The following is a 115343-nucleotide window of genomic DNA, read 5'->3' on the forward strand; positions in this document are numbered from 1 at the left end:
AGCATGGGGGAGGTGGGCGGGGCGAAGATCGCCGGTGCACTGGAACTGGCCATCGAAGACAACCGTAACGGCACCCCGACCTGCGCCGTGCTGCTGCTGGAAACCGGTGGCGTGCGCCTGCAGGAAGCCAACCTGGGCCTGGCGGCAATCGCCGAGATCCAGGCCGCGATCGTCGAGCTGCGCAGCTACCAGCCGGTGATCGGCCTGATCGCAGGCTCGGTCGGCTGCTTCGGCGGTATGTCCATCGCTGCCGGCCTGTGCAGCCACCTGCTGGTCACCCGTGAAGCGCGCCTGGGCCTCAACGGCCCGCAGGTCATCGAGCAGGAAGCGGGCATCGCCGAATACGACGCCAAGGACCGCCCCTTTATCTGGAGCCTGACCGGTGGCGAGCAGCGCCATGCCAGTGGGCTGGTCGACGGCTACGTGGCCGATGATGCAGATGCAATACGCCAGCAGCTTGTGCACCTGCTCGACACCCCCGCCACAGACCGTGCTCGCCGCCACGCCTGGTACCTCGAGCGGCTGTCGCGCCTCGGCGATGACTGCCCGCAACTGAATGCCGCCGCCGTATGCAGCCTCTACCAAGGAGAAGCCAAATGAACCGAGCCATGAACTGGCTGCCGGGCCTGGCCGGCGGGCAAGTGCTGCCGGGTTACCCCGCGTCGCTGCAGGTGATCGACGGCGAACTGGACAACCGCCTGGCACGCTTCATTGCCGTGGTGCCCGATGGGCACAACCCGTTCCCCCGGGCGCGTGCGGGCGAGGTCGGCTTGCTGGAAGGCTGGGGGCTGGCCAAGGCGGTGAGCGAAGCGGTCGCGGCAGACCGCGACGGCGAGAAGCGGGCCATCGTCGCCGTCATCGATGTGCCCAGCCAGGCCTATGGCCGCCGCGAAGAGGCGCTGGGCATTCACCAGGCGCTGGCCGGTGCGGTGCAGGCGTATGCCGAGGCGCGCTTGGCCGGGCACCCGGTGATTGGGCTGCTGGTCGGCAAGGCGATGTCTGGCGCCTTCCTCGCGCATGGCTATCAAGCCCAGCGCCTGATCGCGTTGGACGACGCTGGGGTGATGGTGCACGCCATGGGCAAGGCCGCTGCCGCGCGCATTACATTGCGCAGCGTCGAAGCGCTGGAGGCCCTGGCCGCCGAAGTACCGCCGATGGCCTATGACCTCGACAGCTATGCCTCGCTGGGCTTGCTGTGGCGACGTCTTGGCGTGGACAACGCCGAGACGCCAAGTGCGGCCGACCTGGCCAAGGTACGTACCTGCCTGGCCGAAGCGGTGCGCGATATCGGCAACTCGACCGACCTGTCATCTCGGCTGGCGGGCGAAAACCGGCGTGCCTCCCGCGAGGTGCGCGAACACTTGCGCCGTCAGTGGCAGGGGGCCTGAGATGAATAGCCCACGCGCGCACGACCTGCTGTGGGGGTTGCCCCTTTGCGCGCTGCCTGAAGATGCCCCGCAGTGGGCGCATCAGGTGGTGGCAAGCGGTCAGCCGGTGGTGGTGCGCCGCGCCGCCTGCGCTGACGGCTGGGTGGCGGTGGGCCTGCGCGGCCTGAGCCGGGATCAGCGGCTGGGCACACAGATGCGCCTGGCCGATATCCAACGCCTGCAAAGCCCTGAGGCCCTGCGCTGGCGAGCACCGAGCCCGTGGCCTGCATTGCAGGCGTTGGCCTCGGTGGCCCCGGTGCTCGATACCACCGGGCTGGCTTGGGGGCCGACAGGTGGGGTGGGGTACCAACTCGCCACCGAGACTGGCGTGTTGCACCTGGCCAGTGATCTGGACGTGGTCGTGCGCACGCCACACCCCCTGGCACGCACAAAAGCACGGGAACTGCTGGACATACTGGACTGCGCGCCATGCCGTATCGATGTGCAATTGGAAACACCGGCAGGTGCCGTGGCCCTGCGTGAGTGGGCCGGTGTTGCCCGCCGCGTACTACTCAAGTCGCCCCATGGCGCGCGCTTGGTGGCTGACCCCTGGGCTGCCTGGGGGTGTGCGGCATGAGCAGCTTGTTCGCGTTCCCCGGCCAGGGTGCCCAGCAGGTAGGCATTTTGCACCGCTTGCCCGAGGGGGCCGGCCCACTGTTGGAGGAGGCCAGCGATACGCTGGGCCATCAGGTGCTGGGCCTGGACAGCGAGCAGGCATTGCAGAGCACCCGGGCCGTGCAGCTGTGCCTGCTGCTGACCGGGGTGGCCTGGGCGCGCCGACTGCTGCAGCAAAGTCCCGCCCCCGACTATGTGGCAGGGCTGTCGATAGGGGCGTATCCCGCCGCGGTCACGGCCGGTGCGCTGGCGTTCGCCGATGCCGTGCGCCTGGTTGCCCTGCGCGGTGAGTTGATGCAGCGCGCCTATCCGCAGGGGTATGGCATGACCGCGCTGAGTGGCCTGGACCTGGCCAGTGTCGAGCGCTTGCTGGTGGAGGCGGGCGGTGAGGTCTACATCGCCAACCTCAACAGCGAAAACCAGATCGTCATTGCCGGCAGCGAGGCGGCCATGGCTGCGGTGGCCCAACGCGCGCGCAGCCTGGGCCAGGGCGTCGCGCGGCGCCTGGCGGTCAGCGTGCCGTCCCATTGCCCACTGCTCGATGCCCCGGCTGCGGAACTGGCCGAGGCCTTTGCTGCGGTCGAACTGCGAAGGCCCATCATCACCTACCTGAGCGGCAGCAGTGCACGGCCGATCCACGACCCGCAACGCTTGCGCGACGACCTGGCCGGCAACATGGCGCGGGTGGTGGACTGGCGTGCCACGTTGCGCAACGCCTATGAACGCGGGGTGCGCCTGCACTTGGAAATACCACCGGGCAGTGTGCTCAGCGGCCTGGCCCGCCAGGTGTTCGCCAATGGCCGCGTGGTAGCCATCGAGTCCACTCGGCTGGATAGCGTCGACGCCTTAATGCGTCAGGAGGTGGCCGGCAACCGATGACCGTGCTGTGCAACGCGAAGGACAACAACAAGCAACTTCGACAACACCTGAGGACAACAACAATGATTATTTATGGTGTGGCTCTGCTGGCAGTGTGCACGCTTGCCGGCGTTATCGTCGGCGACTTCCTGGGCGTGCTGCTGGGCGTCAAATCCAACGTGGGCGGGGTCGGTATTGCCATGATCCTGCTGATCTGTGCGCGGCTGTACATGCACCGCCACGGCGGCATGAGCAAGGAGTGCGAATTCGGCGTCGGCTTCTGGGGCGCGATGTACATTCCGGTGGTGGTGGCCATGGCGGCCCAGCAGAACGTGGTCACGGCCCTGCACGGCGGGCCGGTGGCGCTGCTGGCGGCTGTCGGCGCGGTACTGGTGTGTGGCGCGACCATCGCGCTGATCAGCCGCAGCCACCGCGGTGAACCCTTGCCCGCACTGGAGCCCACACCCGAAACACCTGGGCAGGTTGCCCCTGCAGGAGGGCGCTGATCATGTGGCCGATCGTTGACAATGCCTTGGAACACAACGGCCTGGTCACCGCGTTCGCGGTTGTCGGGGCGATCATGTGGTTGTCGGTACTGATGTCCAAATACCTGACGTTCGGCCGGGTGCACGGCTCGGCGATTGCCATCGTCATTGGGCTGGTGCTGGCCTGGGTTGGCGGTACCGTGACCGGCGGGCAAAAGGGCCTGGCGGACATGGCACTGTTCTCTGGCATCGGCCTGATGGGTGGGGCGATGCTGCGCGACTTCGCCATCGTCGCCACGGCCTTCGAAGTGCAGGCCACCGAGGCGCGCAAGGCCGGGATGATTGGCGCCGTTGCGTTGCTGCTGGGCACGGTGCTGCCGTTTATCGTAGGTGCGGCGGTGGCCTATGCCTTCGGCTATCGCGATGCCGTAAGCATGACCACCATTGGCGCGGGCGCGGTGACCTATATCGTCGGGCCGGTGACGCGGGCCGCGCTGGGTGCGAGCTCGGACGTGATGGCCTTGTCGATAGCCACCGGGTTGATCAAGGCCATCCTGGTGATGGTGTTCACCCCGGTGTCGGCCCGCCTGCTGGCCCTGGACAACCCGCGTTCGGCCATGGTGTTCGGTGGCTTGGCAGGGACGGTGTCGGGGGTGACCGCAGGCTTGGCGGCCACGGACCGGCGGCTGGTGCCGTACGGCGCGCTGACCGCGACCTTCCATACCGGCTTGGGCTGCTTGATGGGCCCTTCGATCCTGTATTTCTGCGTGCGCGGCTTGATCGGCTGACCCACCCTTCACGCCCTCTGTGTAGGAGCAGCCTTGCGCTGCGAAGAGGCCCTTACTAGCGGCGACTATCTACGGTGTTGTCACCGACCTCTTCCCAGCACAGGGCTGCCCCTACCCGCAGCCCCATCCCCCGAATCGGGGAAAAGCGCTGGGGAATCCTCCCCAATCTGTTTCGGTTAGCCCTGTAACTCACCAAAAAATATAACAATTCTCATCTGGCATATACCTTGCTCAACCTCCACGCAGAGACCCTGTGTTCCGGAGGTGCAGCATGTCGACCCCGCTCAAAGGCCCCGTCCTGTCATCCCTTGTCCTGGCCCTGCTCGGCTGGGAAGCGACCAGCGAGGCAGCTGTGCAGTGCCAGCGCACCCTGGTTGCCAATGTGGTCGCACTGGACCAGCCGCTGATGTTCAACCGCCTTGGCGCGCAAAACGCCAATGGCATGATGTTCGCCCTGCGCGAAGATGTCGTGGACGAGCACCAGGTCCCGCTTGGCAAAGGCGGAGCCGCAGTGCCTGGCAAAGTCACCTTGCGCCCGGACAAACGCCCACGGCCAATCGTCTTGCGGGTCGCTGCCGGTGACTGCCTGACCGTCAACCTGACCAACCTGCTGGCCTACCAGGCCAACCCAAACAAGCACGGTATCGACCACGAAGAAAACGAGGCCGAAGGTGAGGAAGAAGAAGGGCCGGAAACCGAATTCGAGAATGAAGGCGGTGAGCACTTCGTTGCGGATGAGCAAGTCAGCGACCGCCACGTAGGTTTCCAGGTTAACGGCATGCAAGCCGTCAACAGCATTGGCGACATCGCCGCCAACACCGGCCGCAATGGCAACTTCCTGGTGTCGCCGGGCAACACCCGCAGTTACACCCTGTACGCCGAACGCGAAGGGGCCTTCGCCGCAACCAGCCAAGGCGCGACCTTCGGCGGCCAGGGCGGAGCCGGCAACGTTGCCAACGGCTTGTTCGGCCAGGTGGTGGTGGTGCCCAAAGGCGGGCGCACCTTCCGTAACACCCTGACCGAAGAAGAAATGCGCCTGGCCACCACCGGCCGCACCCCCACAGGCCAACCTGTCATCGATTACCAGGCCCGTTACCCGCAGGCAGAGCCGTGGATCACCGAAGGCAAGGCCGGCAAGCCGATCATCGCGATGGTCGATGGCAACGAGATTCTCAACAGCGAGACCGATGCCATCGTCATGGGCCCCAACCCAGACGGCAGCTTCCCCCGCTCGACCTACCCACTGGAGAGCGTCAACAAGCGCAACCCGGCGCTGCCCAACCGGCTGGATGCGTTCCGTGATTTCGCCTCGCAGTTCGCCGACGAAGTGGCCGGCACCCAGGCCTTCCCCGGCTACTGGGCCGACCCGATCATGGGCCACGTGCTGGAGCCGACCCGCGATTCGTTCATGATCAACTACGGCTCGGGCGGCATGGGCGCCGAGGTGGTGGCCAACCGACTGGGCGTGGGCCCGATGCATGACTGCCTGTCGTGCGCCTACGAGGAGTTCTTCCTCAGTGCGCACACCGTGGGCGATATCGGCACGCTGGTGGACGTGCCAGCCAACGTCGGCCTGGAGAACATCCGCCCCGGCGAAACCCCACCGGCTAATGCCGTGGGCGTCAAGGCCAGCATGGCCCTGTACCCGTCGGAGCCGGCCAACGTCCACCACAGCTACATTGGCGACTTCACCAAGTTCCGTAATACGCACAATGGTCATGAGCAGCACATCTTCCACTTGCACGGCCACCAGTGGCTGTTCAACCCTAACGACGACAACTCCGATTACGTGGACGCCCAAGGCATCGGCCCGGGCATCGGGTACACCTACGAGATCGCCAACGGCGGCTCTGGCAACCGTAACCGCGTAGCCGGCGATGCCATCTATCACTGCCATTTCTACCCGCACTTCGCCCAAGGCATGTGGGCCATGTGGCGGGTGCACGACGTGTTCGAGGAAGGTACCCGGCTGGAGGTCAGTGGCCAGGATGCAAACGGCTTCCACAGCACGCCGTTTGCCCTGCGCAGTGGCAAGCCAGCCGTCGGCGCACGGGCATTGCCGGACGGTGAAATCATTGCCGGTACGCCGATCCCCGCCATCGTCCCGCTGCCGGGCAAAGCCATGGCGCCGATGCCGGGCAAAGTGGTCGTGGTGCCTAAGCTTGCAGAGCAGTGGGTGGCCGCAAACGAGCAGGACGATGATGAAGAGGAAGAAGAGGGCGACGATGACCATGGCCACGGGGCAGCTGCGCCCAAGGCTGTCGGCTCCTTGGCCCTGGTCGACCGTAGCGAAACCAACCGCAACGCCGACGGCACCTTGAAAAACCCAGGCTACCCGTTCTGGATCGGAGGCATGGAAAGCAGCGTCGGCCAGCGCCCACCGACCCCGCCGCTGGACATGCTCGACCCTGCGCTTGCCCAGCAACTGAAGAACAGCGGCAATGCCCTGTGGGCCAACCTGGACCCCAACCAGGTCGATGGCTGGGATGGTGGCCTGGGCCGGCACGCGCTGGATGGCATCTCGGCAGGTGGCGAAGCACTGACCACCACCACCAAGCTGGACTTCTCCAAGGTGGTGCATAAAGCCAAGCCGATCTACCTGCCGGAAGAGGGCACCGAAGTCGAACAGGCGGCCATGAAGTTTCACGCCAAGGCTGAGCACCCCAGCTATGCGCTGATGCCGGGCAGCCAGCCGGTGGCGCGCAACTTCCGCACCAATGGCGCCTTGCCGACGGCCGGGGCACCGTTCTTTGAACCGTGCATGGACGACCGCGGCAAGCGCCTTACCCAGACCTCGGGCATAGGCGAGTTCGCCAGCGGTGAAAGCCTGACCGGCATGAGCTTCCGGGGTGCGTCTGCCTTCACCGCCGACCGCCCACGCATCTATAAAGGCGCCAACATTCAGTTTGATGCGGTCTACAACAAAGTCGGCTACCACTTCCCGCAGGCGCGCATCATTGCCCTCTGGGAAGACGCTTGGCCAGTGATCACCAAGCAGCGCCCACCCGAGCCGCTGGTGATGCGCATGAACACCTTCGATTGCACCATGTACCAGCACACCAACCTGATCCCGTCCATTTATGAGATGGACGACTACCAGGTGCGCACCCCAACCGACGTGATTGGCCAGCACATCCACCTGCCCAAGTGGGACCTCACCGCGGCCGATGGTTCTGCCAACGGCTGGAACTACGAGGACGGCATTCTTTCACCCGGCAGCGTGGTCGAGCGCGTGCATGCCATTCGCGCCTACAACGGTTGCACCGAAGGCGATAGCCGAGACGGCACCGCCGCCTGCCCAAGCGCCAAGCAGCACCCGTACTTCGGGCGCTTTGGCCGGGCCGACTGGCTGGGCGCGCGTACCGCCATGCAGCGTTGGTTCGCCGACCCTGTGGTCAACGTGCACAACGTCGACCGCGGCCTGGGCACCATCTTCACCCACGACCACCTTGGCCCATCGACCCACCAGCAACTGGGCCTGTACGCCACGGTACTGGCCGAACCTGCCGGCTCCACCTGGTACCACGCCGAAACCGGCGAGCAGCTGTACAACCCGGCTGCGCGCCAGGACGGTGGGCCAACCTCGTGGCAAGCAGTGATCAAGACCGGTGACCACGATGGCGACGGCAAAAACGACAGCTACCGTGAGTTCTTCCTCGAGTACAGCGACTTCCAGCATGCCTATGAAGCCGGCGTGTACGTGGGCGCAGGGCCGGACGGTATTCCCAATGGCCAGTCGTACCCGGCCACGGCCGACAGCTTCCGCTACGCCATCAACCCACCGGTCCGGCAGAAAGCCTCGTCGCTGCTCGAATCGGTGGTCGAGTCGCGCGGTGGCCTGAGCCCTGGCTGCCCAAGCCGGCCGTGCCCACAAGCCATTTCGGTGGATGACCCAGGCATGTTCGTCGTCAACTACCGTAACGAACCGCTGGCCCTGCGCGTGTTCGACCCCAACAAAGTGGCCCCGGACGGCAAACGCGGCATGCAGGCCGACGGCCTGGGCGGTGACCTGAGCTATGCCTTGCAGAGCCGCACCGACCGTGCCATCCCAGCGATGAACATGGCGCCTTCGGCGATCACTTCGGCGGTCGGCCCAACCGGTGGCACCACGGTGTTCCCGCCGCACATCAACACCGCCGGTAGCGAGCCCGGTGACCCGTTCACGCCGCTGCTGCGCACCTACTCGGGTGATAACGTGCGCTTGCGCATGCATGCCGGTGGCCATGAAGAGGAGCACAACGTCACGCTGCACGGCGTCAAGTGGCTGCAGAATGGCTCGGGCTTCGGCAGCAGCTCCAACTCGGGGTGGAAGGCATCGCAGATGATCGGCATCTCCGAGCAGCTGGGCTTCATGGCGCCGGTGTCGATGATTTCCAGCGCTGCGGCCACCAATGGCGACTACTTGTACTCGCTGGACGCGGCACTGGAAGGCTACTGGAACGGCATCTGGGGCATCATGCGCAACTACACCACCTTGCGCCCGGACCTGTTCCCGCTGTCGAACAACCCGCAGCCGGTGGCCATGCGCAACACCGTAAACTTTGATGGCATCTGCCCAAAAACCACCACCAACGCCAATGGCATTGGTACCCGCGCCACGGTCAAGCGCAGCTACGAGATCGTTGCCGCACTGGCCAACGACATTCTGGAGAACCGCCACGGGGTCAGCATCACCGACCCGGCCGGCGTCGGCCAGCATGTCGGTGGGCCGCTCAAGCCTGGCGGTGGCACGCTGGTGTTCAACAGCCGCAAGACCAGCATCCCGCAGGTGACCGTGGTGGATGAGGAGGACGGCACCACCTTCACCGTTGGCGGCCACAGCGCACCACTGCACGACCCGACCGCGGTGCTGTATGTGCGCAAGGCAGACCTGGACGCGACCACAGGCAAGCTCAAACCCGGCGTGCCGGTAGAGCCCCTGGTGCTGCGCGCCAATGCCGGCGACTGCATCAGTATCACCCTGGAAAACCGCCTGCCGCTGGTGATGCCCGACCTGCCAAGCACGGCCGTGATGCAGAACGTGGTCAAGCGTGACCGTAATGGCAGTGAAGGCTCCACGGCGTTCAACAACAACCTGATGCGGCCGTCCAGCCATGTTGGCCTGCACGCACAGCTGCTGGCCTACGACATCACCAAGTCCGATGGTGCCAACGTCGGCCTCAACCCGGTGCAGACCGTGCCGCCGCGTGCCGGCAACAGCGGTGCCTACCCAAGCAAGGTGTACCAGTACTACGCCGGGCACCTGGAGCGTGAAGGCAAGCCGGTGCTGCAACTGGGCCGCACGGTGGACAACATCAACACCACGGCGATCGAATTCGGCGGCCTGAACCTGACCCCGTCCGATTTCATCAAGCAGCCGCAAAAAGGCCTGGTGGGCGCCATGAGCATCCTGCCGCAAACCGCCACCTTCACCGAGGACACCGCCAGCCGTGCCCAGGCCACGGTAAAAGTCAGCGGCCAGCCGGACTACCGCGACTTCGTCACGGTGTGGCAGCGCTCGATGAACATGCGCTGGGCTGACGGCCGCCCCGTGGAAGGTATCGCTACTGAAGGCAATGGCGTGCCGGGCGATCCGAAGGACAACGGCAACATGGCCATGAACTACAAGACCGAACCGCTGTGGTTGCGCTTTGGCATGGCGCCGGACGCACCGTTCGGCCACGCCGACGGCAATGGCTTCGCCGATGTGCCAAACGCCCACATGGCCTACAGCAACGCCCTGGTCGGTGGCGACCCGCAGACGCCCGTGCTCTGGGCCAAGCCTGGCCAGCCGGCACGCAGCCATGTGCTGATGCCCAGCGGTGGCAGCCGCGGCATCACTTACCAGCTGGACGGGCACCTGTGGCCACTGCACGCCTACCAGGCCGAGAAGAACGACGCCGATGGCTACCCGATGAACCTGCCAGGCATCGGTTCGGTGCGCTTCGGCTTCAACCCGATGTCGATCTACATCGGTGCCCAGGAAAGCGTACTGCCGGCGGCGCACTTCAGCTTCATGCTGCCCAGCGCGGGTGGTGCCAACGCGGTGCCGGGGGACTACCTGTTCCGCGACTATGCCGCCTACGGCAACCTTTCGGGGCTGTGGGGGATTTTGCGGGTCAGCAACGAAGCGCCGCCCGCAACGGCTGCGCCACAATAACGACACTGGAGTGCGAGCATGAACAAGAAGACTCGCCCTGCTTACTTGGGGGTACTGCTGGGAGTGGCACTGATCGGCCTGGGCGTGGCGTATGAGCAGCTCTGGTGCGACCCACGCGAGCTGCTGCAGGAGCCTGCCGACCCGCAGGTCCTGCACCGGCTCAGCCGGGACGGGGTGACCGTGGAGTTCGAGGCGCGGCCGCTGGCCGGGGGCGAGCTGCGCGAAGGCGCCTTCGCCAACGTGCGCTTCAAGGTCAGCGACCAGGCCAGCGGCCAGCCGCTGTCGGGCATGGCGCCGGGGGCCTGGATCGACCCGGCCCAGTCGGCACCGGTCGGCGACCGCGACCAAAGCTGCAAGGCCCGTGTCGCGCTGTTTCTGAAAAGCAGCATTGGCGCCCGGCCGTTGCTCGACCTCAACAGCTACTTCCTGTTGATGCTGAACAAGGACGCCAGCCTGACGGTCATCGACCCGACGGTTTCGGTGGGGGGCGTCACCAGCACCATGGCCCGTATCGAACTGCCAGGCAGGCCCATGGACTGGGCGGCCACCGGCGACGACAAGCAAGTGTTCGTGTCGATCCCGGAGCGCGGCAAGGTGTCGGTGATCGATACCGAGACCTTCACCCGCGTGGCCGACCTGGATGCCGGCGACCAACCGACGCGGGTGGCGCTGCAACCGGACCAGCATCGGCTGTGGGTCGGCAACAACAGCAGCGACCCGGCCAAGGGCGGGGTAACGGTGATCGACGTGCCCGGGCGCAGCACCCTCAAGTCCTTCGCCACTGGCTCCGGGCACCACGAGATCGCCTTCAGCAGCGACTCGCGCTACGCCTTTGTCAGCAACCGCGACAGCGGCACCTTGAGCATCATCGACATCCCTGAAATGCGTCTGGCCAAGACCCTGGAGGTGGGGCCGCACCCGCTGTCGGTGAGCTACTCGGCGCTGTCCCAGGCGGTCTATGTGGTCGACGGCCAAGAAGGCACGGTGCGGGTCATCGATGCCCGCAGCCATCAACTGCGCCACACCGTCACGGCGGAACAGGGCCTGGGCCCGATGCGTTTTAGCAGCGACGGGCGCTACGGCATCGTGCTCAACACCCTGGAGAACCAAGCCTTGGTGATCGATGCCAGTACCGACACGCTCATCCACCGCATCCCGGTGGCGGCCGAACCCTACCAACTGACCTTTACCAAGGGCTATGCCTACGTCCGCGGCCTGGCCTCGCCCAAGGTCAGCATGATCAACCTGAGCAGCCTTGGGGAAGGGCGTTCGCCGATCGTCCAGGGCTTCGACGCCGGCCCTGCCGCGCCGCGCCAAGCCGGTGATCTGCCGCTGGCACAAGGGTTATCGGTGTCGCGTGACGACAACTCGGTGTTCGTGGTCAACCCGGTAGACAACACCACCTACTTCTACGCCGAGGGCATGAACGCGCCGATGTCGGGCTACAACAACCGCGGCCACCAGGCCCGCGCCGCCATCGTCGTCGACCGCAGCCTGCGCGAGGTGGCCCCAGGGGTGTATGGCTCGACGGTGAAGCTGCCGGCGGCCGGCAAGTTCGACGTGGCCTTCCTGCTCAACCAGCCGCAAATCATCCACTGCTTCAGCACCGATGTGGGCGAGGCGCCGAATGCCCGCAAGCACAAGGGCGCGCATGCCGAGTTCCTTGGCCTAGAGCAGCCTTTGCCGCAGCACAGCGCCTTCACCGCACGGGTGCGCATCGTCGGCGACGACGGTGAACCGCGCCTGGGCCTGAACGACCTGAGCCTGCGCTACTTCCTGGCGCCGTCGTCGATGCCGCGCAACCTGCGCCTGGAAGAAGTGGGCGAGGGTGTCTACCAAGCGGCCTTGACCCTGCCCGAAGCCGGCGCCTGGTACCTGCATGTGCAGTCACCGTCGCTGGGCCGCAAGTTTGCCGAAGAGAATTACACCAGCCTGCGCGTCCTGCCGGCCTCGGCCTCCACGGCGTCCCAAGGGGACGCTTCCCAGATGCAAACCAGGAGTGTGCGATGAACGCCAAGCATGCTTTCACACGGCTGGGCCTGAGCCTGGCGCTGCCCCTGTTGTTGTCCAGCAACCTGGCCTTGGCCCATGCCGGGCATGACCACAGCGGCCATGCCGAGCAACCGCCCGCCGCGCGACAGGAGAAAGCCAGTGTGCGCTTTGCCGATGTCTCGCTGCTGGACCAGGACGGCATGCCCGTGCGCCTGGAGAAGGACCTGGTCGGCGATCACCTGGTGGTGATGGGCTTCATCTACACCAGTTGCACCACGGTGTGCCCAGTGGTGTCGTCGATCATGGGCAAGGTCCAGCAGCAGTTGGGTGGCCGTGTGGGTGAAGAAATCCATCTGGTGTCGATCAGCGTCGACCCCCAGCGAGACGATTCCAAGCGCTTGCAAGGCTACGCCAAGGCCTTCCAGACAGGACCGGGCTGGAGCTGGCTGACCGGTACGTCGTACGCCATCACCGAAACCCTCAAAGGCCTGGGCAGCTTCAGTGCCGACCTCAGCCAGCACCCGCCGCTGATTCTGGTGGGCGATGGCCGCAGCGGCCACTGGACCCGCTACTACGGCTTCACCGACCCGGCGGTACTGGTCGCGGAAATCAACCGCCTCAGCGCACGCCGGGTGCATGCCAAGAGCACGGCCATCGCCGAACACCATGCCGACCACACCGGTGACCATAACGAGGTGCAACCATGAGCCATCTGATCTCACGCCGCGCCGGCATGCGCGGTCTCGACTGGCTGGTACTGGGCGGTTGCCTGTGGATTCTTGCCTCGGTCGCATTGGCCCATGAAGGCCATGCCCAGCAGGCGCCCGAGCCACAGGCAGCGCCCCAGGCGATGACCAGCGGCGGCGGCACCCGCGATGCCCAGACCTGGTTCACTGACACCGTGCTCAAGGACCAGAATGGCCGCGACCTGCGCTTCTACAGCGATGTGCTCAAGGACAAGGTGGTGATGCTTAACGTCATCTTCACCCACTGCACCGACGCCTGCCCGTTGATCACCCGCAAGCTGCGAGAGGTACGCGAGGCCATGGGGCCGGCGTTGGCCGGGCAGGTGACGTTCGTCTCGATCAGCAGCGACCCGCTCAACGACACCCCGGCGGCGCTCAAGGCCTTTGCCGAGAAGCAGGGCGTGGACGGCCCCAACTGGCTGTTCCTGACTGGCGACAAGGCCAGTGTCGACCTGGTCCTGGGCCGCATCGGCCAGTTCCTGCCCAGCCCCGAACAGCATTCCACGCAGCTGATTGCCGGTGACGTGGCAGGCAAGCGCTGGAGCAAGATCCGCCCCGATGCGCCACCGATGGCGATCGCGCAGCGCATGCAGCTGCTGGCCCAGCCGCTGGCAGGGCGGTGACATCATGAACCTTGCGCTGGCCAATGCCCTTGTAGGAGCGGCCTTGCGTCGCGAAAGGGCTGCGCAGCGGCCCCAGATTTTGGTGTCGATGCAGAGACTGTTGGGGCTGCTGCGCAGCCCTTTCGCGACGCAAGGCCGCTCCTACAAAAGCCTGGTATGCGTGCTAGGGCTCACTCTGTGCGGCTCAACCTTTGCCCTCGACCTCACCGAACACGAACAGGCCGGCAAGCGTCTCTACCGCGAAGGCCAGTCGAGCAGCGACGCACAATTGCTGGCACGCGTCGGCTCCAGCGACATGAGCGTTCCTGCCAGCGTCTTACCCTGTGCAAGCTGCCACGGCACCGACGGCCGCGGCCGCGCCGAAGGCGGTGTACGCCCGCCGAGCCTCGACTGGCAACGCCTGGCCCTGGGCCAGGGCGAGCGGCAGGCCAATGGCCGCAGTTACCCGCCTTATACCGACGCCAGCCTGGCCAGGGCGATCCAGCAGGGGGTGGACCCTGCCGGCAATCGCCTGGACGCCGCCATGCCGCGTTTCGATTTGACCCTGGCCGACCAGCGCAACCTCACCGCCTACCTCAAACGCCTGGCCGATGAGCGCGATCCGGGCGTGAAGGAGGGCGTGCTGCGCCTGGGCACCTTGCTGCCGGGCTCCGGGCCGCTGGCCGAAGCAGGGCACGTGGTGCGCGCAGTACTGGAAGACGGCCTGGCGCAACTCAACCAGCAAGGCGGTGTGCACGGGCGGCGCCTGGAACTGGTGGTGCTCGACCCGGGCAGCGACGCCGACAGCGCCGAGCAGGCCCTTCGCCAATTGCTGGACAAGGAGCAGGTGTTCAGCCTGATTACCCCGCTGGCACCTATGCTCGATCAGCGACTGACCACCGTCCTGGCGCAGCAGAACGTGCCGCTGATCGGCAGCACCCCGCGCAGTGGCGGCAGTGCGCAGATCTTCGACCCGCTGCCGGGCTTGCCTGCGCAACTGCTGAGCCTGGCCGGCCACGCCCGTGACGCCTTGGGCCTCGCCCCAGATGGCTTGCGTGTGGTGTATGCCGGTGACGAGCAAGCGCCGCTGGCCGAGCAGGTGCGTGAACAGCTTGTGCAGCAAGGCTGGGCCCCCGGCGCCCTGCAGCCCTTCGATGGCCAGGCGGTGGACGGCCAGGGCATCGTCTTCGTTGGCCGCGCCCAGGTCTTTGCCGAGTTGGCTGCCGCGTTGCAGGCGGCAGGCCGCCAGCCATACCTGTTTGCAGCGTCCAGCCAGGTGGTCGGGGCCGTGGCGAACTTACCTGCGCAGTGGTCGCAGCGCGTCTACCTTGCCTACCCATTCGTGCCCGAAGACTGGACCGAGCAAGGCCTGGCGACCCTCGCCGGGCTGCAACAACGCCAGGGCCTGGACCCGCGTCAGGCGTCCTTGCAGGTCAACACCCTGTGCGCCCTGCGCTTGCTGACAGAGGCCCTTAAACAGATCGGCCGAGATGCCAGCCGCGAGCAACTGATCACGGCCCTGGAGGGCCTGCACGACGTCACTACCGGCCTCACGCCAGCCCTGGGCTTTGGCCCCGGTCGCCGGCAGGGCATGGCCAGTGCCCACGTGGTGGCGGTGGCCTTGCCCGGGCCGCGCTTCACCTCGGTCACCCCGTACCGGCCAGTGCCGGACACCCCTTGAGCGGAGGTTGCCATGCGTACCCTGTTGCTGTGCCTGTTGCTGCTGGTCGCCAAGGCGAGTTGGGCCGATGTGCCGGCCGCGCGGGTAAACGGTGTGGAGATCGATGTGATGCGCCTTGAGCGCTACTTCACGGAATACCTCGAAGCCCAGGGCCGCGCGGTGGCCAGCATCCGCAACCCGACCCTGTACAAGCGCCTGCGCGACCAGGCCTTGGACGAGCTGATCGACAAGGAGCTGCTGTGGCAGGAGGCCCAACGCCAGGGCATCGGCATCAGTGATGAACAGGTGTCTGCCCAGGTTGGTGAAGTGGAGGCGGCGTTTGGCAGCCCGACAGTGTTTGAACGGCGTCTGGCGCAGGCAGGCTTCGATAGGGCAGAGTACGCTGATTACACCCGCCGCGAGCTGGCTGCCCAGCGGGTGTATGCCCAGCTCAGCGCGGTCGACGCGCCCAGCCAGGCCGAGGTGGAGGCCTTCTACATGGCCAATCGACAAAGACTGCAAGGAGCGCAGAACCAAAGTGATAACCCTTCTGTCATACGTGAACAGGGCCTGGTCTTGGCCAGGATCTCGCTCATCGGGCAATTGCAGGCGCAAGCGCGGCAAGCTGTGCGCCAACGTTTGCGCGAATCCGCTAAAGTGGAAATCGCCGACTGAAGGCCCCGATGGCGTTTCCCCAAAGCTGGGGAATAACGACTTGGCAAAGTGCCATCAGGTTCCCCGGATGTGGGGAACCGGGCGAGCTCGCCTGCTCGCCGCGCCTGGGGTGATTTCGGGCACCCTTGCCAGATCAACGACTTACAGTGGTGCAGCATGACTATTCACGCCTGGCACGAAGCCTGCTCAAGCCTTATCAAGGCCGCACTTCGCAGACCGGGAAACCGGGCAGTTTTGGGGAGTCGACCTTGGTGAACAGAGTATTGGTAGTCGATGACGAACAGACTCTTGCGCAGAACCTGCAGGCGTATTTGCAGGCGCAAGGCCTGGAAGTTCATGTTGCCCACGACGGTGCCAGTGGTATCGAGCAGGCTGAACGCCTGGCACCGCAAGTGATTGTGCTGGATTACCGCTTGCCCGATATGGAGGGTTTTCAGGTACTGGAGACCGTGCGCAAGAACAGGCAGTGCCACTTCGTGCTGATCACCGCCCACCCGACCGCCGAGGTCCGTGAGCGAGCCGCCGAACTTGGCGTGACCCATGTCCTGTTCAAACCGTTCCCGTTAGCGGAACTGGCGCGCGCGATCCTCGACCTGATGGGCATCGAGCGCCGGCGCAGGGCCACGGACAACCCGGCAGAAGGGTTCGTCGAACGACGCCAGACCAGGAACGAATCGTTCCCCCTGCAGTTGTACGATGGTAGCTGGGTACTGGCCGACCGCCGCCGTAATGGCGCCAAGCCCCCAGGTCCGGATGACGAACAACTGCTCACAGGGGAATAGCGGCGCCCGCTGCCCTGGCTGAGCCAGCCTGCGACGCGCCCCCTGAGCGGAGTCGCAGGCCATGCCCGAAGTACTCGAGATTGCCGGTTTTACACGCGAGCTGCTGGCCCAGGCCCGTTTGCAAGCCAGTGACGAACGCCTGCTCAATTGCCTGGAGCGCCTGGCCAACGACACCCCGGACACCTTCACCCGCCGCCTCGGCATCACCCTGCATTACCCCGTGCTGCACAGCCAGGCGCTGCTGGCCAGCACCCCTCGCTTCGACAAGGTCAGCCTGGCCCAGTGCCTGAAACGCGAGTTCGTGCTGATCGAGCAGGGCGGCGAACTGATGGGTGTGTTCGCCGACCCCTTCGACCCTGCGCGCCTGGCCTGGATCGACGATGTGCTGCAAGGCGCGCCGCTGTACCTGGCGCACGCCGCCGAGCTGGCGACGTTCCTGGCCCGCCATGAAGAAAGCTTCCACGCGGTCGATGCGCTTGACCACGACAGTGAAGCCAGCAGCGAAAGCGACCCGCTGCAACGCCTGTCGCTGACCAGCATCAGCGAAGACCAGAGCCGCGTGGTCAAGCTGGTCAACTCGACCCTCTACGACGCCCTCAAACTGCACGCCAGCGACATTCACCTGGGCATGACCGGCCAGGGCCTGACCATCAAGTACCGTATCGACGGTGTGCTCAACGGTGCCGGCAAGGCCAGCGGCAGCGCCTTCGCCGACCAGGTGATCTCGCGCATCAAGGTCATGGCCGAGCTCGACATCGGCGAGAAACGCGTGCCCCAGGACGGTCGTTTCAAGGTCGCCGTGGGTGAGCGGCAGATCGACTTCCGGGTCTCGATCATGCCCAGCATCTTTGGCGAAGACGCCGTGCTGCGGGTGCTCGACAAACAGGACCTGTCCGACAAGGTAAGCGGCGTGCAGTTGCAGGCCCTGGGCTTTGCCGACGAAACCCTGCGTGCCTTGCGCCGGCTGGCCGCCGAACCCTATGGCATGATCCTGGTCACCGGCCCCACCGGCAGCGGCAAGACCACCACCCTGTACGCCATGATCAGCGAGATCAACCACGGCGTTGACAAGATCATCACCATCGAAGACCCGGTCGAATATCAACTGCCCGGCGTGTTGCAGATCCCGGTCAACGAGAAGAAGGGCCTGACCTTTGCCCGCGGCCTGCGCTCGATCCTGCGCCACGACCCGGACAAGATCCTGGTCGGCGAGATCCGCGACCCAGACACTGCACAGATCGCCGTGCAGTCGGCCCTGACCGGGCACCTGGTGTTCACCACCATCCACGCCAACAACGTCTTCGATGTGATCGGCCGCTTCAGCCAGATGCAGGTCGACCCCTACAGCTTTGTCTCGGCGCTCAACGCCATCCTGGCTCAGCGCCTGATTCGCCTGGCCTGCCCGCACTGCGCCAGCGCCTGCGAAGTGGACGATGAAACCCTGCTGGCCTCGGGCCTGACACGCGCCGCCGTGGCCGGCTGGACGTTCGTCCGCGCCCAGGGTTGTGGCCAGTGCCGCGGCAGCGGGTATCGCGGCCGCAGCGCCATCGCCGAGCTGCTGCACCTGGACGATGACCTGCGGCAGATGATCGTCGAACGCCGCCCCCTGTCGCAGATCAAGACACTCGCCTGCCAGCGCGGCCTGCGCTTGCTGCGGGCCTCGGCCCTGGACCTGGTCCGTGACGGCCGCACCACCCTTGAGGAGATCAACCGTGTCACATTCATTGCGTGATCGTGCTGCTCATAAATACTGTGCCGTGCTCGGCGCCGAGGGTGTTGGCCTGGGTTGCTGGAAAGGCAATCAGCACCAGTGGCTGGGCAGCCGCGAGTTCAGCTGCGACGCCGCCCAACCGGCCTGGGAAGCTGCTGTCGAAGCGCTGGGCGCACTGCTGGCCGAGCACGCCGTACACGGCGCCCAATTGCGGGTGTTGCTGTCGGCCCGCTACAGCCGCTTCTGCCTGGTACCGTGGAGCGATGCCATTGGCCATCCACGCGAGCTGGATGCTTATGCGCGGGCCTGCTTCGAAAACCTCTTCGGCCAGTCGCTGGGTGACTGGCGCATCGTCCTCTCGCCGGAGCCGGCAGGTGCCGCACGCATTGCCACGGCGTTGCCCGAGGCCTTGCTGCAACGGCTGCAGGCGCTGGGCCGGGAAAGCCGCCTGAGCCTGCGCTCGGTGCAGCCGTACCTGATGGCGGCCTACAACCGTTGTTCGGCGCAGCTGGCACAAGGCGACTTCCTGTTCGTCCTCGCCGAGCCGCGCCGCAGCGTGCTGTTGCTGGCTGCTGGCGGTGCCTGGCAGCAGGTGCTGGCGCAAGGCTGTGCCGATACCGACCAGGCCCTGCAAGCGTTGATCGAGCGTACCTGCGAGCTGTACGGCGAGCATCTGCCACGGGTCTACCTGCATGCGCCCGGCCGCGGCGATGTGCCGCAACTGGCAGCGGTGCAGCTGTGCCAGCCGGCCAGCGAAGCCGACCCCCTGTGCGCCATGTGGCGGGCGGTGGCCTGACATGCGCCGCCTCGACCTGGAATTCCAGCCCCGCCGCAATGGCGCCTTGGCTTGGTCGCTGCTGACCCTGGGCTGTGCAGGGGTGGCCGCACTGGTGCTGCTGCAACACCACCTGCAGGGCGAGCAAGTCGACCTCGAAGGCCGCCTGCACAGCCTGGAGCTGCAACTGGGCCGGCGCCCAGCCACCGCTGCGCCGCAAAGCAGTGCAGCCAGCCGCGAGCAGGCCGAGCGCCTGGCGCAGATGCGCAATGTCTCGCAGCAGCTGCAACGGCCCTGGCAGCAGCTGTTCGCCATGCTCGAAGCACTGCCGCAGGACGATGTGGCGCTGCTTGGCCTGACCCCGGACGCTCGCAAGGGCCAGGTCCGCATTGCCGCCGAGGCGCGCAACCTGGAGGCGATGCTGCAGTACCACCAGCGCCTGGAGGCCAGTGCCGAGCTCAGCGATGTTTCGTTGCTCAATCACGAGGTGATGGTGAGCCAGCCGGAGCACCCGGTGCGTTTCACCCTCACTGCCACCTGGGAGACCGGCCATGCGCGCCCCTGAACCGCTTAGCAGCCTGATCATTCAGGAGCACCTGCGCCGTATCGGCCCGGTGGGCCTGGCCGCCGTTGCCGTTGGCCTGCTGGTGGTCGGCGTGGCGGTGGCCGGTGTATTGCCGCAATGGCAAAGCGTGCGCGAACTGCGGGCCAGCGAGGCAGACGCCAGTGTGCAAGTGGGAAGGGTGCAACGCGGCGAGCTGAAAATCGCGGTCAAGCCCGAGCAGCAGGCCCTCGACACCCTGCGTCAACAACTGCCCGGTCAGCCGCAGGCCAGCGAACTGATCGAGCGCCTGTATCACCTGGCCAGTGCCGAGCACATCAGCCTGGCACGCGGCGAGTACGCCCTGGGCATCGACCCGAAAACCCAGTTGGCGCGCTACCAGATCGTGCTGCCGGTCCGCGGCAGTTACCCGCAGATCCGCGGCTTCCTCAAGGGCCTGCTTGGCCAGCTGCCGACCTTGGTGCTGGAAGACCTTGAGCTGCAACGCAAACGCATCGGCGACAGCGAGCTCAACGCCCGCCTGCGCATGACCCTCTACCTGTCGAGGTCGTGATGAATACTCAACGTGGGTTGGTCTGGCTCGGGTTTCTTGGGCTTTCTGCCGCGCTGGCGTGGGCGCCTGGGCATTGGTTTGGCCAGCAAGTCGAGGACGCCCCAATCGCCGGCAAGCCGGCTCCCACAGGTTCGGGGGTGCCCATGGAACCGGTGGGAGCGGGCTTGCCCGCGAATAGGCCAGAACAGGCCTCCACCGACCTGTTCCCGAGCCAGCGCTGGACCAAACCCAAGGCCCTGGCCACCGTCACCGAACAACCGATCATCGCCACACCCGTGGTGGTTGCCGCACCCACGGCACCGGCGTTGCCCTTCCAGTTCGTCGGCCGCCTGGGCGATCGCGACGACCTGCAGGTGTTTCTGCAGAGCGGCGAAAAACTCTACGTCGTGCGCCAGGGCGACGTCATCGAAGACACCTACCGCCTCGACCGGGTCTCGGCCAACGAGCTGAGCCTGGTCTACCTGCCTTTGCATCAGTCGCAGACCTTGTCTGTCGGGAGCGCACCATGAAGTCATCGAAGCTGTGCAAGCCTGCTCCGTTCCTGCTGTTGGCGCTGTGCGTGGCCATCGCCGGCTGCGGCTCCAGTGCGGTACGCGAAGACAGCGCAGAACTGATGAAGGAGGGGCAGTACGAAGCCGGCATCGCGCGCCTGGAAGAGGCCCTGCGTGAAGACCCGCGCGACACCGAACTGAACATCGCCCTGGCCCATGGCCGCCAGGCGGCGGTCGAGGCACTGCTGAGCCAGGCCGACAGCGACCGTATCCGCCACGACTTTGCCGGTGCGCGCATGGGCTACGGCCGGGTGCTGAGCATCGAGCCCAACAACCGCCGTGCCCAGGAAGGCATCCGTCAACTGGAGCTGATCCGCACCCTCGACGAACGCGTCGCCCTCGGCCAGGCGGCCCTGCGCCAGGGCGACCTGTTCGGTGCCGAGCGCTACATGCGCGAAGTGCTGCGCCTGGACCCGCAGAACCAGAAGGGCATGACCCTGCGCAGCGACATCGAGAACGTCCAGGCACGCACCGCGCAGCCCTTCCCGCAGCTGCGTAGCAAGCTGGAGCGCCCGGTCACCCTAGAGTTTCGTGATGCCAACCTGAAGACCATCTTCGAAGTGCTGTCCCAGGTTGCCGGCATCAACTTCATCTTCGACAAAGACCTGCGCCCAGACATGAAGGCCACCATCTTCGTCCGCGACGTCCGCATCGAGGACGCCGTGGCCCTGCTGCTGGAGCAGAACCAGTTGCGCCAGAAGATCGTCAACGACAACACCCTGATGATCTACCCCGACTCGCCGCAAAAGGCCAAGGACTACCAGGAACTGGTCATGCGCACCTTCTACCTGACCAGCATCGACGCCAACACGGCGCTGAACATGGTCAAGACCATGCTCAAGACCCGCGACGTGTTTGTCGACGAGCGCCTCAACACCTTGACCATGCGCGATAGCCCCGACGCGGTGCGCATGGCCGAGAAACTGCTGCAGTCCCAGGACCAGTCCAACCCCGAAGTGGTGCTGGAAGTGGAGGTTATGGAGGTGGCCACCTCGCGCATCCTCGACCTCGGCCTGCAATGGCCCAACACCTTCGGCGTGCTGACCTCCGACGGCAAACCGGTCAGCGTGCTGGACCAGTTGCGCGGCATCGACTCCAGCCGCATCAGTATCTCGCCGGCCCCACAGGCCAAGATCAACGCCCAGGACAAGGACATCAACACCCTGGCAAGCCCGGTGATCCGCGTCAGCAACCGTGAGCAGGCACGCATCCACATCGGCCAGCGGGTGCCGATCATCAGCGCCACCTCGGTGCCGTCGACCCAGGGCCCAGTGATCACCGAAAGCGTCACCTACCTGGATGTGGGCCTGAAGCTTGAAGTGCAGCCTACCGTGCACCTGAACAACGAAGTGGCGATCAAGATTGCGCTCGAGGTCAGCAACGCCACCCCACTGGAGGCCACGCGCCAGGGCACCATTCCGGTTCAGGTCGATACCCGCAACGCCCAGACCAGCCTGCGCCTGCACGACGGCGAAACCCAGGTACTGGCCGGGCTGGTGCGTAACGACCACAACGCCAGCGGCAACAAGATCCCCGGCCTGGGCGACATCCCCGGCCTGGGCCGGCTGTTCGGCAGCAACAAGGACGACATGAGCAAGTCCGAACTGGTGCTGGCGATCACCCCGCGCATCGTGCGCAACCTGCCGTACCAGAGCCCGTCGGACATGGAGTTTGCCACCGGCACCGAGTCGAGCCTGCAAGTCCGCCAGATGGCGCCGCTGCCGCCAACCGATGTACCGGGCAATACGCCGTCCGGTGACACGCCGGTAGTGGAAAGCCAGATGGCCGTGGTGCCTACCAACGGGAGCCCGCGGCCATGAAACGCGGCATGCAAGGCTTCAGCCTGATCGAGGTGGTGCTGACCCTGGCACTGCTCGGGCTGCTCGCCAGCATGGCCGCGCCGCTGACCGAAACCGTGGTGCGCCGGGGCAAGGAGCAGCAACTGCGCGAGGCGCTGTATCAGATCCGTGATGCAATCGATGCCTACAAGCGCGCCTTTGACGCCGGCTACATCGAAAAACGCCTGGATGCCAGCGGCTACCCGCCCAACCTGCAGGTGTTGGTCGACGGGGTGCGTGATGTGCGCAGTGCCAAGGGGGCCAAGTTCTACTTCCTGCGGCGCATCCCCCACGACCCGCTGCTGGCGGCCAAGGAGGACGATGAGGGGGGCTGGGGCCTGCGTGCCTACGACAGCAGCCCCGACAGCCCACGGGAAGGCGAAGACGTCTTCGACGTGTATTCCAAGGCCCGTGGCAAAGGCCTCAACAATATTCCCTACGGGCAATGGTGACGGCCATGAAACGCAGCCGAGGCTTCACCCTGATCGAACTGCTGGTGGTGATGGCGATTATCGCCACGCTGATGACCATCGCCATGCCGCGCTACTTCAACAGCCTGGAAAGCTCCCGCGAGGCCACCCTGCGCCAGAGCCTGGCGGTGCTGCGCGAGTCGTTGGACCACTTCTATGGTGACACCGGGCACTACCCCGATTCACTGGAGCAGTTGGTCGAGCTGCGCTACCTGCGCAACACCCCGGTGGACCCGATCACGGAACGCAGCGATGCCTGGCAACTGGTGCCACCGCCAGAAGGTGTGGCCGGTGGCGTGGCCGACATCAAAAGCGGCGCTACAGGGAGGGCGCGTGATGGCAGCCTCTATGCTGAATGGTAAAGCCTGTGCCGGCTTCACCTACCTGGGCGTGCTGCTGCTGATCGCGGTCAGCAGCGTGGCCCTGGCCGCCACCGGGACGGTCTGGTCGAGTGCCGCCCAGCGCGACCACGAGCGCCAGTTGCTGTGGGTCGGCAGCCAGTACGCCCAAGCCCTGCGCAGCTACTACCGGGCATCGCCGGGGCTGGCCCAGTACCCCCAGGACCTGGCCGACCTGTTGCAGGACAACCGCTTCCCCGAGGCCAAGCGGCACATCCGCAGGCTCTACCCGGACCCGATCACCAACAGCGACGACTGGGGCCTGCTGCGCTCGATCGACGGCCGCATCACCGGCGTGCACAGCCGCTCGGACGCCACCCCGTTCAAACGCAGTGGCTTTGCCGCCGAGTGGTCGGGCTTCGAAGGGCTGGAGCACTACAGCGACTGGCAGTTCGTCGCCGAGCAGGCGTTCGCCGACAGCCCCAATGGTGCCCAGCCCCATGCCGGCCCGGGAGACACGCCATGAACCGCCTGGCTGCGCTGTGCCTGAGCCTGTTGCTGGCGAGCTCGCTGAGCAGCGCGCTGAAGGCGGCTGAAGAGGACGAGATGATGGGTTTTATCGTCGACAACACCATCTCGCACATCGGCCACGATTTTTACTACTACTTCGCCGACCGCCTGCGTGCCACCAGCCGCCTGGACTTCAACCTGGTAGTGCGCGAACGCCCGGATGCCCGCTGGGGCAGCCTGATCACCGTGGAGTTCGAGCGCGACGTGATGTACCGCCGCTTCCTGCCACCCAACACCACGGAACTCAAAGAAGAGGCCGTCGCGGCCGCCGACCTGGTCAAGCAGCAGATCATCCAACGCAAGTTGCAACGCCTGCTGCAGGACACCACCGATCTGGAGAGGGACGAGCTATGAAAACCCGCATTCCCCGTTGCATCGCCGCCTGCCTGCTGGCCAGCGCCTGTGCTGCCCAGGCCACCGAGCTGGTGTACACCCCGGTCAACCCGGCCTTCGGCGGCAACCCGCTCAACGGCACCTGGTTGCTGAACAACGCCCAGGCGCAGAACGACTACGACGACCCCGACCTCAAGGACCGCGCGTCTGCCTTCTCGGGCACCTCGGCCCTGGAGCGCTTCAGCAACCAGCTGGAGTCGCGGATGTTGTCGCAGCTGCTGGACAACATCAGCAATGGCAGCACCGGAAGCATGGCCACCGATGCCTTCCTGATCGACGTTATCGACGATTCAGGGGCGCTGAGCATCAAGGTCACCGACCGCGCCACAGGAGAAATTTCGATCATTGAGGTCAGCGGCCTGAACCCCTGAGAGGGAAAGGCATTTATGTTGGGGAGAGAACACCATGAAACGTCTGCTGAGCACGCTGCTGATCCTCACCGCCCTTGGCCTGCAAAGTGGTTGCAGCCTGCGCGAACCCATGTCGGCCGAACAGGACTCGGAAACCCCGACCCTGACCCCGCGCGCCTCGACCTATTACGACCTGATCAACATGCCACGCCCTAAAGGCCGGCTGATGGCGGTGGTGTATGGCTTCCGCGACCAGACCGGGCAGTACAAACCCACCCCGGCCAGTTCGTTCTCGACCAGCGTCACCCAAGGCGCGGCGAGCATGCTGATGGACGCCCTGAGCGCCAGTGGCTGGTTCGTGGTGCTGGAGCGTGAAGGCCTGCAGAACCTGTTGACCGAACGCAAGATCATCCGCGCCTCGCAGAAGAAGCCGGATGTTGCAGAGAACATCATGGGCGAACTGCCGCCGCTGCAGGCCGCCAACCTGATGCTCGAAGGCGGCATCATCGCCTATGACACCAACGTGCGCAGTGGCGGGGAAGGGGCGCGTTACTTAGGCATAGACATCTCCCGCGAGTACCGCGTCGACCAGGTGACCGTGAACCTGCGCGCAGTCGATGTGCGCACCGGGCAGGTGCTGGCCAACGTCATGACCAGCAAGACCATCTACTCGGTTGGGCGCAGTGCTGGGGTGTTCAAGTTCATCGAGTTCAAGAAGTTGCTGGAGGCGGAGGTGGGGTATACCACCAATGAGCCGGCGCAGCTGTGCGTGCTGTCGGCGATCGAGGCGGCGGTGGGGCATTTGCTGGCGCAGGGGATCGAGCGGCGGTTGTGGCAGGTGGCGGGGGATGGTGGGGATGGCAAGGCCACGGTGGACAAGTACCTGAGTCAGAATCAGCAGCCGTGATCGACCCTGAGGGCCTCTTCGCGGGTAAACCCGCTCCCACAGGTGCTGCGTCGCTCTTGAAATCAGGCTATCCCTGTGGGATATCAGCTAGCCCTTTGGGCTGCGCTCTCGCACACAGAGCTAGTATCGCAAGCGATTTGCTGACCCTGTGGGGCTTGCCGGCGATGCAGGCGACGCGGTTCATGGCACCGGCTTTGCCGGTGATCGCTGGCAAGCCACACAGGTCCCAGCTTGAATCAGAGGTCATTGCAGGTGGAGGGGTTAGGGAGGGGACCAGTGTTGGCAATTATTTGTGTCAGTCCCAGTTTCGGTAAACATTAGGCAAAGGCGTTTTGCGGCCTAAGCCCTCTCGCGAATTTGAATTTTGTCACCTGACATTTTTGCCAGTAGTCGGAGGATTTGGCCTGACGTAACGTGCCAGGGAGTAGTAATTCAATTATCTAAAGCACTCAGTCTTATTCGAGAAAGGGGGCATGCGCAACTATTATTACAGCGTAAGCAACTGACGCTGCAACTCGCTGAAGCGCAGGCGAGTAGCAGGCTGCGCGCTGAGACTGAGTGTTGAGCGAATGAGATAGAAAGGAGATGCCGATGGGTGCGTTATTGCTGGCGGTGGATGGGAAAAACTCTGTACTGAAAGGAACAGTGACGCACTCCTACAGCACGTATGGGTTCGAAGATCTGACATCGAAAGCGTCGTTGATTGGTTTCAATGGTGAGCACCGTGATGGTGCTTCTGGGTGCGATTTACTAGGGCGTGGCAGGCGGGCTTATAGCCCCGTATTGATGCGTTTTTTCTCGCCTGACATCTTGAGTCCGTTCGCTGAAGGTGGTTTGAATGCTTATATGTACTGCGGCGCAGACCCCGTCAACTACTGGGATCCGAGTGCGATGATGAGGGGAGTGACTACTGCGCGAGAAAAAGGGCACGTCAACGGGCGTAGTCAAAACGGGGGAAAGCGTTCGCCCCTACAAAACAAGGCGATTGATCGCGGTAATAAAAAATCTTCAGGTTCATCGAAGGTGCGTGAAAAAGCGGATGCATCGTTTAGCGTAGGGCCAGAATTTTGGGAAGCGCTGAGGAAATCAGAGGAGGCGACGGCATACCAAATTGCGGAATATATGGTAGATACTTACATGGCTGGACCTGCAGCCTATGGAGAAGGCTTCCCCCGCTTTTACTTGGTGAGCGCTATTCAGTATAAGATTGAAAGTCCAATCCATAGTATGTATGGCTGGTCGGGTGTGGAGAAGCTTGTTGAGTCTGGACATTATCTTAATAATAAATCGGCTAAAGAATCGATTGGACAATACCTCAAACGTATGGCCAGATATCAAAAAAAAATATTAGATTCAACTGCCCAGTCTGTAAACACAGTGCGAGCCCCCTGAAACCCCATCGCGGCTCGGTCCAGCACGTAATCCAAGTTGAACAAACGCAGCCTGCTCTACAAAGCGAAGACCTCCCTCCACGAGGACGCCCAACCAAACCCTCCCGACAGCAGCCTGATGACGCCAGGCCATTTCTCCCGCACACTGCGCAAAATTCCCAAGCCAGTTCCCCTCTACCGTGCGGGGCGCAGCCGGAGTAGAAAATGGCGCGACAACTAATAACAAACGCCCAAGACCCGCTACACGAATCCCGCCAGGCCCGGCTCAAGCTGGCCAGCGAAGGCGAGCTGCCACTGGGCATGCTGCGCGACGAAATCGACGCGTCCTGGCGCCGCAGCCTGGGCCATGGCCTGGATTGCCTGCAAGGCGAGCAGGTTGGCTTGGGGCTGGAGCAAGGCCATGACCTGCGCATGCTGTTGGAGCGCAACCGCTTGCTGGTCGATGCCGTCACCCCCGAGCTGGATTACCTGGTCTCGCGCCAGGGCAAGGCGGGCATCATCATCCTCGGTGATGCCCAGGCCAACGTGCTGGCCATCGAAGGCCAAACCCACGTGCTCAGCCGCGAAGGCCTGCGTGACCTGCACCCAGGCAGTTGCTGGAGCGAATCCCTGCGTGGCACCAATGCCATCGGCACGGCCGTGGTAGAAGGGCGGCCGACCTTGATCAACTGCGGTGAACACTACCTCGATCGCCTCAGCCCGTTCTCTTGCACCTCGGTGCCGCTGCGTGACCCGCGGGGCGAGGTGATCGGTGTGCTCGACATCACCCGCGAAGGCGTGATGGCGCAACCGCAGGACAGCCTGTCGACGCTGATGCTGGCAGCCGGCAACATCGAAGGCCGGCTGTTCGGCCTGTGCCACCCCGAGCAACTGGTGCTGGCCTTCCATAGCCGCCCGCAGTACCTCAACAGTGCCTGGCACGGTCTATTGGCACTGAGCCTGGACGGCGAAGTGCTGGCGGCCAACGACAGTGCCTGCCAATTGTTGCAGGTGCCGCGCCAGGACCTCATTGGCCGGCGTAGCAGCGACCTGCTCGGCGAGCGCTCGCCGGCCTTCATCGCCCGGCTTTGGCAGGGCGGTGTCAGCAGTGTGCAGACGGCCAAGGGCGAGTTCTTCTTCCGCGCGTTGCAACTGCCACGTCACGGGCAGTTGAACAGCAGCGTGGCGGTGAGCAAGCCGGCGCTGGCCAACACGTCACCGGCGCTCGATGCACTGGCCGGTGGCGACCCACGCCTGGCGCGCAATCTGCGTATGGCCCGCCAGGGCCTGGGCAATGGCTTGCCGGTACTGCTGCTGGGTGAGACCGGCACCGGCAAGGAAGTCGTCGCCCGGGCCCTGCACCAGGCCAGCCCGCGGGCCGACAAGCCGTTTGTGGCGGTCAATTGCGCGGCCATTCCCGAAGGGCTGATCGAATCCGAACTGTTTGGCTACCGCGAAGGGGCGTTCACCGGCTCACGCCGTGGCGGCATGGTCGGGCGGCTGATGCAGGCCCATGGCGGCACGCTGTTCCTCGACGAGATCGGCGACATGCCGCTGGCCCTGCAGGCCAGGCTGTTGCGGGTACTGCAAGAGCGCCGCGTGGCGCCTCTGGGCGCGGGTGATGAGCAGGACATCGACGTGGCGCTGATCTGCGCCACCCACCGCGACCTCAAACGCCTGGTGCTTGAACAGCATTTTCGCGAAGACCTCTATTACCGGGTCAATGGCGTCTCGCTGCGCCTGCCGGCCCTGCGCGAGCGTGACGACTTGGCCGGGATCATCCAAGGGCTACTGGACAAGTCCGGCGCCAAGGGCGTGAGCCTGGACCCGGCATTCAGCGCCTTGCTCGAAGGCTTCGACTGGCCAGGCAACATCCGCCAGCTGGAGATGGTCGTGCGCACCGCGTTGGCCATGCGTGAGGACGGTGAGCAGGTGCTGACCCTCGATCACCTCACCGATTGCCTACTCGATGAACTGGCCAGCGGCACGACGCCGTCCGGCAGCCTCAAGGACAATGAACTGGAGCTGATTCGCAGCGCCCTGGGCCGCCACCAGGGCAACGTCTCGGCAGCCGCCGAGGCCCTGGGTATCAGCCGGGCGACGCTGTACCGCAAGCTCAAGCAGTTGCGTAGCTGACATGGGTGGTTTGTTCGCAAGGCTGGTGGAGACCAGCGACCCTGTCCTCATGCGTCAGGCGTTGGCCTGGCTGTATGGTTTTGTCCGCCCCCATCGACGCGCCATCGGTGTGCTGCTGGGCTTGTCCTTGGGCGCGTCGCTGCTGGCCCTGGCGCAACCCTGGCTGGTCAAGACACTGATCGACGAAGGCCTGTTGGCCAAGGACTACCAGACCCTCTGGCACATGGCGGCGATCATGATCACTGCGGGCCTGCTGGGCACCGTGCTGGCCGGGGTCAACCGCTACCTGCATACGCGATTGTCCGGGCGCATTCTGTTCGCGCTGCGTGATGACCTTTACCGCCACCTGCAACAGTTGTCGCCCACTTTTTACGGGCGGCGGCGCATCGGCGATATCCTTTCGCGGCTGGATGGCGACGTCGCCGAAATCCAGCGCTTTGCCGTGGACTCGCTGTTTTCAGCGGTGTCTGCCGTGATCGGCTTGATAGGTGCGGTGGCCTTGATGCTGATGTTGTCTTGGCAGCTGTCGCTGTTGCTGGCGCTGCTGATCCCGATCGAGGTGCTGTGGTTGCGCTGGATGCGGCGCAAGGTCGAGCGCGAGGTGCGCAGCTTGCGTGAGCGCTCGGCCGATGTCTCGTCGTTTCTGGTCGAGACGCTGCCGGCCATGAAGTTCATTCAGGCGGCTGGCCAGCAGGCTCGGGAAGCCGGGCGCCTGGACCAGTTGGGCCAGGGCTACATGAGCCAGTTGCTCAAGGTGCAGGTGACCGAGTTCTTTACCCAGGCGATACCCGGCACGCTGACCTCCTGGTGCCGCGCCTGCGCTTTTTTGGTCGGCGGCTGGTGGGTGATCCAAGGTACCTGGCAACTGGGCGCGCTGATCGCGTTTTCCACCTACATGGGCATGGCGGTCGGGCCGGTGCAAAGCCTGTTGGGCTTGTATGTGGCGGTGCAGCGCATGGCCGTGAGCTTGGGCCGGGTAATGGAGCTTAAGCAAGAAGCCGTTGCCGTGCGCCAGGTGGACACGCCACAGCCGATACCAGACGGGCCAGGTGAATTGCGCCTGGAGGCCTTGCACTTCGCCCATGACGGGCGCCAAGGCGCGGTGCTGAGCGACGTGAATATCTGCGTACCGGGTGGCCTGAAGGTCGCCATCAGCGGCGCCTCTGGCGTCGGCAAGTCGACCTTGATCGATCTGCTGCAACGGTTCTACGACCCGGACGCTGGGCGCATCCTGCTGGATGGCACCGACCTGCGCGAACTCGACCTGGCGGCGCTGCGTCGGCGCATTGCCGTGGTCAGCCAAGACATCGTGCTGTTCCGTGGCACCCTGGCGCAGAACCTTGCCTACGGGGTGCCCGAAGCCAGCCGTGCGGAACTTGAACGGGTGGTGCGCCTGGCGCGCCTGGACAGCCTGGTCGAAAGCCTGCCCTTGGGGCTGGACGGGCTGTTGGGCGAGCGTGGCCAGCAGCTGTCTGGCGGGCAGAAGCAACGTATCGCCATTGCCCGCGCGGTGTTGCAGGCCCCTGCGATCCTGGTGCTGGACGAGGCCACGTCGGCGGTAGACGAAGCGACCGAGCGCGAAGTGATCGCGGCCATCGACCAGCTGTTTGCCGGGCGCACGCGCATTCTGATCAGCCACCGAGCCTCGACCCTCGCCGATGCTGACTTGCATTTGTACCTGCATGATGGGCAGCTGAAGGTGTTGCCCCAGGAGGCCATCAAGCATGGGCAATGAGTTGCGTGTCGGGGTCATCGACAGCGGTTGCTCGTCTGCCCAAGCACTGGATTTTCTGGGCGCACGACGCTTCTGGCTTGAGGAAGGCCAGCTGCGAGAAGGCGAAGCGTTGCCCGACCAACTAGGCCACGGCAGTGCCGTTGTTGCAGGCCTGCTGCGTGAATCTGGCCCGGTGCCGCTGTTGCTGGCCCAGGTGTTTTCTGTGCAGGCGAGCACCAGTGCGTTGCAGGTGGCCGCCGCATTGTTATGGCTGGTGGAAGAGGGGGCGACGCTGATCAACCTCAGCCTCGGCCTGCTGCAGGACCGGCCCGTGCTGCACCAGGCCTGCGCCGAGGCCCAGGCGGCTGGCGTGCTGCTGTGCGCCTCCAGCCCGGCGCAGGGTGGGGCGGTGTACCCGGCCAGTTACCCGGGCGTGATTCGCATGACCGGCGATGCCCGTTGCGCACCGGGGCAGTGGTCCTGGCTGGGCACTGCACAGGCGGACTTCGGTGGCCATGTCGGCGCCGGTGGCCTGGCAGGGGCAAGCCTGGGTTGTGCTGCGCTGAGCGGGCGCGTTGCAGCATTACTGCGTGAGCGGCCCGGCATGGGGCGGCAGCAGGTGTTCGACTGGCTGCGCGCCCATGCCGCATTCAGCGGCCCTGAGCGGCGAGGTGCCGAGGATGAGTGAGCCGCACATCGTGGTGCTGGGTGCCGGGCCTGCGGGGGCTGCCACGGCAATTGGGTTGCGCCGCCTGGGCTACTCAGTCACGGTGGTGTCCGACTGGCGCCGCTTTGCTGCCGTGGAAGGCGTTTCGCAGCGGGTGCTGGAAGGTCTTCGCCACGCGGGCCTAGGTGGGGCCCTGAGCGAGGCGGCGATGCCAGCGACACGTCAGGTGCGCTGGAATGGCGAGCACCTGCAGATGAACCAGGAGTTTCTGCTCGACCGGCAACGCTTCGACCGTGCCTTGCGTGCTGACCTTGCACGGGCAGGGGTGACGCTGATCGAAGGGCGCATCCGTGAGGTGGCGCGTGCCGAGGGTCATCAAGTGCGCCTGGACGACGGGCAGATGCTGCAGGCCGCATTTCTGGTTGAGGCCCGTGGGCGCCAGGCACCGTTGGCAGCTGACCGCATGCGCGGACCTGAGACGATCAGTTTGCTCAATGTCTGGCATGACGCCCCAGGCGCACCGGCTTCGGCGGTGGAAAGCCTGGATGACGGCTGGGCCTGGATGGCCAGGTTGGCCGATGGGCGCTGTTATTGGCAGATTACCCTCGATGCCCAAGGGGTGCCGACCAAGGCCGCCCTGCCTGAGTACTGCGCCACACGGCGCCGTGACTCGGCGTCAGTGGCCGAACTGTTCGGGGCGCAGGCGATGGAACCTGCACAGGTACATGCCCGTAGCAGTACCGCGATACTGGCCGGCGAATGCGTGGGGGATGACTGGATACGGGTGGGGGATGCTGCAATGGCGGTTGACCCACTGTCGGGGAATGGGATTTTCCAGTCGCTGTCCTCGGCGCTGCAGGCGCCTGTGGTGATCAATACCCTGTTGCGACGGCCCGAGCGGGCAGCGCCGGCGCGCCAATTTCATCAACAGCGGGTTGAGCAGTTGTTCATGCGCTTTGCCCGTATCGGGCGGGATTTTTATGCTCAGGAGCAGGCACGCGCCGGGCTGCCGTTCTGGGCGCGTCGGCGGAGTTGGCCCGATGCCCAGCCGTTGCATTTGGCGGCCGATTGGCAGTCAGTGCAGGTAGCGCGCAGGCCGGTGTTACGTGATGGTTTTGTGGATGAGGCCGAAGTGGTAGTGACGGCGGATCAGCCGTTGGGGGTTTGGCACTTGCAGGGGGTGGAGTTGGCACCGGTGGTGCGCGCGGTGCTGGCTGGGCAGGCGTTGGATGAGGTCATGAGCAGCCACTCAGAGGCGCATCAGATGATGCTGCGGCGGTGGCTGGCGGAGCAGGGCAGGCCCTGAGATCCAGGGGCCGCACAGCGGCCCCAAGATCCCCAGTCAGAAGAACGTCCCGACCACCAACTGCATATAGGTCCCGGTATCGCGGCTACCCATCTGCGTCCCACCATTCGCCGCACTGCGCTCCGGCTTGTAGAACCCCACCAGCGGGCTGATCAGCAGGTGGTCGTTGACCATCCATTCCACATACAGGTCCAGCTCGCGCCCACCCAGGTTGCCTTGGTCGGTGTCGAGTGTGTCGAAGTCGAAGTACAGCGCCCCCACCGTCAGGTTGTCACGCGGCTTGCCTTTGAGTGCCACGTGGTGCACCTGGCTGTTCTTGTTGAAGGGCCCGGCATAGTTGGCGGCCACCTCGCCCTGAAACCAGGTGCCGTAGCCGCGGCTCAGGCCATAGAACAGCGGGTCGAAGTCTTCTGAGAAACGGCTGTAGCGGTAGGTGGCGGTGGGCGTCCAGGGCAGTTCGGAAAACGTCCAGTTGCCCTCCAGGTACCAAGCGTTCTCGCGCCCGCCCGTGCGGTCTTGGGTGACGTATTCGCCGGCCAGTTCCAGGTCCTTCACCCCCAGGTTACCGCGCCCGCGCAGGCTGACTGTGTCCATGCCGTCGCGGTGCTCCAGGCCCATGATCTGCGCGTAGCGCTGATCGACGTCGAGGCCGCGGATCCAACTGAGCCCGATTGTGCCGGCGTCGGCGACATGCTCGATGTTGGTCACTGCCATCGACGTGTCGGCCTGGTAATGGTTGTCGGATTTGAGCCACATCAGGTCGCCACGCCAGCCTTGCTTGCCGCCCAGGCGCAGCACGGCGGTGCGGTCGAAGGCTTTGCGTGCGGCCAGGTAATAGGCGCCGCCGCGGTCGAAGTTGGCGCCCAGGTCGACCTTGCCCAGGTTGACCGGGTCGCCCTGGATCAGGAAACCATCGCCCAGGGTCACCACCTGACGGCCACCGGAGAGGTCGATGCCATCTTCGCCCAGGGCCGGGAACAGGTTGGCTGAGCGCCAGCCCAGGTACAGGTCTTCGAAGGCGGTGCGGCGTTCGTCGCCGAGCGTCAGGCCTGCAGCGTCGCCATCACCCCAGGTGGCAGAGCTGAGCAGGTTGACGGCGCCATACAGTGCGCCGCTGTCGGCCAGGGCCTGGCTGCCGCTTAGGCCGTATTTGACGTAGCCCTCGCGCCAGTTGCTGCTGCCGGGTTGGCGGTTGCCGGCCTGGTTGTAGCTTTCGTCGCTGTGGAAGACGCCGAACAGGGCTTCGAGGTCGGCGTTGAGGGTGGTGCCGTTTTGGTTGTAGAGCTCGTGGGCTTGGGTGAGGGAGGTGGTGAACAGCAGGGCCAACGTGCAGGCAAGCGTGTGCTTCATGGTGTGCTCCATGTTTTTGTTGTTGTGTTTGGGTTGCCTGTGCCGGCCTTTTCGCAGCACAAGGCTGCTCCTACAGGGACCGCGTGCTTTTGTAGGCGCAGCCTTGTGCTGCGAAGAGGCCGATAAAGGAAAAGATCAGAGCTTGATCAACACTGACTTCAGCTCGGTGTAATGCTCAATGGCCGCCGCGCCCATTTCGCGGCCGACGCCTGACATCTTGTAACCACCAAACGGCAGCGCCGGGTCCAGGGCGCTGTGGCAGTTGACCCACACCGAGCCCGACTTGATCCGCGGGATCATCCGGTGCACCGCCCCCAGGTCGTTCGACCAGATACTCGCCCCCAGCCCGTAGGGGTTGTCGTTGGCCATGCCAATCACTTCGTCGAGGTCATCAAAGGGCATCGCCACCAGCACCGGCCCGAAGATTTCTTCCTGCACCAGGCGATGACGCTGGTCGACATCGACGATCACCGTTGGCTTGACGAAGTAACCCGGCCCGAAGCCTTCGCCGCCGCAGGCAATGGTCGCGCCCAGCTCGCGACCGAGTTCGATGTAGCCGGTGACCCGGTCCTGCTGCTTGGCCGAGATCAACGGGCCCATCTGTACCGAAGGGTCCAGCCCGCTGCCCAGCTTCATGCCATTGGCGATACCGGCGATGTCGGCGATCACGTTGTCGAAGTGCTTGCGGTGCACATACAGCCGGGAGCCTGCGCAGCACACTTGGCCCTGGTTGAAGAAGATAGCCGTAGCGGCGCCGGCAGCGGCTTCCTGCAGGTTGGCATCGGGCATGACGATGGTCGGCGACTTGCCGCCCAGTTCCAGGGTGACGCGGGTCATGTTGTCCATGGCCGCTTTGCCGATCAGCTTGCCGACCTCGGTAGAGCCGGTGAAGGTTAGCTTGTCGACGCCGGGGTGGCGGCTCAGGGCTGCACCGGCATTCAGGCCGGTGCCGGTGATCACGTTGAACACGCCTGCCGGGTAGCCGGCTTCCTCGATCAGCTCGGCCAATTTCAGTGCGGTCAGAGGGGTTTCGTCGGCCGGTTTGAGCACCACGGTGCAGCCCGTGGCCAAGGCTGGGCCCAGCTTCCAGCAGGCCAGCAGCAGCGGGAAGTTCCAGGCGACGATGGCACCCACCACGCCTACCGCCTCGCGGCGGACAAAGCCGTGGAACTGGTCGTTGGGCATCAAAGGCATCGAGGCTTCGACGGTGCTACCCTCGATCTTGGTGGCCCAGCCGGCCATGTAGCGCAGGAAGTCGATGGCCAGTTGCACGTCCATGACCTTGGCCACTGCGGCGCTCTTGCCGTTGTTCAGGCACTCAAGCTCCGCCAACTGTTGCGCGTCACGCTCCATCAGGTCGGCGAGGCGCCACAGCATGTTCTGCCGCTCACGCGGGCGCAGGCGGCTCCAGGGCGAGTCGTCGAAGGCCTGGCGCGCGGCCCGCACGGCGCGGTCGACATCGTCGGCGTCGGCGGCGGGTACTTCGCCCAGCACCTCGCCGGTGGCCGGGTTGCGGAACGACAGGGTGCGACCGCTGGCGGCGTCCTGCCAGTCGGCGCCGATGCGCATTTTCAGTTTGCGTTCGAGGAAGGCGCGGGTGGCGGGCAGGATGGGCAGTTCGGAAAGCATGGGGCGGTGCCTCTTGTCATTGGGTGTGTCGGGCACAGGCGCAATGGGCGTGCCAACCTGAGCAGATGGCGTTAAAGCCCTGTAGTTATTGGGTTTTACCTGGGAGCAAGGTTGTGATTGCGGGCGTGCGCTGTTGCACATTGAGACGGTGTGAGACGGTTGTGGAACAGTGGCTATACAGGCCTCTTCGCGGGGCAAGCCCGCTCCCACAGGGATAGAGCCGAATTCAGGTGCTGCGCCGTTTCGGTGAGATCAAGCCCGCTCCCACAGGGATAGAGCCGAATTCAGGTGCTGCGCCGTTTCGGTGAGATCAAGCCCGCTCCCACAGGGATAGAGCCGAACTCAGCCGCTGCGCCGTTTAAGTGGGAGCGGGCTTGCCCCGCGAATGGCCTGCAGAGCAGGCCCTGTCTCAGGATGAAACACCCTGTCGCGAAATGGCACGCTTCGGCTCTACCCCGGCGTGCCTGCGCAACCACGCGAAACCTACTAAGAGGCTGATATACAACAACTTTCCAGTATGTGGCACAGTTTCTGTATCACGACTGTCACATGCACACCTGCTGTACCAAAGCGTGCGAGAACGATAAGAACAACAACCGTGGAGGTCTGACCTTGAAGACGACTCGACTCCGCCGGCATGCGGGCAAACTGGCGCTGGTCGCCGCCGCGCTGCTGAGCACCCAGGCCATGGCGGCCGAGCAGGGCCCTAACCTGTTGCAAACCAAGTGCATGGGGTGCCATATCCCCGAAGGCAACGACACCTACAGCCGTATCAGCCATCAGCGCAAAACGCCGGAAGGCTGGCTGATGAGCATCGCCCGCATGCAGGTCATGCACGGCCTGCAGATCAGCGACGATGACCGGCGCACCCTGGTCAAGTACCTGGCCGACAAGCAGGGGCTGGCGCCCAGCGAGACCGATGGCGTGCGCTACGCCATGGAGCGGCGGCTGAACACCGTCGAACACTTCGACCAACAGCTCAGCGAAACCTGTGGCCGTTGCCACTCCGGTGCCCGCGTTGCCCTGCAGCGTCGCCCGGCCCAGGAATGGGAACACCTGGTCAACTTCCACCTCGGCCAATGGCCGTCTCTCGAATACCAGGCCCAGGCGCGTGACCGTGACTGGCTTGAAATCGCCCTCAAGCAAATGGTGCCGGACCTGGCCAAGCGCTTCCCGCTCGACAGCCCGGCCTGGGCCGAATGGCAACAGGCCCGGCCCAAGGCCGATGCCTTGCCAGGGCAGTGGGCGTTCAGCGGTCACATGCTGGCCAAAGGCGATGTCCGTGGGGTGATGACGGTCAGTGCAGGGGAGGCTGACACCTTCAAGGTCGAGGTCAAAGGCAGCTACGCCGACGGCACGCCGTTCAATGGCAGCGGCTCGGCGATCCTCTACAACGGCTATGAATGGCGCGGCAACGTGAAGGTGGGCGACAGCAACCTACGCCAGGTATTTGCGGCGCTGGATGGCGAAATGAAAGGCCGCATGTTCGAGGCCGATCACGACGAGCGCGGCCTGGACTTCAGCGCGGTGAAAGACGGCAAGGCACGCCTGCTGGCAGTGCAACCGGCCTTCATCAAGGTGGGCAGCGAAAGCGAGATCACCCTGGTCGGCAGCGGCCTGACGGGCAAGCCGGAACTGGGCGCAGGTGTTGAAGTGACAGAAGTGCTGGAGGCCACCCCGACCCTGGTGCGGGTCAAGGCGCGCGCGGCGGCAGACGCCAAGCCAGGCCAGCGAGACGTTGCAGTGGGCGCACTCAAGGGCGTCAACCTGGCGGTTTACGACAAGGTCGACGAGGTCAAGGTGGTGCCGGCGTTCTCCATTGCCCGCATCGGTGAAAACGGCGCGTCCGTGCCGAAGGTGCAGGGGCGCTTCGAAGCCGAAGCCTGGGGCAAAGACGCCAGCGGCCAGCCGCTGCGCATCGGTTACCTGCCCGCCCAATGGAAGGTCGAGCCGTTCAACGAGCGTGCCGTCGAGGACGAGGACGTCAAGTTCGCCGGGCAGATGCAGGCCGACGGCGTCTTCGTACCCGGCGGTGCGGGGCCTAACCCGGCACGCAAGATGATGACCAACAACGCCGGCAACCTGAAAGTCATCGCCACCCTGGCTGACGGCGGCCAGACCGGCGAGGGCCACATGATCGTCACCGTCCAACGCTGGAACAACCCGCCCTTGCCATAAGGCAGGTGTGAACGCGTTTTCCAACGGATCGATTATCGGAGGTCGCCATGGGCGCACTATTGAACCTGGTCGAACGCAACCTGCACGAAGTGCAGGTGGATGCCGACCGCATGCTGTTCCACATCCCTAGCAGTTCGCTGTTCGCCACCGACGCGGTGACCGGCGGCATCATCGACACCCTGCGCCAGCAAGGCTGCTCCGCCGAGGAGCTGATGCAGCGCCTCGGTCAGCAGTTTGCCGGTGCCGACATCCAGGACACCCTGCGCGAGCTGATCGCCCTGGAAGTGGTCAGCGACGGCTCACCACTGACGCCGGAAATCGCCCTCAAGCAGGTCGAGCGCACGGCGTTGAACACGGTGGTGCTCAACGTCAACACCGGCTGCAACCTCAGCTGCACCTATTGCTACAAGGAAGACCTGGACAAACCCTCTGCCGGCAAGAAGATGAGCACCGCTACCGCCGAGGCCTCGGTGGAGATGCTGCTCAAGGAGTCCCCTGACGAGCAACGCTACAGCGTGGTGTTCTTCGGCGGCGAGCCGTTGTCCAACCGGGCTTTGATCGAACACATGGTCGCTTACTGCGAGCGGCGTTTCGCCGAGGCCGGCAAGCAGGTGGAGTTCATCATGACCACCAACGCCACCTTGCTCACTGAAGAGATCATCGACTGGCTCAACGCCCACCGTTTCGGGTTGTCGATCAGCATCGACGGGCCGAAGACCGTGCACGACCGCAACCGCATCACCGTGGGCGGGCAGGGCACCTATGACGTGGTGCGGCGCAAGGCCGAGATGCTGCTGTCACGCTATACCAGTCGCCCGGTGGGGGCGCGGGTCACCCTGACCCGTGGCATCACCGATGTCGAGACCATCTGGAATCACCTGTTCAACGAGATGGGCTTTGCCGAAGTCGGCTTCGCCCCGGTGACCTCGGGCGACCTGTCGGCATTCAACCTCACCAGCGACGAACTGGTGCAGGTGTTCGCCAACATGAAGGCCCTGGGCCGTCGCTACCTGGAAGCCGCGCTGGAGCACCGCAACATCGGCTTTTCCAACCTGCACCAACTGATCACCGACATCCACGAGGGCCACAAGAAGGCCCTGCCGTGCGGCGCCGGGCTGAAAATGCTGGCGGTAGACCATGAAGGTGAATTGAACCTGTGCCACCGCTTCACCGGCTCCAGCCTGCCGACGTTCGGCAACGTGCACCAAGGTGTGAAGCAGGCCCAGCTCAATGACTTCCTGTCGCAACGCCTGGACCGCAGCAACACCGGCTGCGAGAGCTGCCGTATTCGCAACCTGTGCTCCGGTGGCTGCTACCACGAGAGCTATGCCCGCTACGGCGACCCGCAGCACCCGACCTACCACTACTGCGAGCTGATGCGCGACTGGGTCGACTTCGGCATCGAGGTCTACAGCCGCATCATGGCCGCCAACCCGGCCTTCATCGACCGCTACATCACCCCGCGGAAGGCGCACTGACATGAAGCACTTGAAGCCCCTGAACAACAAGGCGCGCATCCTCGAACAGGCCGCTGCCGAAGACCGTGTCGAAGAAGTCATGGCGATGAGCGCGGTGGCAGGCTGTACCGCCACCACCGACCCGGGTTGGGAAGTGGACGCCTTTGGTGGCGTGAGCTCGCTGTGCCAGCCCATGGAAGCCGACCTTTACGGCTGTTCCGACCCTTGCTGGTGGCCAGCGCAGGTGCCGGACATGATGAGCACCTACCAGGACTGGAACGCCCAGGCGACCAACTCCCAGGACGACTGGCGCAACCTCGGCACCGTGTTCCCGAAAGACAAGTGACCGGCCCAACAAGAATGACAAGGGGAAACCGCATGAAACCTGGACTCTGCGCGCAGCTCGCGCTCACCGTCGCCGCCACGGCCAGCGCCTGGGCGGTACAGGCTGACGACACCGGGCCGGCCTTGAAGGCTGGCCATGAATACCTGATCGTGACCAACTACCCGAACAACCTGCATGTGGTGGATGTGGCCAGCGATGCGCTGTACAAGAGCTGCCGCATGCCCGATGCGTTCGGCCCCGGCACCGCGATGATGGCGCCGGACAACCGTACCGCCTACATCCTCAACAACCACTACGCCGACATCTACGGCATCGACCTGGACACCTGCAAGACCACCTTCCACGCCAACTTGTCCAGCGTGCCTGGGGAAGTCGGCAAGTCGATGTATTCGTTTGCCATCAGCCCTGATGGCAAAGAGGTGTATGCCACCGTCAACCCGACCCAACGCCTGAACGATCACTATGTGGTCAAGCCGCCGCGCCTGGAGGTGTTCCGCACGGCCGATGGCCTTGATGCGAAACCTGCGCGTACCTTCCCGATGCCGCGCCAGGTGTACCTGATGCGCGCCGCTGACGACGGCAGCTTGTTCGTGGCGGGCCCGGACATCTACAAGATGGACGTGCAAACCGGCAAGTACGAGGTGGCATTGCCGCTGCGCACCTGGAACCGGCCCGGCTACAGCGCCCCGGATGTGCTGTATTTCTGGCCGCATCAGAGCCCTCGGCACGAGTTCTCGATGCTCTATACGATTGCCAAGTTCAAGGACGAGAAGCAGGACCCAAATACCGCTGAACTGCTGTACGGTTACCTCAGTGTGGACCTGAAAACCGGCAAGACCCACACCCAGGAATTCGCCGACCTGACCGAGTTGTACTTCACCGGGTTGCGCTCGCCGAAGGACCCGAACCAGATCTACGGCGTGCTCAACCGCCTGGCGCGGTATGACATCAAGGAACGCAAGCTGATCAAGGCGGCTAACCTTGAACACACCTACTACTGCGTGACCTTCGACAAGAAGGGCGACAAGCTGTACCTGGGCGGCACCTTCAATGACCTGGCGGTGTTCGACCCCGAAACGCTGCAGAAGGTGAGGAACATCAAGCTGCCGGGTGGGGACATGTCGACCACTACGCCGCAGGTGTTCATCCGTTAGTTTTGAGTTGGCTTCTTCGCGGGACAAGCCCGCTCCCACAGAGAATTGTGCAAGAGACCTGTGGGAGCGGGCTTGTCCCGCGAATGGGCCGGTATGACCAGTACAAGAACAACAAGAGAACGCCCATGCCCCAGCCAAGCTATTCCCAGGGCAACCAGGACAAACCCCTGCTTACCCACTGCATCGGCGACGCCTTCGACACCACCGTGGCCCGCTTTCCCGACCGCGAAGCCCTGGTGGTTCGCCACCAGGCCTTGCGCTACACCTGGCGGCAACTGGCCGAGGCGGTCGACCAGCACGCGCGCGCCCTCATGGCATTGGGCGTGCAAGCCGGCGACCGCCTGGGCATCTGGGCCCCCAACTGTGCCGAGTGGTGCATCACCCAGTTCGCCAGCGCCAAAGTCGGTGCGATCCTGGTCAACATCAACCCAGCCTACCGCGCAAGCGAGCTGGACTACGCCCTGGGCCAGGCGGGTTGCCGCTGGGTGATCTGCGCCGATGCCTTCAAGACCTCCGACTACCATGCCATGCTGCTGGGCCTGATCCCGGGCCTTGCCGAGGGCCACCCGGGCGCGCTGGCCTGTGAGCGGTTCCCCGAGTTGCGCGGGGTCGTGAGCCTGGCCGCTTCACCGCCGCCGGGCTTTCTCGCCTGGCATGCCCTGCAGGCCCGCGCCGACGCCATCAGCGCCGAAGCGTTGGCCACCCGCCAGGCGCAACTGCACTGTGACGACCCGATCAACATCCAGTACACCTCCGGCACCACCGGCTTTCCCAAGGGTGCCACGCTGAGCCACAGTAACATCCTCAACAACGGCTACATGGTGGGCGAAAGCCTGGGCCTGACCGAGCACGATCGGCTGGTGGTGCCGGTGCCGCTGTACCACTGTTTCGGCATGGTCATGGCCAACCTGGGCTGCATGACCCACGGCAGCACCTTGATCTACCCCAACGACGCCTTTGACCCACTCGCCACGTTGCGCGCAGTGGCCGAGGAAAAGGCCACCGCGCTGTACGGCGTGCCCACCATGTTCATCGCCGAACTGGACCACCCGCAACGCAGTGCCTTCGACCTGTCGAGCCTGCGCACCGGGATCATGGCCGGCGCGACCTGCCCGATCGAAGTGATGCGACGGGTCATCGACGAGATGCACATGGCCGAGGTACAGATCGCGTACGGCATGACTGAAACCAGCCCGGTGTCCTTGCAAACCGGTGCCAATGACGACCTGGAACGCCGCGTGACCAGCGTCGGCCGTACCCAGCCACGGTTGGAGAACAAAGTCATCGATGCCGATGGCCGCACAGCCCCACGCGGCGAGATCGGTGAACTGTGCACCCGCGGTTACAGCGTAATGCTGGGTTACTGGAACAACCCCAAGGCCACGGCCGAGAGCATCGATGCCGAGGGTTGGATGCACACCGGTGACTTGGCGGTAATGGACGAGCAGGGCTACGTGCGCATCGTCGGGCGCAGCAAGGACATGATCATTCGGGGCGGCGAGAACATCTACCCACGTGAGCTGGAAGAGTTCTTCTTCACCCATCCAGCGGTGGCCGATGTGCAGGTGATTGGTGTGCCCTGCAGCAAGTATGGCGAGGAGATCGTCGCCTGGGTGCGCTTGCACCCGGGGCATGCAGCCACTGAAGACGAGCTGCGTGACTGGGCGCGGGCGCGGATTGCGCACTTCAAGGTGCCGCGCTATTTCCGCTTCGTCGATGAGTTCCCGATGACGGTGACCGGCAAGGTGCAGAAGTTTCGCATGCGCGAGATCAGCATCGCGGAACTGTCGGCGGGGTAATGGCATGGGCACCGGCGAGGCCGGTGCCCAGCACCGCTACAACGCCTTGGCCAGGAAGCTGGCGGTACGGCTTTCAACGCACCCGGCGACGGCCTGCGGTGTGCCACTGGCCACAACCTTGCCCCCCGCATCCCCAGCCCCCGGCCCGATATCGATCACCCAGTCGCTTTGCGCGACCACGCGCATGTCATGCTCGACCACCACCACGCTGTGCCCGGCATCCACCAGACGGTTGAGTTGTACCAGCAACCGGTCGATATCCTGGGGATGCAGGCCGTTGGTGGGTTCATCCAGTACATACAACGTCGCCCCGCGCGCCGTGCGCTGCAACTCGGTGGCCAGCTTGATGCGTTGCGCTTCGCCGCCAGACAGCTCCGTAGCCGGTTGGCCCAGGCGCAGGTAACCCAGGCCGATATCCTGCAGCACTTGCAGGCTGCGCCGTACTGACGGCTGTTCGGCGAACACCGCCATGGCGTGTTCGACCGTCAGTTGCAGCACCTGGGCGATGTTCATCCCTTGCCAGGTCACCGCCAGTGTCTCGGGGTTGTAGCGGGCACCGTGGCAGGTCGGGCAGGGCGCGTAGACACTGGGCATGAACAACAGCTCGACGCTGACAAACCCTTCGCCCTCGCAGGTTGCACAGCGGCCCTTGGCGACGTTGAAGGAGAAACGCCCGGCATCGAAGCCTTGCGCCTTGGCGTGCTCGGTGGCAGCAAACAGTTTGCGCACGGCGTCGAACAGGCCGGTGTAGGTGGCCAGGTTGGAGCGGGGGGTACGGCCGATGGGTTTCTGATCGACCTGCACCAGGCGCTTGATGCTGCCCAGCCCGGCCTTTACCCGGCCGCTGCTGGTTGGTTCGGGGTCGTCCTCCAGGCTCTGTTCTTCGCGCTCGGCAGGCTGTTCGGCATGGCCCAGGTGCGCGCCGACCAGCTCCAGCAGCGCCTGGCTGACCAGGCTGGATTTGCCCGAACCGGAAATACCCGTCACGGCGGTGAAGCACCCCAACGGGAACTGAGCGCTGAGGTTGTCGAGGTTGTTACGGGTGATGCCCTCCAGCGCTAGCCAGTCCTGCGCCTGGCGCGGTGTGCGAACGGCCTGGGCGTGCTCGCCGAACAGGTAGGCACGTGTGCACGATTGCTCGACCCGGGCGAGCCCCTCGGGCGGGCCGCTGTAAAGGATGGTGCCGCCGTGTTCACCGGCGGCAGGGCCAACATCCACCAGCCAGTCGGCGCGGCGCATGGTGTCGAGGTCGTGCTCCACCACATAGACCGAGTTGCCGGCCAGTTTCAGGCGCTGCAAGGCTTCGAACAAGGCCTCGCTGTCGGCAGGATGCAAGCCGGCCGAAGGCTCGTCGAGCACATAGATCACGCCGAACAGTTGCGAGTTGAGCTGGGTGGCCAGGCGCAGCCGCTGCAGCTCACCTGAGGACAGGCTCGGGGTGCTGCGCTCCAGGGCCAGGTAGCCCAGCCCGAGGTCGAGCAGGGTGTCGATGCGCGCCAGCAACTCATGGGCGATACGCTGGGCGGCCAGGCGTTTTTCCAAGGTCAGGTCGCCCTGGTGCTGGTCCAGGTAGGCCGGCGCTGCCACCGTGCGGAACACCTCGGCCAGCGCCTGCAACGAGAGGTGCGACAGCTCGGCGATGTCCAGGCCTGCGAAGGTCACGCTCAGCGCTTCGCGCTTGAGGCGTTTGCCCGCGCACAGCGGGCAGGGGCTTGGGCGCATGAACTGAGACACGCGCTTGCGCATCTGCGCGCTTTGCGAGTGCATGAAGGTGTGCAGTACGTAGCGCCGGGCGCCGCTGAACGTGCCCTGGTAGCTGGGCTCCTGCTTGCGCTTGAGGGCGGCGCGGGTTTGCGCCGGGGTCAGGCCGGCGTACACCGGGGCGGTGGGGGTTTCTTCGGTGAACAGGATCCAGTCGCGCTGCGCTTGTGGCAAGTCACGCCAGGGAATATCGACGTCATAGCCCAGGGTTACCAGGATGTCGCGCAGGTTCTGGCCCTGCCAGGCCATGGGCCAGGCCGCCACTGCGCGCTCGCGGATGGTCAGTGAAGGGTCTGGGACCAGGGTTGCCTCGGTCACTTCATAGACGCGGCCCAGGCCGTGGCATTCGGGGCAGGCGCCCTGGGGGGGGTTGGGCGAGAAGTCTTCGGCATACAGCATCGCGTGCCCGGCCGGGTAATGGCCGGCGCGCGAGTAAAGCATGCGGATCGAGCTGGACAGTGTGGTGACGCTGCCCACTGAGGACCGCGCGCTGGGCGTGCCGCGTTGCTGTTGCAGCGCCACCGCCGGCGGCAGGCCTTCGATGGCGTCCACATCGGGCACGCCAACCTGGTCGATCAGGCGCCGGGCATAGGGCGCGACGGACTCGAAGTAGCGGCGTTGGGCTTCGGCATACAGGGTGGAGAAGGCCAGCGAAGACTTGCCAGAGCCCGATACACCGGTGAACACCACCAGCGCGTCGCGGGGGATATCGACATCGATGTTCTTGAGGTTGTGCTCGCGGGCGCCACGGACGCGGACGAAGCCGTTTGGGGTGGTTTGGCTTGGAGGCATGACGCAGTCCTAGGCTGTGGCTGAACGGTGCGCCAACGGTACCAGTAACAGCAAAGACAGTGACGGGAAAATGATTCCCTTCAGTAGTTCTGAGAGTTATGTACGCCAATTCATATGAATAGCCTGGCCCTCTAAACACAGGTTGAGCAGGCTCGAAACATGCAAACAACGGCACTATTACCCAATGATAAGCAACCCTCGCTCCAGATGTTCAGGGCCCCCCCATTGCGGGCTTATGCGCCCTATGGTTATCACGTGGGCAGGGGCGGCCCACGCTTAGCGTTTGTTGGAGAACCGAATGCGCTACTGCCAAATGGTTATCTGATTGGCAACGGCAAGCGTGCCTACGGTACAGGGCTGATGCGCTTTTACAGCCCGGATGCTTTTAGCCCTTTCGGCCGAGGTGGGCTCAATGCCTATGCGTACTGCTTGGGGGATCCTGTCAACAATGTTGACCGTGACGGCCATTCCGCTACGCGCATAGTCGGCCAGGGGACAGGCTTGGTATGGGGAACTGTGGGCATGTTGTCTGCGTTGAATAAAGCCTCGAAAACTATCGTCAGAAGATCGGTTGCCAAGGCCCAAGGGAGGCCTGTGCCACCGGAATACGATGCATCGAGCCGCACTAACAATGCGTTGATATTCAATGGAGGGTTGGTGAGTACGTTGACAAAAGTCCCTGGCGTTGCGATGGCCTATGCATTTCCAATGGGTTCGCTAGCGAGTGAGGCATCCACGCTAGTCGGCATAGGGGCTGCATCCGTGGCGGGTGTGGGCAAGTTGAGACAGTTGTACACCGACTTAACGTCGACGATTCAAGAGGCCACGGCGAACAGGCTCCCACTGCCTGAGCTATTCTGGGAGTCGCTGAAAGAAGCTGCTGGCTGGAATCGTATGCGTGGTCAAGAGTCGGCGATCCTAAGCCCCAGGCCAGAGGAGGTCCTGTTGGTACAAATCAAAACAGTGAGGGGCGGCGGTTAGGTACGTCGCCCGCGCGCCATACCACAGGAATAATTGGCCCGAAACAGATGGAGCAGCCTTGTGCTGCGAAGCGCCGCGCGGGCGGCGCTCCATCTCCTAGGCGTTGAAGATCTCAAACCGTTCACCTGGCGGCCCGCATGCAATCCCCCATGCCCAGTTCCACCCTGCGGAACCACATTCGATTGTGCTCCCCCCATCACTCGCGTTTATCTGTCAGCCAACACGACCTGCCTTCCCCGTCGTGATCTCACCGCGAACAACAAGAACGGGAACATACCCGCGCAAGGAGATTCCGCATGTCCCGACATCAACACATCCTGGCTTGGCTCAACGACGTGGCCAGCGACCTGCACGCCATCCGTCACGACATCCATGCACACCCGGAACTGGGTTTTGAAGAAAGCCGCACCTCGGCGCTGGTCGCTCGGCTGCTGCAAGCGTGGGGCTACGAGGTTCACACCGGTGTCGGCAAGACCGGGGTGGTGGGGGTGCTGCGCAACGGCAGCAGCCCACGCAAGCTGGGGCTTCGCGCCGACATGGACGCGCTGCCGATCCATGAGGCCACCGGAGCGGCCTACAGCAGCCGGCACCAAGGCTGCATGCACGCCTGCGGCCATGATGGCCACACCACCATGCTGCTGGGCGCTGCACGTTACCTGGCGGCGACCCGGCAGTTCGACGGCACGCTGACGCTGATCTTCCAGCCGGCCGAAGAGGGCCAGGGCGGCGCCGAGGCGATGCTCGCCGACGGATTGCTGGAGCGCTTCCCCTGTGATGCACTGTTCGGCATGCACAACATGCCGGGGCTGCCGGCAGGGCACCTGGGCTTTCGCGATGGGCCGATGATGGCCTCGCAGGATTTGCTCAGCGTAACCCTCGAAGGCGTCGGCGGGCATGGCTCGATGCCGCACCTGACCGTCGACCCGCTGGTGGCAGCGGCCAGTGTGGTGATGGTGTTGCAGACGGTGGTGGCGCGCAATATCGATGCCCAGGAAGCCGCAGTGGTCACTGTGGGGGCACTGCAGGCGGGCGAGGCGGCCAACGTGATTCCGCAGCAGGCGGTGCTGCGCCTGAGCCTGCGGGCGCTGAATGCCGAGGTGCGGGCGCAGACCCTGGCGCGAGTACGCGCGATCATCGTTAGCCAAGCCGAGAGTTTTGGCTGCACCGCCAGCATCGAACACCGGCCGGCGTACCCGGTACTGGTCAACCATGCCGCAGAGAACGCCTTCGCCCAAGAAGTGGGCGTGGAGCTGCTCGGTGCCGACGCGGTGGACGGCAACACCCGCAAATTGATGGGCAGCGAGGATTTCGCCTGGATGCTGCAACGTTGCCCGGGCGCCTACCTGTTCATCGGCAATGGCGTGTCGCGGCCGATGGTGCACAACCCAGCCTATGACTTCAACGACGACATTCTGCTGACCGGCGCCGCCTATTGGGGCGCGCTTGCCGAGCGCTGGCTCGAGCCCGCCTGACCTTTATTTGACGACTGCCGCTGGAACCTGGGCGCGGCTGTGCCTGGGTCGTCACCCAACAGATGAATGGAGTGTTCCCTATGCAGACTTCGAGCACAGGCGTGTCGCGTACCCGGCAGGTGGTCGCTGCCGTCATCGGCAATGCGCTGGAGTGGTATGACTTTATCGTGTACGGCTTTCTGGCGAGCATCATCGCCCGGCAGTTCTTCCCCTCCGACGACGAATACGCCTCGCTGCTGATGGCCCTGGCCACCTTCGGCGTGGGCTTTTTCATGCGCCCGGTGGGCGGCGTGCTGCTGGGCATGTACGCCGACCGCAAAGGCCGCAAGGCGGCCATGCAGATGATCATCCGCCTGATGACCGTGTCCATCGCCATGATCGCCTTTGCGCCCAACTACCTCGCCATCGGCATGGGCGCGCCGTTGCTGATCGTGGTGGCGCGCATGCTCCAGGGCTTCGCCACAGGGGGCGAATACGCCAGCGCAACGGCGTTTCTGGTAGAAAGCGCACCCGCCCATCGCAAAGGCCTGTATGGCTCCTGGCAACTGGTGGGGCAGTGCCTGGCGGTGTTCTCGGGGGCGGCGATGGTGGCGTTGGTGACGCACCTGTGCACGCCTGAGGCGCTGGACAGCTGGGGCTGGCGAATCCCGTTCGTGCTTGGCCTGCTGATTGGCCCGGTGGGGCTGTGGATTCGCAAGCACATGGAAGAACCCGAAGAGTTCCTAGAGGCGCGTAAACAGGCCAAGGGCCAGGCGCCGGGGCTGTGGCAGGTACTGCGGGAACACCGCCGCAGCCTGCTGGTGTCGATGGGCCTGGCGTGTGGCGCCACGGTATCGTTCTACGTGGTGCTGGTGAACATGCCGACCTTCGCCCACAAGAACCTCGGGTTGCCGCTGGACCAGGTGCTGTTGGTGCAGATGCTCGCGGTGGGGTTGATGACCGTGGTCATCCCGCTGGCGGGGGCCTTGTCTGACCGGCTGGGCCGGCGACCGGTACTAATGGCCTTCACCCTGGCCTTCTTCGTGATGGTTTATCCGTTGTACGTGTGGGTGGCGGCGGCGCCGTCGATCGAGCGCCTGCTGGTGATGCAGCTGCTGCTGTGCACCGCCATCGGCGGGTTTTTTGGCCCGGCGCCGACTGCCCTGGCCGAGCAGTTCCCGGTCGAGGTGCGTTCGACCGGGGTATCGGTGGCCTACAACGTGGCGGTGATGGTGTTCGGCGGCTTTGCGCCGCTGATCGTCACCTGGCTGAGCAAAGCCCTGAACACGCCGGTGGCGCCGTCGTTCTATGTACTGTTTGCTTGCCTGCTGACGCTGTTGGGCACCTACTGCCTGAAAGAAGCGCCGCGTGCGGGTAAAGCTGTCGCGTTCAACCTTGGAGTGAAACCGTGAAGCCGCTAGCCATCGACCCAATCGTAGCGCTGGATGCCGAGGTGTTGTCCCGCGCAATTCATGCCCGCCAAGTATCGTGCCGTGAGGTGATGCTGGCGTACCTCGCCCATATCGAGCGTTTCAACCCGCAGGTCAATGCGCTGGTGTCGCTGCGTGCGGCCGAGGTGCTGCTGGCCGAAGCCGATGAGCGCGACGGTGAACTGGCGCGGGGGCAGTCAAGGGGCTGGATGCAGGGCATGCCCCAGGCAATCAAAGACCTTGCTGCCACGGCCGGGCTGCGCACCACCCTGGGTTCGCCGCTGTTCGCTGAGCAGGTGCCCGAACACGATGCGGTCAGCGTGGCACGGGTCAGGGCCAGTGGGGCGATCATCGTCGGCAAGAGCAACGTGCCGGAGTTCGGCCTGGGCTCGCAAAGCTACAACACCCTGTTTGGCACCACCCTCAATGCCTACGACCCAAGCCGGGTGGCCGGCGGCAGCAGTGGCGGGGCCGCGGCGGCCTTGGCCCTGCGTTTGCTGCCGGTGGCCGATGGCAGCGACATGATGGGCTCGCTGCGCAACCCGGCGGCGTTCAACAACGTGTTCGGCCTGCGCCCGTCCCAGGGGCGGGTGCCGCATGGGCCGGCGCCGGAGGTGTTCCTGCAGCAACTGGCCACCGAAGGGCCGATGGGGCGCAGCGTGGTCGATGTCGCGCGGCTGTTGACGACCCAGGCAGGCTTCGATGCAAGGGTGCCGTTGTCGCTGAGTGGCGGCAAGGTTGATTTCGCTGAAGGGTTGCAGCGCGACTTCAAGGGCGCGCGGCTGGGCTGGCTGGGCGATTATGACGGCTACCTGCCGATGGAAGACGGAGTGCTGAGCCTGTGCGAGTCGGCCCTGACGGATTTTGCCGAGCTGGGTTGCCAGATCGAGGCCTGCCAGCCGGCCTTTGACTTGGCGCGCCTCTGGCAATGCTGGCTGACCCACCGCCACTTCCTGGTGCACGGCACCCTCGGTGCGGCCTATGCCGACCCCGGCAAACGTGCCTTGCTCAAGCCTGAGGCGCAGTGGGAAGTCGAGGGCGGCCTGCACCTGAGCGCCGCGCAGGTGTACCAGGCTTCGATAGACCGCAGTGCGTGGTACCAGGCCCTCGGCAGGTGTTTCGAACGTTACGATTTCCTGCTGTTGCCTTCGGCCCAAGTGTTCCCTTTCGATGCACAGCAGGCGTGGCCGAAGGCGGTTGCAGGGCGAACGATGGACACGTATCACCGCTGGATGGAGGTGGTAATCGGGCCGACCCTGGCAGGGCTGCCGAGCATCAGTGTACCGGTGGGTTTCAGTACCACGGGGTTGCCGATGGGCCTGCAAATCATTGGCCCAGCCCAGGCGGACCACGCGGTGTTGCAACTGGCCCATGCCCATGAGCAACTGACCCGCTGGGTCGAACGGCGGCCGCCGAAGTGCTTGCAACTTGCGTAAAGGCCCTGGGTAGGCGCGGTTCTTGCTGTGCATGATGACCAACCCGCCAAGTGACAGGGAGGTCAGACACATGGGCAACATGACAGACAGTGGCGGCGTACGCTCGGTGGAGCGGGCGCTGGCCATCGTCGACTTGCTGGGCGAACACCAGGCATTGGGGCTTGAAGAACTGCACTACCTGACGGCGCTGCCCAAGGCCACGGTCTCGCGCATGCTCGCCACCTTGCAGGAGCAGGGGTGGGTCTACCGGGGTTTGAGCGACCGGCGCTATCGCCTGTGTGCCCGGCGCCTGTTCGGCGACCGCCAGTTGCGCTTCAAGCGGCGGCTGGTGGAGCAGGCGGCGCCTTGGCTGCTTGAGCTGAGTGAACGCACCGGGCTGGTGGCAGACCTGTCGTGCTTCGATGGCGAGCGGCTGGAGGTGATGGAAAGCGCCATTCCTCAGGTGTTGCGCAAGCGCTACCCGAACAACTGCCAGATCGTCGGCCACCATGCCAGCCTGTTTCATTCGGCCATGGGGCGCGCGTGCCTGGGCGAGCTGGACGGCGACGAAGTGCAGCGCTTGGCCAGCCACCAACGGTTGGGGGATGACAGCCTGTTGCGCGATATCGAAGAGGATGCGCACAAGGGCTTTGGCCAGCGTACCGAGGGGCATTGGGAATACCCGGTGCGGTTGCCGTTTCTGATCCGGGCGATCGCCTTGCCGGTGCGGGTCGAGGGGCAACTGGCGGGCAGCATCGCCCTGCACTGGCCGGTGGACCAGGCGCCGGTGGAGCGGGTGTTGAGCCTGCACCTGGACCAATTGGCGGCGACAGTGGGCCAGGTGCAGCATGCGCTAGAGGCTTGAAGAAACCTGTACTGGCCTCTTTGCGGGCAACGCGGCCTCGCGAAACTCACTCGGGCTCACCCCCGAGTGCTTGCGAAAAAACCGGCTGAAATACCCCACATCGACAAACCCCAGGTCATGGGCAATCTCTTTCACGCTGAGGCTGGAATGCCCCAGCGCCCGTTTGGCCTCCAGCACCAACCGGGCGTTGATGACATTCATCGGGGTCATGCCCAGGTGTTCCTGGCACAGCCGCCCCAGCGTGGCCAACGTCAGCCCGAGTTCAGCGGCATAAGCCCCCAACGACCAATGCTCGCGAAAGTGCATGTCCACCAGCTCGCGGAACCCGGTCAGTTGCTGGCTGCGCCTGGACGGTGGGCGACGCCCGTTACCACTGGCCTGTGGTTCGTGGCGCAGCACCTGGATCAGCAGCGTCAGCAACAGTGACATGCTGCTGGCCACATGCTCGCGAGCGCGGTTGTGGTATTCCTCGTGCAGGGCGCGGCACAACGGCAGCAGGGGGTCTTCGTCGGCTTCCCAGCGGGGCAGGGCGATCACCTGGGGTTTGCGGACCGTTGCCAGCAGGTTCGGCGCCAGTACCTGGGTGATGCTTTCCAGCGGGTGCTGCGCCGCCGTGATCACCTGGCCCTCGACCGCACCGGCCCACTGGAAGCCATGCACCACCTGCGCCGGCACGTACACCACGCAGGGCGCCTGGGCCTGCACGCGGTCACTGTCGAACAGCACTTCACCGCCGCCGCTTTGCAGGTACAGCAACTGCAGCAGGCCTTCGTGACGGTGCGCGGCGATCTCCCAGTTGTGGGCACCGGAGCGTTTGGAGATCGACTCCACATGCAGCGACTCGTGCCACACCGGCTGTGCAGTCTCACCGTACAGGGCGTAATTGGGGATCTTGTTCATGGTGTTGTAATTGTTTTGATCGGTACCCGGCTACTGTGCCACAGCCGCTGAACAGGTTCAGGGGCGGTGCAGCAAATTGTCGGGAATGTGGGGTTGGTTGCAGGTTTTGTCCATTCTGCCCGGGTGCCTGTCAGCCCTAGGCTGTTCGCCAGATGAAGCGACACTCTGGAGAGCAGCATGCATAACAACAAGATTAGCGCTCACTGGCTGGGCCTGGATTCAGCCGTTTGTGTAGTGACCGGCGCGGCCGGCGGCATTGGCGCGGCACTGGCTGCCGCGTTGGTCGAACAGCAAGCCCATGTGGTGTTGCTGGACCGCGACCTGGGCAAGTGCCGTGAGCTGGCGGCCACCTTGGGCGAGCACAGTGTCGGCGAGGTCAGCGCGCTGGGGTGCGACATCGCCGACCCCGACAGCGTAAGCCACGCCGCGGCACAGGTGCAGGCGCTGCACGGCCGCTGCGATGTACTGATCAACAACGCCAGTGTGCTGCGCCCGGGTTCGCTCGACGTGCTGACCCTGGAGCAATGGAACCAGGTGTTGGCGGTCAACCTCAGCGGCTACCTGCTGTGTTCGCAGGCCTTCGGCAGCTTGATGCTTGCCCGAGGCCAGGGGCGCATCGTGCATGTAGCGTCGATCGCGGCCCATTACCCTCAACCCAACAGTGGCGCCTACAGCGCGGCCAAGGCCGGGGTCAGCATGCTGTCCCGGCAGATTGCCGTAGAGTGGGGGCCGCGCGGGGTACGCAGCAACGCGGTGTGCCCGGGGTTGATCCGCACGCCGCTGTCGGCGGCGTTTTACGCGGACCCGCACATCGAACGCCAGCGCAGCGCCATGACCGCCAACCAGCGAATCGGCGAGCCGCAGGACATCGCCGAGGCGGTGCTGTTTCTTGCCAGCCCGCGTGCCGACTACATCAACGGCGCCGAGTTGACGGTCGATGGTGGGCTGGAGAGCATGCCCATGGCGTTGATCCCGCGCCCCGGTTTCGAGGGCGTACGCGCATGAACACACGCACCTGCGATGTACTGGTGGTGGGGGCGGGGGCCGGCGGCCTGGCGACGGCGATCACTGCGAAAAAACATGGCCTGGATGTGGTCGTCATCGAAAAGGACGACTGCTTCGGCGGCACCACGGCGTTCTCCGGTGGGGTGCTGTGGGTGCCGGGCAACCGGCATGGGATGAACGACAGCGATGAGGCGGCGCTGACCTACTTGCGCAACGAAACCGGCGACTGTTTCGACGAAGTGGCGGTCAAGGCGTTTCTGCGTCACGGGCCAGACATGGTCGAGTTCTTCGAGCGCGAGACCGCCGTCAAATTCGTCCCCACGCTGTACCCCGACTATCACCCACACGTGGAAGGTGGCGTCGATGTCGGGCGCTCGATACTGGCAGCGCCCTACGACATTCGCGGCCTTGGGCCCGACATGGCACGCCTGCGGCCACCGCTCAAGACCATCACCTTCATCGGCATGATGTTCAATTCGTCGAATGCCGACCTCAAGCACTTCTTCAATGCCACCCGCTCGCTGACCTCGTTCGTGTATGTGGCCAAGCGCTTGCTGACCCACCTCAAGGAGTTGGCGCTGTACCGGCGTGGCACCCAGGTGACCAGCGGCAATGCCCTGGCGGCGCGGCTGGTGAAGTCGGCGCTGGACCTGGGCATTCCGATTTTGACCGGGACCCCGGCCAGGCACCTGTTGCGTGAAGGCAATCGGGTCATTGGCGTGTTGGCGAAACAAGGTGACAGCGAACTGCGCATCGAGGCACGGCGCGGCGTGGTGCTGGCCTGTGGCGGGTTTTCCCATGACGTGCAACGGTTGAAGCAGGCCTACCCGCATGTGCGTCGGGGTGGCGAGCACTTTTCGCCGGTGCCAGCAGGCAACACGGGTGATGGTGCGCGTATGGCTGAAACGATGGGCGCCAAGGTCGATATCCGCCTGCAAGCGGCGGCGGCGTGGATGCCGGTGTCCAAGGTGCCGATGGGGGCAGGGCGATTTGTCGCGTTCCCCCATTTGCTCGACCGTTACAAGCCCGGTGTGATCGGCGTGCTGCGCTCAGGCAAGCGCTTTACCAACGAATCGAATTCCTACCACGACGTGGGTGCCGCCTTGATCGAGGCGTGTGCAGAGCAACCGGAAACCGCCATGTGGCTGGTCTGTGACCGGCGCACCCTGGCCAAGTACGGCCTGGGTTTCGCCAAGCCCTCGCCGATGCCGCTGGGGCCGCTGTTGCGTAACGGCTACTTGCTCAAGGGCAGCAGCCTCACCGAGCTGGCGCGCAAGGCCGGGATCGATGCCGCCGGGCTGGAGCAGACCGTACGTGAGTACAACCTGGGCGCCGTTCAGGGTGAGGACCGCCAGTTTGGGCGAGGTACCACGCGTTTCAATCGCTACCTGGCCGACCCGCAGCACACGCCCAACCCGTGCGTGGCGCCAGTGGCCGAGGGGCCTTACTTTGCCGTGAAGGTGATCATGGGTGACCTGGGCACCTTCGACGGCATCCGCACCAGCGTGGTCGGCGAAGTGCTGGGCGCCGATCAGCAGGCCATCGACGGCCTGTACGCCGTCGGCAACGACCGCGCCAGCATCATGGGCGGCAATTACCCCGGTGCGGGCATCACCCTGGGGCCAATCATGACCTTTGGCTACATCACCGGGCGCCACCTGGCGGGCGTCGAACAAGGGCTGGCGACAGCGGGCAAAGCGCGGGAGGTTGCATGATGGACAAGCCTGTCGTCGATCACAGGGTCTACACCATCCGCCCACGTGGCATGGCGGCCTTTCTCGAAGCCTTCGACCAGCTGGCCATGCCGATTCTGCTGCGCCATCTCGGTGCGCCGCTGGCGTTCTACACCAGCAGCATTGGCCCGCTCAACCAGGTGGTGCACTTGTGGGGCTATGACAGCCTCGATGATTTCGAAAAACGCAGCGCCGCGCGGGACGCTGACCCGGACTTCGCAGCCTACCTGCAGGCCACCCGCGATCTGGTCGTGGCCCAAGAGACGCGGATCATCCGGCCTGTGCGGCTGCCCAGCCTCGTTCACCGGTAATGCTGTCTGGGTCGCATGGCGGCCCACTGCCGATGCACCTTCATAAAAACAACAACAGGTGATACCCCATGAACAACGCCATTGATGTGCGCCAACTGATCGACCAGCAACCCATCGGCCGCTACCAGAAATGGGTGGTCTTCTTGGGCTTTCTGATCATCGCCCTGGATGGGCTGGACGTCGCCCTCATCGGTTTCATCGCACCGCAATTGAAAAGCGATTGGGGCCTGGGCGCGCAAAGCCTGGGCCCCGTGTTGAGCGCGGCCCTTATCGGCCTGGCGCTCGGTGCACTGATCGCCGGCCCCTTGGCCGACCGCTATGGGCGCAAGGCGGTCTTGCTGGGCAGTGTCCTGCTGTTTGGTATCTGGACCTTGGCCTCGGCATTCTCGCCCGACCTCGAGACCCTTGTTGCCCTGCGTTTTCTGACCGGCCTGGGCCTGGGCGCCGCCATGCCCAATGCCAGCACCCTGGTCAGTGAATACGCGCCGGCGCGCAGCCGCTCGCTGCTGATCACTCTGGCCTTCTGTGGTTTCTCACTGGGTGCGGCGGCAGGCGGTTTTGTCAGTGCCTGGATGATCCCCAACTTGGGCTGGCGCAGCGTGCTGGTGCTGGGCGGCGTGCTGCCGCTGCTGACAGTGCCGTTGCTGTGCTGGAGGTTGCCCGAGTCGGTCACCTTCCTGGTCAGCAAGGGTGCTGACAAGCGTCGCATCCACGCCATCGTCAGCCGCCTGGCACCGGAGCGTGTCAACGCCGACAGCACCTTCATCGTACCGGCCAGCGCGCCCAGCAGTGGTGGGGCGATTGCGACCATTCTCTCGCCGCGCTACCGCTTTGGCACGTTGATGCTTTGGGCTGGCTACGTGCTGGCGCTGTTTCTGGTTTACCTGTTCAGCGGCTGGTTGCCCACCTTGGTAAAGGAGGGGGGCGGCTTCTCGGTGGCCGAAGCGGCCATCGTCACCGCCTGTTTCCAGATCGGCGGGCCGCTGGGGGCGATCTCGGTGGGCTGGGCCATGGACCGCTGCAACCCGCAACGGGTACTGATGCTGACCTTCTTGTTCAGCGGTGCGGTGATCTTCGCCATTGGCCAGGTGGCCGGGGATTTTGCCTGGCTGTGCGCGATTGCCTGGGCCGTGGGCTTTGGCCTCAATGGCGCGAGTGTGGGCATGAATGCCTTGGCAGCGGCGTTCTACCCCACCGAAGCGCGGGCGACCGGTGCCAGTTGGATGAGTGGCATCGGCCGCTTCGGGGCGATTCTCAGTGCGTTTGCCGGCGCCCAGATGCTGGCCATGGGCTGGAGCTTTGCACAGGTGTTCGCGTCGTTGCTGATCCCGGCGGTATTGGCTGCGCTGGCAGTGTTGTTGCAGGGGCGTCATGCCGGTTCAGGCCGGCGCGCCGCCCGGCAAGCGGTGTAAAGGTCGCTGGAACATGAACACCTGCAGGCTTTCGCTCAGTTTTCGCGGCTGTACATCCTGCATTCAGCCAGCAACGCCAGCAGGTTCGGTTCCCGTTCCCGCGCCTTCAAAAACACCACGCCAATGTGCTGTTGCAGGCGATAGCGTGGTTGCAGGGCAATCAACTTCACCCGGTTCTCGTAGACCGCAGCGATTCGCCCTGGCAGCAGGGCAAAGCCAACGCCGGAGCTGACCATGCTCAGCAGGGTGAAGATATCGTTCACCTGCATGGCCACCTTCGGCTCGAACCCTGCCTGCTCGAATACCCGCGCACCATCACGGTGGGTGGCAAAGCCTTGGGTCAGGGTGATGAAGGTGGAGTCGGCGAGGTCGGCCAGGTCCACCTCGGCGTGCTCGGCAAAGGGCGAGTCGGTGGGGACGGCAAGGAAGATGTCGTCGGAGAACAGCGGCAATTGCTCGCAGGCGGGGTCGCAGACGCTTTCGTCCAGCGACACCAGGATGGCCTCCAGTTCGTGGTTTTTCAGGCGTTGCAGCAGGTCGACGTTCGAGCCCAGGGTCAGGTCGATGTTGAGCGCGCTGCGGCGCAGTTTCAGGCCCATGACCAGCTTTGGCACGGTCTTTACCGTTAGCGAGTACAGGGCGCCCAAGCGGAAACGTTCGGCATAGAACCCCGCAGCCTCACGGGTCTGGCGGACCATCTGCTCGGCGTCCTGGATCAGCTGGCGGGCTTTTTTCTCCAGCACGTAGGCGCTTTCCAGCGGGATCAGTTGCCGGCCTTCGTGCTTGAACAGGGGGCAACGCAAGGCGCTTTCCAGCGAGTGGATGGCGCGGTGCACGCTAACGGCACTGGTGGACAGCTCGGCGGCGGCGCGGCCGAGGTTGCCACTGCGCATGAAGGCGAGGAAGGTTTCCAGCTTTTTGAGGGTCAGTTCTTCGTCGATGAGCATGGGCGGCCTGAGAGGTTGGGCAGCGGTTGAAGGTTAGAGCATCGAGGTGTAGGGGTTGAGTGTTGTGGCGCTCGATCTCACAGGCGCCATTGAACTCAAAGCATGCACCATGCACACCTCACCCCATCGATTCAATCAACGCCCACAACCGCGCATCATCAAAGTCCTCGATCACCAGTCCAGCCCCGGCGTCCATCAGGCGTTCGGCAGTCTGAGTAGTCGCAACGCCAACCGTAAAGATCCCTGCACCACTGGCAGCCTTGACCCCGGGCAACGAGTCCTCGAAGGCCAGCGCTTGCCCGGCCTCGGCCCCGAGCCGCTGTAGCCCGGTGAGGTAGGGCAGCGGGTCCGGCTTGGCTCGCTCAAGCTCCTCGGCCACCAACACATGCTCGAAGCGGGCCTCCAGCCCCATGGCCTGCAACATGTGCTCGGCATTGAGCCGGGGGGCGTTGGTCACCACGCACATCCCCAGGCCACAGGCTTGGCCATGCTCCAGCAAGCGCAACAGGCCGGGCATGGGCGCAAGCGACGGCGCCAGCGAGCGAAACAACGCCTCTTTGCGATCCGCCAGGGCCAGGCATTGCTGCGGGCTGGCATCGGCAAACAACTCGGCGAACAGTTCGCCGTTGGCCCGGCCACTGACCTGTGCATCGAACTGGGCCTGGCTCAGTTCACGGCCGTCATGCTCGCGCAGCAACTGGCGGAAAGCCTGCAGGTGCAGGGTATCGGTGTCGGTGAGGGTTCCGTCGAGGTCGAACAGCAGGGCAGTCAGCATCAGGTATCCAGGTATGAAAAATCACAAGCCCGACGATCATAACCAAAGCGGACGACGAAGGGGGCTGTTCAGTGTGTGGCGAAAAGAGTACAAATGTACTCCATGGACAATCTGACCCCCAAACGCCGCGCCATTCTCGAATTTATTCGTGAGCGCATTGCTGACCACGGCCAGCCACCGAGCCTTGCCGACATCGCCACGCGCTTCGGCTTCGCCTCGCGCAGCGTCGCGCGTAAACACATCACCGCCCTGTGTCAGGCCGGCTATATCGACGTCACGCCGAACCAGGCGCGAGGTATTCGCCTGGCTCAACCGCTGCGCCGCCCGGAAATCCTCGAAGTGCCGGTGCTGGGCCAGGTCGCGGCAGGTGCCCCGATCGGCCCGGACCTCGACATTCACGAGCAGTTGCTGCTCGACCCCAGCCTGTTCCGGCGCACGCCCGATTACCTGTTGAAAGTGCGCGGCGACTCGATGGTCGATGACGGCATCTTCGACGGTGACCTGGTCGGCATTCGGCAACAGGGCGAGGCCCGTGACGGGCAGGTCGTGGTCGCCCGCCTGGACGGCGAGGTGACCATCAAGCGCTTGCAGCGTCAGCCTGGCGGTTACCGGCTGTTGCCGCGCAACCCGGCCTATGCGCCGATCGATGTGGGCCCTGAGCAGGAGTTCTTCATTGAAGGCGTGTTCTGCGGCCTGCTGAGGCGCGACTGATGGGCGCGGTGGTCGATCTCGACAGGCTGCTCGATCAGCGTCAGGTCTGGCGCGGGCGGCAGGTTCAGGCCCGGCCACTGGGGTTGCAGCCGACCGGGCATGCCGCGCTCGACCAACGCCTGCCCGAGGGCGGCTGGCCGGCCGCGGCGCTCAGCGAACTGCTGCTGGCCAGCCCGGGGTGCGGTGAGCTGCAACTGCTGTGGCCCTCACTGGCGCGCCTGACCGCAGAAGGTGGCCGCGTGGTGCTGGTCGCGCCGCCGTTCATTCCCTATGCCCCGGCCTGGCAGGCAGCGGGGGTGGATCTACGCTGGCTGGCCCAGGTTAGCGCCACGCCTGCCGACGCACTGTGGGCGGCTGAGCAATGCCTGCGCTCAGGCAGTTGCGCCGCCGTGTTGTGCTGGCCGGAGCGCGCCGATGACCGGGCACTGCGGCGCCTGCAGGTGGCCGCCGAGACCGGCCAGGCGCTGGCGTTCGCCTGTCGCCCACAGCAGGCGGCACACAACCCGTCGCCGGCCGCTCTGCGTATTGCCATCGACACTCGGCCGGCACAGTGGCGTGTGCTCAAGAGCCGGGGCGGCATGCCGCCAGCGCTGCCCATCGCGCTGCCCGGCTGAGGCTGATGCATCATGCTCTGGGCCTGCATTCTGCTGCCACAGCTGGCGCTGGACACTGTTCTGCGCGAGCGTGACGACCCTGAAACGCCCCTGGTAGTGATTGGCGGCCCGACACAGCGCCGTGTGCTACAGGCGGTCAACCCCGCTGCCGCAGCGCTCGGCCTGCGTGCCGGGCAAACCCTGACCACGGCGCGTGCCTTGGCCGATGGCTTCACCTGCGTAGAGGCCGATGACAAACGCATCGAGCAGTTGCAACAGCTGCTGGCAGCCTGGGCCTATCGCTTCAGCGCCCAGGTGAGCCTGCATTACCCAAGGGCTTTGTTGTTGGAGGTCGGCTCCAGCCTGCAGCTGTTTGGCCCCTGGCCGTTGTTCGAGGCACGCCTGCGCCAGGAGCTCAGCGCGTTGGGCTTGCGGCAGCGCATCGTGCTGGCCAGCAACCCGGTGGCGGCCCGCATGCTCGCCAACGGCCACGATGGCCTGGCGGTAACCTGTGCCGACGCCACCCGCGCCGTGCTGGCACAGATGCCCATCGACCGTGTCGGCTTGCCGCTAGAGGCCGCCGAGGCCTTTGCCCGCATGGGGTTGCGCCAGTTGGGCCAGGTGCTGGCCTTGCCGCGCGACGCCCTGGCCAAGCGCTTTTCTGCGCAGGTCCAGTTGCACTTGGACCAACTGCTCGGCCTGCGTACCCTGGGGCTGGGCTTCTACCAGCCGCCGGACCGCTTCGAGTCGCGCCTGGAGCTGAACTTCGACGTGGAGTCGCACCAGGCGTTGTTGTTCCCGCTGCGCAGAATGCTCAACGACCTCGGCGCGTTCCTGGCTGGGCGCGATTGTGGCGTGCAGCGTTTTTGCCTGCACCTGGAGCATGCCCAAGGGCCGGACACGTTGCTCAAGGTTGGCCTGCTGGCGGCCGAACGTGACCCTGCCATGCTCTTCGAACTGGCAAAAGGGCGCCTGGAGCCCCTGCAAATCCCCGCCCCGGTACGCAACCTGCGCTTGGTCGCCGATGACCTGCCACCTTTCGTGCCCCAGCACCAGGCGCTGTTTGATCCCCGCGCCCAGCAGGCGCAGCCCTGGGAGCAGTTGCGTGAACGCTTGCGCGCACGGTTGGGCGACGAGGCCGTCAAGGGGCTGAGCGCCGAGGCCGATCACCGCCCCGAATGTGCCTGGCAAGCGGCAGAGCAGGGCGCCCAAGGCAGCCTGCCGGTGTTGCCGGGTAGCCGCCCCGGCTGGCTGTTGCCGGCGCCCGTGGCGCTGGAGGCGGCCGGCCACCGTGTGCTGGGGCATGCCGAGCGCATCGAGTCGGGCTGGTGGGACGGGGGCGACGTGCGCCGTGACTACTACCGCATCGAAACCCGCGACGGCCTGCGCGGCTGGGCCTACCGCGACCTCAGCCAGCCAGGCCCTTTGTGGTTGCAAGGCTGGTTTGCATGAGCCGGTTCGGGTATGCCGAATTGCACTGCCTGTCGAACTTCAGCTTCCAGCGGGGGGCGTCGAGTGCCGATGAGTTGTTCAAGCGTGCGCGCGAGCAGGGCTATGACGCCCTGGCGATCACCGATGAGTGCACCTTGGCCGGTATCGTCCGCGCCTGGCAGGCCGCCAAGGCGCACCAGCTGCGGCTGATTATCGGCAGCGAAGTCCGCCTGCAGGATGGCCCGAAACTGGTGCTGCTGGCGGAAAACCTCACCGGTTACCAGAGCCTGTGCGCGCTGATTACCCGTGCGCGACGGCGGGCGGAAAAGGGCGCCTATCAACTGTTCAGCGAGGACCTGCGCGAGCATCACCAAGGCTTGCTGGCGCTGTGGGTTGCCGAGGATGCCGACGACCCTGAACCCGGTGAGGGTTTGCGCACGCTGTTCGCCGAGCGGCTGTGGCTGGCCGTGCACCTGCACCGTGGCAGTGATGACGAGGTGCGGCTTGGCAAACTGCGCCAGTTGGCGAGCAAGGTCGGTATCCGCGCAGTGGCCTGCGGTGACGTGCACATGCATGCACGCGGTCGCCGTGCCCTGCAAGATTGCATGACCGCCATCCGCCATCATTGCCAGGTGGCCGAAGCGGGTCGCTACCTGTACGCCAATGGCGAGCGTCACCTGCGCAGCCCTGAGCAGTTACAGGAACTGTACCCGGCCGACCTGCTGGCCGAGACCCTGGTCATCGCCGAGCGCTGCCGTTTCGACTTGAGCGAACTGAAGTACCAGTACCCGCGTGAATTGGTGCCAGACAGCCACACCCCGGCCAGCTGGCTGCGCGAGCTGTGCGAGCGCGGCTTGCCGATGCGCTGGCCGGGTGGGCCGAGCGACAAGGTGCGCGAGGTGCTGGCAAAGGAGCTGGCGCTGATCGAGGAACTGGCCTACGAAAGCTATTTTTTGACCGTGCACGATATCGTCGCCTTCGCCCGCAGCCAGCATATCCTCTGCCAGGGCCGGGGCTCGGCCGCCAACTCGGTGGTGTGTTTCGTGCTGGGGATTACCGAACTCGACCCCATGGAGCACCGTTTACTGTTCGAGCGCTTTCTGTCCCGCGAACGCAATGAGCCGCCCGACATCGACGTGGACTTCGAGCACGACCGCCGCGAAGAGGTGATCCAGTATGTGTTCCGGCGCTATGGCCGGCACCGGGCCGCACTCACCGCCGTGGTCAACACCTACCATGCTGCCGGTGCGGTGCGTGATGTGGCGCGGGTGCTGGGGCTGCCGGCGGACCAGGTGGATGCGCTGGCCAAGTGCTGTGGCCGCTGGAGTGATCGCATCCCCGATGCGCAACGCCTGGCCGAGGCCGGTTTCGAGGCCAGCAGCCCGTCGCTGCGGCGGGTGCTGGTTCTGGCCGGTGAGCTGATCGGTTTTCCCCGGCACCTGTCGCAACACCCTGGCGGTTTTGTCATCTCGCAGCAGCCGCTGGATCAACTGGTGCCAGTGGAAAACGCCGCCATGCAAGAGCGCACCGTGATCCAGTGGGACAAGGACGACCTGGACATGGTCGGTTTGCTCAAGGTCGATGTGCTGGCGCTGGGCATGCTCAGTGCCTTGCGCCGCTGCTTCGACCTGCTGCAGCGCCACCGGGGGCGGCAATTGACGCTGGCAAGCATCCCGGGGGAGGACCCAGCCACCTACGCGATGATCAGCCGAGCCGAAACCATGGGCGTGTTCCAGATCGAATCTCGGGCGCAGATGGCCATGTTGCCACGGCTCAAGCCCGTCACGTTCTACGATCTGGTCATCGAGGTGGCCATCGTGCGCCCCGGGCCGATTCAGGGTGACATGGTCCACCCGTATTTGCGCCGGCGCCTGAAGCAGGAGCCCGTGACATACCCTTCGCCTAAATTGCAGGAAGTGTTCGAGCGCACCCTGGGTGTGCCGTTGTTTCAGGAACAGGTGATGGAGCTGGCGATGGTGGCTGCCGATTACAGCCCGGGCGAGGCCGACCAGCTACGCCGCAGCATGGCGGCCTGGAAGCGCCACGGCGGGCTGGAGCCGCACCGCGAACGGCTGATTCAAGGCATGTTGCGCAATGGTTACGAACGGTCGTTTGCCGAGCGCATCTTCGAGCAGATCAAGGGGTTTGGCAGCTATGGCTTCCCCGAGTCCCACGCGGCCAGTTTCGCCTTGCTGTGTTACGCGAGCAGCTGGCTCAAATGCCATGAGCCGGCCATTTTCACCTGCGCGCTGGTCAACAGCTGGCCGATGGGCTTTTACAGCCCTGACCAACTGCTGCAGGACGCCCGGCGCCAGGGCGTCGAGGTGCGGCCGGTGGATGTGTTTCACAGCGAATGGGATTGCACGCTTGAACCGGTGGGTGAACACGCGCTGGCCATACGCTTGGGGCTGCGGCAGGTCCGTGGTTTTGCCGAAGCTGACGCCCGGCGTCTGGAGCAGGCGAGGGCGCAACGGCCTTGGCGCGATGTTGAAGACTTGTGCCTGCGTGCAGGGCTCGACCACCGCGCCCGTGCCCGTCTGGCTGATGCCGGGGCCCTGAGGGCTTTGGCGCGTGACCGTCATCAGGCGCGTTGGCAGGTGGCGGCGGTGCAGCCACAGTTGCCCTTGTTCGCCGAGGTCGAAGCGTTACCTGAGGCGGTGGTAGCGTTGCCTGCACCGACTGTCGGCGAGGACCTGGTTGCCGACTACCAGACCCTGGGCACCACGCTTGGGCCCCACCCGTTGCGGCTGCTGCGCCCTCGTTTGCGAGCGTTGGGTTGCCGCAGTTCGCACGAGCTGTCAGCTGTCGAGCATGGCGACAACATTGCCGTGGCCGGGCTGGTGGTGGGCAGGCAACGCCCGCAGACGGCCAGCGGGGTGACGTTCGTGACGCTGGAGGATGAGTACGGCATGGTCAACGTGGTGGTCTGGCGTGACTTGGCCGAGCGGCAGAGGCGGGCGTTGGTGGGGGCGCAATTGCTCAAGGTGAGCGGGCGGCTGGAGCAGGAGAACGGGGTGCGTCACCTGATTGCGCGGCGGCTGGAGGATATCAGCACCTTGCTGCAGGGGCTGGATGTGCGCAGCCGCGATTTTCATTAGCCTGCCAGCGTTGCCTGTTGCGTTGACCGTTGTAGGAGCAGCCTTGCGCTGCGAAGAGGCCGGTGACAACTTCAGCAGATCTTCTCTGGTATCGCCGGCCTCTTCGCAGCGCAAGGCTGCTCCTACAAGGGTTAGGCAAGGGCTTCAGACCATCGCCAAGCGTTGCTTGCGGGTCGGTACTGGGAATGCTCGGTCAATCGCCCGCAGGTCTTCGCTGCTCAGGGTCAGCAAGCCGGCCGCCGCATTCAGTCGCACATGCTCTGGGTTTACCGCCTTGGGAATGGCAATCACCCCCTCATCACGGGTCACCCAGGCCAGGCTGACCTGGGCCGGTGTCGCACCGTGGCGCTCGGCGATCTCGGCCAGCACAGGGTGCTGCAACAACTGCCCGGCCTGGGCCAATGGGCAATACGCCATGGTCGGCAAGGCGCGTTTCTGGCTCCACGGCAGCAGGTCGAATTCGATGCCGCGTTGCACCGGGTTGTACAGCACTTGGTTAGTGGCGCAATCGGGGTTGTGCAGTTCGCGCAAGTCATCGACATCGAAATTGGACACCCCCCAACGCTTGATCTTGCCTTGTTCGCGCAACCGCTCGAACGCTTCGACGGTTTCCTCCAGCGGATGCTGGCCACGCCAGTGCAGCAGGTACAGGTCGATGCAGTCAGTGCCTAGGCGTTTTAGGCTACGCTCGCAGGCGGCAGGCACGCCGCGCTGGCTGGCATTGTGCGGGTAGACCTTGCTGACCAGAAACACCTGGTCGCGGCGCCCGGCGATGGCGTGGCCAACTACTTGCTCTGCGCCGCCCTCGGCATACATTTCAGCCGTATCGATCAGGCTCAGGCCCAGCTCGATACCTTGTTGCAGGGCTGCCACTTCAGCGGCCCGGCGGCCAGGGTCTTCACCCATGTACCACGTGCCCTGGCCAATGGCCGGCACCTTCGAACCTGCCAGTTTCACGTATCGCATGTCACCTCCGGGATCTGGGTATGGGAAAGCAGTACCTCGAGCAGCGCCTGCGCTGCGGTGGACAGTTTGTGCTCACTGAGCGCGATGACCCCCATGCGCCGCTCCACGGCGGGCTCGACCAGCGGCACGCAGCGGGCACCGAGCTCCTGCATCTGGTTGATGCACAGCGCCGGCACCGCGCTGACGCCCAGGCCGCTGGCAACCATGCGGCCAACGGTCGACAGTTGATGGCTCTCGAATGCCACCGCCAACTTGCCATGGCTGGCCGCGACGTTCTGTTCCATCAACAGACGAACCGCCGACGGGCGCTGCAACGCGATGAAGTCTTCGGCCAGCAGTTGCGCCCAACTGACCTGGGGCAGCACGGCCAGTGGCGAGTCGGCGGGCACCACGGCGACGAAGCGGTCCATGTACAGGGGGTAGAAGTCCAGGCCATCGGTGTTGTCCGGTTCGAAGCCGATGCCCAGTTCGACGCGACGGTGGCGCACCAGTTCCTGTACTTGCTCGTTTATCACGTCATGCACGGTGACGTTGACTTTCGGGTAGCGCTGGCGAAACACCTTGAGGGTGTGCGGCAGCAGGTTACCGGCGAAGGCCGGTATGGCCGCCACCGAAACACGCCCCAGTTGCAGGGTGAAACGCTGGCGCAGCATTTCTTCGGTGTCGTCCCAGTCGGCCAGCAGGCGCCGGGCCAGCGGCAGCAGTACCTCACCTTCGGCAGTCAGGCTGACACTGCGGGTGGTGCGGCTGAGCAGGGCGCCGCCGAGGTTTTCCTCAAGCGCCTTGATGGTCAGGCTCAACGCCGGTTGCGATACATGCAGGTGTTCACCGGCCTGGGCGAAGCTCTGGTACTTGGCCACGGCGACGAAGGCGCGGAGTTGCTTGACGTTCATGACGGCCCTGATCGTTGTTTTGAAAAAGTTATCAATCGATGATGAAAACAAAATTAACAAATCAGTCGACTAAGGTGAAGATGGGGGCACACGCTCACCGACAGCCTCGTCGGTTCAACAACTACAAAAGGCGGATCAACATGGCCGGACTGGACAAGCGCGTAGCAACGTATGAAGAGGCCCTCGACGGCCTGACCGACAACATGACGGTATTGGCCGGTGGTTTTGGCCTGTGTGGCATCCCGGAAAACCTCATCAACGAGATCAAGCGCCGTGGCGTCAAGGGCCTGACCGTGGTGTCGAACAACTGCGGTGTCGACGGTTTCGGCCTCGGCGTATTGCTGCAAGACCGGCAGATTCGCAAGATGATCGCCTCCTATGTCGGCGAAAACGCCGAATTCGAACGCCAACTGCTCAGTGGTGAGCTGGAAGTCGAACTGACCCCACAAGGTACCCTCGCCGAAAAAATGCGCGCCGGTGGCGCTGGCATCCCGGCGTTCTACACCGCCACGGGCTACGGCACCCCGGTCGCCGATGGCAAAGAGGTGCGTGAATTCAAGGGCCGCCACTACATTCTCGAAGAGTCCATCACAGGCGACTTCGCCATCGTCAAGGGCTGGAAGGCCGACCACTACGGCAACGTGGTGTACCGCAACACCGCGCAAAACTTCAACCCGCTGGCGGCCACGGCCGGCAAGATCACCGTGGTCGAAGTGGAAGAGATCGTCGAGCCGGGCGTGCTGCTGCCCAGTGAGATTCACACCCCGGGTATTTTCGTTAACCGCGTGATTGTTGGCACCTTCGAAAAGCGTATCGAAAAGCGCACCGTCAAGGCCTGAGCGCCATCCTTCAGAACAACAAAGAGATCCTGACCATGGCACTGACCCGCGAACAGATGGCGCAACGCGTCGCCCGTGAACTGAAGGACGGCTACTACGTCAACCTCGGCATCGGCATCCCGACCTTGGTGGCCAACTACGTACCCGCTGACATGGATGTGATGTTGCAGTCGGAAAACGGCTTGCTCGGCATGGGCGAATTCCCCACCGAGAGCACGATCGATGCCGACATGATCAACGCCGGCAAGCAAACCGTCACCGCTCGCCGTGGCGCGTCGATCTTCGATTCGGCGCAATCGTTCGCCATGATCCGCGGTGGTCACGTCGACCTCACCGTGCTCGGCGCCTTCGAAGTGGATGTGCAAGGCAACATCGCGTCGTGGATGATCCCCGGTAAGTTGGTCAAGGGCATGGGCGGTGCCATGGACCTGGTGGCCGGTGCCGACAATATCATCGTGACCATGACCCACGCGTCCAAGGACGGTGAGTCCAAGCTGCTGCCGCGCTGCAGCCTACCGCTGACCGGTGCCGGTTGCATCCGCAAGGTGCTGACCGACCTGGCCTACCTGGAAATCGACAATGGCGCCTTTATCCTGCGCGAGACTGCGCCGGGGGTGAGCGTTGAAGAAATCATCGAGAAGACCGCCGGCAAGCTGATCGTGCCGGATGATGTGAAAGAAATGACCTTCTAACCCGCAAGCGGGTCATTCAACCTGTAGGGGCAGCACAAGGCTGCGCCTACAGGTTTTTTGCGTTGCTGTAGAAATGTCCGATAACACCAATAAAAGGAAGTTGATCGTGGCCGCTGAAATCCAAGACAGCCGCTCCGCCCGCTTTGCCCTGCGCTGCTCCAACTGGGCCGAACGCTGGTTCCCTGATTCCTGGGTATTCGCTGCCCTGGCCGTCGTACTGGTGTGCGTGGGGGCCCTGGCCATGGGCGCCAAACCGACCGACACCGCCAAGGCCTTTGGTGATGGCTTCTGGAGCCTGATCCCGTTCACCATGCAGATGGCATTCGTGGTCATCGGCGGCTACGTGGTGGCCAGCTCACCGCCTGCCGCGCGGCTGATCGACCGTTTGGCACGCATTCCCAAGAACGGCCGCTCGGCCGTGTGCTGGGTGGCGCTGATCTCGATGCTGGCCTCGTTGCTCAACTGGGGCCTGTCGCTGGTGTTCGGTGGCTTGCTGGTGCGCGCCCTGGCTCGGCGCAGCGACCTGAACATGGATTACCGTGCAGCCGGTGCTGCGGCTTACCTGGGCCTTGGCGCGGTATGGGCATTGGGCTTGTCGTCTTCGGCGGCGCAATTGCAGGCCAACCCGGCCAGTTTGCCACCGTCGATTCTGTCGATCACCGGGGTGATTCCGTTCACCGAGACCATCTTCCTCTGGCAGTCCGGCGTCCTGCTGGCGGCGTTGGTGATCGTGTCGCTGGTGGTGGCCTATGCCACCGCACCAGGCCCTAGCAGTGCCCGTACCGCGCAACAATGCGGTGTGGACCCAAGCTTTACCGCGCCGCCACCGGCCCAGCGCAGCCGGCCAGGTGAGTGGCTGGAGTACAGCCCCATCCTGACCTTGCTGCTGGTCGCCCTGGCCGGTGGCTGGCTGTATCAGGAGTTCGCCACCAAGCCCGCCATCACGGCCATCTCCGGGCTGAACACCTATAACTTCCTGTTCATCATGCTGGGTGCCCTGTTGCACTGGCGCCCGCGCAGCTTCCTCGATGCGGTGGCCCGCGCGGTGCCGACCACCACCGGGGTGCTGATCCAGTTCCCGCTGTATGGCTCGATTGCGGCGGTCCTTACACAGGTCAAAGGGGTGGACGAACAGACGCTGGCCCATCACATCTCCACCTTCTTCGTGCAGATCGCCTCCCACGACACCTACGCGGTGCTGATGGGGGTGTACTCGGCTGTGCTCGGCTTCTTCATCCCTTCGGGCGGTGGCAAGTGGATCATCGAGGCGCCCTACGTGATGCTGGTGGCCAATGACCTGCAATACCACCTGGGCTGGGCGGTGCAGATCTACAACGCCGCCGAGGCGCTGCCGAACCTGATCAACCCGTTTTACATGCTGCCGTTGTTGGGGGTACTGGGCCTCAAGGCGCGCGACCTGATCGGCTTCTCGTTCGTGCAGTTGCTGGTGCATGCGCCCCTGGTGCTGGTGCTGCTGTGGGCACTGGGCACGACCTTGCAGTACGTGCCGCCCGTGATGCCGTGAGAATTTGCCCGGTCAAGGCCAGCATTTCGCGCGCACTCCACGTATCATCGGTGTGCGCGAGCCTTGCATCTGCCTTCGCCTGGGAAACTGCTTCACATGTCGATCCGATTGAAACTGCTGAGAAAGAAACTGGGTATCACCCTGGAAGTGCTGGCCGACAAGACCGGCATGACCAAAAGCTACCTGTCCAAAGTCGAGCGCGGCTTGAACACGCCGTCGATCGCTGCCGCGCTGAAACTGGCGCGGGCGCTGAACGTCAATGTCGAAGAGCTGTTCGCTGAAGAACACGCCGCGCAGAGCCGTTACAGCCTGGTGCGCCACGCTGAACGTCAGGCGCTGGTGGGCGACGGCGAAGGGCCGGGCTATGCGGCGCTGACCAGCCAGGTAGGGCAGCGCAGCCTGCTGCCGTTTCTGATTCAGCCGCCCACCGAGTTCAGTGACCCGACGTTCAAGGAACACCAGGGCGAGGAGTTTCTGTTCGTCCATGCCGGGCAGGTTGAGGTCGATTTCATGAACGAACGGGTGCTGCTGGAGCAGGGCGACGCCTTGCATTTCAACGCCCAGACACCTCACCGCTTGCGTTCAGTCGGGCCGCGCCCAGCGCAGTTGCTGGTGGTGGTACACGACAACGTCGAATGAGGGCAGGGCGATGATCGAGGTGTCGCGGTTCTGGCGCGATCCAGCATTGCCCTTCGTCGAGGCTCGGCGGGTCGGGGACGGGCGCCAGGTGTGTTATGCCGCCCATTCCCATGAGAGCTTTTCCATCGGCGCCATCACCGGTGGGCGCAGCACCTACCTGAGCGCTGACAGCCGGATCGAAGTCAGCGCGGGCACCACGGTGCTGATGAACCCAGGGGTGGTGCACACCTGCAACCCCATCGAGGGCGAGGCCTGGTCCTACCTGATGCTGTTCGTTGATGTAGCGTGGTTGCAGGAGCTCGGGTTCCAGTTGCCGGCGCAGGTTGTCAGTACCTCGCCGGCCCTCTACAGCGCCTTGCTGCAGGTGTTTGCCGACCTGTTCGACGAAAACCTGGGTGATCGCGAAGCCCGGCTTGCGGCGTTCTTCCAGAGGCTGTCGAGCGCGCTGGGTGGCGAGCCTGGGGCACCCAAGCCGGATCATCCTCGGCTGGAAGCCGCCGCGGCCTTCATCCGCGCACACCGTACCGACCCGCTAGACCTTGAAGACATCTGCCAAGCCTGCGGCTTGTCCCGCGCCTACCTGATCCGCGCGTTTCGCCAGCGTTTTGGGCTAACGCCCCACGACTACCTGCTTGACCAGCGTGTGCAGTGCGCGCGCGAGCAACTGCGCCAGGGCAGTTCGATTGCCGACGCGGCCCTGGCAGCAGGCTTCGCCGACCAGGCGCACCTGCAGCGTGCCTTCAAGCGGCATTTGGCTGCGACGCCGGGGCATTATCGCAAGCGATAACTTAGGGCCGCTGGGCAGCCCATCGCCGGCAAGCCAGCTCCCACAGGTGTGAGTGAATCTCAAGAAATGCGCTACCTCTGTAGGAGCTGGCTTGCCGGCGATGGGTCGCGAAGCGGCCCCTTTGGCCCTGACTGACAGGCTTGAACCCGCATCAAATGACCAGGTAAACCGCGCTGCCCACCAGCAATAAGGCCAGCCCTCGGTTCAACAAGCGCATACGCCGTGGGTTGCCCAGGCATTGGCGAATCACACTGCCAGCCCATGCCCAACTGGCCACCGAGACGAAACAGATCGGCCCATAGATCCAGGTGAACAACCACAACAGTTGTTGGTCGCCCCCTGTGTAGGCGCCGACACCTGCCACCGCCGCCAACCACGCCTTGGGGTTGAGCCACTGCATGGCCGCGCCCTGCCAGGCAGACGGGGCGGGCTGTGCATGATCGCTGCCCAAGCGGCCATCGTCGCGGGCCAGCTTCCACGCCATGTACAGCAAAAACGCGATACCTCCCCCGTGCAGCAGCACCCCCAGCAGTGGCCAGCGCAACAGCAGTTCATGCAGGCCCAGCCCGACCAGTACCAGCAACAGGCAGAAACCCAGCGTGGCCCCGGCCACGTGCGCCAGGCTTGCGCGCAAACCATGCCGGGCACCGCTGCCCAGGGCGACGATGTTGACTGGGCCAGGGGAAATCGAGGCGGCCAGCGCAAAGGCGGCCATGGACAAAGACAGGCTCATGGGGGTAATCCAGGTGGTGGAAGTTGACGCTATTCTTCAGGCGCAGGGCGTCAGCTGTATTGAATGAAAGTCCCCTGTTACAGGTTTTGTAATAGTTTCTCACTGTCAGAAAAACAGGCTGTGATTGTAGGATCTCTTACCCAATTTCTATTCAGGTACCTATGAGCACCTTCGCGGAACCCCCTGTCCTTGGCCTTCTCGGCCACCTTTTACCTGTCCTTGTGACGCTTCCCTCGTGAGTACCCGCTAATGGAATGGCTAGCCGACCCCACGGCCTGGCTAGGCCTGTTGACGCTTATCGTCCTCGAGCTGGTGCTGGGTATCGACAACCTTGTGTTCATCGCCATCCTGGCCGATAAACTGCCGCCGCATCAGCGTGACCGTGCGCGGATCATCGGTTTGAGCCTGGCGCTGATCATGCGCCTGGGCCTGTTGGCAAGTATCTCGTGGATGGTGACGCTGACCGCGCCGCTGTTCGAGGTATTCGGCAAGAGCTTCTCGGGCCGTGACCTGATCATGCTGTTCGGCGGTGTGTTCCTGCTGTTCAAGGCCACCATGGAGCTGCACGAACGGCTTGAAGGGCATGTCACCCAGGCCAGCGGTGCGGTCCGTCACGCGGCGTTCTGGCCGATCGTCGCGCAGATCGTGGTGCTTGATGCGGTGTTCTCGCTGGACGCTGTGATCACGGCCGTGGGCATGGTCGAGCAGCTGTCGATCATGATGATCGCGGTGATCTTCTCGATCGGCATCATGATTGTCGCCAGCAAGCCGCTGACCCGCTTCGTCAACGCCCACCCGACTGTGATCATGCTGTGCCTGGGCTTCCTGATGATGATCGGTTTCAGCCTGACCGCCGAAGGCCTGGGCTTCCATATCCCGAAAGGCTACCTGTATGCGGCCATCGGCTTCTCGATCCTGATCGAGGTGTTCAACCAGCTGGCCCGTGCGCGCCGCAAGCGCAGCCTGCAGCAGCACAAGCCGCTGCGTGAGCGCACGGCCCATGCGGTATTGCGCCTGCTGGGCGGCCGTCGGGTCGAGGCTGACGAGGTAGGGGAAGAAATCGCCGACCTGGTCGAGGGCGGTGGCGAAGAGGTGCTGTTCGACCGCCGTGAGCGGGTAATGATCAGCGGTGTGCTGAACCTTGCCGAGCGGCCGATCCGCACGGTGATGACCGCGCGCACCGAGGTCGATGTGATTGACTTGGCGCTGCCGGCCGCAGCCATTACCGAAGCCTTGGCCAATTCGCCGTACTCGCGCCTGCCGCTGATCCGCGACGGCCGCATCGATGAACCACTGGGCTTCGTGCACAAGAAGGAGCTGCTCAAGGAATTGCTGTCAGGCAGCCAGCCAGACCTGGAGCGCATGGCCCGGGCGCCGTTGAACCTGCTGGAAAGCTTCAGCATCCTCAACGCCCTTGAGCAGATGCGCGGTCAATCGACCCATATTGCCTTCGTGGTCAACGAATTCGGTGACTTCACCGGCCTGTTGACCATGACCGATATCCTCGAGTCGATCGCCGGTGAGCTGCCGGATGCGAGTGAGGTAGAAGGGCCGGGTATCGTCGAAGAGGGAGAAGGCTTTGTCGTCAGCGGTGCCCTTAACCTCAGCCAGGTGCAGGCGCGTACCGGTTTCAGCGCGCGTGCTACCGAGGACTACCAGACCCTCGCGGGCCTGGTGATGAGCTTGCTGGACCGCCTGCCTATGGTGGGGGATCGCCTGGCCTGGAATGGCTGGACGCTGACCGTGGAGGCGGTTGAGGAGCGGCGCGTGCGCCAGGTGCGGCTTATACCGAGCGGCGACGCTGACGCAGCAGGTGCTTGAAGCCTTCGAGCACCAGCACCAGCACTGCGGCCCAGATCGGCAGGTAGGTCAGCCACTGATCCGGGCCAATGCTCTCACCCAGCAGCAGGGCCACGCCCACCAGCAATACCGGCTCGACGTAGCTGAGCAGGCCAAACAGGCTGAACGGCAACAGGCGGCTGGCCAACACGTAGGCGATCAGGGCCGATGCGCTGATCGCCCCCAGTACCGGGATCAAGGCGTAAAGGCCGGGGTGCATCTGCAGGTCCGCAGGTGACAACGGCCCCTGGATCACGAAGTACAGGGCCCACGGCAACAGCAGGCACATGTCGCACCACAAACCGCCCAGGTGGTCGGTGCGGCAGCGTCGGCGCAGCACGAAGTAGATCGGGTAACCGATCATCACCACCAAGGTTTCCCAGGCGAAGCTGCCATGTTGGTACAGCTCGTGCCCGACACCCAGCGCAGCGCAGCACACGGCGATTTTCTGCAAGTGCGACAGGCGCTCGCCGTAGACCAGACGCCCGGTCAAGACCATGGTCAGTGGCAGCAGGAAGTAGCCCATCGAGACCTCCAGGCTACGCCCGTGCAACGGCGCCCAGAGGAACAGCCACAGTTGCACCCCCATCAGCCAGGACGTACCGACCATCCCCAGCAGCAGCACCGGGGTGCGCCGTACCCGCCCCAGCAGCTCACCGACACGTTGCCAGTCCTTCGAAACCAGCATGAACAGCGTCAGGCAAGGCAGCGTCAGCAGCGTACGCCAGCCAAAGATTTCCTCACCATCGAGCGGCGTGAGCAGGGAGGTATAGAAGTACATCACGGCGAACAAGCACGACGCCATGACTGATGAAAGGATGCCTTTTGACACGAATGCCTCGAATGGGAGAGTTGGGCGGCTGGATCAGCCGCGCATGATCTCAGGGGGCGCGTCCTGCGGCAACCGCGAGACGCCTTGGCGAGCGGCCAGCGCTTCGAGGAACGCCTCAGCCGGCATGGGCTTGGCAAACAGGTAGCCTTGCTGGAAGTCGACGTTATGCCGGGCCAGGTAGTCGCGCTGGGTCTCGGTTTCGACGCCTTCGGCGACGATGCCCAGGCCCAGTTTGCCCGACAGCTCGATAATGGTGTCGAGGATGTGCAACGACAATGCGTCACCCCCAACCATGGCAACGAAGCTTTGGTCGATCTTCAGGTAATCGACCTTGAACTGGCGCAGGTAGTTGAGGCTCGACTGGCCAGTGCCGAAATCGTCCAACGCAATCATCACGCCCATTTCATGCAGCTTCTCGAACAGGTCAAGGGTCACCGGCGTGGCTTCGATCAGCTTGCGCTCGGTCAGTTCCAGGGTCAGCGCCACACGGCCTGGCGGAAAGTGCTGAAGAAAGGTCCGGCAATCGTCGAGCAGGCTCAGGTCGCGGCAATGGTCAGCGGTGATGTTGATGCCAATGTGGAAGCCATCCTCCAGCAGCGCGGCATACGGCGCCAGGCTCTGCGCGGTATGCAGCATCAGCGCGCGGGTCATGGCGACGATCTGGCCGCTGTGCTCGGCGTAGGGGATGAACAGATCGGGGCGCACCAGGCCTTCGCGGGGGTGGTTCCAGCGCATCAGCACTTCGGCACCGGCCCACTGGTAATCCCCCTTGCGTACCACCGGCTGAAAGTACGGCAGAAACTCGTCGGCCTCCAGGGCGCGCTGCAGTTCGACGCGCGGCGAAGTGGCGCGGCGGACTTGCCAGTGGCACACCGCCCCGGCTACCGCGCCGAGTATCAGCAGCAGGCTAAGCAGGGCGGGGTAATGGCTGAGTAGCAGTTGGCCTTGCTTGTCGGCGCCATAGCCGCCGTACACGCTGAACGGGTAGCGGGTTGAGCTCAACGTCACCGCGGCAGTCGCTGCCGTGGGCGGTGAGCCTTCGTGGACAGCACCGTCCTTGCCCATCCAATCCTTACCGACGCGGATCTGCAGCGTTTCGTCCGGGCCGATCAGGCGCAGTGCCGTGAGCAAGTGGTCGCCATCGACGGTAGTGATCGCGCCACGATCGCCGTCGCTGGCCCGATACACCAGCAGGGCATGGCCCGGCGTTACCGAGTTGCCATCCATCAACCACAGCGTGCCGTTGGCGTAGTCGCCAGCGTCGACGGCCTCATCGAACTCACCGAACAGCGAGGAGCAATAGAGCGTGTTGTGCTGGAACAGGTTGGTGGAGCGCACAAAGGCATTACGCGTGACCTGGCCGCGCAGGGCCAGTTGCACCTGCGCGCACGGGTCGCCTGCCAACGGCAGCAGCGCTTGTGCCGTACTGGACGCCGTGTCGAGAATACGCTCGACATGGTCGATCACCTGAGCGGCAGTGGCATGGCTGTTGGCATGCAGTTCACGGTCAATCTGCCAATTCATCACCCCCAGGCCGCAGGCTACCGGGAGCACGCCGATCGCCCAAGGCAGCAGGGTGCGCCAACTCCAGCCGGCGCGGCTTTTACGGGTGAGGGGCATACTGGCCTAATCTGTTGAAGAGAACGTGCAGAGGATAGCCGTTTGTCGGGGGCACGGGCGAACTAAAGCGCGACAAACCAATTTACGCACTGTAGAATCCAGTTACGAATACAACAATAAGGTTCTCCACATTCGGGAGAATCAAGCCCGCCGAGAATGGGTCCATATGACAAACCATGGGTTCAAACTGATCATTGGTGGCTTCCTCGCTCGCAGCGTGCGTGGCATCCCGTGCTCACCGCCTGTTCTGTTCTACATCCCCGGAAATCACTAAATTTTTCGCTGTAGATGAGGACAAGAACATGGCTGATATTTTCGAAAATCCAATGGGCCTGATGGGCTTCGAGTTCATCGAGCTGGCATCGCCGACCCCTGGCGTGCTCGAGCCGGTTTTCCAGATACTCGGTTTCACCAAGGTCGCCACCCACCGCTCCAAAGACGTGCACCTGTACCGTCAGGGCGGCATCAACCTTATTCTGAACAACGAACCCAAGAGCATCGCCTCGTATTTTGCCGCCGAACACGGCCCGTCGGTCTGTGGCATGGCGTTCCGCGTTCGCAATGCTCACGAAGCCTATGCCCGCGCCCTGGAACTGGGCGCTCAGCCGGTCGAAATCGAAACCGGCCCGATGGAGCTGCGCCTGCCCGCGATCAAGGGTATCGGTGGCGCGCCGCTGTACCTGATCGACCGCTTTGAAGAAGGCAGCTCGATCTACGACATCGATTTCAATTTCATCGAAGGCGTAGACCGCAACCCGGTGGGCGCGGGCCTGAAGATCATCGATCACCTGACCCATAACGTTTACCGTGGGCGGATGGCCTACTGGGCCGGGTTCTACGAGAAGCTGTTCAACTTCCGCGAGATCCGCTACTTCGATATCAAGGGTGAGTACACCGGCCTGACCTCGCGTGCCATGACCGCACCCGATGGCATGATCCGCATCCCGCTCAACGAAGAATCGTCCAAGGGCGCCGGGCAGATCGAAGAGTTCCTGATGCAGTTCAACGGCGAAGGCATTCAGCACGTGGCCTTCCTGACCGACGACCTGCTCAAGACCTGGGATGCCCTGAAGGGCATCGGCATGCGCTTCATGACCCCGCCGCCGCAGACCTACTACGAGATGCTCGAAGAGCGCCTGCCAGGCCACGGTGAACCTGTCGACCAACTGCAAGCGCGCGGCATCCTGCTCGATGGCGCTGCAGAGCAGGGCGACAAGCGTTTGCTGCTTCAGATCTTCTCGGAGACCTTGCTTGGGCCGGTATTCTTCGAGTTCATCCAGCGCAAGGGTGATGATGGCTTTGGCGAAGGTAACTTCAAGGCCCTGTTCGAATCCATCGAACGGGACCAGGTTCGCCGCGGTGTATTGAGTACCGATTGATAGGTGCTGGTACCGCCGTCATGCCGCTTCGGCGGCGGTACCACGCTTGTTGCGACGCGCCCTGAACAAACCCCAGTAGACGATCGAGCCGGTCACGATGCCTACCAGTACCAGCGAGGGCAGGACCTGCAACATCGATTGGCGGATTTCTTGCGCCGTATAGCCTCTGGCATAACCGCCCCTCACCGCATACCCATACCTCTCGGAGAGCGCCCTTTGGGCATACTCGGACTGCGAAGGTCGATGCGGTTCGCGGCTGTCTCCATGGCTCCAGATGTACTGGTCGCCGAACTCCAGAAGCAGTGTCAGGCCATCCTGAAAAGCCCGCAGTTCGTTGCGCAGTTCAGTGGCATAGCCTGTCACGATCACGCTCGGGTTGTTGCCCGGTTCCTGAAAGTGGGTAACCAGCGTAGCGGGTAATGCTGGCGAATCGAGCGCGAGTTCAACCTGTTGCCCGGATTGAGCGAAGGCCGAAAGATGGTCGAGGGAGTCCGAGTGGGTGCTGCAGTACGCTTCCTGGTCGCGCACCAAGGTCAACGAGCGTAGCAAGGGGTCACGGGCTACCTGCTCCTGCAGGGTGCTGTGGACTTCGGCGCACGCCTTGCCTGCAACAGGCTGGGCGAGGATAACGGTGCTTTGCATGCGGTCCAGCACTTTATCGATGGTGAATACCGCTTCCTGCACGGAGATCTGTGCATTTTCTTCGAGCTTTTTCTCTAGCTGAAACACCATGACCAGCAACCCGGACACCACCGGCACCAGCCCAATGGCCATGATGAGCAGCAATTCCAGCAAACTGCGCCCGGCATGCATGATTTTCGACATAGGCTATTGTTCTCCAGTCTGAGGTTGCCCGTGGTGGGCAGGTAGTCTGGGAGCCTATGTAATCAATTGCGTGTCGGATGTAGTCCGCGTGCGGCCTGCGCTTCGAGAAATGAAGTAATCAGGCGTAAGCCGTCACTTTGCTTCGAGTCTTGCGAGTACCTTTTCAGCCAACGTTGCAGTGGAATCTGGGTTTTGCCCAGTAATCAGCCGATCGTCGCTCACCACGTAAGGTTTCCACGGGTCATCGTGCTTGCTGTAAATACCGCCCCTGGCAACAAGTTCGTTTTCGGTGAGAAAAGGCACAACCTTGTCCAGTTCCACCAGTTGTTCCTCGATGTTGGAAAAACCGGTGACCTGACGGTCTTTCAGCAGCAGGCTGTTGTCACTGAGCTTGATGTTCAAAAGGCCGACAACGCCGTGGCAAACGGCCGCCACAACGCCTTTATTCTCGTAGATCTTGCGCGCAAGTTCTTGCAGCGGCTGGTCATTGGCAAAGTCGTACATGACCCCGTGCCCACCGGTGTAATAGATGACGCTATAGTCGTCAGCCTTGACCAGCCCCGGGCTGAGTGTGGCACCCAGACGTGTCATGAAGTCCTTGTCGTCGTACCACTTCCAGTCCAGGTCAGGTGCCATTTGCAGGCTGTGCGGGTCGATCGGTACATAGCCGCCGCTGGGGCTGACATAATCGACGTCGTAGCCGGCCTTCTCGACTTTTTCGACAAAATGCACGGCCTCGCCCAACCACAGCCCGGTTGCCCGTTTGAGGGTCGGGTACTTGGCCGTATTGGTCACACTACCAGCATCTTCTTCTTGCTCATGACCACACTCCCATCGGCAACCTAAAGGGACCGCTATTCCATGGCTCAGTGGAAAACCTAATCAGCATAGCTGCCACCTGCCGGTACGCCATAAATGCAGCGCATGCTGTGCTAACGTGAACAACGTCGCCACCCATCAGCCATTGGAGTCATGAGATTGGTCGCAAACGGTACTCCGCGCGAGACTGAGCCGCAGGTCATGCTGCTGGCGCCCAACCCAGCATCAGCTGATCCCATGGGCGAACGCATTGCCCAATTCGATTGGGGCCGTACTTCGCTTGGGCCGCTGCCACGCTGGCCGGCCTCGCTGCGCATTGCCGTCGACATGATGCAAGTGTCGCCATTCCCGTGTGCGGTGGTGTGGGGGGCGGACCTGAGCGTGGTCCATAACGACGCCTATCGGATGCTCCGGGGCGATGGCCAGGATGCATTGGGGCAGGCGTTCGACGTGCTCTGGAACGATGCCTGGCAGGGCATGGGGCCCTGGGTGTTCAAGGCCCTCGAAGGCCGTTCGAGTTTCGTCGAAGACCCGCCGCTACGCATCGAGCGCGGCAACGTCAACGACCCCTTGTGGTGTGCCCTCGGCTACTCGCCGATTCGGGACGAGCAGGGTGGCGTTGCGGGTTTTCTACACACGGTCATCGAAACCAAGGCCAGTGACGAGGCGCACCATCATTGGCGCGAGCAGGCGACGGCCTTTGAAAAACAGCTTGAGCGCTACATGGCCGATCGGGATCAAATCTGGCGATTGTCCCGTGATGCCATGATGATCGTTACTCACGAGCTGACGCTGCACGCGGCCAACCCCGCTTGGCACCGCATCCTGGGCTGGAGTGAGGCGTTGGTACAGAACATGTCGATACTGGAGCTGATCCACCCAGCGGACCGCGCTGAAGTGCAGGTGGCGGTCTCCAGCTTTGTGCAGGGTCAGGAGGCTGAGCAGATCGATATCCGCCTGCGCCACCAGGACGGCCACTACCGCTGGTTTAGCTGGTCCGCTACATTCGATGGCAACTTACTGACCGCCGTCGGCCGCGACATCACCGCAGACCGCGAAGAAGCCACACGCCAGTCCGAGGCCTTGTTGCGCAACAGTGAGCGTTTGGAGGTGGTTGGCCAACTGGCAGGCGGCATGGCCCATGAAATGAACAACTTGCTGTCAGGCATCGGTGGCAGCCTCGAGTTGTTGCAACGCCGCTTGCTACAAGGGCGCCTGGAGCGCATTGAGACCTATGTGGAACTGGCGCGAGACTCTGTGCAACGGGCCATGAACCTCACCCACCGGCTGTTGGCGTTTTCCAGCAACCAGCCGCTGGATGCCAGGCCACTGAATGTCAACCGACAGCTGTCTCTGATCGAGCCCTTGCTGCAGCAGGCGCTGGGCGCGGAAATGAGCCTGCAGTGGGAGCTGGACGTCACCCCCTGGGCTGTCAGCGTCGATGTCACCCAGTTTGAAAATGCCTTGATCAACCTGTGCGCGAATGCCCGTGAAGCGTGCCTTGAGCGCGGCAGTGTCTGGATCAGAACGGTCAACGAACGCTTGGCGACGCATTTCCCGGATGAGAACGGGCTGCCACCTGGCGACTATGTGGCCTTGCATGTCGAGGATGACGGCCACGGGATGTCGGCCGCTGAGGTCGCCAAGGCCTTTGAACCCTTCTTCACGACCAAACCACTGGGACGGGGATCGGGGCTTGGCCTGCCGATGGTCTATGGCTTTGTCGGGCAGTCGGGTGGCTATGTGTGGATCGAGTCGACCCAAGGCCAAGGGACAAAAGTCTCCATGCTGTTTCCGCGTAGCCTGGCGCCGGTTCCGGAAGAGCCACTGGTATGCCTGCCAAGCGTTAATCGCGCGCAAGGCCAGCGCGTGTTGTTGATCGATGACGAACTCAACCTGCGTGCACTGATGCGCGAGTTTCTCATCGAACGCGGGTTTGCCATCTGTGACGTTCAAGATGCCAATTCAGCGCTGGATCGCTTCCGCCATGACGGGCCTTTTGATCTGGTAATCACGGATATCGGTTTGCCGGGCGGGTTTAGCGGGCGGCAAGTCGCCAAGGCAATCCGCATGATCGTGCCGTCGCAGAAGATTTTGTTCATCACCGGCTACACCGACCAGCCGATCGAAGCCCAACTGCTCGATCAGCCGGGCACCGCATTGATGCTCAAGCCGTTCGCGCTGGAGCACTTAGCGAACCAGGCTTTGCACATGCTAGACGGTTGAACCGGTTCAGGGCTTGCCAAGAATCTGCGTCACCTGCGCCTGCAACTGCTTGAGCTCAAATGGCTTGCAGATAAGGTGCATGCCAGCGCCGAGGAAGCCCTCGCGCGCCATGGCTGTTTCCGCGTACCCGGTAATGAACAGCACCGGCAGGCGTGGCCGCAAGGTACGTGCGATCTCCGCCAGTTGCCGCCCATTCATGCCCGGCAGGCCAACATCGCTGACCAACAGGTCGATCCGTTGCGACGACCGCAGGATCTGCAGGGCTTCATTGGCGTTGGCGGCGGTTTGGCAAGGGAAGCCGTCTTCACTCAGTGCCTGACACAGTAACTGGCGCACATGCGGGTCGTCTTCGACCACCAGCACAGTGTGGCCCGTGCTGTCAGGCGCAGGTGCGAGGGCTGGGCGTTTGGGCATCGCCTCGCCGACGTGCCGCGGCAAGTACAGGTCGACCTGGGTGCCATGGCCGATCTTGCTCAGCAGGGTGACATGCCCATGCGACTGCTTGCTGAAGCCATACACCATGGAAAGGCCAAGGCCGATGCCCTGGCCGACGGGTTTGGTGCTGAAAAACGGCTCGAAAGCATGTTCCAACGTGCTCTGCGACATACCCTGGCCGTTGTCGATGATGCGCAGGCGCAGGTAATCACCGCTGTTCAAGGCGCCGTCGGCGAACTGCTCGGCCTCGATCTGCTGGTTGCTGGCCTCGATACGCAGCAGGCCGCCGGTCGGCATGGCTTCGCAGGCATTGAGCAGCAGGTTGTCGAGGGCTTCGCGCAGTTGCCCATCATCGGCCTCCACGGCCCACAGGTCGTTGGGCACGTGCAGTTGTAGGGTCACCGAGTGGGTCAGGCCAGCGTTCAGGCGCTTCGCCTCCAGCAGTGCATGCAGGTCGACCCGCTGGCTGTGCAGCGATTGCCGGCTGGAAAAGGCCAGCAGCCGATGGGTCAATTTTCCTGCGCGTGACACGGCCTCCTGGCCCATGCGCAAAATGCCTTCCAGGCTGTCGCTTCGGCCTTTGTTCAAGCGTCGCTCGATCAGTTCGAAGCTGCCGCCGATACTCGTCAGCAGGTTGTTGAAATCATGGGCAATGCCACCGGCCAACTGGCCGACAGCTTCCATCTTGCGAATTTGTGTGCGGGCAAACTCGTTGCTGTGCTGTTCCTGGCTGCGGGCGTCCATCCGCTGTTGCAGTGCTGAAAGCTGATCACGTGCCCGGTATTGATGGCGGCGGTTGCGCTGCGCGATACGCGCCAGCTGCAGCACTTGCCCGTGATCAAGCGGGCAGAGCAACTGCATCAGGTTACCGTCAGGCGGGTGAGAAGGCCGGGTGGCAGTGGCGGCCAAGTCCATGATCAACAAGATGGGCAGGTCGGACCAGCTGGGCTGTTGGTCGATAAACCCCTGCAACGGTACGCTCGGGCCATTGCTGAAATGTTGTTCGGCGATGATGACCAAGGCTGCGCCTTCGATCAGGCAGGCGTGCAGGTTGGCGATGTCGAGGGTGCACAGGCTCTCGATGCCAGCGGACGCCAGTAGACGCGCGGTATCCGCGGCAAGTTGCGGGGGTGCCAGGATCAAGGCACGTTCGTCCAGCGCCAACGAACTGGCCAAAGCGACGCTCCTGTGACAATGGGCAGGGCCAAGGCTTGGCCTGCCGCCAGTGGTTCGATACTCACTGGACCACGGGCTGCCGCTTAGGGTTCAACGAATCAGGGGCGGGGCCTACAGGCCCTGTTGCAGCACCGGATCGTCAGGGTTCTGGCGCTCTAGCTCGGCCAGCAGCACCTGGACGTTTTGCAGTTGGCCGGTCTCTTTCCAGTACTGAATCAGCAACAGCCGGGCCCGGCGATTGGCCGGTTGCCGATTGAGCACGGTTTCCAGCTGCTTTTGCGCAGCGTCGACCTGGTCGAGCTCATGCAAGGTCATTGCCAGCGAGTAGCGATAGTCGGCGTTGTCCGTGTCCAACTCCACCGCACGCGATAAGGCCAGCAGGGCGTACTCGCGTTGCTCGTGGCGATTGAGCCAGAGCCCGAGTTCATATTGCAGAAAGGCCGAGTCGGGGCTCAGCAGCAAGGCCTTGGCCAGCACCTGGCGGGAGGCGTCGTGATGGCCCTGGCGCTCCAGCAGGCGTACCTGGGTTGCCAGCGCGTCCAGATTGCCCGGTGCAACCTGCAGGGCGCGTTGCAAGGCTGTAGCAGCCTGGGTGTAGTCGTTTTCGTGCAGGTACAGGCGCGCCAGGTGCACCTGCGCGTCGGCGTCTTCTGGCTGCTGCTCCAGCGCCTGCTGATACTGCTCAAGGGCGGCCTGCAACGGGCCGAAGTACAGGCCTATGGCGTCCGGGTCGAGGCCGAGCAAGGCGTCCACGGCAGCGAAACGTACACTTTGATCCGCATCATCGAGCAACGGGCCCAGCACCAGGCTGCGTTGCGCGGCGGGAAGCAGGCGGCGGATACCGGCGATGGCGGCTCGGCGTACCAGCGGGTCAGCATGCTCCAGGTCCAGGCGCGCGAGTTTCAGCGCCTGGGGGGAGGGGTAGTTGGGCAGCTCGGCATACAGGGCCGCACGGCGGATTGGGGCCAGGTCGTTACGTTGCAACTGCTGGTACAGCACCCGCGCTGCCCCCGGCAAGCCTTCATGGGCCTGGCGCAAGGCCTTGGCGTAGCTGTGCGCGGGCAGCGTAGGCGGGGCCGGCTGGTCGTCTCGCGGTAAGTAGCTGATCATGGCCGACACCAGAATCAGCAGCAGCAAGGCGATCAGGTAGCGGTTGCGTCTGGGCATCGGACGGTCCGTGGCGGCAGGAAGGGCAGAGCTTGGGGCAGCTAGGGGGCAAATGCAACCGCTGAAGGCTTGGCGGTGCCACGGCCGTCACAGCCCGTACAAGGCATCAAAAAAAGCCCCGCAGGCCGAGGCCAGCGGGGCAAACGGTTGGGGGAGGAACCAACCAAAGGAGTCGATAAAGCGGGTGAAATCAGCGCGTGCTGGCCACCGTTTCAGGTTGCCAGCCACCGCCCAAGGCTTTGTAGATCGAGACGATACCGCGGTACAGCTCGACCTCACCCTGGGCTTGGGCATCTTCAGCGCTGAGCCGTTCACGTTCAGCGTCGAGCAACACCAGGTAGTCCACCGTGCCTTCGCGATAACGGATCGACGCCAGCTCCGCAGCCTTGCGGCTGGCGTCACTCTGGCGCATCAGCGACAGCAGCCGCTGCTGCGTCTTGTCGTAATCGCTGAAGGCATTGGCCGACTCTTCCAGGGCCAGCAGCACCTGCTGCTCATAGTTGGCCAGGGCGCCTTCGGCGTCTGCCTTGGCACCGCGCAGGCGGGCCCGTACGCTGCCCAGGTCGAAGGCCGCCCAGGTGATGCTCGGGCCAAGGCCCCAGGCATTGGCTGCCGAAGACCCGATCTGCGAGCCGCGTGCGGCGGTAAAGCCGAGGAAGCCACTAAGGCTGACCCGCGGGAACAGGTCAGCGGTGGCGACACCGACGTTGGCCGTGGCGGCCGCCAGCTGGCGTTCGGCACTGCGGATATCCGGGCGGCGACGCAGCAACTCGCCAGGGTCGCCCACCGGCAGCGCTTTGGCGATCGCCGGCAGGGCCTTGGGCGACAGGTCGACGCTCAGTGCATCCGGGCGTTGGCCAAGCAGGGTGGCGATGCGATGGCGGGCGCGCGCCTGTTCGGCCTGCAGCTGCGGCACGGTGGCCTCGACGCCAGCCAGGCGCGCATCGGCCCGCACCACGTCGAGTTCGTTGCCGACCCCGGCATCGCGCAGGGTTTCGGTGATGCTGCGCGATTCTTGCTGGGTCTTGAGGTTGGCCAGGGCGATGTTCTCGCGCAATTGCGCGCCACGCAGTTGGCCGTAGGCGTCGACCAGTTCGGCGATCAGGCTGACTTGCAACTGCTGCAAGTCGGCTGCGGCAGCGGCTTCCTGAGCTTCGCTGGCTTCGATCTGGCGCTGGATACGGCCGAACAGGTCAAGCTCCCAGGCCATGTCCAGGCCCAGGTCGTAGCGTTCGCTGTTAATCCGCTGCTCAGTCTGGCCGGGGACCTGGCCTTTGCCGATTTCACTGCTGGCACGGCTGGTGACCACCGGCAACTGGTCGTTCGAGGCGTCCTCACGGATCGCACGGGCCGACTTCAGCCGGGCAAAGGCCACCCGAAGGTCACGGTTGCCGTCGAGCGAGGCCTGCACCAGTTGGTTCAGCACCGGGTCGTCGAACTGCTTCCACCAGATGCTTTCGAAGCGGCTGCGGTCGTAGGCCTTGGCCTGCATTTCAGTGTCGAAATGGGCAGGCTCGGTGGTCGGCGTCTTGTAGTCCGGGCCCACCGCACAGGCCGCCAGGGCCAAGGCCAACAGGCTCGGGGTCAGGGGCTTGAGCATATTCATGCGTGGCTCTCCAGCGATTGAACGCGTTCGGCCTTGCGGGCCTGGCGGCGTTCGACGAAACGGCGGATCAGGAAGAAGAACACAGGCGTCAGGAACAGCCCGAACACGGTCACGCCGATCATTCCCGAGAACACCGCGACACCCATGGCGTGGCGCATTTCCGAGCCGGCACCGGAGGAGAACACCAGCGGTACCACGCCCATGATGAAGGCGATCGAGGTCATCAGGATCGGCCGCAGGCGCAGGCGGCAGGCTTCCAGTACCGCAGCCAGCGGGTCGAGGCCCTTGGCTTGTTCATCCTTGGCGAACTCGACGATCAGGATCGCGTTCTTGCACGCCAGGCCCACCAGTACGATCAAGCCGATCTGGGTGAAGATGTTGTTGTCGCCACCCGAGATGATCACCCCGGTAATGGCCGACAGCAGGGTCATCGGCACGATCAGGATCACCGCCAGCGGCAGGCTCCAGCTTTCGTACTGGGCGGCCAGCACCAGGAAGGCCAGCAGCACGCAGAGCGGGAAGACGAACAGCGCGGTGTTGCCCGAGAGGATCTGCTGGTAGGTCAGGTCGGTCCACTCGAAGGTCATGCCGTTGGGCAGCTCTTCCTTGAGCAATTTTTCAATGGCTGCCTCGGCCTGGCCAGAGCTGTAGCCCGGTGCCGCCGCGCCGTTGATCTCGGCAGTGATGAAGCCGTTGTAGTGCATGACGCGGTCAGGCCCGGAGGTGTCGCTGACCTTGAGGAAGGTCGCCAGCGGGATCATCTCGCCCAGGTTGTTGCGCACCTTCAACTGGCCGATCTGCTCGGCGTCGAGACGGAACTGCTGTTCTGCCTGAACGTTGACCTGGTAGGTACGGCCAAAGCGGTTGAAGTCGTTGGTGTACAGCGAGCCCAGGTAGACCTGCAGGGTGTCGAAGATGTCATTGATCGCCACGCCGTGGGTCTTGGCCTTTTCGCGGTCGATGGCTGCATCGACCTGTGGCACGTTGACCTGGTAGCTGGTGAACAGGCCAGCCAGCTCCGGCACGTTGTGGCTCTTGGCGATGATGTTCTGGGTTTCTTTGTACAGCGCTTCGTAGCCCAGGTTGCCGCGGTCCTCGATCTGCAGGCGGAAGCCGCCGATGGTGCCCAAACCTTGAACCGGCGGAGGCGGGAAGATCGCGATGTAGGCGTCTTGGATGTCGGCGAACTGGGCATTCAGCGCGGCGGCGATGGCGGCTGCCGACTGGCTCGGGTCTTTACGCTCGTCAAATGGCTTGAGCGGGGTGAACACGATGCCGCTGTTCGGGCTGTTGGTGAAACCGTTGATCGACAGGCCTGGGAAGGCCACCGAGTCGGCAACACCCGGTTGCTTCAGGGCGATTTCGCTCATGCGCTTGATCACCGCCTCGGTGCGGTCGAGGCTGGCGGCGTCTGGCAGTTGGGCGAAGGCGACCAGGTACTGCTTGTCCTGGGCCGGTACGAAACCGGTCGGGGTGGACGAGAAGCCCAGGTAGGTCAGGCCCATCAGGCCAGCGTAGACGAACAGGGCGATGCCGCTGGAGCGGATGACCCGGCGCACGCCGCCAACATAGCTGTGGCTGGCACGGTCGAAGAACCGGTTGAACGGCGCGAACAGCCAACTGCCCAGCAGCTTTTCCAGCAACCGCGAGAAACGGTCCTTGGGCGCGTGGTGGTCTTTGAGCAGCACAGCCGCCAAGGCCGGCGACAAGGTCAGCGAGTTGAATGCCGAGATCACGGTCGAGATGGCGATGGTCAGGGCAAATTGCTTGTAGAACTGGCCGGTAAGCCCGGAAATGAACGCCGCAGGTACGAACACGGCGCACAGCACCAAGGCGGTGGCGATGATCGGCCCGGTCACTTCGCTCATGGCCTTTTGCGTGGCTTCCAGCGGTTTCAGGCCAAGCCCGATATTACGCTCGACGTTCTCCACCACGACGATGGCGTCGTCCACCACGATACCGATGGCCAATACCAGCCCGAACAGCGACAAGGCATTGAGCGAGAAGCCGAACAGGTGCATCACGGCAAAGGTACCGATCAGCGACACCGGCACGGCCAGCAGCGGAATGATCGAGGCGCGCCAGGTCTGCAGGAACAGGATCACGACCAGGACGACCAGGATCAGCGCTTCGAACAGCGTGTGCACTACCGCTTCGATCGAACCACGGACGAACACAGTCGGGTCATAGACGATGCTGTAGTCCATCCCCTCAGGGAAGTCCTTCTTCAGCTCGGCCATTTTCGCCCGCACTTCGTCGGAGATGTCGATGGCATTGGAGCCTGGGCGCTGGAAGATTGGGATCGCCACCGCCGGCTGGTTGTTCAGCAGCGAGCGCAGGGCGTACTGGCTGGAGCCCAGCTCGACCCGGGCGATGTCTTTCAGGCGGGTGATTTCGCCATCGGCCCCGGCACGGATGATGATGTTCTCGAACTCTTCCTCATTGACCAACCGGCCTTGGGTGTTGATCGACAGCTGGAAGCTGGTGGAGCCGGGGGCGGGCGGGGCGCCCAATTGGCCGGCCGCAACCTGGCGGTTCTGCTCACGGATGGCCGCAACGACGTCGCTGGCGGTCAGGTTGCGCGAAGCGGTCTTGTTCGGGTCGAGCCACACGCGCAGCGAGTAGTCGCCCATGCCGAACAGCTGCACATCACCCACGCCGCCCAGGCGCGCCAACTCGTCCTTGATGTTGAGGATGGCGTAGTTGGACAGATAGAGCATGTCGTAGCGGTTGTCCGGCGACGTCAGGTGCACGACCATGGTTAGGTCGGGCGAGGCCTTGTCGACGGTGATACCAATGCGCGTCACTTCCTCCGGCAGCTTGGGCTGGGTACGGGTGACACGGTTCTGGATCTGCACCTGCGCGTTGTCCAGGTCAGTGCCCAGGGCGAAGGTGATGGTCAGTGTCAGCTTGCCATCGGCGGTGGACTGGGAGGACATGTACAGCATGTTCTCCACGCCGGTGATGGCCTGCTCCAGCGGCGCGGCGACCGTTTCACCGATCACCTTGGGGTTGGCGCCCGGAAAGTTGGCACGCACCACCACTGTAGGCGGCACTACCTCGGGGTATTCGCTGATCGGTAACTGGAACAGCGAGATCGACCCTGCGATCAGCAGTACCAGCGACAGTACCGCCGCGAAGATCGGCCGGGTGATGAAGAATTTCGAGAAGTTCATCGATGTGGTCCCTTAACCGCGTGGCGCTTGGGCGCTGGCGACTTTTACAGTGGCGCCCGCTACCTTCGGCGCCGGGTTGCTGGCCTCCAGGGCCTGGCGCTGTTGGGCGAGGGCGGCGAGGGTCTGCTCGCTGGCCATCGGGGTGTCTTCCGGGGTTACCGTGGAGCCTGGGCGCACACGCTGCAGGCCCCTGACCACGATGCGGTCGTCCTTGGCCAGGCCGCTGCGCACGATGCGCAGGCCTTCTAGCTTCGGTCCCAGCTCTACCGCGCGGTAGGCGGCTTTGTTGTCCTTGTCCATCACCAGCACGAACTTCTTGCCAAGGTCGGTGCCGACGGCTTCGTCGTTAATCAGCACGGCGTCGTACTGGGCGCTGCCGACCAGCTTCAGGCGGGCATACAGGCCAGGGGTGAACTGGCCGTCGCGGTTGTCGAACACGGCGCGGCCACGGATGGTGCCAGTGCGCGGGTTGACCTGGTTGTCGACGAAGTTCATCTGGCCCAGGTGCGGGTTGCCGGTTTCGTTGGTCAGGCCGAGGTACACCGGGGTGGCCTGGCCGCGCTGGCCTTCACGCGCCAGCTGGGTGTACTTGAGGTACACGCGCTCGTCGGCGTCGAAATAGGCGTAGACCTTGTCGGTGGAGACCACGCTGGTCAGCGGGGTGACGTCGGCGGTGACGATGTTGCCGGCCGTGAACTGGGCACGGCTGACCCGGCCGCTGATGGGCGCGGTCACGCGGGTGAAGCTCAGGTTCAGGCGGGCCAGGTCGAGTTGGGCCTGGATCGCATCGACCCCGGCGCGGGCTTCGGCGGCGGCGCTGCTGCGCGACTCGGCAAGCTCGGCGGAGATCGCGTTGCTGTCACGCAGGCGCTCGCCGCGGCGGGCTTCGTTGGCGCTGCGAATGGCTGTAGCCTTGGCTTGTTGCAGTTGGGCTTCGAGGCGGCGGACCTCTGCCTGGAACGGGCGTGGGTCGATCTGGAACAGCAGGTCGCCTTTCTTGACCTGCGCGCCCTCGGTGAAACCAACCAGGTCGATCTGGCCCGAGACCCGTGGCCGCACTTCGACGGTTTCCGGGGCTTCGAGGCGGCCGGTGAACTCGTCCCATTCGTTGATCGGCTGCTCGATCACCTTGGCCACGCTGACCTTGGGCGCGGCGGGCGCCTGCACGGCGTCGGGGGTTCGACCGCAAGCGCTGAGCACTACGACTGCCAGGGCAGCGAGTGGAAAGCGCAAGGGTTTGAGTGATTGTTCCATGGAGAACTCCGCCAATGTATTAGTAGTGGGCGGAGTGTGAGTGTCTTGCGCGTGAGGCACGAATCGAACGGGGCGAAGGTTATTATCACGCTGAATGATATGTCGGGATATTTCATCGATGGTGGGCATGGTAGGGTGCCCTTGTCGGCCCTTTCGCGGGGCAAGCCCGCTCCCACAGCAACCGTGTCAATGCTTAAGGTGGCGCATTTCCTGTGGGAGCGGGCTTGCCCCGCGAAAGGGCCGGTGCAGGCACCCTCGTATGTGACTCAAGGCCTCGTAGTGAAAAGCACCCCCCAATTCCCCAGGCCCCTCGGCATCGTCTGCCTGGGCATCCTGCAAATCCTGGTCTGGGGCGGTTCGTTCTTCCTCATGGCCGTGATGGCCGACCCGATCAGCCGTGACACTGGCTGGCCCAGCCAGTGGGTATACGGCGCGTTGTCGCTGAGCCTGATGGTCTCGGCGCTGTGCGCCCCGCTGTCCAGCCGCTTGGTCGCCCGCTACGGCGGCCGCCCGCAAATGGCGGCCAGTGGTGCGGTGGTTGCAGCGGGCCTGCTGATCATGGCTGCCAGCCACAGCCTGGTGGTGTTCTTGTTGGCCTGGGCGGTGATCGGTGTGGGCATGGCCATGGGGCTGTACGAGGCCCTGTTCTCGACCCTGGGCGGCCTGTATGGCGAGGGTGCTGGCAAAGCTATCACTGGCATCACCTTGATTGCCGGCTTTGCCTCGACCCTGTCGTGGCCGACCGTAGCCTTGGCCATCGAGCATCTGGGCTGGCGCATGACCTGCGTGTGCTATGCGGTCGTGCTGCTACTGGTGGTAGCCCCGTTGTATTGGCGTGTATTGCCGCCAGGCGGGCAGGTCGAGGTGCGCAAGGCGCGTCAGAACAGCGCTGCAGTCGGGGTAGATCGCCAGCTCTACCTGCTGTTGACCGGCATGTTCGCCATTGGCGCGATCATCATGACGGCGATTGCCGTGCAGTTGGTCGCCGTGCTCCAGGGCCTTGGGCATTCGCTGCCGGTGGCGATCGGCCTGGCGGCGATGCTCGGCCCCAGCCAGGTGGCCTCGCGGGTGCTGCAGATTCTGGCGGGCAAGCGTCACCCGATCTGGACGGCGCTGGCCTGGGTAAGCCTGGTGCTGGTGGGCTTGCTGCTGGTGACGCTGGTGCCGGCGGCCACGGCCGTGGGCCTGCTGGTATTCGGCTGCGGTAACGGCTTGCGAGCGATCGTGCGCGGGCTGTTGCCGCTGTCAATGATGCCCCCCGCGCAGTATGTGCTGCTGATGGGGCGCATGTCGCGGCCTTCGCTGATCGGCCAGGCATTGACGCCGCTGGTGGGTGGTTATCTGTTTGAGCACTTAGGCTCAATGGGGGTATTGGTAACCTTGTGCCTGCTGGCACTGGTCAATGTGGTGCTGGTGGGCATGGTGATGCGGCGGGTACGTGCCGGCGCTTGAAAAGGTTGAGTCCCTTTGAGATCAAGCGCCAGCAGCATTTCCCTAACGGCGCTGCCAGACTTCGCCTCGCTCGCTGACTACCCAAGGCGCTTGCTCAGCGTCGATAAGTACACCGCCAACCCAGCGCGGGGGAGGCGCCTGATCCAGCCAATTGGCCTGCCCGTCGAGAACGCTTTCGCCCAGTGCAGTCAGCCTCAAGGGCCGTTGCGCCCAGCCCTCTCCTGAGCCCTCCAGCAACAGCGGGTGCGGTGCATGGATCAGCGGTTGCAGCAACACGTGGAACATCAGGTTGCCCAGGTAAGGCAATGGTTCATCGTGCATCATCAGCTGTGCAAACACTCGGCCGGCCGGGCGCTCACCCTTTTGCGCGAGGATGCGTAACAGCAAGCGCTCTGTGAGACTCAGGCCATCCTTTGCCCCTGGCAGTTCCTGCAACTGGCGCGCAAGTGCTGCGCTTAATTGGGGTAATGACGGGTGTTCCTGGGCCGCAAGGGCAGCCCAGGCGCTTGGGTCTGGTGCGGTATAGGCAGCCCAAGCCTGCTTCGCTAACGCTAGGGCGTCTGGGCCCAAAGGCCGCCGTTGTGGCCAAAGCCAGGCAAGCAGGTCGGGGGCGAGTTGGCCGATGCCGATGAAGCGCTCGACGCCGGGCACCTCGGTAATTTCGATCAGTTCGAGCCGCCGCGGCAGGCAGGGCAGGCTTGCCAGGACCCGGATCAAAAATAGCTGATCGTAAGCATCCCCTTCGCACCAGAGCACAACTTCGCTGTCAGCGTTCAACTGTGCCAGTGCCGCGCGCTGTTTAGCCTGGCGCTGCTCGACGTCCTGCGCGCCAAGGTTGAACGCCTGTTGCGTATACGCGGCACGCACGGGCCAGTACTCATCTTCTGGCAGTGCCGGCACCGGCCCCATGACCATCGGGTCGTCGAACATGTGAAACGCGCCGTTAAAGCCCACTGTGCGCAAGCTATGGGCGATGTCATTGCCGCAGCGCCAGTGCTGCACGGTGGCCTCGCCATCGGCGGTGAAGTTTGGGTGGCGCGCTGCAAAGGCGACAGCGTCAGCATGCGCCTTGAGCTTTGGCCAACTGGCAAAACCCGTCTCACGGGCCAGCAGCCACTGGGTGTCAGCGAGCCTGTAATGCGGGCCAGTCAGGCCGAGTAGGCGCAGTTGGGCGCGCGCGTCCTCGGCCTCGCCGTTGTTTAGCGCTTTCAGCAAGCGTTTGGCGCGTTTGCGCAGGTCGGCCAGATCGAGCAGGCCGTGATGACGGGAAGCATGGATGGCGGGCATGCCAACTCCTTTGGGGCTCGGTCCGCCGACAAGCCGGGAGCTGGAATGAAAATGAGATGAAGCGTGGCTTGGGCACCCCTTCGCGCGGACCGCAGGCGCAGCGAACGCCTTAGGGCGGACTCTAGCGGCTAGTGGGCGGTGAAGCAATGGCCTGCCGCGTATCTGAGCGGTTGATCGGGAACTTCGATGGCATGTTCAGGTCGATAGCGTCTTCTTTCGAACCAGGCCCACCTGGACCCGTCGAGTGCGTTCCTCATGCCAAGCAAGCGTATGCTGTCGGCCTTAACCCTGTTGTTCAGCATCACCGCGTGCGATTCCATCACCGCCGGCGAGCGCACGGCGCCTGCAAGCAGTAACACGGCCTCGACCCTGCTGATCGAAACAGCCTCCAGGCAGTACGCAGAAGGCAAACTGGACCAGGCTGCCGCCACGCTGGAGCGGGCGCTGCAAATCCAGCCGAACAACCCCGCCACGCTGCACTACCTGGGTGTGCTGCGCCTGCAGCAGGGGCAATACGAACAGGCTGAAGTGTTGGCGGCGCGCTCCAACCTGCGGGTTGGACGCAACGTGGCCTTGCGCAATCGCAATCTGCAATTGATCGAGGCGGCGAACCAAGCCCGGATTTCGGGTACGCCGCCGGGTGCTGTAAAGGCGTCGGCCGTTCAAGTAATACCCGCAGAGGCCAGCCCGGAGCCCGCGCGATCAGTCTCCCTGGCTGCTGCCCAGCAACTCCAGGGCGTTGCCGGTCAGCAGCGCGTGGGCATGCCTGAATACCTCATGGACGAAACTGCCTTCGAGGTACCGCGGGGCCACAGGCCGCCGCCAGGCAAATGCCGAATCTGGTACCCCGATCGCCCACCTGGGCACCAACCCCCGCCGGGCAAATGCAAGAAGCTGCAAAAGCATGTTCCAGCGGGTGCCTACCTACTCCGTCACTGATGACCGGGGCGCACGTTAACGGACAACATGAAACCCATGCGTACCGTCACGCTCTAGCTGGGCGATCAGGCCGAACTCCCAGTCCAGATACCCTTGCATGGCTTCACGCGGGTTGTCGGTGCCTTCATACGGCCGGCGATAGCGGTCGCTGCGCGCCACTGCCAGGTGCGTTTCGCCACTTTCCAGCGGTAAGCCCGCAGCAATCCAGCGCGCAGTGCCGCCCTCCAGCACATACACCGGTGTGTGTGTCAGGGCCTGCAAGTCGACCGCCGCAAAGCGCGCCAGCAAGCTGCTGCCGCAGGTGAGCACGTAGCGTTCGGCAACCGGCAGGTGCTCCAGCACCTGCGGCAACTGCGCTCGGATCGCCCAATGGGCACCTGGGATGTGGCGTTTGACGTAGTTGGCGCTGGTGGTGAAGTCCAGCAGCACCGTGCCTGGCGCTTGCAGCCAGTCATGCAATTGGTCAACGCCGATCTCGCTCACCTGGGGCTGTTCCGGCAACGGCGCCTGCCAATCGCCGGGCTCGCTGAAATCCACTGCCGACAGGCCGTCCAGCACGGCGACCTGCCAGCCCATCTGGGCCAGCCACGAGGCACTCATGTTGGCCCGCACACCGTCGTCATCCACCAGCACGATGCGGGCGCCGCGCACGCTGGCGACATGGTCGGTCTCTTGCACCAGTTGTCCGCCGGGGACCGAGCGGCTGGCCGGTAGATGCCCCTGGGCAAACTCTTCAGGGGTACGCACATCGAACAGGTAGGTGGTGCGGTGGGGCTCTGCCTGCCAGGCCGCCAGGCCATCGCGAGTCAGCCGCGCGACTGCGGCACGGTCAGCCACGGCGCGGGCACGGCCGGCGGCGCTGGCGCGGGTGGTGTCGCTAACGGGGGCAAAGCTGCGTTGCTGGCCGTGAGCCAGTTGCTGGCCGGCAAGCGTCCAGCCGATGGTGCCATTGCGCAGTGCCGCCACCGGGTTGGGGATGCCGGCGTTGACCAGTGATTGGGTGCCGATGATGCTGCGGGTACGCCCCGCGCAGTTGACGATTACCTGGGTGGCGGGGTTCGGCGCAAGCTCGGCCACGCGCAATACCAGTTCGGCCCCCGGCACACTGATGCCGCCGGGGATGCTCATGGTCTGGTACTCGTCGAAACGACGGGCGTCGAGCACCACCACATCGGCTTTGGCATCGAGCAATGCCTGCACCTGCTCGGCCGCCAACGACGGCGTGTGCCGCTCGCTTTCAACCAGCTCGCCAAAGGCCTTGCTTGGCACGTTGACGTCACGGAACAACTCGCCGCCAGCCGCGCGCCAGCCAGCCAGGCCGCCCTCGAGCAGTGCCACATCGCTGTAACCCAACGCCGACAGGCGCGCGGCAGCCAGCGTAGCCAGCCCTTCACCGTCGTCATACAGGGTGATGGCGGTGTCACGCCGCGGTACCCGGGCGAAGACTTCCAGCTCCAGCTTCGACAGCGGGATGTTGGCGGCAAACAGCGGGTGTTCCTGGGCGAACGGGTCTTCCTCGCGAACATCGATCAACGCCAGCTCTTCATGGGCCAGCAAGGCCCGGCGAATGTCATGGAAGGAACGGGTGGCGACAGTACTCATGGGGCTGGATTCTCTTTGGACAGGTCCCAGATGTTGGGCAGGAGGGTATTGGAGTAGCCGGAGATGAAGGGTTTTTCAGTGCCGTCGGCCAGGTACACCGCCCGGCTGACCGCGCCGATATTGGCGCCGTAGACGTGGATGCTGATCGACACTTGGTCGTCGAAGGCGTTACTGACTTGGTGAATGTCGCCGATACGCGGCGAAACCGCTTCGACATGGCCAGGGTCGATCCGCACCGGCGCACCGGCCGGCAGCAACGCACCTTGCTCGCTGCGGGCGAAACCTTGCGAATATTCAGCGCCGCGCAGCATGCCGATCAGCCCCCAGACTCGGTGATCGTGAATCGGCGTCTGCTGCCCTGGCCCCCAGACGAAGCTGACGACAGAGAAGCGTTGGCGCGAGTCGCAATGCAGCAGGTATTGCTGGTAGCGGCTTGGGTCCGGTTGGGCGAGGGCTTCGGGTAACCAGTCGTCATGGGCGACCAGGCTGCGCATTAGGCCTTGGCCTTGGTCGAGGAGGGTGGCTTCGTCGGGGGCTCGGTCAAGCAGCTCCGAAAGCGCACCGATGAAGTGTCGAAGGCGCTCCAGGCGCAGGGGTTGGCTCATGGTTCAGGCTCGGCTGACGGTTTCGGTTAACCCTAGCAAACTCGCTGAATATTCACAAAAGTAAAATTAATCATAAGCTAATATGCAAAAAATGCATTTACAGGCTCACCTATCTGTTTTGAAATAGGCCACCGTCGGAGGCATTAGGTTATGCCTACAACGAATTTCCCACAGGCTTTATACATCGATAACTTATAAGCAAGGCGCTGGTTAGATTCAAAGCGCATACCACTGTCATTTATCAAAGCGAGACCGCACGGGCGGATCGACTACCTAGTTGCGCCTTTATTGGCCCTGGAGACGAACGTGCGATACCTCAAGCAACTGGCCGCCGGTGTGCTGGCCACCTCACTGAGCCTGGCCGCCGCCGCGCAGACCCTGGTGGTCGGCGATCAAAGCTTTAATGCCCGTGCGGTGATGGAAGCCGCCGGCGTGCTCGATGACGTGCCCTATACCCTGGAATGGAAGCAGTTCACTGCAGGCTCCCCGGTGGCTGAAGCCTTGAATGTCGGCAGCCTCGACATTGGCCTGCTGGGCGATGCGCCGCCGCTGTTTCTCGGTGCCTTGGGGGCACCGATCAAGGTAATTGCGGTGAGCCGGCAGAACCTCGAAGGGGTCGCCATCCTGGCGCGCAAGGATTCGAACATTCACAGCCTTGAAGACTTGCGCGGCAAACGCGCGGCCCTGTGGAAAGGCTCGTGGAGCCAGCAACTGCTGTTCAGCGCCCTGGACAAAGCCGGTGTGCCCCGCGATGCCCTGGAGCTGCGCTACCTCAGCGCGCTGGATGCCTCGCACGCCCTGGATGGCGGTTCGGTGGACGTGATCGCGACCTGGGAGCCCTATGTCACCCAACAGGAGCGCCAAGGCGCCAGGGTGCTGGCCACAGCCGAAGGCTTGATTCCGGCCCAGAGCTTCGTGGTGGCCAACGCCAAGGCCGTCGACGCCAAGCGTGCGCAGATCACTGATTTTCTGCAGCGTTTGAAGAAGGCCCGTGACTGGACCTTGAACAACCCAGCCAACACCGAGGCCTATGCCGACGCCTGGGCCAAGCGCACCCGCGCCGACCGTGACATTGCCCGGGCCTGGTTCGCCCGCGCGCGCACCGACGTGGCGCCACTCAACCCCCAGGTGATTGTCGATGCGCAGAAGACCGTGGACTTCTTTGCCGGGCTTGGGCTGATCAAGGCCTACCCGGCAGCGAGCCTGTTCGATACCTCGTTTGCAGCGGCGCTGGCCAACGACCATTGAGTTTGGCAGTACCGGCCTCTTCGCGGGCAAGCCCGCTCCCACAGGGACCGCGTCGATGCTGAAGATGGCGCTTTTCCTGTGGGAGCGGGCTTGCCCGCGAAGAGGCCGGTACAGCCCCCATCATTTCAGAGGACTCCCCATGACCACCCGCAAAATCAAACTCGGCGCCCTGACCATGGGCTGCGGCGGCCCTGGCCGCCATAACCTCTGGCTCGACCCCGAGCTGCCGGCCGATGCCAGTGTCAACATCGACTGGTACATCGACATCGCCCGCCAGGCCGAGGCTGCGCTATTCGACCTGATATTCATCGTCGACAGCCAATACATCACCCCCGGCTCACCTTCGCATTACCTCAACCGCCTTGAGCCGCTGACCCTGCTCTCGGCCCTGGCCGTCACCACCCGGCATATCGGGCTGGTCGGTACCCTGACCACCTCCTATAACGAGCCCTATAACGTCGCCCGTCGCCTGGCCTCGCTGGACTTGATCAGCAAAGGCCGCGCCGGCTGGAACGTGGTGACCAGCGGCGATGCCGGCACTGCTGGTAACTATGGCCGTGACGAGCATTACGACTACGACACCCGCTACGCCCGCGCCGAGGAACACGTGCAAGTGGTGCAGGGCTTGTGGCATTCCTATGAGAACGGCGCCTTCCCGCGCGATCGCGCCACGGGCCAGTTCCTCGACCCCTCGAAGCTGCATGCGCTCAACCACAAGGGCGAACACTTCTCGGTGGTGGGGCCCTTGAACATCCAGCGTTCGCCCCAGGGCCAACCGGTAATCTTCCAAGCTGGCGACTCGCAGCAGGGCCGCGACCTGGGCGCCGCCACCGCTGATGTGATCTTCACCCACGCGGCCAGCATCGAGCAGGGCCAGGCCTTCTATCGTGACGTCAAGGAACGTGCCGCGCGCCTGGGGCGAGACCCGGAGCAGTTGCTGGTACTGCCAGGTGCAGAAATCTATGTGGGCGACACCGATGCCCACGCCCGTGAGATCGAGCGCCACTACCACCAGCAGGACCACAGCTTCGAACTGGCACTCAAGGAGTTCGGGCGCAATTTCGGGTGGCACGATTTCACCCAGTACGACCTTGATGCGCCGTTCCCTCAGGAGAGCCTGGAGCATGCCCGCAGCAGCTTCTTCACCAATGCCAAGCGTATTGCCGACCAGGCGCGGGCGCAGGGCTTCAGCTTGCGCCAGGCGGTGGAGTTCGGCCGCCAGTTACGCCCGGGGGCATTCGTCGGCTCCGCCGAAACGGTGGCGGCAAAAATGACCGAGTGGTTCGAGGCGCGGGCGCTGGATGGCTTCAATATCTACATTGGCCATCCAGGCCAGTTCCGCCGTTTCACCGAAGAAGTGGTGCCATTGCTGCAGGCACGTGGCGTCTACCGCACCGCGTATGAAGGCACGACATTGCGCGAAAGCCTCGGCCTTAGCCTTCAGTGAATGCTCGAGGCCAATTCGAAGATCGGCATGTACATCAGGATCACGATAAAGCCGATCAACAGGCCAATGAACGTCATCAGCAGCGGCTCGAACAGCTTCACGAACCATTCCACCCAGCGACCAATCTCCTGGTCGTGAAAGTCGGCGCAACGCTCAAGCATTTCGCCAAGGTTGCCCGACTGCTCACCGGCGCGCAGCAGCCGCAGCGACACAGGCGTCACCAGCTGCCCAACTTCCAGCGCATCGGACAGCGGCAACCCCTCGGCCACGCGCTGGCTGGCCTGTTCAAGACCCTGCGCGGCGGCGCTACCCAGCAGCCCGCGGGCCATGCCCATGGCCGTGAGGATAGGAATACCGCCTTGCAGGAGGATGCCCAGCGAGCGGTAGAAGCGCGCCAGTTCGTACATCATCAGCCGCTGGTGCAGCGCTGGCATGCGCCTGAGCTGGCGCGCTGCCCAGCGCCGTACCAGCGGGTGGCGGCGCAGCAGCACCAGGGCGGTGATGCCCGCCACGCTGCCCAGCGCCAGCGGCAGTTGCTGGGCATGCAAGAACAACCCGATCTGCATCAGCAGGCGTGACAGCCACGGCAGCTCGGTGCCCATGCCTTCGAACACCTGGCTGAAGCGCGGCACCACGTAGCCGAGCAAAAACAGCACCACGCCACCACCGACCAGCAACAACAGCAGTGGGTAAACCGACGCCCCCACCAGTTTCTGCCGCACCAGGTCCAGGCGTTGCCGGTAGGCGATATAGCGGCCGAGGGCGTCGCCGAGGGCGCCGGTGCGCTCGCTGGACTGCACCAGCGCCACGTACAGGGCCGGGAATATCCTGGGCTGGCGGCCCAGCGCTTGAGACAGCGAGTGCCCCTCGTACAGCTGGCGCACCAGTTCGCCGAGCACCTTGCGCGAGGCCGCAGCGGGGGCTTTTTCCGCCAGGCTTTCCAGAGCATCGATCAATGGCAAGCCAGCGTTGAGCAGGGTCGACAGCTCCTGGCTGAACAACACCAGGTCAAAGCTCGCTTCGCGGCGCCAGGCCATGCCGCGCAAGGCGCTGCCCTGGCCCTTCACGCTGACCACCCGCAAGCCTTGATCCTCGACCTGGCGGCGCGCCTGGTCGGCATCTTCGGCATCGATCTGCAATTGCACCACGCCCTGTCTGCCCAGGGCCTTGAGGCTGTAGCGCATGGCCGAGCTCCTTATTGCCAGCTGGTGATTTCGGCGTTCTCACCGTCGCCACCGGGCTGGCCGTCCTTGCCCATCGACAGCAGGTCGTACTCGCCGCCGTTCTCACCGGGTTGCCGGTAGATGTAGGCGCGGCCCCACGGGTCCTGCGGCACGGCCTTCTGCAGGTACGGGCCGGTCCAGCGGGCCTCGCCGCTTGGGGCGATGACCAGTGCCTGCAAGCCTTGTTCACTGTTGGGGTAATGCCCGACTTCCAGGCGATAGAGGTCCAGGGCTTTGCTCAAACCCTCGATCTGCGCCCGCGCCACCTTGACCTCCGAGCGGCCAAGCTGGCTGAAGTACTTGGGCGCGACGATACCGGCCAGCAGGCCGAGCACAACCAGCACCACGAGGAGTTCGAGCAGGGTGAAGCCACGTTGGGGGTTGGATCTGCGCTGCATGGTGATGCCCTCCGCTGCGTAGGAACATGCTGTGGCAGGCACCATGCAACAGCCGTGCACGTCTGCCTCGGGGCCTTGCGCCATGCGGTGCAGGAAGCGGCACAGTGCTTGCGTCGTGGTCTGCAACCTCGGGTTTTCCGGGGCATTTCCCCCACATCGGGGGCCACGACGAAGAGGCGACCGACATGCGTGGACTTATCCTGGGTTTGATCTGGCTGGCGGCGGGTGCCGCCCAGGCCGATGTGTACATCTCCATCGATGCCAAGGGCGGCTACGTACTGACCAACGTTCATCGGCCCGGGCGCCAGTATCAGCGGGTGATCAGCGAACCGCTGGCCCAGGCGGGCGCTGCCGGTGCGCAAATGATCACCGGGCGGCCCTATGCCGAGCTGGTGGCCGCTGCAGCGTTGGCCCACAACGTGCCGCAAGCACTGCTGCATGCGCTGATCAAGGCTGAGTCGGGCTACAACCCCAAGGCCCGCTCGCCGGCGGGCGCGGTGGGGCTGATGCAACTGATGCCCGATACCGCGCGTGAGATGGGCGTGGAGAACGCCCTGGATCCTGAGGACAATGTGCAGGGTGGGGCGCGCTACCTGAAACGCATGCTGACCCTGTTCGACAATGACATCACCCTGGCCGTGGCCGCCTATAACGCCGGCCCCGACGCGGTGTTGCGCCGGGGCGCAGTGCCGCCGTACGCCGAAACCCGCCGCTACGTGCCCAACGTGCTGCGCGATTACCGCAAGCTGCAAGGGCTGGCGGACGACTCGCCGCTGTAGGAAAACCACGTGGCCGAGCAGCGCGGCGGCCACCCTTCGGCGGATGACATCAATTTAGAACCATGGTTCCCCCAACTCTGGGCTATAACCTTCAAAGGTGCCCAGCTGTGGAGTCCGCCATGGACATCGCCCCCCGTTCCGACGCCCTTGGAGTGCCTGCCGGTACCGAGGCGACAGCCCCACGCAAGCCGTTCAACCTGCTGCGCTGGTATGCCTGGGTCAGCCTGGCCATCATCCTTTCGGTCGCGGTCGGGCTGGGGCTGATCTCCAGCCGTTTCATCATCGATGAAAGCGTCGAGCGCGATGCGCTGTTGTCCGCTCAGTTCATCACCTCTATCGCTGATGCTGAAGTGCGCCATGTGTCGATCCCCAATGTGCGCACCATGGGCGAATTGCTGGACCCGCGTACCGATCGCACGGCGCTGCCGGATGTCGACCCCGATGCCCGGCGCAAGGCTAGGGGCGAGTTTCTCGACCACATCGCCCACCTGCCGGACATGCTGCTGGCCAATATCTATGCGCCGGACCGCACGGTGATCTGGTCGACCAACCCGGCGCTGATCGGCAAGTTGATCGAAGGCGACGACGACCTGGACCGCGCCTTCGAGTACAAAATGCGGGTCTCGGCCAGCTACCACGACTTCGAACGGGCACGCGAAGAGCAAAAGTTCGTGACCCTGCCTGAGCAGTTGTTCATTGAAAACTACATACCGCTGTTCGACGCCGATGGCGAGCACGTCACGGCCATGGTGGAGATCTACAAGGAACCGCATGACCTGATCGTGCGCATCGAACATGGCCTGATCCTCATCTGGCTGGCGATCACCGTCGGCGCCGGGCTGGTCTATATCGGCCTGTACGGCATCATGCGCCGCGCGGCCAAGCTGCTGGCGGTGCAGCAGAAACGGCTGATCAACAATGAAACCTACGTGGCCTTGGGCGAGGTGTCTTCGGCGGTGGCGCACAGCTTGCGCAACCCGCTGGCGAGCATCCGCTCCAGTGCCGAGCTTGCGCAGGCGTTCGACGAGGGCCCGGCGCAAAGGAACATCAACGATATCATCAGCCAAGTCGACCGCATGTCGCAGTGGATCCGCCAGCTGTTGCAGTCACTGCGCCCGCTCAATGACGAGGCGGTGGCGGTGGACCTGCCGCAGGCGCTGCAGGAAAGCCTGCAGACCTTTGCGGTACCGCTGGCGCGCAGCGGCGTCACCCTCGACCTGCAACCGTTACCGGCGGTTCAGGTGTTGGGGCACCCGGCGTTACTGCGGCAGATTTTCAGCAGTTTGATTGCCAACGCACTGGAGTCGATGGAGCAGGGCGGGAAGTTGCGTGTCGAGGTGGTGCGCCACGACCGGCGCGGCCTGACGCTGCGCCTGTCCGATAGCGGCAAGGGCATGACCGAGCAACAGCAGCGCATGGCCTTCAGGCCGTTCTTCACCACCAAGCAGGGCGGGCTGGGCGTTGGCTTGGTTCTGGTCAAACGCATCATGGAGCGCTTTGGTGGCGCGGTGAGGTTGAGCAGCAGCCTAGGGCATGGCACCCGCGTTTCGCTGAATTTCAGGTTGGCCAAGTCTTCTTAGTGGGCTTTAGGTTCAGATCGCAAGTATATGATTTATAACAGCTAGATTTTTTTTGGGTAATGGTTACCCAAAAGTGGGGGCTGAAGCTTGACCAGGGTTTAATAAGTTATCTCAAGTGATTGAAAAATATGAATATTTCTTTTCTTCAGCCTACTGGCTGATTTTTTGCAACGTGAGCATGGCAACAACGGGTCGCCTTGGCGACCTGGGTGAAGTGCCATTAAATTGCTACTAATCGTGGCAAGGGTGCGCTTCAGAACGGACGCCCAGCGCGGGAACCCCTCAATGCAGATGCTGGAAAACGAAGTGCCCGACAAAGCGTCTGCGGCCACCCGTGGTTTTGCGGCGCCGTTGCGCGAGTTCAACCTGTTGCGTTGGTTTTCGATCATCAGCCTGGTGATCATCGCCACGGTGGCCGGTGGCCTGGGCTATGTGTCGACGCGCTTCGTGGTGCGCGACAGCGTGGAGCGCGATGCCATGCTCACCGCTCAGTTCATCCAGGCCATGGCCCAGGCCGAGGTCCGCCATTCGCAACTGCCGCCGGGCACCACCATGGGCGAACTGCTCGATCCGCGCCTGGACCTGCAACACCTGCAGTTCACCCCGGCGTTGGCCGAATCGACCCGTGTCGAGTTCCTCGACCACGTCGAACACCTGCCCGATACCCTGCTGGCCAACGTCTACGCCCGCGACCGGACCATTGTCTGGTCCACCAACCCTCAGTTGATTGGCGAGCGGATCGAGGAGGACGGCGACCTGGAGCGCGCGTTCCGTTCGCGCAAAGCGGTGTCTGCCAGCTACCACCAGGCCGAGGACGACCGTGAAGAACAGAAGTTTCTGCGCGAACCCAAGTACCTGTTCATCGAAAACTACATCCCGCTGTTCGACAGCCAAGGCGAGCAGGTGCTGTCGATGGTGGAAATCTACAAGGAGCCGCAGGACCTGATCCGGCGTATCCAGCGCGGTTATGTATTGATCTGGGCCTCGACCCTGATGGGTGGCGCGCTGATTTACTTTGGCCTGTTCTGGATCGTGCGCCGGGCGGCGCTGATGCTCAACCAGCAGCAAGACCGCCTGGTAGCCAGTGAAACCTACGTGGCACTGGGCGAAATGTCCTCTGCGGTGGCCCACAGCCTGCGCAACCCGTTGGCCAACATCCGCTCCAGCGCCGAACTGGCCCAGGAGATCGCCAACCCCACCGCACAGAAGAACATCACCGACATCATCAGCCAGGTCGACCGCATGTCACGTTGGGTGCGCGACTTGTTGGTGTCGTTGCGCCCGACCAGTGACGAGCCCGAGGCCGTGGACCTGGTCGCATCCATCGAGGACACCCACCTGGCCTTCGCCCAGCAGATGGCGCGCAACGGCGTGCAGTTCTGCTACGAGGGCCCCGACGTGCAGTGTGTGGCCAGCCAGCCGCTGCAGCTGACGCAAATCCTCAACAGCTTGTTTTCCAATGCCCTTGAAGCCATGCCGGCAGGGGGTGTGCTACGCGCCCAAGTGAACGTGCAGGACGGCCAACGTGCCGTGCTGCTGCTCAGCGATACCGGCAAGGGCATGAGCCAACAGCAGGAACGGATGGTGTTCAAGCCGTTCTTCACCACCAAGCAGGGCGGCCTCGGTGTAGGCCTGGCCCTGGTGCAACGCATCATGGAGCGTTTTGGCGGCTCGGTCAGCCTGAGCAGCCGCGAAGAGGAAGGAACCCGCGTAAGCCTTACTTTCAATATCGCAGCGGGAGGGGACCATGGAACACAGCATCCTGGTAGTCGAGGATGATGAAATCCTTGCTGACAACATTCGCACCTACCTGAGCCTCAAGGGTTACGAGGTGACGGTCTGCCACAGCGCGGAGCTTGCGCTGGAGCAGATCAAGCAGGCCCAGCCCGATGCGGTGCTGACCGACAACTCGTTGCCAGGCATGAGTGGGCATGACCTGTTGCGCGTGCTGGTGGCGCAGGCGCCCGCGCTCAAGGTCATCATGATGACCGGCTACGGCAATGTCGAAGACGCGGTGCAGGCCATGAAGGAGGGCGCCTTTCATTATCTGACCAAGCCGGTGGTGCTGGCCGAGCTTAAACTGACCCTGGACAAGGCCCTGGCGGCTGAAAGGATGGAGCGCACCTTGTCGTTCTACCAGGAGCGCGAGGCGCAGAAGTCCGGGCTGCAGGCACTGATTGGCGAGTCGCCGGTGATGCACAGCCTCAAGCACACCCTGCGCCAGGTGCTGGACGCCGAGCGGCGCATGGCCAGCGACGACCTGCCGCCGGTGTTGGTAGAGGGTGAGACCGGTACTGGTAAAGAACTGGTGGCCCGGGCCCTGCATTTTGATGGCTCGCGCAGCAAGGGCCCATTCATCGAATTCAACTGCGCATCGATCCCGGCCAACTTGCTGGAGGCGGAGTTGTTTGGCCATGAAAAAGGCGCGTTCACCGATGCCAAGGAGCGCCGCGTAGGCCTGGTCGAGGCCGCTGATGGCGGCACGCTGTTCCTCGATGAAATCGGCGAGATGGACCTTGTGCTGCAGGCCAAGCTGCTCAAACTGCTGGAGGATCGCAGCATCCGCCGCATTGGCGCGGTCAAGGAGCGCAAGGTCGACTTGCGGGTGATCAGCGCTACCAACTGCAACCTCGAACAGATGGTGCAGCAAGGCAAGTTCCGCCGCGACCTGTTCTTCCGGCTACGCATCATCGCCTTGAAGGTACCGCGGCTGTATGCCCGGGGGCAGGATATCCTGCTGTTGGCCAGGCATTTTTTAGCGCACCACGGGCGGCGCTATGGCAAGCCGAACCTGCGTTTTTCCGCCGAGGCAGAGGCCCTGATGCTGAGCTACAGCTGGCCTGGCAACGTGCGCGAACTGCGCAACATGCTGGAGCAGACGGTGTTGCTGGCACCCAATGAGGTGGTGCAATCGCATCAGTTGAACCTGTGCATGACGCTGATCGACGAGCCGTTGATACAGCAGCAGGCGCCTGCAGTATTTGAGATGCCACGGCATGAGCCAGAGCCGGGTACCAGCCTGCCGGACATGGAGCGGGATTTGGTGTGCAAGACCTTGGACCGGACTGACTGGAATGTGACCAAGTCGGCGCGGATGCTGGGGCTATCGCGGGATATGCTGCGTTACCGGATCGAAAAGCTCGGGTTGACCAGGCCAGACAAGCGGCAGTGGTGAGCATTGCCCCCTTTTCTTAGGCCAAGCGCGCGCTCTGTGTAGGAGCAGCGTTGTGCTGCGAAGAGGCCGGCAACTACACAGTGAATCTTCGCTGCTGGCGCCGGCCTCTTCGCAGCACAAGGCTGCTCCTACAGGGGGGTCAAGGGTTGCCCGTGCTCGTGCCTTGGCGCCCAGTACCTTCCGAGCCACTGCCATCCATCCCTGGCAAATCCCGTCCATCATCCTGGGTGGCTGGCGGGCTCTCGGGGTCATTGCCCTCGATCCGCGGGTCGGTGTCGCGTGGCATCGGCTTTTCAATGGGGTTGAGCGTGCTGTCTACACCCGGTGTCGGCGCTGGGTTGTGCGGGTCGTCGGGGTAGGTGGGCCCAGTGCCGACCGCCAGGGCCAGCGGTGAAACCAGTACGGCTGCAAGCAGGAAGGTGCGGATCATGGGGCAAGCTCCTTTGCATCGGGATGGGGGCAAGGCTTCTATTTCGATTGGGCCATTAAGCCCGCGCCTGGTGCCCCCACCCCGATCAACGGTCACACCACCATCGACAGCAACATGATGAAGATGATGCCGACCACCGAAAGGATGGTCTCCATCATGCTCCAGGTCTTGAAGGTCTCGGCCACGGTCATGTTGAAGTACTGTTTCACCAGCCAGAACCCGGCATCGTTGACGTGTGACAGGATCAGCGAGCCGGCGCCGGTGGCCAGCACCAGCAGCTCACGGTTGACCCCCGGCACCAGGTCGATCACCGGTGCCACGATGCCCGCGCCCGTGATGGTCGCGACCGTCGCCGAACCCGTGGCGATGCGGATCACCGCCGCCACCAGCCAGGCCAGCATGATCGGCGAGATTTCGGCCTGCACGGCCATTTGCCCGATCACGTTGCCGACACCGGTATCCACCAGCATCTGCTTGAAGCCGCCGCCGGCACCGACAATCAGCACGATGGCGGCGGTGGGCGCCAGGCTCTGGTCGAGCATCTTCATGATCTGCTGGCGGTTGAAGCCACGCGCCGCGCCGAAGGTGTAGAAGGCCAGCAGCAACGCAGCGAGCAGGGCGGTGATGGGGTGGCCGATCAGGTCCATCCATTGGCGCACGATGTGCTCGGCCGGCAGGACCACGTCGGCGAAGGTCTTGAGCAGCATCAACGCCACTGGCAGCAGTACCGTGACCAACGTGATGGTGAAGCTCGGCAGGTTGCCCTGGTCGGACTCCTTGGCGATCTGGTCCATCAGCTCCTGGGACGGGTTGCCCGGAATGTAGCGTGAAATGAAGTTACCGAACAGCGGGCCAGCAATGATCGCGGTGGGCAGCGCGACGATCAGGCCGTAGAAAATGGTCTTGCCGATGTCGGCATGGAAGATGCCGATCGCCAGCAACGGCCCCGGGTGCGGCGGCACCAGGCCGTGAACCACGGACAGGCCGGCCAGCAGCGGTATGCCGATTTTTACCAGCGAAACGCCGGAGCGCCGGGCGACGATGAACACCAACGGGATCAGCAACACGAAGCCGATCTCGAAGAACAGCGGAATACCAACCAGGAAGGCGGCGAACATCATGGCCCAGTGCACGTTCTTCTTGCCGAAGGCGCGGATCAGGGTCTGGGCGATCTGGTCGGCGCCGCCGGAGTCGGCCATCAGCTTGCCGAGCATGGTGCCCAGCGCGAGGACGATACCGACGAAGCCCAGAACGCCGCCGAAACCGTCCTGGAACGATTTCATCACCTTGGCCACCGGCATGCCGGAGGTGAGGCCCAAGAAGCCGGCCGCGAGGGTGAGGGCGACGAAGGGGTGCACTTTGAAATGGGTGATCAGCAGGATCAGCCCGACGATGGTGACCAGTGCGTCGAGCAGCAGGAAGGTATCAGTAGCCAGTCCGAACATGGTTTTAATGCCTCGGTCTTATCGTTGTTTTGGGCGTAACGTTATGGAACTTTCAGGCGCTTTCATTGGTCGAGACAGCGCTGTCTTGGGTGAGCCGGATAAACCGCCAGGTTCAGGCGGTTTGCGCCAGGTCCTGCTCACCGCAAGGCTTTAGCCAGGTGTCTACCGTCTCGGCCAAGGCGTCGATGGCCTGGGTGGCGTCCAGCGGCAAGGTCCGTGGCTCGCCACGCGGCGATTCGAGCGCTGCGAACTGGCTGTCGATGAGGCTCGCCGGCATGAAATGCCCTGGGCGCGCCAAGACCCGTTTTTCGGCTTCGGCAGGGGTCAGCTCAAGGAACACGAACGCGAGGCCCGGCATGGACGCGCGCAACGTTTCGCGGTAACGGCGCTTGAGTGCCGAACAGGTCAGGATCGGGCGTTCGCCCGACTGCACCGTGGCTTGCAGCTCCTGGCCCAGGCGCACCAGCCAGCCGGCTCGGTCGTTATCGTCCAGGGGGATGCCAGCGCTCATCTTGCGGATGTTTTCGGCAGGGTGGAAAGCGTCGCCTTCGATCAGGCGGCCGCCGCTTCTGGCAGCAATGGCAGCGCCGACGCAGCTTTTGCCGCAGCCAGCCACGCCCATCACCACAATGGCGGACAGGGGAGAATTCATCAGTACCTCCTGCGGGGTGAGATAGCGCTGTCTCGTCGTTGACGAACAGCCACCTCCCCGGTGTTATTGGTCTTGTCCTTACGCAGTATGGACGCTTGGCACAGTGCACGTGGAACCGCTACCAAAGATTACATTGCCTGCGTCCTGAGACAGCGCTACCTTAGTGGCCGTTCCCCTCCCTTGGCAAGTAGTAAAATTACAACATCCATGTCACGCACAGGCTCTCGCACCACCGGTCGTCCTACCCTGGCAGAAGTCGCCAGGCTTTCTGGGGTTTCCCCGATCACCGCATCCCGCGCCTTGCGCGGCGTCAGCACAGTTGCCCCGGCGCTGGTGGAAAAGGTTGCCGCTGCTGCGGCCAGCCTGGGCTATGTCGCCAACCCGGCAGCCCGTGCACTGGCTTCGGCGCGCAGCCAGTCGGTGGTGGTACTGATCCCGTCGTTGTCCAACCAGTTGTTCATCGACACCCTCGAAGCCATTCACGAGGTGATGCGCCCGCGAGGGCTTGAGGTGTTGATCGGTAACTATCACTACGACATTGCCGAAGAAGAAAACCTGATCCGCAACTACTTGGCCTACCAGCCTTGCGGCATGCTGCTGACCGGGTTCGAGCGCAGTGACGCCGCGCGGCAGATGCTGGCGGCCAGTGGCGTGCCCTGCGTGCACATGATGGAGCTGGGCGGCGAGGCGGGTGCGTTGTCGGTGGGCTTCTCGCAGCAACAGGCAGGGCGCGCTGCGGCCAGGCACCTGATCGAGCGTGGGCGGCGCCGGCTGGCGTTCATTGCCGCGCAGCTCGACCCACGGGTGATGCAGCGTGCCGAAGGCTTCCGCCAGGCCCTCGCCGAGGCAGGGCTGCAGTCGACGGAGCTGGAAATCCTTGCACCGGAGCCTTCCTCGATCGCGCTGGGCAGTACGTTGTTCAGCCAGCTGATGCAACAGGCGCCGGATGTCGACGGTATCTTCTTCTGCAACGACGACCTGGCCCAGGGTGCGGTCCTGCAGGCACTGCGCCAGGGCGTTGAAGTACCCCGCGAGGTGGCGATGGTCGGCTTCAACGACTTGCCCGCTTCAGCGCACATGGTCCCGCGGCTGACCTCGATTCGCACGCCGCGGGCTGCCGTTGGTCGGGGCGCCGCGCAGGCCCTGCTGGCGTTGCTTGACGGCAAGCGGGTGGCCACCGAGCAGCAAGACCTTGGTTTCGAGTTGATGGTGCGCGAAAGCTCGTGACACGCGGTGCCCGAGTAGCGCCTGGGGTGTTAATTACAAGGTGATATCAATGTGCTTGCACGGCGCAGTTGCCCATCTATGCTCAGGACATCCCGCGCATAAAGGAGCCCGGCGTCATGTTCGATTTCCATCGCAAGTCCGACTTGCTCGAGATTCAGCGTAGTCACCAGGCACTGGCCAGCGCGCAAGCGAAACTGGCGGCAATCAGCCGTTCGATGGCGATGATCGAGTTCGCGCCCGACGGCACCATTCTTGACGCCAACGAGCGTTTCTGCCAGGCCATGGGTTACAGCGTCGAAGAGCTACGCGGCAAGCACCATCGGTTGTTTTGCGACCCGGCCTACGTCAAGACGGCCGAGTATCAGCAGCTTTGGCGTGAATTGGGGCAGGGCAAGGCCATCAGCGGGACCTTCGAGCGCGTCGACAAGGCAGGGCGGGAGGTTTGGCTCGAAGCCAGCTACATGCCGGTGCTGGATGAGCAGCGTCAGGTCACCAGCGTGATCAAGGTGGCGTCGGACATCAGCCAGCGCGTTATGCAGGAGCACGAAAGCGAGAGCCTGCTCAAGGCCATCGGCCGCTCCATGGCGGTGATCGAGTTCACCCCTGCCGGGCGGGTGATCAAGGCCAATCAGAACTTTCTCACCACCATGGGCTACCGCCTGGAAGAGGTGGTCGGGCGCCACCACGGGCTGTTCTGCCTGCCCCAGGAGCGGGAGTCGTCGGCGTACCGTGAGTTCTGGGCCTCGCTCAACCGCGGGGAATACCATTCGCACCGCTTCGAGCGCATCAACAAGCAAGGCCAGACGGTCTTTCTCGAAGCCTCCTACAACCCGATCTTCGACAGCAAGGGCCGGCTGTACAAGGTGGTGAAGTTCGCCCGCGACATCACCAGTCAGGTCTGCACCCAGCAAAGCGCCGCCGATGCCGCCCACGCCAGCTCCATGCAAACCGATGCCTGCGCCCGCAAGGGCACCGAGGTGGTACAGCAGGCGGTGCAGGTAATCGAACAGATTTCCCAGGAACTCAATGACGCCGCACGCAGTATCGATGCAGTCAGCAAGCAGTCGGACGTGATCGGCCAGATCGTGTTGACCATTCGCGGCATCGCCGACCAGACCAACCTGTTGGCGTTGAACGCGGCCATCGAGGCGGCGCGCGCCGGCGAACATGGGCGCGGTTTTGCCGTAGTTGCCGATGAAGTGCGCAACCTGGCGGCGCGTACCAGCAAGGCCACCTTGGAGATCGTCGATGTGGTGCGGCAAAACCATGACCTGTCGCTGTTGGCGGTGGCAAGCATGCAGTCGAGCCTGACGCGTACCGGCCATGGCGTGGCCCTGGCCAACGAGGCCGGCACGGTGATCATGGAAATCCAGCAAGGGTCACGCCACGTGGTCGATGCGATCAGCCAGATCAACTCGACGTTGCAATTGCACTGAGGGCGGCACTGAGTTCGTGTAACAGGGCCTGCATGCTGGCTTGCAGTTGCTGGCGCAGTTCAGCCGTTGGTAGCCCTTGGGCCTGCGCCTGTTCGATGGCTTCGCAGTGCTTGACCAGCGTGCGCATCTTGAGCATTTTTGCCCCACCCTTGATGCGGTGGGCCAAGGCGCGCACGGCGTCGCTACCCGCATCTGGCCCGAGTGCACACAGTGCGGCCAAATCTTCACTGGCGCTTTGTGACAGCTGTTCGAGCAGGTGCCGGGTGAGCTGTTCGTCGTCCTGAGTCAGGTGGCGCAGCTCGCTCAGGTTGAAACCGCTGCCCTGGGCCTGAACAGGCGGTGTGTGCGTGCTGGCCTGGGGCAGGTGGTTTTTCAGGGTTTGCAGGCCAATCGGCTTGAACAGGCATTCGTCCATGCCACTGGCCAGGCAGCGGGCACGTTCCTCGGCCTGCGCGTTGGCGGTGACGCCGAGGATCCTGCAGGCCATCAACCCGCCCTCGTGTTCCAGCTTGCGTAGGCGGCGGGTCAGTTCGTGGCCATCCATGATCGGCATGCTGCAGTCGGTAATCACCAGGTCGAAGCGTGCTGCCTGCCACCGGTCCAGCGCGATTTCGCCGTTTTCAGCCAGGGTGACGCGATGCCCCAATGTGTGCAGTTGCCGCTCTAGCAGCAGCAGGTTGGCGGGGTAGTCGTCGACCACCAGAATGTTCAGCGGCCCGCTGCTGGCTTCCAGCACCGGGGCGCGCTGCTCGGCAGGCGTGGGGGCTTGGCTGGCGGGCAACTGCAGGCAGACTTGCACCTTGCTGCCCACGCCTTCGACGCTGTGCAGGCTCAGCGTGCCGCCCATCAATTCGGCCAGGGTGCGGCTGATCACCAGACCCAGCCCGGCGCCCTGGCGTGCCCGCGGGCCATCGGCCTGGGCGAAGGCATTGAACAGCCGGGCCTGGTCTTCCGGGCTGATCCCAATGCCGGTGTCGCGTACGCAGAGTTCGACCTGCAGGTCGCTATTTCCGTCGGCGGCCGACAGGGTAAGGCTGACGTGCACTTCGCCGCGCTCGGTGAACTTGACGGCGTTGCTGATCAGGTTGGACAGTACTTGCTTGAGCCGCAAAGGGTCTGCCATGACCCAGCCTGGTGCGGTGGGCAGCGTGCTGTGCAGGTGCAAGCCTTTGATCCGCGCATTGCCTTCGAATACCCGCAGCGTATTGCGCACCAGTTCGACCAGGTTGGTCGGCACCGGTTGCAGGGTCATGTGCCCGGACTCGATGCGCGAGATGTCGAGGATGTCGCCGATCAACTCCAGCAGGCCAATGGCCGAGTCGTGGGCAGTCTGCAGGGTCTGGGTATCACAGCGGCCGGCGCGGCTGTCTTCCAGGGCCAGTTCGAGCAGGCCGATCACCGCATTCATCGGTGTGCGGATTTCATGGCTCATGGTGGCCAGGAAGGTGCTCTTGGTCTGGCTGGCCTGTTCGGCATCGTCCTTGGCCTGGCGCAACTGTTCGAGCAGGCCGCGGCTCAAGGCTAGCTGGGCTTGCAGGGCGTGCTGGGCGTCGGTGCGCTGGTGGATGAGTTTGCGCAGGTAGGTGTTCCAGAACACCACCCCGGCCAACAGCAGGGCGGACAGCACCAGCACTTGCAGCGCCAGCGTGCGGTAGTCGCGCCATGGGCTGTCACTGACCAGCGTGCTGGTGCGCCAGCGGTTGATCAGTTGGTCCAGTTCTTCGGGGGGGATGCTCAGCAGCGCCTTGTCGAGTATGGCCTGCAGCTGAGGTTGGTCCGGGGCCACGGCAAATGCCGCGATGGCCGGGCTGTCGTCCAGCACGCTGGCGATACGCAATTGGTCCTTGAACACATGGTTGATGTAGTAGGTGGCGTTGATGTAGTTGCTCAGGGCCACGTCGGCGGTGCCACTGGCCACCGCTTCCATTAGCCCGAGGGGGTTGTCCACTTCGACTACCTTGGCGCGTGGGAAGCGCCGCTGCAGGTCTGCGCGCTGCGGCGAGCCACGTACCAGGGCGACACGCTGGCCATCGAGGGCTTTGGCCTGCGCCGATGAGGTGGCGTCGTTGCGGGTCACCAATACCCTGGGGCTGACCAGGTAAGGGCGGGTGAAGCGCAGTTGTTTGGCACGCTCGGTGCCGTAGCCCAGCGCACCGATCATCTGCGCGTCGCCGCGCGCCAGGCGCTCGATCATCGCCTGCGCCGACTGGCTCTCGATGGGTTTGAAGTGCAGGCCCGTGCGCAGGGAAATTTGCTTGAGCAGCTCCAAGGTGATGCCGTTGGTACGGTGCTGCGTATCGTTGAACGTCAGCGGTGCCAGTGAGGTGTTGACCAGTACCTTGACGGTCGGGTTGTGGGCGATCCAGGCGGCCTCTTCGGCGGTCAAGGCGGTCAGGTGGCGCTCCAGCAGCAGGCTGGTGTTACCGCTGGTCCAGCGGCGCAGGATGGTCAAGCGCTCGCTCTCGGTGATTCGGGCCAAGGCCTTGTCGACCAACCCGCGCAAACGGGGGTTGTCGTCAGCCATGGCAAACGCAAAGGCACCCGGGGCCACCTGGCAGAAATGGTCGATCTTCAAGGTGCCCTGGTAACTCTTGCCAATAAAGAAGTCGGTGCTGATGGCATCGCCCAGGTAGGCGTCGGCCTCACCCAGATCGACCGCGGCAAGGCCAGCCAGGGTCGAGCGGTACAGGCTCAATTGCGCCTTGGGGTACAGCGAGCGCACGGCGCTGGCGGGCAGGTAGTGGTCGACCATGGCCAGGCGCAGGCCGTCGAGGTCGAGGGCATTTTTCAGGGTGCGGCCTTCGCGGGTGACGATGACCGGCAGGTCGTCGGCGTAGGGCGAACTGAGGCCTAATTTAGCATCCGCCGCCTCGAAGGCGTTGGAGCTGCCGAGCAGGTCGATGCGGCCCTCGCGCAAAGCGGCGATGGCTGCGTGGCGGTTGTCGAAGCGTCGCACTTCGACCGGGATCCCTAACTGCTCGGCGATGATGCCTGCATAGTCGGCGCTCAGGCCTTCGTAATCACGCTCGCTGATGTTGATTTCGAACGGCGGGTAGTCAGGCCGCGAGCTGCCCAGTACCAGCTGGCCGCGCTGCTGCAGCCATTGGCGGTCCTGGTCGCTCAGTTGCAAGGGCGGGGCCGCGCTGATCGAGCGCGCTAGCAGTTGCCGAGGTTCGCTGTCGGCGAACAACCCAGGGGAACTGGCCATGCCGATGGCCAACAGGATGCTCGCCAGCAGGCGCGTCATGGCGGCTGGGCTCAGTAAACGCTGTTGCGTTTGGCCAGATCGACCATTTCTACCAACGATTCTGTTTTGAGCTTTTCCATGATGCGGCCCCGGTAGGTGCTGATGGTTTTGGCACTGAGGTTCATGCAGGTGCCTATATTCTTGTTGTTTTCACCGCGAGCCAGGCGCCGCAACACTTCCATTTCGCGGTTGGACAAGCTGGCCAGGCGTGTCGGTTCACTCTCCAGCGAATTGCTGTTGACCGACATCTGCGGGAAGGTCGAATAACCTTTTACCAAGGCCTTGAGCGCGAACAGCAGGGCCTCGTGGTCTTCGTCCTTGGTGACAAAGGCGCCGATGCCTGCATCCAGGCAGCGCCTCACGTACAGGTCGGTCGCCTGCCCGGTCAGCACCATGATCTTGGGCACTGGCTCCAGGCTCTGAAGCCGTTTGATGACCTCCATGCCGTCCAGGCCGGGCAAGCCGATGTCCAGCAGCACCACGTCCGGCCGTAGTTCGCGTGCTGCCTGAGCCACTTCGCTGCCATTGGCAACTTCACCCACGACGTGAAAGCGCTCCCGCTCGAGCAGCAGGCGCAGGGAGAGCCGGACAATAGGGTGGTCGTCGACGATCAGGACGGTAGTCATGAAGAAAACTCCTGTAGGGCTGTGGTCCGCTTCCTGGAACACTCAGGAATACGTCTGCAAGGGGGGTTATCGGAAGCGCTGCAAGATACGGCCATTCCCTACGTTTGGTAATGCCGAGTATAGAGTTGTTGAATAACCCTGTAGGTGTTGTTGAAAAATCCTACAAAAAACAGGGATGGGCACCGCCCGCGTGGCGTGGCGATGCCTATTTGCACAAGGCCTTTAGGCGCAAGCGGTATGAGGTTTGCGCACGCGCTGGGTCGAGGCGGGGTTGTTGGCCAGTGCTTGGCCGACCCGTGGCGGGCGTGCCAGCAACTGGCCGGAGCAGTTGGGGCAGCGGCCGTGCAGGCGGGTGTCGGCACAGGCACGGCAGAAGGTGCATTCGAAGGAGCAGATTAAGGCGTCTGGGCTATCACCCGGCAGGTCAGCGTCGCAGCACTCGCAATTGGGTCGTAATTCCAGCATTGGCGTAGCTCCAGGTGGCAGGGGGAACCTTGAGTCTGCTACGCCAGCGCTAACGCTGGCAATGCTCAGTCGCCAGGGCGAAAGAGGTGCGCGTGCCCGGCACGGTATAAGGCCGACTCGGCGAAAGGCGTGTCACCCAGTACATGGC

The 115343-nt window shown here is 64.0% G+C and carries 94 protein-coding genes and 3 pseudogenes (1 of these 97 running past the window's edge); 67 read left to right on the top strand and 30 right to left on the bottom strand.

What is annotated here, in order from left to right; translation table 11 throughout:
• The 30 genes from HU750_RS07265 to qhpG all read left to right on the top strand — a co-directional run.
• Positions 1-600 (top strand): biotin-independent malonate decarboxylase subunit beta (locus tag HU750_RS07265; RefSeq protein WP_186677999.1); only part of this gene is annotated, 600 nt, incomplete at its 5' end.
• Positions 597-1388 (top strand): biotin-independent malonate decarboxylase subunit gamma, encoded by a 792-nt coding sequence (mdcE, locus tag HU750_RS07270; protein ID WP_186678003.1) that lies wholly within the window; start codon positions 597-599, stop codon positions 1386-1388. The genes HU750_RS07265 and mdcE, both read left to right, overlap by 4 nt.
• 1 nt (position 1389) lies before the next feature.
• On the top strand, positions 1390-2004 hold the full coding sequence (locus HU750_RS07275) for a malonate decarboxylase holo-ACP synthase (RefSeq protein ID WP_186678006.1): 615 nt from the start codon (positions 1390-1392) through the stop codon (positions 2002-2004).
• Positions 2001-2921, top strand: coding sequence for a malonate decarboxylase subunit epsilon (mdcH, locus tag HU750_RS07280; protein WP_186678008.1), 921 nt, complete (start codon positions 2001-2003; stop codon positions 2919-2921). The genes HU750_RS07275 and mdcH overlap by 4 nt, the downstream gene beginning before the upstream one ends.
• Before the next feature lie 62 nt (positions 2922-2983).
• Positions 2984-3406: a malonate transporter subunit MadL gene (gene madL / locus HU750_RS07285; protein ID WP_186678009.1), complete on the top strand. Its 423-nt coding sequence runs from the start codon at positions 2984-2986 to the stop codon at positions 3404-3406.
• A 2-nt stretch (positions 3407-3408) separates the two neighbouring features.
• Positions 3409-4173: a malonate transporter subunit MadM gene (gene madM / locus HU750_RS07290; protein ID WP_186678010.1), complete on the top strand. Its 765-nt coding sequence runs from the start codon at positions 3409-3411 to the stop codon at positions 4171-4173.
• 271 nt (positions 4174-4444) lie between these two features.
• Positions 4445-10312 carry a manganese-oxidizing multicopper oxidase MnxG gene (mnxG, locus tag HU750_RS07295; protein WP_186678011.1) on the top strand — a complete coding sequence of 1956 codons (5868 nt, stop codon included), beginning with the start codon at positions 4445-4447 and terminating at the stop codon, positions 10310-10312.
• Between the two features lie 18 nt (positions 10313-10330).
• On the top strand, positions 10331-12322 hold the full coding sequence (locus HU750_RS07300; protein ID WP_186678012.1) for a cytochrome D1 domain-containing protein: 1992 nt from the start codon (positions 10331-10333) through the stop codon (positions 12320-12322).
• Entirely contained in the window at positions 12319-13011 is a 693-nt protein-coding gene (locus HU750_RS07305) for an SCO family protein (RefSeq protein ID WP_186678013.1), read from the top strand. Before HU750_RS07300 ends, HU750_RS07305 begins: the two co-directional genes overlap by 4 nt.
• On the top strand, positions 13008-13673 hold the full coding sequence (locus tag HU750_RS07310) for an SCO family protein (protein WP_027593475.1): 666 nt from the start codon (positions 13008-13010) through the stop codon (positions 13671-13673). Before HU750_RS07305 ends, HU750_RS07310 begins: the two co-directional genes overlap by 4 nt.
• 88 nt (positions 13674-13761) lie before the next feature.
• A complete protein-coding gene (locus HU750_RS07315) occupies positions 13762-15333 on the top strand; it encodes an ABC transporter substrate-binding protein (RefSeq protein WP_186678027.1) in 1572 nt (523 codons plus the stop codon).
• Between the two features lie 12 nt (positions 15334-15345).
• Positions 15346-15987 (top strand): SurA N-terminal domain-containing protein, encoded by a 642-nt coding sequence (locus HU750_RS07320; RefSeq protein WP_186678030.1) that lies wholly within the window; start codon positions 15346-15348, stop codon positions 15985-15987.
• A gap of 248 nt (positions 15988-16235) precedes the next feature.
• Positions 16236-16769 carry a response regulator gene (locus tag HU750_RS07325; protein ID WP_172960411.1) on the top strand — a complete coding sequence of 178 codons (534 nt, stop codon included), beginning with the start codon at positions 16236-16238 and terminating at the stop codon, positions 16767-16769.
• Between the two features lie 61 nt (positions 16770-16830).
• Positions 16831-18501 (top strand): GspE/PulE family protein, encoded by a 1671-nt coding sequence (locus HU750_RS07330; protein ID WP_186678033.1) that lies wholly within the window; start codon positions 16831-16833, stop codon positions 18499-18501.
• Positions 18482-19276: a hypothetical protein gene (locus HU750_RS07335; protein WP_186678036.1), complete on the top strand. Its 795-nt coding sequence runs from the start codon at positions 18482-18484 to the stop codon at positions 19274-19276. The genes HU750_RS07330 and HU750_RS07335 overlap by 20 nt, the downstream gene beginning before the upstream one ends.
• Position 19277: 1 nt before the next feature.
• Entirely contained in the window at positions 19278-19820 is a 543-nt protein-coding gene (locus HU750_RS07340) for a pilus assembly protein (protein ID WP_186678039.1), read from the top strand.
• Positions 19807-20370 (top strand): GspMb/PilO family protein, encoded by a 564-nt coding sequence (locus HU750_RS07345; RefSeq protein WP_027593468.1) that lies wholly within the window; start codon positions 19807-19809, stop codon positions 20368-20370. The genes HU750_RS07340 and HU750_RS07345 overlap by 14 nt, the downstream gene beginning before the upstream one ends.
• The gene (locus HU750_RS07350; RefSeq protein WP_186678043.1) at positions 20370-20879 is read left to right on the top strand and encodes a hypothetical protein; all 510 of its coding nucleotides are present in this window, start codon (positions 20370-20372) and stop codon (positions 20877-20879) included. Before HU750_RS07345 ends, HU750_RS07350 begins: the two co-directional genes overlap by 1 nt.
• The gene (locus tag HU750_RS07355; protein ID WP_186678053.1) at positions 20876-22741 is read left to right on the top strand and encodes a secretin GspD/PilQ domain-containing protein; all 1866 of its coding nucleotides are present in this window, start codon (positions 20876-20878) and stop codon (positions 22739-22741) included. Before HU750_RS07350 ends, HU750_RS07355 begins: the two co-directional genes overlap by 4 nt.
• Positions 22738-23211 carry a prepilin-type N-terminal cleavage/methylation domain-containing protein gene (locus tag HU750_RS07360; RefSeq protein ID WP_186678055.1) on the top strand — a complete coding sequence of 158 codons (474 nt, stop codon included), beginning with the start codon at positions 22738-22740 and terminating at the stop codon, positions 23209-23211. Before HU750_RS07355 ends, HU750_RS07360 begins: the two co-directional genes overlap by 4 nt.
• A gap of 5 nt (positions 23212-23216) precedes the next feature.
• Entirely contained in the window at positions 23217-23591 is a 375-nt protein-coding gene (locus tag HU750_RS07365; RefSeq protein WP_085272959.1) for a type II secretion system protein, read from the top strand.
• Positions 23566-24093, top strand: coding sequence for a type II secretion system protein (locus HU750_RS07370; protein ID WP_027593463.1), 528 nt, complete (start codon positions 23566-23568; stop codon positions 24091-24093). The genes HU750_RS07365 and HU750_RS07370 overlap by 26 nt, the downstream gene beginning before the upstream one ends.
• On the top strand, positions 24090-24491 hold the full coding sequence (csgE, locus tag HU750_RS07375) for a curli production assembly/transport protein CsgE (RefSeq protein ID WP_085272957.1): 402 nt from the start codon (positions 24090-24092) through the stop codon (positions 24489-24491). The genes HU750_RS07370 and csgE overlap by 4 nt, the downstream gene beginning before the upstream one ends.
• On the top strand, positions 24488-24901 hold the full coding sequence (locus HU750_RS07380) for a curli assembly protein CsgF (RefSeq protein ID WP_027593461.1): 414 nt from the start codon (positions 24488-24490) through the stop codon (positions 24899-24901). The genes csgE and HU750_RS07380 overlap by 4 nt, the downstream gene beginning before the upstream one ends.
• A 34-nt stretch (positions 24902-24935) precedes the next feature.
• Positions 24936-25787 (top strand): CsgG/HfaB family protein, encoded by an 852-nt coding sequence (locus HU750_RS07385; RefSeq protein WP_186678058.1) that lies wholly within the window; start codon positions 24936-24938, stop codon positions 25785-25787.
• A 591-nt stretch (positions 25788-26378) separates the two neighbouring features.
• The gene (locus tag HU750_RS27405) at positions 26379-27179 is read left to right on the top strand and encodes an RHS repeat-associated core domain-containing protein (protein WP_346010839.1); all 801 of its coding nucleotides are present in this window, start codon (positions 26379-26381) and stop codon (positions 27177-27179) included.
• A 203-nt stretch (positions 27180-27382) separates the two neighbouring features.
• Positions 27383-29293 (top strand): sigma-54-dependent Fis family transcriptional regulator, encoded by a 1911-nt coding sequence (locus HU750_RS07395; protein WP_186678064.1) that lies wholly within the window; start codon positions 27383-27385, stop codon positions 29291-29293.
• 1 nt (position 29294) lies between these two features.
• Positions 29295-31028: an ABC transporter ATP-binding protein gene (locus HU750_RS07400; protein ID WP_186678067.1), complete on the top strand. Its 1734-nt coding sequence runs from the start codon at positions 29295-29297 to the stop codon at positions 31026-31028.
• Positions 31018-31695: a subtilisin-like serine protease QhpE gene (qhpE, locus tag HU750_RS07405; protein ID WP_186678068.1), complete on the top strand. Its 678-nt coding sequence runs from the start codon at positions 31018-31020 to the stop codon at positions 31693-31695. Before HU750_RS07400 ends, qhpE begins: the two co-directional genes overlap by 11 nt.
• Positions 31688-32980, top strand: coding sequence for a flavin-dependent monooxygenase QhpG (gene qhpG, locus HU750_RS07410; RefSeq protein ID WP_186678070.1), 1293 nt, complete (start codon positions 31688-31690; stop codon positions 32978-32980). The genes qhpE and qhpG overlap by 8 nt, the downstream gene beginning before the upstream one ends.
• Positions 32981-33016: 36 nt before the next feature.
• Here the strand turns inward: qhpG and HU750_RS07415 are convergent, their stop codons facing one another.
• Together HU750_RS07415 and HU750_RS07420 are read right to left on the bottom strand one after the other, a co-directional pair.
• A complete protein-coding gene (locus HU750_RS07415) occupies positions 33017-34330 on the bottom strand; it encodes an alginate export family protein (protein WP_186678073.1) in 1314 nt (437 codons plus the stop codon).
• Between the two features lie 135 nt (positions 34331-34465).
• A complete protein-coding gene (locus tag HU750_RS07420) occupies positions 34466-35959 on the bottom strand; it encodes an aldehyde dehydrogenase family protein (RefSeq protein ID WP_099454318.1) in 1494 nt (497 codons plus the stop codon).
• 612 nt (positions 35960-36571) lie between these two features.
• Here HU750_RS07420 and peaA point away from each other — a divergent pair.
• The 5 genes from peaA to HU750_RS07445 all read left to right on the top strand — a co-directional run bounded on the left by peaA (position 36572) and on the right by HU750_RS07445 (position 42893).
• Entirely contained in the window at positions 36572-38137 is a 1566-nt protein-coding gene (gene peaA / locus HU750_RS07425; RefSeq protein ID WP_085272950.1) for a quinohemoprotein amine dehydrogenase subunit alpha, read from the top strand.
• A gap of 47 nt (positions 38138-38184) precedes the next feature.
• Complete coding sequence (peaB, locus tag HU750_RS07430; RefSeq protein WP_186678087.1) at positions 38185-39615, top strand: quinohemoprotein amine dehydrogenase maturation protein; 1431 nt, start codon at positions 38185-38187, stop codon at positions 39613-39615.
• Between the two features lies 1 nt (position 39616).
• Positions 39617-39940, top strand: coding sequence for a quinohemoprotein amine dehydrogenase subunit gamma (gene qhpC / locus HU750_RS07435; protein WP_008091708.1), 324 nt, complete (start codon positions 39617-39619; stop codon positions 39938-39940).
• A 32-nt stretch (positions 39941-39972) separates the two neighbouring features.
• Entirely contained in the window at positions 39973-41094 is a 1122-nt protein-coding gene (peaD, locus tag HU750_RS07440) for a quinohemoprotein amine dehydrogenase subunit beta (protein ID WP_085272948.1), read from the top strand.
• A 125-nt stretch (positions 41095-41219) separates the two neighbouring features.
• The gene (locus HU750_RS07445; protein WP_186678098.1) at positions 41220-42893 is read left to right on the top strand and encodes a fatty acid CoA ligase family protein; all 1674 of its coding nucleotides are present in this window, start codon (positions 41220-41222) and stop codon (positions 42891-42893) included.
• A 36-nt stretch (positions 42894-42929) separates the two neighbouring features.
• Here the strand turns inward: HU750_RS07445 and uvrA are convergent, their stop codons facing one another.
• A complete protein-coding gene (gene uvrA / locus HU750_RS07450; RefSeq protein ID WP_186678101.1) occupies positions 42930-45446 on the bottom strand; it encodes an excinuclease ABC subunit UvrA in 2517 nt (838 codons plus the stop codon).
• A 207-nt stretch (positions 45447-45653) separates the two neighbouring features.
• Here uvrA and HU750_RS07455 point away from each other — a divergent pair, with 207 nt between their 5' ends.
• From HU750_RS07455 to HU750_RS07475, 5 genes are all read left to right on the top strand, one after another.
• Complete coding sequence (locus HU750_RS07455; RefSeq protein ID WP_225935711.1) at positions 45654-46427, top strand: RHS repeat-associated core domain-containing protein; 774 nt, start codon at positions 45654-45656, stop codon at positions 46425-46427.
• A 296-nt stretch (positions 46428-46723) separates the two neighbouring features.
• Positions 46724-47899 carry a M20 aminoacylase family protein gene (locus HU750_RS07460; RefSeq protein WP_186678107.1) on the top strand — a complete coding sequence of 392 codons (1176 nt, stop codon included), beginning with the start codon at positions 46724-46726 and terminating at the stop codon, positions 47897-47899.
• An 80-nt stretch (positions 47900-47979) separates the two neighbouring features.
• Complete coding sequence (locus HU750_RS07465) at positions 47980-49290, top strand: citrate-proton symporter (RefSeq protein WP_027593447.1); 1311 nt, start codon at positions 47980-47982, stop codon at positions 49288-49290.
• Entirely contained in the window at positions 49287-50744 is a 1458-nt protein-coding gene (locus HU750_RS07470) for an amidase (protein ID WP_186678109.1), read from the top strand. Before HU750_RS07465 ends, HU750_RS07470 begins: the two co-directional genes overlap by 4 nt.
• A 70-nt stretch (positions 50745-50814) precedes the next feature.
• The gene (locus tag HU750_RS07475; RefSeq protein WP_186678111.1) at positions 50815-51588 is read left to right on the top strand and encodes an IclR family transcriptional regulator; all 774 of its coding nucleotides are present in this window, start codon (positions 50815-50817) and stop codon (positions 51586-51588) included.
• Here the strand turns inward: HU750_RS07475 and HU750_RS07480 are convergent.
• The gene (locus tag HU750_RS07480; RefSeq protein ID WP_186678112.1) at positions 51577-52488 is read right to left on the bottom strand and encodes a helix-turn-helix domain-containing protein; all 912 of its coding nucleotides are present in this window, start codon (positions 52486-52488) and stop codon (positions 51577-51579) included. The genes HU750_RS07475 and HU750_RS07480 overlap by 12 nt on opposite strands.
• A gap of 177 nt (positions 52489-52665) precedes the next feature.
• On the opposite strand from HU750_RS07480, the gene HU750_RS07485 reads away from it, so the two are divergent.
• The 4 genes from HU750_RS07485 (at position 52666) to HU750_RS07500 (ending at position 56949) form a co-directional block, all read left to right on the top strand.
• Positions 52666-53493 (top strand): SDR family NAD(P)-dependent oxidoreductase, encoded by an 828-nt coding sequence (locus tag HU750_RS07485; protein ID WP_099454307.1) that lies wholly within the window; start codon positions 52666-52668, stop codon positions 53491-53493.
• Positions 53490-55208 carry an FAD-dependent oxidoreductase gene (locus HU750_RS07490; protein WP_186678114.1) on the top strand — a complete coding sequence of 573 codons (1719 nt, stop codon included), beginning with the start codon at positions 53490-53492 and terminating at the stop codon, positions 55206-55208. Before HU750_RS07485 ends, HU750_RS07490 begins: the two co-directional genes overlap by 4 nt.
• Positions 55208-55537 carry an NIPSNAP family protein gene (locus HU750_RS07495; protein WP_186678116.1) on the top strand — a complete coding sequence of 110 codons (330 nt, stop codon included), beginning with the start codon at positions 55208-55210 and terminating at the stop codon, positions 55535-55537. The genes HU750_RS07490 and HU750_RS07495 overlap by 1 nt, the downstream gene beginning before the upstream one ends.
• A gap of 68 nt (positions 55538-55605) precedes the next feature.
• Complete coding sequence (locus HU750_RS07500; protein WP_186678118.1) at positions 55606-56949, top strand: MFS transporter; 1344 nt, start codon at positions 55606-55608, stop codon at positions 56947-56949.
• A gap of 35 nt (positions 56950-56984) precedes the next feature.
• Here the strand turns inward: HU750_RS07500 and HU750_RS07505 are convergent, their stop codons facing one another.
• Both HU750_RS07505 and HU750_RS07510 read right to left on the bottom strand, forming a co-directional pair.
• On the bottom strand, positions 56985-57896 hold the full coding sequence (locus HU750_RS07505; protein ID WP_186678128.1) for a LysR family transcriptional regulator: 912 nt from the start codon (positions 57894-57896) through the stop codon (positions 56985-56987).
• A gap of 118 nt (positions 57897-58014) precedes the next feature.
• Complete coding sequence (locus HU750_RS07510) at positions 58015-58671, bottom strand: HAD family hydrolase (RefSeq protein ID WP_027593439.1); 657 nt, start codon at positions 58669-58671, stop codon at positions 58015-58017.
• A gap of 102 nt (positions 58672-58773) precedes the next feature.
• On the opposite strand from HU750_RS07510, the gene lexA reads away from it, so the two are divergent.
• The 4 genes from lexA to HU750_RS07530 are packed head-to-tail and all read left to right on the top strand — an operon-like array spanning position 58774 to position 64504.
• On the top strand, positions 58774-59382 hold the full coding sequence (lexA, locus tag HU750_RS07515; RefSeq protein ID WP_081717476.1) for a transcriptional repressor LexA: 609 nt from the start codon (positions 58774-58776) through the stop codon (positions 59380-59382).
• Positions 59382-59996 carry a translesion DNA synthesis-associated protein ImuA gene (gene imuA, locus HU750_RS07520; RefSeq protein ID WP_027593437.1) on the top strand — a complete coding sequence of 205 codons (615 nt, stop codon included), beginning with the start codon at positions 59382-59384 and terminating at the stop codon, positions 59994-59996. The genes lexA and imuA overlap by 1 nt, the downstream gene beginning before the upstream one ends.
• 12 nt (positions 59997-60008) lie before the next feature.
• Entirely contained in the window at positions 60009-61427 is a 1419-nt protein-coding gene (locus HU750_RS07525; protein WP_186678130.1) for a Y-family DNA polymerase, read from the top strand.
• Positions 61424-64504, top strand: coding sequence for an error-prone DNA polymerase (locus tag HU750_RS07530; RefSeq protein WP_186678133.1), 3081 nt, complete (start codon positions 61424-61426; stop codon positions 64502-64504). The genes HU750_RS07525 and HU750_RS07530 overlap by 4 nt, the downstream gene beginning before the upstream one ends.
• A 144-nt stretch (positions 64505-64648) precedes the next feature.
• On the opposite strand, the gene HU750_RS07535 is transcribed toward HU750_RS07530, so the two are convergent.
• Entirely contained in the window at positions 64649-65470 is an 822-nt protein-coding gene (locus tag HU750_RS07535; protein ID WP_186678137.1) for an aldo/keto reductase, read from the bottom strand.
• Complete coding sequence (locus HU750_RS07540) at positions 65458-66363, bottom strand: LysR family transcriptional regulator (RefSeq protein WP_186678141.1); 906 nt, start codon at positions 66361-66363, stop codon at positions 65458-65460. The genes HU750_RS07535 and HU750_RS07540 overlap by 13 nt, the downstream gene beginning before the upstream one ends.
• A gap of 140 nt (positions 66364-66503) precedes the next feature.
• Here HU750_RS07540 and HU750_RS07545 point away from each other — a divergent pair, with 140 nt between their 5' ends.
• The 5 genes from HU750_RS07545 (at position 66504) to HU750_RS07565 (ending at position 70845) form a co-directional block, all read left to right on the top strand.
• Positions 66504-67202 carry a CoA transferase subunit A gene (locus HU750_RS07545; protein WP_186678143.1) on the top strand — a complete coding sequence of 233 codons (699 nt, stop codon included), beginning with the start codon at positions 66504-66506 and terminating at the stop codon, positions 67200-67202.
• A 35-nt stretch (positions 67203-67237) separates the two neighbouring features.
• Positions 67238-67894 carry a CoA transferase subunit B gene (locus tag HU750_RS07550; protein WP_027593431.1) on the top strand — a complete coding sequence of 219 codons (657 nt, stop codon included), beginning with the start codon at positions 67238-67240 and terminating at the stop codon, positions 67892-67894.
• 73 nt (positions 67895-67967) lie between these two features.
• A complete protein-coding gene (locus tag HU750_RS07555; protein WP_186678146.1) occupies positions 67968-69419 on the top strand; it encodes a short-chain fatty acid transporter in 1452 nt (483 codons plus the stop codon).
• Positions 69420-69515: 96 nt separating this feature from the next.
• Entirely contained in the window at positions 69516-70058 is a 543-nt protein-coding gene (locus HU750_RS07560; protein ID WP_186678149.1) for a helix-turn-helix domain-containing protein, read from the top strand.
• 10 nt (positions 70059-70068) lie between these two features.
• Positions 70069-70845 carry an AraC family transcriptional regulator gene (locus HU750_RS07565; RefSeq protein WP_186678152.1) on the top strand — a complete coding sequence of 259 codons (777 nt, stop codon included), beginning with the start codon at positions 70069-70071 and terminating at the stop codon, positions 70843-70845.
• 151 nt (positions 70846-70996) lie between these two features.
• Here the strand turns inward: HU750_RS07565 and HU750_RS07570 are convergent, their stop codons facing one another.
• On the bottom strand, positions 70997-71578 hold the full coding sequence (locus HU750_RS07570; RefSeq protein ID WP_186678155.1) for a LysE family translocator: 582 nt from the start codon (positions 71576-71578) through the stop codon (positions 70997-70999).
• 249 nt (positions 71579-71827) lie between these two features.
• Here HU750_RS07570 and HU750_RS07575 point away from each other — a divergent pair, with 249 nt between their 5' ends.
• Positions 71828-73399 carry a TerC family protein gene (locus HU750_RS07575; protein ID WP_186678158.1) on the top strand — a complete coding sequence of 524 codons (1572 nt, stop codon included), beginning with the start codon at positions 71828-71830 and terminating at the stop codon, positions 73397-73399.
• Here the strand turns inward: HU750_RS07575 and rarD are convergent.
• Together rarD and HU750_RS07585 are read right to left on the bottom strand one after the other, a co-directional pair.
• Complete coding sequence (gene rarD, locus HU750_RS07580) at positions 73362-74249, bottom strand: EamA family transporter RarD (protein WP_099454293.1); 888 nt, start codon at positions 74247-74249, stop codon at positions 73362-73364. The two genes, HU750_RS07575 and rarD, sit on opposite strands and share 38 nt — an antisense overlap.
• Positions 74250-74282: 33 nt before the next feature.
• Entirely contained in the window at positions 74283-75869 is a 1587-nt protein-coding gene (locus HU750_RS07585) for an EAL domain-containing protein (protein WP_186678161.1), read from the bottom strand.
• 302 nt (positions 75870-76171) lie between these two features.
• On the opposite strand from HU750_RS07585, the gene hppD reads away from it, so the two are divergent.
• Positions 76172-77248: a 4-hydroxyphenylpyruvate dioxygenase gene (gene hppD, locus HU750_RS07590; protein ID WP_027593423.1), complete on the top strand. Its 1077-nt coding sequence runs from the start codon at positions 76172-76174 to the stop codon at positions 77246-77248.
• Positions 77249-77266: 18 nt separating this feature from the next.
• On the opposite strand, the gene HU750_RS07595 is transcribed toward hppD, so the two are convergent.
• Positions 77267-78073: a CSS-motif domain-containing protein gene (locus tag HU750_RS07595; RefSeq protein WP_186678164.1), complete on the bottom strand. Its 807-nt coding sequence runs from the start codon at positions 78071-78073 to the stop codon at positions 77267-77269.
• 132 nt (positions 78074-78205) lie between these two features.
• Positions 78206-78894: pseudogene (locus HU750_RS07600) on the bottom strand (type 1 glutamine amidotransferase domain-containing protein).
• A gap of 151 nt (positions 78895-79045) precedes the next feature.
• On the opposite strand from HU750_RS07600, the gene HU750_RS07605 reads away from it, so the two are divergent.
• Positions 79046-81118 carry a hybrid sensor histidine kinase/response regulator gene (locus HU750_RS07605; protein WP_186678167.1) on the top strand — a complete coding sequence of 691 codons (2073 nt, stop codon included), beginning with the start codon at positions 79046-79048 and terminating at the stop codon, positions 81116-81118.
• Between the two features lie 6 nt (positions 81119-81124).
• Here HU750_RS07605 and HU750_RS07610 read toward each other — a convergent pair whose 3' ends face one another.
• From HU750_RS07610 to mexE, 5 genes are all read right to left on the bottom strand, one after another.
• On the bottom strand, positions 81125-82729 hold the full coding sequence (locus HU750_RS07610) for a response regulator (RefSeq protein WP_186678170.1): 1605 nt from the start codon (positions 82727-82729) through the stop codon (positions 81125-81127).
• A gap of 111 nt (positions 82730-82840) precedes the next feature.
• On the bottom strand, positions 82841-83896 hold the full coding sequence (locus HU750_RS07615; RefSeq protein WP_186678174.1) for a tetratricopeptide repeat protein: 1056 nt from the start codon (positions 83894-83896) through the stop codon (positions 82841-82843).
• 190 nt (positions 83897-84086) lie between these two features.
• On the bottom strand, positions 84087-85502 hold the full coding sequence (locus HU750_RS07620) for an efflux transporter outer membrane subunit (RefSeq protein WP_186678177.1): 1416 nt from the start codon (positions 85500-85502) through the stop codon (positions 84087-84089).
• Positions 85499-88678 (bottom strand): efflux RND transporter permease subunit, encoded by a 3180-nt coding sequence (locus tag HU750_RS07625; RefSeq protein ID WP_186678182.1) that lies wholly within the window; start codon positions 88676-88678, stop codon positions 85499-85501. The genes HU750_RS07620 and HU750_RS07625 overlap by 4 nt, the downstream gene beginning before the upstream one ends.
• Positions 88679-88690: 12 nt before the next feature.
• Complete coding sequence (gene mexE / locus HU750_RS07630; protein ID WP_027593415.1) at positions 88691-89932, bottom strand: multidrug efflux RND transporter periplasmic adaptor subunit MexE; 1242 nt, start codon at positions 89930-89932, stop codon at positions 88691-88693.
• Between the two features lie 330 nt (positions 89933-90262).
• Here mexE and HU750_RS07635 point away from each other — a divergent pair, with 330 nt between their 5' ends.
• A complete protein-coding gene (locus HU750_RS07635) occupies positions 90263-91384 on the top strand; it encodes an MFS transporter (protein ID WP_186678549.1) in 1122 nt (373 codons plus the stop codon).
• Positions 91385-91426: 42 nt separating this feature from the next.
• Here the strand turns inward: HU750_RS07635 and HU750_RS07640 are convergent, their stop codons facing one another.
• On the bottom strand, positions 91427-92671 hold the full coding sequence (locus HU750_RS07640; protein ID WP_186678185.1) for a DUF1835 domain-containing protein: 1245 nt from the start codon (positions 92669-92671) through the stop codon (positions 91427-91429).
• 255 nt (positions 92672-92926) lie between these two features.
• Here HU750_RS07640 and HU750_RS07645 point away from each other — a divergent pair, with 255 nt between their 5' ends.
• Positions 92927-93610, top strand: coding sequence for a tetratricopeptide repeat protein (locus tag HU750_RS07645; protein WP_186678187.1), 684 nt, complete (start codon positions 92927-92929; stop codon positions 93608-93610).
• A 15-nt stretch (positions 93611-93625) separates the two neighbouring features.
• Here the strand turns inward: HU750_RS07645 and HU750_RS07650 are convergent, their stop codons facing one another.
• Both HU750_RS07650 and HU750_RS07655 read right to left on the bottom strand, forming a co-directional pair.
• Positions 93626-95212 carry a rhodanese-related sulfurtransferase gene (locus HU750_RS07650; RefSeq protein WP_186678190.1) on the bottom strand — a complete coding sequence of 529 codons (1587 nt, stop codon included), beginning with the start codon at positions 95210-95212 and terminating at the stop codon, positions 93626-93628.
• A complete protein-coding gene (locus HU750_RS07655; protein WP_027593410.1) occupies positions 95209-95817 on the bottom strand; it encodes a cysteine dioxygenase family protein in 609 nt (202 codons plus the stop codon). Before HU750_RS07655 ends, HU750_RS07650 begins: the two co-directional genes overlap by 4 nt.
• Before the next feature lie 306 nt (positions 95818-96123).
• Here HU750_RS07655 and HU750_RS07660 point away from each other — a divergent pair, with 306 nt between their 5' ends.
• Both HU750_RS07660 and HU750_RS07665 read left to right on the top strand, forming a co-directional pair.
• Positions 96124-97065: an ABC transporter substrate-binding protein gene (locus HU750_RS07660; protein ID WP_186678192.1), complete on the top strand. Its 942-nt coding sequence runs from the start codon at positions 96124-96126 to the stop codon at positions 97063-97065.
• 139 nt (positions 97066-97204) lie between these two features.
• Entirely contained in the window at positions 97205-98512 is a 1308-nt protein-coding gene (locus HU750_RS07665) for an LLM class flavin-dependent oxidoreductase (protein WP_085272928.1), read from the top strand.
• Here the strand turns inward: HU750_RS07665 and HU750_RS07670 are convergent.
• Together HU750_RS07670 and gspG are read right to left on the bottom strand one after the other, a co-directional pair.
• Positions 98506-99696, bottom strand: coding sequence for a type II secretion system F family protein (locus HU750_RS07670; protein ID WP_186678194.1), 1191 nt, complete (start codon positions 99694-99696; stop codon positions 98506-98508). The genes HU750_RS07665 and HU750_RS07670 overlap by 7 nt on opposite strands.
• Before the next feature lie 11 nt (positions 99697-99707).
• Complete coding sequence (gene gspG, locus HU750_RS07675; protein WP_027593406.1) at positions 99708-100133, bottom strand: type II secretion system major pseudopilin GspG; 426 nt, start codon at positions 100131-100133, stop codon at positions 99708-99710.
• Positions 100134-100318: 185 nt separating this feature from the next.
• Here gspG and HU750_RS07680 point away from each other — a divergent pair, with 185 nt between their 5' ends.
• The 4 genes from HU750_RS07680 (at position 100319) to HU750_RS07695 (ending at position 105667) form a co-directional block, all read left to right on the top strand.
• Positions 100319-100912 (top strand): transglycosylase SLT domain-containing protein, encoded by a 594-nt coding sequence (locus HU750_RS07680; RefSeq protein WP_027593405.1) that lies wholly within the window; start codon positions 100319-100321, stop codon positions 100910-100912.
• A 119-nt stretch (positions 100913-101031) separates the two neighbouring features.
• The gene (locus tag HU750_RS07685; RefSeq protein WP_186678204.1) at positions 101032-102492 is read left to right on the top strand and encodes a sensor histidine kinase; all 1461 of its coding nucleotides are present in this window, start codon (positions 101032-101034) and stop codon (positions 102490-102492) included.
• A gap of 285 nt (positions 102493-102777) precedes the next feature.
• Positions 102778-104271 (top strand): sensor histidine kinase, encoded by a 1494-nt coding sequence (locus HU750_RS07690; RefSeq protein WP_186678207.1) that lies wholly within the window; start codon positions 102778-102780, stop codon positions 104269-104271.
• Positions 104240-105667, top strand: coding sequence for a sigma-54-dependent transcriptional regulator (locus tag HU750_RS07695; RefSeq protein WP_027593402.1), 1428 nt, complete (start codon positions 104240-104242; stop codon positions 105665-105667). Before HU750_RS07690 ends, HU750_RS07695 begins: the two co-directional genes overlap by 32 nt.
• A gap of 139 nt (positions 105668-105806) precedes the next feature.
• Here HU750_RS07695 and HU750_RS07700 read toward each other — a convergent pair whose 3' ends face one another.
• The 3 genes from HU750_RS07700 to HU750_RS07710 form a co-directional block, all read right to left on the bottom strand.
• Positions 105807-106097, bottom strand: coding sequence for a hypothetical protein (locus HU750_RS07700; protein ID WP_186678210.1), 291 nt, complete (start codon positions 106095-106097; stop codon positions 105807-105809).
• Positions 106098-106189: 92 nt separating this feature from the next.
• On the bottom strand, positions 106190-107542 hold the full coding sequence (locus tag HU750_RS07705) for a GntP family permease (protein WP_027593400.1): 1353 nt from the start codon (positions 107540-107542) through the stop codon (positions 106190-106192).
• Positions 107543-107654: 112 nt separating this feature from the next.
• On the bottom strand, positions 107655-108194 hold the full coding sequence (locus HU750_RS07710) for a gluconokinase (RefSeq protein ID WP_186678213.1): 540 nt from the start codon (positions 108192-108194) through the stop codon (positions 107655-107657).
• A gap of 207 nt (positions 108195-108401) precedes the next feature.
• On the opposite strand from HU750_RS07710, the gene gnuR reads away from it, so the two are divergent.
• The 3 genes and pseudogenes from gnuR to HU750_RS27535 all read left to right on the top strand — a co-directional run.
• Complete coding sequence (gene gnuR / locus HU750_RS07715; RefSeq protein ID WP_186678217.1) at positions 108402-109421, top strand: transcriptional regulator GnuR; 1020 nt, start codon at positions 108402-108404, stop codon at positions 109419-109421.
• Between the two features lie 116 nt (positions 109422-109537).
• Positions 109538-110320, top strand: a pseudogene (locus HU750_RS27530) (PAS domain-containing protein); the annotation flags it as partial.
• 111 nt (positions 110321-110431) lie between these two features.
• Positions 110432-110857: pseudogene (locus tag HU750_RS27535) on the top strand (methyl-accepting chemotaxis protein); the annotation flags it as partial.
• Here HU750_RS27535 and HU750_RS07725 read toward each other — a convergent pair.
• From HU750_RS07725 to cobM, 4 genes are all read right to left on the bottom strand, one after another.
• Entirely contained in the window at positions 110832-114104 is a 3273-nt protein-coding gene (locus tag HU750_RS07725) for a transporter substrate-binding domain-containing protein (protein WP_186678223.1), read from the bottom strand. The pseudogene HU750_RS27535 and the gene HU750_RS07725 sit on opposite strands and share 26 nt — an antisense overlap.
• An 11-nt stretch (positions 114105-114115) precedes the next feature.
• The gene (locus HU750_RS07730; protein ID WP_186678225.1) at positions 114116-114730 is read right to left on the bottom strand and encodes a response regulator transcription factor; all 615 of its coding nucleotides are present in this window, start codon (positions 114728-114730) and stop codon (positions 114116-114118) included.
• Positions 114731-114952: 222 nt separating this feature from the next.
• A complete protein-coding gene (locus HU750_RS07735; RefSeq protein WP_027593394.1) occupies positions 114953-115195 on the bottom strand; it encodes a DUF1272 domain-containing protein in 243 nt (80 codons plus the stop codon).
• A 65-nt stretch (positions 115196-115260) separates the two neighbouring features.
• On the bottom strand, positions 115261-115343 hold the 3' portion of the coding sequence (gene cobM, locus HU750_RS07740) for a precorrin-4 C(11)-methyltransferase (RefSeq protein WP_186678227.1). It continues 670 nt past the right edge of the window; 83 of the gene's 753 nt are visible here — the last part of the coding sequence; its start codon lies beyond the right edge, outside the window; the stop codon is at positions 115261-115263.

Origin of the sequence: Pseudomonas sp. SWRI50 (assembly GCF_014269095.1) — a bacterium.
GTDB lineage: Bacteria > Pseudomonadota > Gammaproteobacteria > Pseudomonadales > Pseudomonadaceae > Aquipseudomonas > Aquipseudomonas kermanshahensis.

Coding starts and splice junctions, on each gene's coding strand:
- mdcE (WP_186678003.1), top strand. CDS start 597: ATGAACCGAGCCATGAACTGGCTGCCGGGCCTGGCCGGCGGGCAAGTG.
- HU750_RS07275 (WP_186678006.1), top strand. CDS start 1,390: ATGAATAGCCCACGCGCGCACGACCTGCTGTGGGGGTTGCCCCTTTGC.
- mdcH (WP_186678008.1), top strand. CDS start 2,001: ATGAGCAGCTTGTTCGCGTTCCCCGGCCAGGGTGCCCAGCAGGTAGGC.
- madL (WP_186678009.1), top strand. CDS start 2,984: ATGATTATTTATGGTGTGGCTCTGCTGGCAGTGTGCACGCTTGCCGGC.
- madM (WP_186678010.1), top strand. CDS start 3,409: ATGTGGCCGATCGTTGACAATGCCTTGGAACACAACGGCCTGGTCACC.
- mnxG (WP_186678011.1), top strand. CDS start 4,445: ATGTCGACCCCGCTCAAAGGCCCCGTCCTGTCATCCCTTGTCCTGGCC.
- HU750_RS07300 (WP_186678012.1), top strand. CDS start 10,331: ATGAACAAGAAGACTCGCCCTGCTTACTTGGGGGTACTGCTGGGAGTG.
- HU750_RS07305 (WP_186678013.1), top strand. CDS start 12,319: ATGAACGCCAAGCATGCTTTCACACGGCTGGGCCTGAGCCTGGCGCTG.
- HU750_RS07310 (WP_027593475.1), top strand. CDS start 13,008: ATGAGCCATCTGATCTCACGCCGCGCCGGCATGCGCGGTCTCGACTGG.
- HU750_RS07315 (WP_186678027.1), top strand. CDS start 13,762: ATGCAGAGACTGTTGGGGCTGCTGCGCAGCCCTTTCGCGACGCAAGGC.
- HU750_RS07320 (WP_186678030.1), top strand. CDS start 15,346: ATGCGTACCCTGTTGCTGTGCCTGTTGCTGCTGGTCGCCAAGGCGAGT.
- HU750_RS07330 (WP_186678033.1), top strand. CDS start 16,831: ATGCCCGAAGTACTCGAGATTGCCGGTTTTACACGCGAGCTGCTGGCC.
- HU750_RS07340 (WP_186678039.1), top strand. CDS start 19,278: ATGCGCCGCCTCGACCTGGAATTCCAGCCCCGCCGCAATGGCGCCTTG.
- HU750_RS07345 (WP_027593468.1), top strand. CDS start 19,807: ATGCGCGCCCCTGAACCGCTTAGCAGCCTGATCATTCAGGAGCACCTG.
- HU750_RS07350 (WP_186678043.1), top strand. CDS start 20,370: ATGAATACTCAACGTGGGTTGGTCTGGCTCGGGTTTCTTGGGCTTTCT.
- HU750_RS07355 (WP_186678053.1), top strand. CDS start 20,876: ATGAAGTCATCGAAGCTGTGCAAGCCTGCTCCGTTCCTGCTGTTGGCG.
- HU750_RS07360 (WP_186678055.1), top strand. CDS start 22,738: ATGAAACGCGGCATGCAAGGCTTCAGCCTGATCGAGGTGGTGCTGACC.
- HU750_RS07365 (WP_085272959.1), top strand. CDS start 23,217: ATGAAACGCAGCCGAGGCTTCACCCTGATCGAACTGCTGGTGGTGATG.
- HU750_RS07370 (WP_027593463.1), top strand. CDS start 23,566: ATGGCAGCCTCTATGCTGAATGGTAAAGCCTGTGCCGGCTTCACCTAC.
- csgE (WP_085272957.1), top strand. CDS start 24,090: ATGAACCGCCTGGCTGCGCTGTGCCTGAGCCTGTTGCTGGCGAGCTCG.
- HU750_RS07380 (WP_027593461.1), top strand. CDS start 24,488: ATGAAAACCCGCATTCCCCGTTGCATCGCCGCCTGCCTGCTGGCCAGC.
- HU750_RS07385 (WP_186678058.1), top strand. CDS start 24,936: ATGAAACGTCTGCTGAGCACGCTGCTGATCCTCACCGCCCTTGGCCTG.
- HU750_RS27405 (WP_346010839.1), top strand. CDS start 26,379: ATGGGTGCGTTATTGCTGGCGGTGGATGGGAAAAACTCTGTACTGAAA.
- HU750_RS07395 (WP_186678064.1), top strand. CDS start 27,383: ATGGCGCGACAACTAATAACAAACGCCCAAGACCCGCTACACGAATCC.
- HU750_RS07400 (WP_186678067.1), top strand. CDS start 29,295: ATGGGTGGTTTGTTCGCAAGGCTGGTGGAGACCAGCGACCCTGTCCTC.
- qhpE (WP_186678068.1), top strand. CDS start 31,018: ATGGGCAATGAGTTGCGTGTCGGGGTCATCGACAGCGGTTGCTCGTCT.
- qhpG (WP_186678070.1), top strand. CDS start 31,688: ATGAGTGAGCCGCACATCGTGGTGCTGGGTGCCGGGCCTGCGGGGGCT.
- HU750_RS07415 (WP_186678073.1), bottom strand. CDS start 34,330: ATGAAGCACACGCTTGCCTGCACGTTGGCCCTGCTGTTCACCACCTCC.
- HU750_RS07420 (WP_099454318.1), bottom strand. CDS start 35,959: ATGCTTTCCGAACTGCCCATCCTGCCCGCCACCCGCGCCTTCCTCGAA.
- peaB (WP_186678087.1), top strand. CDS start 38,185: ATGGGCGCACTATTGAACCTGGTCGAACGCAACCTGCACGAAGTGCAG.
- qhpC (WP_008091708.1), top strand. CDS start 39,617: ATGAAGCACTTGAAGCCCCTGAACAACAAGGCGCGCATCCTCGAACAG.
- peaD (WP_085272948.1), top strand. CDS start 39,973: ATGAAACCTGGACTCTGCGCGCAGCTCGCGCTCACCGTCGCCGCCACG.
- HU750_RS07445 (WP_186678098.1), top strand. CDS start 41,220: ATGCCCCAGCCAAGCTATTCCCAGGGCAACCAGGACAAACCCCTGCTT.
- uvrA (WP_186678101.1), bottom strand. CDS start 45,446: ATGCCTCCAAGCCAAACCACCCCAAACGGCTTCGTCCGCGTCCGTGGC.
- HU750_RS07455 (WP_225935711.1), top strand. CDS start 45,654: ATGTTCAGGGCCCCCCCATTGCGGGCTTATGCGCCCTATGGTTATCAC.
- HU750_RS07460 (WP_186678107.1), top strand. CDS start 46,724: ATGTCCCGACATCAACACATCCTGGCTTGGCTCAACGACGTGGCCAGC.
- HU750_RS07465 (WP_027593447.1), top strand. CDS start 47,980: ATGCAGACTTCGAGCACAGGCGTGTCGCGTACCCGGCAGGTGGTCGCT.
- HU750_RS07475 (WP_186678111.1), top strand. CDS start 50,815: ATGGGCAACATGACAGACAGTGGCGGCGTACGCTCGGTGGAGCGGGCG.
- HU750_RS07480 (WP_186678112.1), bottom strand. CDS start 52,488: ATGAACAAGATCCCCAATTACGCCCTGTACGGTGAGACTGCACAGCCG.
- HU750_RS07485 (WP_099454307.1), top strand. CDS start 52,666: ATGCATAACAACAAGATTAGCGCTCACTGGCTGGGCCTGGATTCAGCC.
- HU750_RS07490 (WP_186678114.1), top strand. CDS start 53,490: ATGAACACACGCACCTGCGATGTACTGGTGGTGGGGGCGGGGGCCGGC.
- HU750_RS07495 (WP_186678116.1), top strand. CDS start 55,208: ATGGACAAGCCTGTCGTCGATCACAGGGTCTACACCATCCGCCCACGT.
- HU750_RS07500 (WP_186678118.1), top strand. CDS start 55,606: ATGAACAACGCCATTGATGTGCGCCAACTGATCGACCAGCAACCCATC.
- HU750_RS07505 (WP_186678128.1), bottom strand. CDS start 57,896: ATGCTCATCGACGAAGAACTGACCCTCAAAAAGCTGGAAACCTTCCTC.
- HU750_RS07510 (WP_027593439.1), bottom strand. CDS start 58,671: ATGCTGACTGCCCTGCTGTTCGACCTCGACGGAACCCTCACCGACACC.
- lexA (WP_081717476.1), top strand. CDS start 58,774: ATGGACAATCTGACCCCCAAACGCCGCGCCATTCTCGAATTTATTCGT.
- imuA (WP_027593437.1), top strand. CDS start 59,382: ATGGGCGCGGTGGTCGATCTCGACAGGCTGCTCGATCAGCGTCAGGTC.
- HU750_RS07525 (WP_186678130.1), top strand. CDS start 60,009: ATGCTCTGGGCCTGCATTCTGCTGCCACAGCTGGCGCTGGACACTGTT.
- HU750_RS07530 (WP_186678133.1), top strand. CDS start 61,424: ATGAGCCGGTTCGGGTATGCCGAATTGCACTGCCTGTCGAACTTCAGC.
- HU750_RS07535 (WP_186678137.1), bottom strand. CDS start 65,470: ATGCGATACGTGAAACTGGCAGGTTCGAAGGTGCCGGCCATTGGCCAG.
- HU750_RS07540 (WP_186678141.1), bottom strand. CDS start 66,363: ATGAACGTCAAGCAACTCCGCGCCTTCGTCGCCGTGGCCAAGTACCAG.
- HU750_RS07545 (WP_186678143.1), top strand. CDS start 66,504: ATGGCCGGACTGGACAAGCGCGTAGCAACGTATGAAGAGGCCCTCGAC.
- HU750_RS07550 (WP_027593431.1), top strand. CDS start 67,238: ATGGCACTGACCCGCGAACAGATGGCGCAACGCGTCGCCCGTGAACTG.
- HU750_RS07555 (WP_186678146.1), top strand. CDS start 67,968: ATGTCCGATAACACCAATAAAAGGAAGTTGATCGTGGCCGCTGAAATC.
- HU750_RS07560 (WP_186678149.1), top strand. CDS start 69,516: ATGTCGATCCGATTGAAACTGCTGAGAAAGAAACTGGGTATCACCCTG.
- HU750_RS07565 (WP_186678152.1), top strand. CDS start 70,069: ATGATCGAGGTGTCGCGGTTCTGGCGCGATCCAGCATTGCCCTTCGTC.
- HU750_RS07570 (WP_186678155.1), bottom strand. CDS start 71,578: ATGAGCCTGTCTTTGTCCATGGCCGCCTTTGCGCTGGCCGCCTCGATT.
- HU750_RS07575 (WP_186678158.1), top strand. CDS start 71,828: ATGGAATGGCTAGCCGACCCCACGGCCTGGCTAGGCCTGTTGACGCTT.
- HU750_RS07585 (WP_186678161.1), bottom strand. CDS start 75,869: ATGCCCCTCACCCGTAAAAGCCGCGCCGGCTGGAGTTGGCGCACCCTG.
- hppD (WP_027593423.1), top strand. CDS start 76,172: ATGGCTGATATTTTCGAAAATCCAATGGGCCTGATGGGCTTCGAGTTC.
- HU750_RS07595 (WP_186678164.1), bottom strand. CDS start 78,073: ATGTCGAAAATCATGCATGCCGGGCGCAGTTTGCTGGAATTGCTGCTC.
- HU750_RS07605 (WP_186678167.1), top strand. CDS start 79,046: ATGAGATTGGTCGCAAACGGTACTCCGCGCGAGACTGAGCCGCAGGTC.
- HU750_RS07615 (WP_186678174.1), bottom strand. CDS start 83,896: ATGCCCAGACGCAACCGCTACCTGATCGCCTTGCTGCTGCTGATTCTG.
- HU750_RS07620 (WP_186678177.1), bottom strand. CDS start 85,502: ATGAATATGCTCAAGCCCCTGACCCCGAGCCTGTTGGCCTTGGCCCTG.
- HU750_RS07625 (WP_186678182.1), bottom strand. CDS start 88,678: ATGAACTTCTCGAAATTCTTCATCACCCGGCCGATCTTCGCGGCGGTA.
- mexE (WP_027593415.1), bottom strand. CDS start 89,932: ATGGAACAATCACTCAAACCCTTGCGCTTTCCACTCGCTGCCCTGGCA.
- HU750_RS07640 (WP_186678185.1), bottom strand. CDS start 92,671: ATGCCCGCCATCCATGCTTCCCGTCATCACGGCCTGCTCGATCTGGCC.
- HU750_RS07645 (WP_186678187.1), top strand. CDS start 92,927: ATGCCAAGCAAGCGTATGCTGTCGGCCTTAACCCTGTTGTTCAGCATC.
- HU750_RS07650 (WP_186678190.1), bottom strand. CDS start 95,212: ATGAGTACTGTCGCCACCCGTTCCTTCCATGACATTCGCCGGGCCTTG.
- HU750_RS07655 (WP_027593410.1), bottom strand. CDS start 95,817: ATGAGCCAACCCCTGCGCCTGGAGCGCCTTCGACACTTCATCGGTGCG.
- HU750_RS07665 (WP_085272928.1), top strand. CDS start 97,205: ATGACCACCCGCAAAATCAAACTCGGCGCCCTGACCATGGGCTGCGGC.
- HU750_RS07670 (WP_186678194.1), bottom strand. CDS start 99,696: ATGCGCTACAGCCTCAAGGCCCTGGGCAGACAGGGCGTGGTGCAATTG.
- gspG (WP_027593406.1), bottom strand. CDS start 100,133: ATGCAGCGCAGATCCAACCCCCAACGTGGCTTCACCCTGCTCGAACTC.
- HU750_RS07680 (WP_027593405.1), top strand. CDS start 100,319: ATGCGTGGACTTATCCTGGGTTTGATCTGGCTGGCGGCGGGTGCCGCC.
- HU750_RS07685 (WP_186678204.1), top strand. CDS start 101,032: ATGGACATCGCCCCCCGTTCCGACGCCCTTGGAGTGCCTGCCGGTACC.
- HU750_RS07690 (WP_186678207.1), top strand. CDS start 102,778: ATGCAGATGCTGGAAAACGAAGTGCCCGACAAAGCGTCTGCGGCCACC.
- HU750_RS07695 (WP_027593402.1), top strand. CDS start 104,240: ATGGAACACAGCATCCTGGTAGTCGAGGATGATGAAATCCTTGCTGAC.
- HU750_RS07700 (WP_186678210.1), bottom strand. CDS start 106,097: ATGATCCGCACCTTCCTGCTTGCAGCCGTACTGGTTTCACCGCTGGCC.
- HU750_RS07705 (WP_027593400.1), bottom strand. CDS start 107,542: ATGTTCGGACTGGCTACTGATACCTTCCTGCTGCTCGACGCACTGGTC.
- HU750_RS07710 (WP_186678213.1), bottom strand. CDS start 108,194: ATGAATTCTCCCCTGTCCGCCATTGTGGTGATGGGCGTGGCTGGCTGC.
- gnuR (WP_186678217.1), top strand. CDS start 108,402: ATGTCACGCACAGGCTCTCGCACCACCGGTCGTCCTACCCTGGCAGAA.
- HU750_RS07725 (WP_186678223.1), bottom strand. CDS start 114,104: ATGACGCGCCTGCTGGCGAGCATCCTGTTGGCCATCGGCATGGCCAGT.
- HU750_RS07730 (WP_186678225.1), bottom strand. CDS start 114,730: ATGACTACCGTCCTGATCGTCGACGACCACCCTATTGTCCGGCTCTCC.
- HU750_RS07735 (WP_027593394.1), bottom strand. CDS start 115,195: ATGCTGGAATTACGACCCAATTGCGAGTGCTGCGACGCTGACCTGCCG.